This window comes from Asticcacaulis machinosus (genome assembly GCF_028550435.1).
In the GTDB taxonomy this organism is placed as follows: domain Bacteria; phylum Pseudomonadota; class Alphaproteobacteria; order Caulobacterales; family Caulobacteraceae; genus Asticcacaulis; species Asticcacaulis machinosus.
Window position 1 is genome coordinate 230208 of sequence record NZ_JAQQKV010000001.1, and the last position, 114344, is coordinate 344551.

114 protein-coding genes, 3 tRNA genes and 1 pseudogene (2 of these 118 cut by a window edge) are annotated in these 114344 nt (G+C 53.3%); 87 read left to right on the forward strand and 31 right to left on the reverse strand.

Annotated elements, in window-relative coordinates; genetic code table 11:
• Positions 1 to 640, forward strand: the final stretch of a protein-coding gene (rpoC, locus tag PQU98_RS01055) for a DNA-directed RNA polymerase subunit beta' (RefSeq protein WP_272743032.1). The gene continues 3545 nt to the left of window position 1, outside the view; the window shows 640 of its 4185 coding nt (coding positions 3546–4185); the start codon falls outside the window, past its left edge; the stop codon is at positions 638 to 640.
• Between the two features lie 183 nt (positions 641 to 823).
• On the opposite strand, the gene PQU98_RS01060 is transcribed toward rpoC, so the two are convergent.
• Complete coding sequence (locus PQU98_RS01060) at positions 824 to 2017, reverse strand: BaiN/RdsA family NAD(P)/FAD-dependent oxidoreductase (RefSeq protein ID WP_272743033.1); 1194 nt, start codon at positions 2015 to 2017, stop codon at positions 824 to 826.
• Positions 2018 to 2121: 104 nt separating this feature from the next.
• On the opposite strand from PQU98_RS01060, the gene PQU98_RS01065 reads away from it, so the two are divergent.
• Complete coding sequence (locus PQU98_RS01065; RefSeq protein ID WP_272743034.1) at positions 2122 to 2427, forward strand: SCP2 sterol-binding domain-containing protein; 306 nt, start codon at positions 2122 to 2124, stop codon at positions 2425 to 2427.
• On the opposite strand, the gene PQU98_RS01070 is transcribed toward PQU98_RS01065, so the two are convergent.
• Positions 2428 to 3114, reverse strand: coding sequence for an MBL fold metallo-hydrolase (locus PQU98_RS01070; protein WP_272743035.1), 687 nt, complete (start codon positions 3112 to 3114; stop codon positions 2428 to 2430).
• Between the two features lie 72 nt (positions 3115 to 3186).
• Positions 3187 to 4824, reverse strand: a complete 1638-nt coding sequence (locus PQU98_RS01075; protein ID WP_272743036.1) for an amino acid permease — start codon at positions 4822 to 4824, stop codon at positions 3187 to 3189.
• Positions 4825 to 5011: 187 nt separating this feature from the next.
• Here PQU98_RS01075 and hrpB point away from each other — a divergent pair, with 187 nt between their 5' ends.
• Positions 5012 to 7480 (forward strand): ATP-dependent helicase HrpB, encoded by a 2469-nt coding sequence (gene hrpB / locus PQU98_RS01080; RefSeq protein WP_272743037.1) that lies wholly within the window; start codon positions 5012 to 5014, stop codon positions 7478 to 7480.
• Positions 7481 to 7487: 7 nt separating this feature from the next.
• Here hrpB and PQU98_RS01085 read toward each other — a convergent pair whose 3' ends face one another.
• From PQU98_RS01085 to PQU98_RS01105, 5 genes are all read right to left on the reverse strand, one after another.
• On the reverse strand, positions 7488 to 7610 hold the full coding sequence (locus tag PQU98_RS01085; protein WP_272743038.1) for a hypothetical protein: 123 nt from the start codon (positions 7608 to 7610) through the stop codon (positions 7488 to 7490).
• 15 nt (positions 7611 to 7625) lie between these two features.
• Positions 7626 to 7775 (reverse strand): hypothetical protein, encoded by a 150-nt coding sequence (locus PQU98_RS01090; protein ID WP_272743039.1) that lies wholly within the window; start codon positions 7773 to 7775, stop codon positions 7626 to 7628.
• A gap of 103 nt (positions 7776 to 7878) precedes the next feature.
• On the reverse strand, positions 7879 to 8667 hold the full coding sequence (locus PQU98_RS01095; RefSeq protein ID WP_272743040.1) for a TrmH family RNA methyltransferase: 789 nt from the start codon (positions 8665 to 8667) through the stop codon (positions 7879 to 7881).
• A 4-nt stretch (positions 8668 to 8671) separates the two neighbouring features.
• Entirely contained in the window at positions 8672 to 9610 is a 939-nt protein-coding gene (locus tag PQU98_RS01100) for a class I SAM-dependent methyltransferase (RefSeq protein ID WP_272743041.1), read from the reverse strand.
• Between the two features lie 43 nt (positions 9611 to 9653).
• On the reverse strand, positions 9654 to 10811 hold the full coding sequence (locus PQU98_RS01105) for a glycosyltransferase family 2 protein (protein WP_272743042.1): 1158 nt from the start codon (positions 10809 to 10811) through the stop codon (positions 9654 to 9656).
• A gap of 484 nt (positions 10812 to 11295) precedes the next feature.
• On the opposite strand from PQU98_RS01105, the gene PQU98_RS01110 reads away from it, so the two are divergent.
• From PQU98_RS01110 to PQU98_RS01120, 3 genes are read left to right on the forward strand one after another with little or no spacing between them, the layout of a single operon-like run.
• Positions 11296 to 12009: an ABC transporter substrate-binding protein gene (locus PQU98_RS01110; RefSeq protein ID WP_272743043.1), complete on the forward strand. Its 714-nt coding sequence runs from the start codon at positions 11296 to 11298 to the stop codon at positions 12007 to 12009.
• Positions 12006 to 12992 (forward strand): FecCD family ABC transporter permease, encoded by a 987-nt coding sequence (locus PQU98_RS01115; protein WP_272743044.1) that lies wholly within the window; start codon positions 12006 to 12008, stop codon positions 12990 to 12992. The genes PQU98_RS01110 and PQU98_RS01115 overlap by 4 nt, the downstream gene beginning before the upstream one ends.
• A gap of 46 nt (positions 12993 to 13038) precedes the next feature.
• Positions 13039 to 13797, forward strand: coding sequence for an ABC transporter ATP-binding protein (locus PQU98_RS01120; RefSeq protein ID WP_272743045.1), 759 nt, complete (start codon positions 13039 to 13041; stop codon positions 13795 to 13797).
• On the opposite strand, the gene PQU98_RS01125 is transcribed toward PQU98_RS01120, so the two are convergent.
• Positions 13794 to 15983: a lytic transglycosylase domain-containing protein gene (locus PQU98_RS01125; RefSeq protein ID WP_272743046.1), complete on the reverse strand. Its 2190-nt coding sequence runs from the start codon at positions 15981 to 15983 to the stop codon at positions 13794 to 13796. The genes PQU98_RS01120 and PQU98_RS01125 overlap by 4 nt on opposite strands.
• 162 nt (positions 15984 to 16145) lie before the next feature.
• Between PQU98_RS01125 and dapA the strand changes: the two genes are divergently transcribed.
• The gene (gene dapA, locus PQU98_RS01130) at positions 16146 to 17042 is read left to right on the forward strand and encodes a 4-hydroxy-tetrahydrodipicolinate synthase (RefSeq protein WP_438263848.1); all 897 of its coding nucleotides are present in this window, start codon (positions 16146 to 16148) and stop codon (positions 17040 to 17042) included.
• A gap of 1 nt (position 17043) precedes the next feature.
• Positions 17044 to 17511: an SsrA-binding protein SmpB gene (gene smpB, locus PQU98_RS01135; protein ID WP_272743048.1), complete on the forward strand. Its 468-nt coding sequence runs from the start codon at positions 17044 to 17046 to the stop codon at positions 17509 to 17511.
• Positions 17512 to 17521: 10 nt separating this feature from the next.
• On the opposite strand, the gene PQU98_RS01140 is transcribed toward smpB, so the two are convergent.
• Positions 17522 to 18106 carry a LabA-like NYN domain-containing protein gene (locus PQU98_RS01140; protein ID WP_189487866.1) on the reverse strand — a complete coding sequence of 195 codons (585 nt, stop codon included), beginning with the start codon at positions 18104 to 18106 and terminating at the stop codon, positions 17522 to 17524.
• A 33-nt stretch (positions 18107 to 18139) separates the two neighbouring features.
• Between PQU98_RS01140 and folK the strand changes: the two genes are divergently transcribed.
• Entirely contained in the window at positions 18140 to 18661 is a 522-nt protein-coding gene (gene folK, locus PQU98_RS01145) for a 2-amino-4-hydroxy-6-hydroxymethyldihydropteridine diphosphokinase (RefSeq protein WP_272743049.1), read from the forward strand.
• Here folK and PQU98_RS01150 read toward each other — a convergent pair.
• Positions 18643 to 19599: a DMT family transporter gene (locus PQU98_RS01150; RefSeq protein ID WP_272743050.1), complete on the reverse strand. Its 957-nt coding sequence runs from the start codon at positions 19597 to 19599 to the stop codon at positions 18643 to 18645. The two genes, folK and PQU98_RS01150, sit on opposite strands and share 19 nt — an antisense overlap.
• Before the next feature lie 416 nt (positions 19600 to 20015).
• On the opposite strand from PQU98_RS01150, the gene rpoZ reads away from it, so the two are divergent.
• From rpoZ to PQU98_RS01215, 13 genes are all read left to right on the forward strand, one after another.
• Positions 20016 to 20375: a DNA-directed RNA polymerase subunit omega gene (gene rpoZ / locus PQU98_RS01155; protein WP_267526601.1), complete on the forward strand. Its 360-nt coding sequence runs from the start codon at positions 20016 to 20018 to the stop codon at positions 20373 to 20375.
• A gap of 353 nt (positions 20376 to 20728) precedes the next feature.
• Positions 20729 to 22942, forward strand: a complete 2214-nt coding sequence (locus PQU98_RS01160; RefSeq protein WP_272744465.1) for a RelA/SpoT family protein — start codon at positions 20729 to 20731, stop codon at positions 22940 to 22942.
• A gap of 24 nt (positions 22943 to 22966) precedes the next feature.
• Positions 22967 to 23554, forward strand: coding sequence for an orotate phosphoribosyltransferase (gene pyrE / locus PQU98_RS01165; protein ID WP_272743051.1), 588 nt, complete (start codon positions 22967 to 22969; stop codon positions 23552 to 23554).
• Positions 23555 to 23557: 3 nt separating this feature from the next.
• Complete coding sequence (locus tag PQU98_RS01170; RefSeq protein ID WP_272743052.1) at positions 23558 to 24322, forward strand: pyridoxine 5'-phosphate synthase; 765 nt, start codon at positions 23558 to 23560, stop codon at positions 24320 to 24322.
• Entirely contained in the window at positions 24319 to 24717 is a 399-nt protein-coding gene (gene acpS, locus PQU98_RS01175; RefSeq protein ID WP_272743053.1) for a holo-ACP synthase, read from the forward strand. The genes PQU98_RS01170 and acpS overlap by 4 nt, the downstream gene beginning before the upstream one ends.
• A 39-nt stretch (positions 24718 to 24756) precedes the next feature.
• Complete coding sequence (gene lepB, locus PQU98_RS01180; RefSeq protein WP_272743054.1) at positions 24757 to 25566, forward strand: signal peptidase I; 810 nt, start codon at positions 24757 to 24759, stop codon at positions 25564 to 25566.
• Positions 25567 to 25615: 49 nt separating this feature from the next.
• The gene (rnc, locus tag PQU98_RS01185; protein ID WP_272743055.1) at positions 25616 to 26311 is read left to right on the forward strand and encodes a ribonuclease III; all 696 of its coding nucleotides are present in this window, start codon (positions 25616 to 25618) and stop codon (positions 26309 to 26311) included.
• Positions 26308 to 27273 (forward strand): GTPase Era, encoded by a 966-nt coding sequence (era, locus tag PQU98_RS01190; RefSeq protein ID WP_272743056.1) that lies wholly within the window; start codon positions 26308 to 26310, stop codon positions 27271 to 27273. The genes rnc and era overlap by 4 nt, the downstream gene beginning before the upstream one ends.
• A 4-nt stretch (positions 27274 to 27277) precedes the next feature.
• Positions 27278 to 28009 carry a DNA repair protein RecO gene (gene recO / locus PQU98_RS01195; protein ID WP_272744466.1) on the forward strand — a complete coding sequence of 244 codons (732 nt, stop codon included), beginning with the start codon at positions 27278 to 27280 and terminating at the stop codon, positions 28007 to 28009.
• A gap of 109 nt (positions 28010 to 28118) precedes the next feature.
• Entirely contained in the window at positions 28119 to 28580 is a 462-nt protein-coding gene (locus PQU98_RS01200; RefSeq protein WP_272743057.1) for a hypothetical protein, read from the forward strand.
• A 69-nt stretch (positions 28581 to 28649) separates the two neighbouring features.
• Positions 28650 to 30869, forward strand: a complete 2220-nt coding sequence (parC, locus tag PQU98_RS01205; RefSeq protein WP_272743058.1) for a DNA topoisomerase IV subunit A — start codon at positions 28650 to 28652, stop codon at positions 30867 to 30869.
• A 60-nt stretch (positions 30870 to 30929) separates the two neighbouring features.
• Positions 30930 to 31622 carry an exopolysaccharide biosynthesis protein gene (locus tag PQU98_RS01210; RefSeq protein WP_272743059.1) on the forward strand — a complete coding sequence of 231 codons (693 nt, stop codon included), beginning with the start codon at positions 30930 to 30932 and terminating at the stop codon, positions 31620 to 31622.
• Between the two features lie 42 nt (positions 31623 to 31664).
• Positions 31665 to 32879 carry an MFS transporter gene (locus PQU98_RS01215; RefSeq protein ID WP_272743060.1) on the forward strand — a complete coding sequence of 405 codons (1215 nt, stop codon included), beginning with the start codon at positions 31665 to 31667 and terminating at the stop codon, positions 32877 to 32879.
• Here the strand turns inward: PQU98_RS01215 and PQU98_RS01220 are convergent.
• On the reverse strand, positions 32869 to 33588 hold the full coding sequence (locus PQU98_RS01220; RefSeq protein ID WP_272743061.1) for an arginyltransferase: 720 nt from the start codon (positions 33586 to 33588) through the stop codon (positions 32869 to 32871). The two genes, PQU98_RS01215 and PQU98_RS01220, sit on opposite strands and share 11 nt — an antisense overlap.
• Before the next feature lie 64 nt (positions 33589 to 33652).
• Positions 33653 to 34552, reverse strand: coding sequence for a flagellar motor protein MotB (locus PQU98_RS01225; RefSeq protein ID WP_272743062.1), 900 nt, complete (start codon positions 34550 to 34552; stop codon positions 33653 to 33655).
• Positions 34553 to 34702: 150 nt separating this feature from the next.
• Here PQU98_RS01225 and PQU98_RS01230 point away from each other — a divergent pair, with 150 nt between their 5' ends.
• Together PQU98_RS01230 and PQU98_RS01235 are read left to right on the forward strand one after the other, a co-directional pair.
• Positions 34703 to 35176 (forward strand): flavin reductase family protein, encoded by a 474-nt coding sequence (locus tag PQU98_RS01230; RefSeq protein ID WP_272743063.1) that lies wholly within the window; start codon positions 34703 to 34705, stop codon positions 35174 to 35176.
• Between the two features lie 8 nt (positions 35177 to 35184).
• A complete protein-coding gene (locus PQU98_RS01235; protein WP_272743064.1) occupies positions 35185 to 36054 on the forward strand; it encodes an NAD(P)-dependent oxidoreductase in 870 nt (289 codons plus the stop codon).
• 34 nt (positions 36055 to 36088) lie between these two features.
• On the opposite strand, the gene hemB is transcribed toward PQU98_RS01235, so the two are convergent.
• Both hemB and PQU98_RS01245 read right to left on the reverse strand, forming a co-directional pair.
• Positions 36089 to 37090: a porphobilinogen synthase gene (gene hemB / locus PQU98_RS01240; RefSeq protein ID WP_272743065.1), complete on the reverse strand. Its 1002-nt coding sequence runs from the start codon at positions 37088 to 37090 to the stop codon at positions 36089 to 36091.
• A gap of 22 nt (positions 37091 to 37112) precedes the next feature.
• Positions 37113 to 37718 (reverse strand): hypothetical protein, encoded by a 606-nt coding sequence (locus PQU98_RS01245; protein ID WP_272743066.1) that lies wholly within the window; start codon positions 37716 to 37718, stop codon positions 37113 to 37115.
• 385 nt (positions 37719 to 38103) lie between these two features.
• Between PQU98_RS01245 and hemA the strand changes: the two genes are divergently transcribed.
• The 12 genes and pseudogenes from hemA to PQU98_RS01305 all read left to right on the forward strand — a co-directional run bounded on the left by hemA (position 38104) and on the right by PQU98_RS01305 (position 48966).
• On the forward strand, positions 38104 to 39327 hold the full coding sequence (hemA, locus tag PQU98_RS01250; RefSeq protein ID WP_272743067.1) for a 5-aminolevulinate synthase: 1224 nt from the start codon (positions 38104 to 38106) through the stop codon (positions 39325 to 39327).
• 60 nt (positions 39328 to 39387) lie between these two features.
• The gene (locus tag PQU98_RS01255) at positions 39388 to 39591 is read left to right on the forward strand and encodes a DUF6898 family protein (RefSeq protein WP_272743068.1); all 204 of its coding nucleotides are present in this window, start codon (positions 39388 to 39390) and stop codon (positions 39589 to 39591) included.
• 134 nt (positions 39592 to 39725) lie between these two features.
• The gene (gene glyA, locus PQU98_RS01260; protein WP_272743069.1) at positions 39726 to 41030 is read left to right on the forward strand and encodes a serine hydroxymethyltransferase; all 1305 of its coding nucleotides are present in this window, start codon (positions 39726 to 39728) and stop codon (positions 41028 to 41030) included.
• A gap of 12 nt (positions 41031 to 41042) precedes the next feature.
• Positions 41043 to 41507: pseudogene (nrdR, locus tag PQU98_RS01265) on the forward strand (transcriptional regulator NrdR); the annotation flags it as partial.
• Between the two features lie 107 nt (positions 41508 to 41614).
• Positions 41615 to 42265 (forward strand): bifunctional diaminohydroxyphosphoribosylaminopyrimidine deaminase/5-amino-6-(5-phosphoribosylamino)uracil reductase RibD, encoded by a 651-nt coding sequence (gene ribD / locus PQU98_RS01270; protein ID WP_272743070.1) that lies wholly within the window; start codon positions 41615 to 41617, stop codon positions 42263 to 42265.
• An 11-nt stretch (positions 42266 to 42276) separates the two neighbouring features.
• Complete coding sequence (locus tag PQU98_RS01275; RefSeq protein WP_272743071.1) at positions 42277 to 42867, forward strand: riboflavin synthase; 591 nt, start codon at positions 42277 to 42279, stop codon at positions 42865 to 42867.
• A 28-nt stretch (positions 42868 to 42895) separates the two neighbouring features.
• Complete coding sequence (gene ribB, locus PQU98_RS01280) at positions 42896 to 44041, forward strand: 3,4-dihydroxy-2-butanone-4-phosphate synthase (protein ID WP_272743072.1); 1146 nt, start codon at positions 42896 to 42898, stop codon at positions 44039 to 44041.
• 44 nt (positions 44042 to 44085) lie between these two features.
• Complete coding sequence (locus PQU98_RS01285; protein ID WP_272743073.1) at positions 44086 to 44559, forward strand: 6,7-dimethyl-8-ribityllumazine synthase; 474 nt, start codon at positions 44086 to 44088, stop codon at positions 44557 to 44559.
• On the forward strand, positions 44552 to 45076 hold the full coding sequence (nusB, locus tag PQU98_RS01290) for a transcription antitermination factor NusB (RefSeq protein WP_272743074.1): 525 nt from the start codon (positions 44552 to 44554) through the stop codon (positions 45074 to 45076). The genes PQU98_RS01285 and nusB overlap by 8 nt, the downstream gene beginning before the upstream one ends.
• Positions 45073 to 46038 carry a thiamine-phosphate kinase gene (gene thiL / locus PQU98_RS01295; protein ID WP_272743075.1) on the forward strand — a complete coding sequence of 322 codons (966 nt, stop codon included), beginning with the start codon at positions 45073 to 45075 and terminating at the stop codon, positions 46036 to 46038. The genes nusB and thiL overlap by 4 nt, the downstream gene beginning before the upstream one ends.
• Positions 46039 to 46076: 38 nt before the next feature.
• The gene (locus PQU98_RS01300) at positions 46077 to 46508 is read left to right on the forward strand and encodes a hypothetical protein (RefSeq protein WP_272743076.1); all 432 of its coding nucleotides are present in this window, start codon (positions 46077 to 46079) and stop codon (positions 46506 to 46508) included.
• 319 nt (positions 46509 to 46827) lie between these two features.
• Positions 46828 to 48966 carry a sodium-translocating pyrophosphatase gene (locus PQU98_RS01305; protein WP_272744467.1) on the forward strand — a complete coding sequence of 713 codons (2139 nt, stop codon included), beginning with the start codon at positions 46828 to 46830 and terminating at the stop codon, positions 48964 to 48966.
• 49 nt (positions 48967 to 49015) lie between these two features.
• Here PQU98_RS01305 and PQU98_RS01310 read toward each other — a convergent pair whose 3' ends face one another.
• Together PQU98_RS01310 and PQU98_RS01315 are read right to left on the reverse strand one after the other, a co-directional pair.
• Entirely contained in the window at positions 49016 to 49405 is a 390-nt protein-coding gene (locus tag PQU98_RS01310) for a winged helix-turn-helix transcriptional regulator (protein WP_272743077.1), read from the reverse strand.
• Positions 49406 to 49541: 136 nt separating this feature from the next.
• Entirely contained in the window at positions 49542 to 50033 is a 492-nt protein-coding gene (locus tag PQU98_RS01315; RefSeq protein WP_272743078.1) for an outer membrane protein assembly factor BamE, read from the reverse strand.
• A 112-nt stretch (positions 50034 to 50145) separates the two neighbouring features.
• Between PQU98_RS01315 and PQU98_RS01320 the strand changes: the two genes are divergently transcribed.
• The 8 genes from PQU98_RS01320 (at position 50146) to PQU98_RS01355 (ending at position 55830) form a co-directional block, all read left to right on the forward strand.
• On the forward strand, positions 50146 to 50724 hold the full coding sequence (locus tag PQU98_RS01320; RefSeq protein WP_272743079.1) for a ubiquinol-cytochrome C chaperone family protein: 579 nt from the start codon (positions 50146 to 50148) through the stop codon (positions 50722 to 50724).
• Positions 50725 to 50801: 77 nt separating this feature from the next.
• The gene (locus PQU98_RS01325; RefSeq protein WP_272743080.1) at positions 50802 to 51350 is read left to right on the forward strand and encodes a YceD family protein; all 549 of its coding nucleotides are present in this window, start codon (positions 50802 to 50804) and stop codon (positions 51348 to 51350) included.
• A 146-nt stretch (positions 51351 to 51496) separates the two neighbouring features.
• On the forward strand, positions 51497 to 52621 hold the full coding sequence (gene plsX / locus PQU98_RS01330) for a phosphate acyltransferase PlsX (protein ID WP_272744468.1): 1125 nt from the start codon (positions 51497 to 51499) through the stop codon (positions 52619 to 52621).
• Between the two features lie 2 nt (positions 52622 to 52623).
• Positions 52624 to 53604 carry a beta-ketoacyl-ACP synthase III gene (locus PQU98_RS01335; protein ID WP_272743081.1) on the forward strand — a complete coding sequence of 327 codons (981 nt, stop codon included), beginning with the start codon at positions 52624 to 52626 and terminating at the stop codon, positions 53602 to 53604.
• Positions 53605 to 53765: 161 nt separating this feature from the next.
• The gene (locus PQU98_RS01340) at positions 53766 to 54080 is read left to right on the forward strand and encodes an integration host factor subunit alpha (protein WP_272743082.1); all 315 of its coding nucleotides are present in this window, start codon (positions 53766 to 53768) and stop codon (positions 54078 to 54080) included.
• 6 nt (positions 54081 to 54086) lie between these two features.
• Complete coding sequence (locus PQU98_RS01345) at positions 54087 to 54551, forward strand: MerR family transcriptional regulator (protein ID WP_272743083.1); 465 nt, start codon at positions 54087 to 54089, stop codon at positions 54549 to 54551.
• A gap of 81 nt (positions 54552 to 54632) precedes the next feature.
• A tRNA-Pro gene (locus PQU98_RS01350) sits at positions 54633 to 54709 on the forward strand.
• Positions 54710 to 54834: 125 nt separating this feature from the next.
• Entirely contained in the window at positions 54835 to 55830 is a 996-nt protein-coding gene (locus PQU98_RS01355) for a glycine-rich domain-containing protein (protein WP_272743084.1), read from the forward strand.
• Here PQU98_RS01355 and PQU98_RS01360 read toward each other — a convergent pair.
• A complete protein-coding gene (locus tag PQU98_RS01360) occupies positions 55827 to 56066 on the reverse strand; it encodes a DUF2842 domain-containing protein (protein ID WP_272743085.1) in 240 nt (79 codons plus the stop codon). The two genes, PQU98_RS01355 and PQU98_RS01360, sit on opposite strands and share 4 nt — an antisense overlap.
• Positions 56066 to 56323 carry a transglycosylase gene (locus PQU98_RS01365; RefSeq protein ID WP_272743086.1) on the reverse strand — a complete coding sequence of 86 codons (258 nt, stop codon included), beginning with the start codon at positions 56321 to 56323 and terminating at the stop codon, positions 56066 to 56068. Before PQU98_RS01365 ends, PQU98_RS01360 begins: the two co-directional genes overlap by 1 nt.
• A gap of 196 nt (positions 56324 to 56519) precedes the next feature.
• Here PQU98_RS01365 and PQU98_RS01370 point away from each other — a divergent pair, with 196 nt between their 5' ends.
• The gene (locus PQU98_RS01370; protein WP_438263849.1) at positions 56520 to 57563 is read left to right on the forward strand and encodes a COX15/CtaA family protein; all 1044 of its coding nucleotides are present in this window, start codon (positions 56520 to 56522) and stop codon (positions 57561 to 57563) included.
• A 32-nt stretch (positions 57564 to 57595) separates the two neighbouring features.
• Here the strand turns inward: PQU98_RS01370 and PQU98_RS01375 are convergent, their stop codons facing one another.
• Complete coding sequence (locus tag PQU98_RS01375) at positions 57596 to 59014, reverse strand: alkaline phosphatase PhoX (protein ID WP_272743088.1); 1419 nt, start codon at positions 59012 to 59014, stop codon at positions 57596 to 57598.
• A gap of 272 nt (positions 59015 to 59286) precedes the next feature.
• Here PQU98_RS01375 and rplM point away from each other — a divergent pair, with 272 nt between their 5' ends.
• The 23 genes from rplM to lpxB all read left to right on the forward strand — a co-directional run bounded on the left by rplM (position 59287) and on the right by lpxB (position 83850).
• Positions 59287 to 59763, forward strand: a complete 477-nt coding sequence (gene rplM, locus PQU98_RS01380) for a 50S ribosomal protein L13 (protein ID WP_272743089.1) — start codon at positions 59287 to 59289, stop codon at positions 59761 to 59763.
• 2 nt (positions 59764 to 59765) lie between these two features.
• Positions 59766 to 60242, forward strand: coding sequence for a 30S ribosomal protein S9 (rpsI, locus tag PQU98_RS01385; RefSeq protein WP_272743090.1), 477 nt, complete (start codon positions 59766 to 59768; stop codon positions 60240 to 60242).
• Positions 60243 to 60333: 91 nt separating this feature from the next.
• A complete protein-coding gene (gene argC, locus PQU98_RS01390; protein WP_272743091.1) occupies positions 60334 to 61272 on the forward strand; it encodes an N-acetyl-gamma-glutamyl-phosphate reductase in 939 nt (312 codons plus the stop codon).
• A 13-nt stretch (positions 61273 to 61285) separates the two neighbouring features.
• Positions 61286 to 61540 (forward strand): DUF1467 family protein, encoded by a 255-nt coding sequence (locus PQU98_RS01395; protein WP_272743092.1) that lies wholly within the window; start codon positions 61286 to 61288, stop codon positions 61538 to 61540.
• Positions 61541 to 61620: 80 nt separating this feature from the next.
• Positions 61621 to 62937 carry a proline--tRNA ligase gene (proS, locus tag PQU98_RS01400; RefSeq protein WP_272743093.1) on the forward strand — a complete coding sequence of 439 codons (1317 nt, stop codon included), beginning with the start codon at positions 61621 to 61623 and terminating at the stop codon, positions 62935 to 62937.
• A 5-nt stretch (positions 62938 to 62942) separates the two neighbouring features.
• The gene (locus PQU98_RS01405; protein ID WP_272743094.1) at positions 62943 to 64238 is read left to right on the forward strand and encodes a lipoprotein-releasing ABC transporter permease subunit; all 1296 of its coding nucleotides are present in this window, start codon (positions 62943 to 62945) and stop codon (positions 64236 to 64238) included.
• On the forward strand, positions 64231 to 64935 hold the full coding sequence (locus tag PQU98_RS01410; RefSeq protein WP_272743095.1) for an ABC transporter ATP-binding protein: 705 nt from the start codon (positions 64231 to 64233) through the stop codon (positions 64933 to 64935). Before PQU98_RS01405 ends, PQU98_RS01410 begins: the two co-directional genes overlap by 8 nt.
• Positions 64936 to 65194: 259 nt before the next feature.
• On the forward strand, positions 65195 to 68638 hold the full coding sequence (dnaE, locus tag PQU98_RS01415) for a DNA polymerase III subunit alpha (protein ID WP_272743096.1): 3444 nt from the start codon (positions 65195 to 65197) through the stop codon (positions 68636 to 68638).
• A gap of 203 nt (positions 68639 to 68841) precedes the next feature.
• Positions 68842 to 69612: a 30S ribosomal protein S2 gene (gene rpsB / locus PQU98_RS01420; protein WP_272743097.1), complete on the forward strand. Its 771-nt coding sequence runs from the start codon at positions 68842 to 68844 to the stop codon at positions 69610 to 69612.
• 162 nt (positions 69613 to 69774) lie between these two features.
• A complete protein-coding gene (tsf, locus tag PQU98_RS01425; RefSeq protein WP_272743098.1) occupies positions 69775 to 70680 on the forward strand; it encodes a translation elongation factor Ts in 906 nt (301 codons plus the stop codon).
• Positions 70681 to 70826: 146 nt separating this feature from the next.
• Positions 70827 to 71564, forward strand: coding sequence for a UMP kinase (gene pyrH, locus PQU98_RS01430; protein ID WP_272743099.1), 738 nt, complete (start codon positions 70827 to 70829; stop codon positions 71562 to 71564).
• A 23-nt stretch (positions 71565 to 71587) separates the two neighbouring features.
• Positions 71588 to 72145 (forward strand): ribosome recycling factor, encoded by a 558-nt coding sequence (gene frr / locus PQU98_RS01435; RefSeq protein WP_272743100.1) that lies wholly within the window; start codon positions 71588 to 71590, stop codon positions 72143 to 72145.
• Positions 72146 to 72268: 123 nt separating this feature from the next.
• On the forward strand, positions 72269 to 73042 hold the full coding sequence (uppS, locus tag PQU98_RS01440) for a polyprenyl diphosphate synthase (protein ID WP_272743101.1): 774 nt from the start codon (positions 72269 to 72271) through the stop codon (positions 73040 to 73042).
• On the forward strand, positions 73029 to 73871 hold the full coding sequence (locus PQU98_RS01445) for a phosphatidate cytidylyltransferase (RefSeq protein ID WP_272743102.1): 843 nt from the start codon (positions 73029 to 73031) through the stop codon (positions 73869 to 73871). Before uppS ends, PQU98_RS01445 begins: the two co-directional genes overlap by 14 nt.
• Complete coding sequence (dxr, locus tag PQU98_RS01450) at positions 73871 to 75091, forward strand: 1-deoxy-D-xylulose-5-phosphate reductoisomerase (RefSeq protein WP_272743103.1); 1221 nt, start codon at positions 73871 to 73873, stop codon at positions 75089 to 75091. Before PQU98_RS01445 ends, dxr begins: the two co-directional genes overlap by 1 nt.
• 20 nt (positions 75092 to 75111) lie before the next feature.
• Positions 75112 to 76311: a M50 family metallopeptidase gene (locus PQU98_RS01455; protein ID WP_272743104.1), complete on the forward strand. Its 1200-nt coding sequence runs from the start codon at positions 75112 to 75114 to the stop codon at positions 76309 to 76311.
• 96 nt (positions 76312 to 76407) lie between these two features.
• Positions 76408 to 78786 carry an outer membrane protein assembly factor BamA gene (bamA, locus tag PQU98_RS01460; protein ID WP_438263850.1) on the forward strand — a complete coding sequence of 793 codons (2379 nt, stop codon included), beginning with the start codon at positions 76408 to 76410 and terminating at the stop codon, positions 78784 to 78786.
• A gap of 51 nt (positions 78787 to 78837) precedes the next feature.
• Positions 78838 to 79479 carry an OmpH/Skp family outer membrane protein gene (locus PQU98_RS01465; protein WP_272743106.1) on the forward strand — a complete coding sequence of 214 codons (642 nt, stop codon included), beginning with the start codon at positions 78838 to 78840 and terminating at the stop codon, positions 79477 to 79479.
• A 32-nt stretch (positions 79480 to 79511) separates the two neighbouring features.
• Positions 79512 to 80525, forward strand: coding sequence for a UDP-3-O-(3-hydroxymyristoyl)glucosamine N-acyltransferase (lpxD, locus tag PQU98_RS01470; protein WP_272743107.1), 1014 nt, complete (start codon positions 79512 to 79514; stop codon positions 80523 to 80525).
• A 7-nt stretch (positions 80526 to 80532) separates the two neighbouring features.
• Entirely contained in the window at positions 80533 to 81042 is a 510-nt protein-coding gene (fabZ, locus tag PQU98_RS01475; RefSeq protein ID WP_272743108.1) for a 3-hydroxyacyl-ACP dehydratase FabZ, read from the forward strand.
• The gene (gene lpxA / locus PQU98_RS01480) at positions 81042 to 81830 is read left to right on the forward strand and encodes an acyl-ACP--UDP-N-acetylglucosamine O-acyltransferase (RefSeq protein ID WP_272743109.1); all 789 of its coding nucleotides are present in this window, start codon (positions 81042 to 81044) and stop codon (positions 81828 to 81830) included. The genes fabZ and lpxA overlap by 1 nt, the downstream gene beginning before the upstream one ends.
• 3 nt (positions 81831 to 81833) lie before the next feature.
• On the forward strand, positions 81834 to 82691 hold the full coding sequence (locus tag PQU98_RS01485) for an LpxI family protein (RefSeq protein WP_272743110.1): 858 nt from the start codon (positions 81834 to 81836) through the stop codon (positions 82689 to 82691).
• On the forward strand, positions 82657 to 83850 hold the full coding sequence (gene lpxB, locus PQU98_RS01490) for a lipid-A-disaccharide synthase (RefSeq protein WP_272743111.1): 1194 nt from the start codon (positions 82657 to 82659) through the stop codon (positions 83848 to 83850). The genes PQU98_RS01485 and lpxB overlap by 35 nt, the downstream gene beginning before the upstream one ends.
• Before the next feature lie 59 nt (positions 83851 to 83909).
• Here the strand turns inward: lpxB and gltA are convergent, their stop codons facing one another.
• The gene (gene gltA / locus PQU98_RS01495; RefSeq protein WP_272743112.1) at positions 83910 to 85202 is read right to left on the reverse strand and encodes a citrate synthase; all 1293 of its coding nucleotides are present in this window, start codon (positions 85200 to 85202) and stop codon (positions 83910 to 83912) included.
• Between the two features lie 72 nt (positions 85203 to 85274).
• Entirely contained in the window at positions 85275 to 86687 is a 1413-nt protein-coding gene (gene gltX / locus PQU98_RS01500) for a glutamate--tRNA ligase (protein WP_438263865.1), read from the reverse strand.
• An 89-nt stretch (positions 86688 to 86776) separates the two neighbouring features.
• Here gltX and PQU98_RS01505 point away from each other — a divergent pair, with 89 nt between their 5' ends.
• Positions 86777 to 88942: a ComEC/Rec2 family competence protein gene (locus PQU98_RS01505; RefSeq protein WP_272743114.1), complete on the forward strand. Its 2166-nt coding sequence runs from the start codon at positions 86777 to 86779 to the stop codon at positions 88940 to 88942.
• On the opposite strand, the gene lexA is transcribed toward PQU98_RS01505, so the two are convergent.
• The 4 genes from lexA to PQU98_RS01525 all read right to left on the reverse strand — a co-directional run bounded on the left by lexA (position 88939) and on the right by PQU98_RS01525 (position 92142).
• The gene (gene lexA, locus PQU98_RS01510) at positions 88939 to 89640 is read right to left on the reverse strand and encodes a transcriptional repressor LexA (RefSeq protein WP_272744469.1); all 702 of its coding nucleotides are present in this window, start codon (positions 89638 to 89640) and stop codon (positions 88939 to 88941) included. The two genes, PQU98_RS01505 and lexA, sit on opposite strands and share 4 nt — an antisense overlap.
• A 102-nt stretch (positions 89641 to 89742) precedes the next feature.
• The gene (gene trpC, locus PQU98_RS01515) at positions 89743 to 90537 is read right to left on the reverse strand and encodes an indole-3-glycerol phosphate synthase TrpC (RefSeq protein WP_272743115.1); all 795 of its coding nucleotides are present in this window, start codon (positions 90535 to 90537) and stop codon (positions 89743 to 89745) included.
• On the reverse strand, positions 90534 to 91556 hold the full coding sequence (trpD, locus tag PQU98_RS01520) for an anthranilate phosphoribosyltransferase (protein WP_272743116.1): 1023 nt from the start codon (positions 91554 to 91556) through the stop codon (positions 90534 to 90536). Before trpD ends, trpC begins: the two co-directional genes overlap by 4 nt.
• On the reverse strand, positions 91549 to 92142 hold the full coding sequence (locus PQU98_RS01525; RefSeq protein ID WP_272743117.1) for an anthranilate synthase component II: 594 nt from the start codon (positions 92140 to 92142) through the stop codon (positions 91549 to 91551). Before PQU98_RS01525 ends, trpD begins: the two co-directional genes overlap by 8 nt.
• A 121-nt stretch (positions 92143 to 92263) precedes the next feature.
• Between PQU98_RS01525 and PQU98_RS01530 the strand changes: the two genes are divergently transcribed.
• A complete protein-coding gene (locus PQU98_RS01530) occupies positions 92264 to 92635 on the forward strand; it encodes a hypothetical protein (protein WP_272743118.1) in 372 nt (123 codons plus the stop codon).
• An 8-nt stretch (positions 92636 to 92643) separates the two neighbouring features.
• On the opposite strand, the gene trpE is transcribed toward PQU98_RS01530, so the two are convergent.
• Both trpE and PQU98_RS01540 read right to left on the reverse strand, forming a co-directional pair.
• A complete protein-coding gene (gene trpE / locus PQU98_RS01535; protein ID WP_272743119.1) occupies positions 92644 to 94134 on the reverse strand; it encodes an anthranilate synthase component I in 1491 nt (496 codons plus the stop codon).
• A 1-nt stretch (position 94135) separates the two neighbouring features.
• A complete protein-coding gene (locus PQU98_RS01540) occupies positions 94136 to 96061 on the reverse strand; it encodes a peptidyl-prolyl cis-trans isomerase (protein ID WP_272743120.1) in 1926 nt (641 codons plus the stop codon).
• A 239-nt stretch (positions 96062 to 96300) separates the two neighbouring features.
• On the opposite strand from PQU98_RS01540, the gene tpiA reads away from it, so the two are divergent.
• From tpiA to PQU98_RS01560, 4 genes are all read left to right on the forward strand, one after another.
• Complete coding sequence (gene tpiA / locus PQU98_RS01545) at positions 96301 to 97044, forward strand: triose-phosphate isomerase (protein WP_272743121.1); 744 nt, start codon at positions 96301 to 96303, stop codon at positions 97042 to 97044.
• Positions 97045 to 97177: 133 nt separating this feature from the next.
• A complete protein-coding gene (gene secG, locus PQU98_RS01550; protein ID WP_272743122.1) occupies positions 97178 to 97705 on the forward strand; it encodes a preprotein translocase subunit SecG in 528 nt (175 codons plus the stop codon).
• A gap of 98 nt (positions 97706 to 97803) precedes the next feature.
• The gene (gene pyrG, locus PQU98_RS01555; protein WP_272743123.1) at positions 97804 to 99456 is read left to right on the forward strand and encodes a CTP synthase; all 1653 of its coding nucleotides are present in this window, start codon (positions 97804 to 97806) and stop codon (positions 99454 to 99456) included.
• A gap of 13 nt (positions 99457 to 99469) precedes the next feature.
• Positions 99470 to 99853 (forward strand): RidA family protein, encoded by a 384-nt coding sequence (locus tag PQU98_RS01560; RefSeq protein WP_272743124.1) that lies wholly within the window; start codon positions 99470 to 99472, stop codon positions 99851 to 99853.
• 89 nt (positions 99854 to 99942) lie between these two features.
• Here the strand turns inward: PQU98_RS01560 and PQU98_RS01565 are convergent, their stop codons facing one another.
• The 3 genes from PQU98_RS01565 to PQU98_RS01575 form a co-directional block, all read right to left on the reverse strand.
• The gene (locus tag PQU98_RS01565) at positions 99943 to 103104 is read right to left on the reverse strand and encodes an autotransporter outer membrane beta-barrel domain-containing protein (RefSeq protein WP_272743125.1); all 3162 of its coding nucleotides are present in this window, start codon (positions 103102 to 103104) and stop codon (positions 99943 to 99945) included.
• A gap of 318 nt (positions 103105 to 103422) precedes the next feature.
• A tRNA-Asp gene (locus PQU98_RS01570) sits at positions 103423 to 103499 on the reverse strand.
• Between the two features lie 60 nt (positions 103500 to 103559).
• Positions 103560 to 103636: transfer RNA gene (locus PQU98_RS01575), tRNA-Asp, on the reverse strand.
• Between the two features lie 341 nt (positions 103637 to 103977).
• On the opposite strand from PQU98_RS01575, the gene PQU98_RS01580 reads away from it, so the two are divergent.
• The 13 genes from PQU98_RS01580 to PQU98_RS01640 form a co-directional block, all read left to right on the forward strand.
• Complete coding sequence (locus PQU98_RS01580; RefSeq protein ID WP_272743126.1) at positions 103978 to 104355, forward strand: NADH-quinone oxidoreductase subunit A; 378 nt, start codon at positions 103978 to 103980, stop codon at positions 104353 to 104355.
• 71 nt (positions 104356 to 104426) lie between these two features.
• Entirely contained in the window at positions 104427 to 104963 is a 537-nt protein-coding gene (locus PQU98_RS01585; RefSeq protein ID WP_272744470.1) for a NuoB/complex I 20 kDa subunit family protein, read from the forward strand.
• 12 nt (positions 104964 to 104975) lie between these two features.
• Positions 104976 to 105581, forward strand: coding sequence for an NADH-quinone oxidoreductase subunit C (locus PQU98_RS01590; RefSeq protein WP_272743127.1), 606 nt, complete (start codon positions 104976 to 104978; stop codon positions 105579 to 105581).
• 34 nt (positions 105582 to 105615) lie between these two features.
• Complete coding sequence (locus PQU98_RS01595; RefSeq protein WP_272743128.1) at positions 105616 to 106005, forward strand: hypothetical protein; 390 nt, start codon at positions 105616 to 105618, stop codon at positions 106003 to 106005.
• A 62-nt stretch (positions 106006 to 106067) separates the two neighbouring features.
• On the forward strand, positions 106068 to 107300 hold the full coding sequence (locus PQU98_RS01600; RefSeq protein ID WP_272743129.1) for an NADH-quinone oxidoreductase subunit D: 1233 nt from the start codon (positions 106068 to 106070) through the stop codon (positions 107298 to 107300).
• Positions 107300 to 107656, forward strand: coding sequence for a hypothetical protein (locus PQU98_RS01605; protein ID WP_272743130.1), 357 nt, complete (start codon positions 107300 to 107302; stop codon positions 107654 to 107656). Before PQU98_RS01600 ends, PQU98_RS01605 begins: the two co-directional genes overlap by 1 nt.
• A 34-nt stretch (positions 107657 to 107690) precedes the next feature.
• The gene (gene nuoE, locus PQU98_RS01610; RefSeq protein WP_272743131.1) at positions 107691 to 108356 is read left to right on the forward strand and encodes an NADH-quinone oxidoreductase subunit NuoE; all 666 of its coding nucleotides are present in this window, start codon (positions 107691 to 107693) and stop codon (positions 108354 to 108356) included.
• Position 108357: 1 nt separating this feature from the next.
• Entirely contained in the window at positions 108358 to 109680 is a 1323-nt protein-coding gene (nuoF, locus tag PQU98_RS01615) for an NADH-quinone oxidoreductase subunit NuoF (RefSeq protein WP_272743132.1), read from the forward strand.
• 5 nt (positions 109681 to 109685) lie between these two features.
• Complete coding sequence (locus PQU98_RS01620; RefSeq protein ID WP_272743133.1) at positions 109686 to 110126, forward strand: TM2 domain-containing protein; 441 nt, start codon at positions 109686 to 109688, stop codon at positions 110124 to 110126.
• A gap of 66 nt (positions 110127 to 110192) precedes the next feature.
• Positions 110193 to 112244, forward strand: a complete 2052-nt coding sequence (nuoG, locus tag PQU98_RS01625) for an NADH-quinone oxidoreductase subunit NuoG (RefSeq protein WP_272743134.1) — start codon at positions 110193 to 110195, stop codon at positions 112242 to 112244.
• 12 nt (positions 112245 to 112256) lie between these two features.
• Positions 112257 to 113318, forward strand: coding sequence for an NADH-quinone oxidoreductase subunit NuoH (gene nuoH, locus PQU98_RS01630; protein ID WP_272743135.1), 1062 nt, complete (start codon positions 112257 to 112259; stop codon positions 113316 to 113318).
• Positions 113315 to 113806, forward strand: a complete 492-nt coding sequence (gene nuoI / locus PQU98_RS01635) for an NADH-quinone oxidoreductase subunit NuoI (protein WP_272743136.1) — start codon at positions 113315 to 113317, stop codon at positions 113804 to 113806. Before nuoH ends, nuoI begins: the two co-directional genes overlap by 4 nt.
• Before the next feature lie 11 nt (positions 113807 to 113817).
• On the forward strand, positions 113818 to 114344 hold the 5' portion of the coding sequence (locus PQU98_RS01640; protein ID WP_272743137.1) for an NADH-quinone oxidoreductase subunit J. Its footprint extends 88 nt past the window's final position; 527 of the gene's 615 nt are visible here — the first part of the coding sequence; its start codon is at positions 113818 to 113820; its stop codon lies beyond the right edge, outside the window.

A 114344-nucleotide genomic window follows, 5' to 3' on the forward strand; every position in this document is an offset into this window, starting at 1 on the left:
CCCGAAAGGCAAGCACATCTCGGTTCACGATGGCGACTTCATCCAGAAGGGTGACTACATCATCGACGGCAACCCTGACCCGCATGATCTGCTGCGTATTCAGGGTGTTGAGGCTCTGGCTGAGTATCTGGTCAACGAAGTGCAGGACGTTTACCGTCTGCAAGGCGTGCCGATCAACGATAAGCATATCGAAGTGATCGTGCGTCAGATGCTGCAAAAGGTGGAAATCCTTGAGCCGGGCGATACCGGCCTGATCAAGGGCGATCATCTGGATAAGACTGAGGTTGATCTTGATAATGCCAAGACGGAAAAGCGCGGGGGTCGTTTGGCGGTCACTCAGCCGATCCTGCTCGGTATCACCAAGGCGTCTCTGCAAACGAAGTCGTTTATCTCGGCCGCTTCGTTCCAGGAAACGACCCGCGTCCTGACCGAAGCTTCGGTCAACGGCAAGGTCGATACGCTGGACGGCCTGAAAGAAAACGTCATCGTCGGTCGTCTGATCCCGGCCGGTACGGGCGCTTATCTGCGCTCGCTCCAGCGCATCGCCCTCAAGCGTGATGAGCAACTGGCTCAGACCCGCGAAGAGACGATGGAGCCGCTACCTGCGGAAATCCTGCTCGAAGCCCCGGCTGGCGAATAACCAGGGGGTTAACCCCCTGGACCCGGAACGTGGCGCGTTAAACGCCATTGGGTAAGTCACAAAAAACCCCTGAGTGTCCGCACTCAGGGGTTTTTATTTTTGCTTGAATTTTTAAATCTTCAATCGTGGAAAAGTACACTGAGACGAAAGCGAAGCTGAGCGAAGGACTTTTTCACGGGATGCCTATATAGCCTGACCGGCGGCCCAGCCCGATGACCACGCCCACTGGAAGTTATAGCCGCCCAGCCAGCCGGTAACATCCAGCGCTTCGCCGATGAAATAAAGACCTGCGCACAACTGGCTTTCAAAGGTTTGCGATGAGATATCCTTGGTGTCGATGCCGCCGAGCGTGACTTCGGCGGTGCGATAGCCTTCGGTGCCGTCTGGGATCAGGCTCCACGGCTGAATATGCGATAAGATACCCTTGATTTTGACATCGGACATATCGGCGATCTTGGTCTCAACTGTTTCCGGGCTCAGACCCTGTGCGGCCATGATCTTTTCCGCCAGACGACGCGGCAGGATTTCAAACAGGGCCGTGTGCAGGGATTGGCGGGTTTTGCGCTTGGCCCGGAACCATTCCATCAGATCCATATCGGGCCGGAGGTCAACTTCAAGCGTTTGGCCCATCTGCCAGTAGTTGGAGATTTGCAGTATAGCCGGACCAGACAGGCCGCGATGGGTGAATAAAAAGCCGTCTTCAAACTTGGTCTTGCCGACCTTAACGCGGGCCTGCATCGAAACACCGGCCATATCCAGAGCCTGTATCTTATCCGGGTGGAGGGTAAGCGGCACCAAACCAGCACGCATGGGGGTGATCACATGGCCGAACTGCTTTGCGGTCTCATAGGCGAATGGTGAGCCTAGCTTAGGGATCGACAAACCACCGGTGGCAATGACGATTTTATGAGCCCTAACAGTCTCACTAGGTGTCGTGATCTCAAAACCGGCGTCATTTTTGGTAATGGCCGTGACCGGGGTTTGCAGCCACAGTTCACCGCCATTGTCACGTAACTCATTCAGCAGCATGTCGATGATATCCATGGCGGATTCATCACAAAACAACTGCCCCTCGGTCTTTTGATGGTAAGGAATCTTATGCCGTTCGACCAGGCTCACGAAGTCGCGCGGCGTGTAACGCTTTAGGGCCGAAATACAAAAGCGCGGATTTTGCGACAGGTAATTGTGCGAATGGGCGCGCAGATGGGTGAAGTTACAGCGCCCGCCACCGGAGATACGAATCTTTTCGGCCGGGGCATCGGCATGCTCCAGCACGACCACGCGTTTACCGCGTTTGGCGGCTTCGATCGCGCACATAAGGCCTGCGGCACCGGCGCCAATAATGGCGGCATCATAGTATTTTGGGGAAGAGGACATGAAATCTCAAAAAATTGCGCCAGGTTCCGTGGCGTCATACTTGTTCTGCCGAAAATCCGGCGTAAGGTCGCAGCCACCTATATAAGCCTGTTCAGGAGGATACCATGTCCGATTTGGCAACCATCACAGAAAAAATCAAATCTTCGGTCGGAGAGGACTCCGGTTTGGGTAAAATCGTCAAACTGGACTTCGGGGATGCCGGTAAAATCCTGATCAATGCTGCACAGGTGCCTAACGTCGTCACTAATGACGATGGTGCTGCTGATACGACCGTCATCATTGGGCTGGATGATCTGATCTCTATGGCCAAAGGCCAGCTTGATCCGATGATGGCCTTCATGCAGGGTAAGATGAAGATCCTTGGCGATATGAGTGTCGCACAGAAACTCGCGCCACTGTTGAAAGGCTAATCAGCCCGGCCCGGATGTGTTGGCTTTAGAATGAGCAATCACCCGATCCGCGACATAGGGGTTAGTTTGGCGTTCCTGATGAAAGCTCGACATCGGGCCGTGTCCCGGCACGAACTGGACGTCCCCCAGCGGCCATAACCGCGTGGTAATCGCCTTGATCAGATCAGCGTGATTGCCGCGCGGGAAGTCCGTTCGCCCAATTGAGCCCTTAAATAGAACATCGCCGACCTGCGCGAAGTTCGACGGACGGTGGAAGAAAACCACGTGGCCGGGCGTATGACCTGGGCAGTGATAAACCTCCCATTCGGTTTCACCCAAAGTGACCGTATCGCCGTTTTCCAGCCAGCGGTCGGTTTCAAACACGCGCATGCCTTCGACGCCGTAGCGCTGACCGGCTTCGGGGATGCGGTCGATCCAGAACTGATCGTCACGGTGCGGGCCCTCGATAGTGGCCCCCGTGCGTTCTTTTAGCTCAGCGGCACCGCCGGCGTGATCGGCATGGCCGTGGGTGATCCATATCTTATCGACGCTCAACCCGCGCCGTTTAATTTCCCCCAGCACGGCCTCAAGGTCACCGCCCGGATCAATGACCGCAGACTTGTTGGTTTTCGTGCACCAGACGACCGTACAGTTTTGCTGCAATGGAGTTACGGGGGCGACAAACAAGCGGATAGGGGCGTCGGACACAGGGGAACTCCAAAAAGAAAAGCCCCTATGTTCTAAAACATAGGGGCTTTGAACTCTACAGGATATTACATCCTATTTCTTATCGTCGATATTGCCGCGGAACGCATCGGCCGGTGAGGACAGATCGGCGTCTTCGGTAATATCAATGCCCTTAGACAGCTTTGAGTGCCAGAACCCGTAAGCGGCATATATCAGCGCGCCTACGATGGCATAACACACCAGAATAGTCAGCGGCAGAGTGTTGCCCTTCATGGCGTGATCAACCATTGGGGCGAAGTTCTGCGTGGCCAGGAACAAACAGGCCAGAATACCCAGAACCGCCGTAAATATTCCGCCGGGCACCTTAAACGGACGCTCCATCTCAGGATGTGTGATACGCAGATAAATAACCGACAAACACACGATCGAGAAGGCGACCGCAGTTCCAAGCGACACCAGATCACCCAGCAGGCTGATAGGCAGGAACGAGGCGGCCACCGCAACCATGATCCCCAACAGAATGGTGCCGAGCCAGGGGGTGCGGAACTTATCGTGGATTTTCGAGAATACGGCTGGCAACAGGCCGTCACGCGACATGGTGTAAAAGATGCGGGTCTGGCCAAAGCACAGTACCAGCATGACGGACGATAGACCCGCAACCGCTCCGACCTTAATCAGCAGGCTGATGGCGTTCATCTGGCCACCTTCGACAAATGGCCACGGGAAGTTGGCCCAGGTCAGCGCCATGCGGTCGATAGCCACCGCAATCGGCGCTGGGCTGGCCAGTTCCAGATAGGGTACCACGCCGGTCATGACGGCCGCGACGGCCATATAGATGATGGTGCAGATGATCAGTGCGCCCAGAATGCCGACGGGGACATCGCGACTTGGGTTCTTGGCTTCGGCGGCAGCGGTTGAGACGGCCTCAAAGCCGACATAGGCGAAGAAGATAATGGCGGCCCCGCGGAAAATACCGCCTACACCAAACTCACCCGGATTGCCGGTGGCGGGCGGAATGAAGGGGTGCCAGTTGTCAGGGTTAATATAGGTAATGCCGACTGCTATGAAGGTCAGAAGTACGATGATCTTCAGAACGACAATGAAGTTGTTCACGTTGGCTGATTCGCTGACGCCCAAAACCAGCAGGCAGGTCACGGCGGCGATGCCGATAGCGGCGATCAGGTTAAATGTACCTGACAGCATCATCGTCGTGTGTCCGCCATCATCGGTTACGGCGCGAACCAAAGGTGTGGCCCACATGGTTGCCGGGTGGTCGGTACCGGTGCCGATGGCCGGAAAATGCACCCCGAAGTCCCCCAGTAAACTGACTACATAGCCAGACCAGCCGACCGCCACAGTAGAGGCAGCAATCCCGTATTCCAGCACCAGCAGCCAGCCCATGATCCAGGCGAAGACTTCGCCCAGCGTGCCGTAGGCGTAGGTATAGGCCGACCCCGACACCGGCATGGTTGACGCCAGTTCGGCATAACAGAGGCCGGCCAGCGCACAGGCAATGCCTGCCACAACAAAGGATAACATGATTGCTGGCCCGGCATTGGCCGACGCCACCTGACCGGTAAGAACGAAAATGCCGGCGCCAATAATAGCGCCGACACCGAGCGACATGAGATTAATCGGCCCAAGCGTGCGCTTGAGCGGACTTTTGGCCGCTTCTTTTTGGATATTGGCAATCGACTTTTTCTGGAACAGCCGACCAAGGTTGTTGGACATGAGACCCCTCGCATGGTGCCGCCATTTTCACTCGCGGCATAAAACTCTAAAGACATGACGTTAATGTCACATTTTCAACTAAGCAACAGCTATTTGTGGGCAGATTTCACCAGTTAACAGCCAAGTTTAATGAGAAATTTAGCCTATGCGTGACATTTGGCGGAAAATTCTGCTAGGGAGGCGAATTATGTTGCCTGTCGAAGAGATATATTCGCCGCTTAAGGCGTATCTGCAAAGCCGAACCACGGCCCTGATTATCGCGCCGCCGGGCGCGGGCAAGACGACGGGTATACCTCTGGCCTTGTTGGATGAGGTGTGGCTCAAGGGCCAAACCCTGATTCTGCTGGAACCGCGTCGGCTGGCGGCCCGGGCGGCGGCGGCGCGTATGGCGGAGACCTTGGGCGAAGCTGTCGGTGAAACCGTGGGCTTTCGGGTGCGCGGCGAAAGCCGGATTGGCCCTAACACCCGGATTGAAGTGGTCACCGAAGGCATATTTTCGCGCCGCATCGTCGATGATCCCGCCCTTGATGGCGTGGGCGGCGTCATTTTTGATGAGTTTCATGAACGTAGTCTGGATGCTGATCTGGGGCTGGCTTTTGCACGCGATACCCAAACTCTGTTGCGCGATGATTTACGACTTTTGGTCATGTCGGCGACGCTGGATGGGGAGCGTGTGTCATCGATTTTGCCTGATGCGCAAACCTTTCATTCCGAAGGTCGCGCCTATCCGGTCACCACCCACTATCTGGGCCGGGATCAGGGGCTGCGACTGGAAGATGATGTCGCCCGCCATATCTTAAGATTACAATCTAAACTCACGCCTGAACAGGCTGAAACTATGCTGGTTTTTCTGCCGGGGCAGGGAGAGATTCACCGCGTGGCCAGTCGTTTGGAAGACGGCGGACTTCATAACCATATCGAACTTTGCAAACTCTATGGCGCAATGGATGTCCGTGATCAGTCTGCTGTTTTGCGCAAAAATACAGTGGGGCGTCCGAAGATTGTACTGGCTACAGCCATTGCTGAAACCTCGCTGACCCTGGATCGGGTAACAATGGTCATTGACAGCGGCGTGTCGCGGCTTGGGCGTTACGACCCTGCACGCGGGACCGTGCGGTTCGTAACCGAGCGGGTGACAAAAGCCTCTGCCGATCAGCGCCGTGGCCGTGCAGGGCGGACACAGGCTGGGGACTGTTACCGTCTTTGGGATAAAGAACAGGATCTGTCGTTAATCCCCTTTGCACGACCGGAAATTCTGGAAACCGATCTGTCACGGCTGGTGCTGGATTTGCGGATGTGGGGCGCGAAATCGACGATGGGGTTGAACCTGCTCGATCATCCCCCTGAAGGGGCCATGACTGAGGCGACACGGTTGCTGCAGGCCCTGGGCGCGCTGGATGACAAAGGCGAACTGACGACACATGGGCGTTTGATGTCGCAGTTACCGATGTCGCCACGTCTAGCCAATATGTTGCTCCAGGCGGCCAAACAAGGCCAGAGCGCGATCGGTGCAGCCCTGGCGGCTCTGTTGTCTGAAAATGGGTTGGGTGGGAAATCGACCGATCTGGAAACCCGCCTTGAGGGCTTAAGCCGTGACAAGACGCCCAAAGCGGTTCAGGCGCGTAGTCTGGCGCAGAACTGGACACGTCTGGCGGATACTCTGATTAAAAAAGAAATTAAACAAACGGATGTGGGTAAAAACTCAGCCTACCTGTTAGCCGAAGCTTTTCCTGAACGCACCGCCAAGGCACGAGGGAAGCCCGGTGAATTCGTCATGGCCAATGGCCGCGGCGCCTATGTGGATGAAACCGATCCTTTAGCCAGATCGTCTTATCTCGCCGTTGGTGATCTGGGCGGCGGCAGTGCCCGTGATCGCATATTGCTGGGGTCTGCGCTGACTGCCGATGAGATTATGCGCCTGTTCGCAAACCGTCTGGAGACGGCTACGGTGATTCAGAAAAGCGCAGGCGGTAATTTCCGGGCTTTCGAACAGGTTCGGCTAGGGCAAGTTGTGCTGTCCTCCAAGCCTATGGAGCGCGTACCCGCAGAATTATTAGTGAAAGTTCAAGCTGAGGAAATAAAATCTAAAGGGCTGAAAGCGCTGAAATTTTCGGATCATGCGGAAAGTTTACGTCAGCGCGTGCAGTTTTTGCGAAATGATGACCTGTCATGGCCTGATATGTCGGATGCGGCCTTGTTGCAAACCCTTGAGGATTGGCTTGGACCCTATGCCGGAGGGCGTCCGCTGCTGAATCTTACGGCACACGACGTTACCCAAGCGCTAACCAGTTTGCTCAGTTACGAACAGCAACGAAATCTTGATGCTCTGGCGCCGGAAAGCCTGCGTTTGCCGACTGGCAATGGGGCGCGCATTGATTACGGTGCCGAAGGCGGCCCGCGGGTTGAAGCGCGGGTAACGGAGTTTTATGGCACGTCCCGTCATCCGACGGTTGGCGTCAACAAAACGCCCCTGACCCTGGCCTTGTTGTCGCCGGCCCATCGCCCAATCCAGATTACCAAGGATATAGTCGGTTTCTGGAACGGTTCCTGGCCGGAGGTACGCACCGAAATGAAGGGGCGATACCCCCGTCATGTCTGGCCCGAAGACCCCAAATCAGCTCAGGCTACCGCACGGGCCAAACCGCGCGGCACCTGATAGCGAACTAACGTGTAGCGGACTGAGCAGATGTCAGCTTAGGATCGCTGTCCTTGGCAATGATGATGCAGCCGGACAATGATGCCGCGATTGCCGCTATAGCCGCGAGTTTTAGGATAGATTGGCGCATGATTTGTCCCCTTAATCAGAAGCTGGTTTTCTTGGATGTATCTTCGGCAGGCATCTGTGAGTGGGTGACCTTGGTGTCGACCTTGTCTTCGACATAGATAATGCACCCCGACAGAGCAGATGCCATGACCGCAATAGCAGCCATTTTAAATATAGCGGATGTCATGATGATCCCCTGATGAACCGTGTAACAGATAAGCCCCCACGGCTTATGTGTTGACCATAATGACCTGAAACTGAACGGGATATGAATTACAAATACTTCATATTCATTCGGTCGCGGCGTAAATCATGATGCCGGTGGCCACTGAAAGGTTCAGGCTATCGGCACGGCCACGCATAGGGATCTTGACGTGAGTATCGCAGATAGCCGCAACCTCAGCGCTAAGGCCGGACTGTTCGGTGCCCATCAGGATCAGGGTTGGCCGCTGATAAGGAGCAGAGCGGTGATCGTGGCTGGCCGTTAAAAGTGTGCCGACTACCGAGCCTGTCCAGCGCGCACGATCCGCTATAAATTCGGCCTGAGTGCATTTGACAATCGGTAGAGCAAAGATTGACCCCATAGTCGCGCGCACGGTTTCGACTGAAAACGGGTCAACGCAATCGCCAATGAGAATGACGCCGCCAATACCTGCTGCATCGGCTGTGCGGATAATGGTGCCAAGATTGCCCGGATCACGCACCTGCTCAAGCGCCACCCAAACGTCGTTGTCCGTGGGGGTGATATCGCTGAGAGTTTTGATGTGCTGAGCAAATACCCCAATAACCATCTGAGGGTTATCCTTGCGGGATATTTTTTCTAATATTTCTCGGGTTACTTCAAGAACCTGACCACGGGCTTTAAGTGTCTGGTCAATGGCGCGGGTCAGAAGCGGATGGCGGTCAGCATCCTTGCCATAGACCAGAATTTGCGGTGAGAAGCCCTGATCCAGCGCGTCAATAATGATCTTCAGGCCCTCGGCAAGGAACTGCTGTGTTTCCTCACGCGTTTTACGCATGTGCAGGGCGCGGATATCTTTTATGGTTTGGTTGGTAAGCGAAGTAATCTCTTTTATCATGACCTTATGCCTTATCCTTCATCCAACGCGCAAAGAAGGAAAGTCCAATTTCGCGTGGGGGCACGGGGCTTAAAGCCATGCCTTTGGGAGCTTTATCCTGCTCAACCAGAGTGAGTTCGCCGTAATCAATCTGTCCTCCTTTATCAGGCCCGACGGCTTCGGCCAGAAGGTGCGCCAACGCCGGCCCGGACACCCGCGCGGCATAGGCATTGAGCAGCAGGAATGCGGCATCGTCCGACAAGAGCTGTGCGCACAGGTCGATCAGTTCCGGCAGGTCTTCAAATAACCGCCAGACTTCGCCGGTTGGGCCACGGCCGTATTTAGGGGGATCGAGAATGATGCCTTCGTATTTTGAGCCACGCTTGACTTCACGCTGCACATATTTACGGGCATCTTCGCAGATCCAGCGAATAGGGGCATGTTCCATGCCTGACAGGGTTGCGTTCTCGCGCGCCCAGCCTACGGATTTCTTTGACGCATCAACATGGGTAACTTTTGCGCCGGCTGCGGCGCAGGCCAGTGAGGCAACGCCAGTATAACCGAACAGGTTCAGGACGCGCGGTGGCTGCCCTGCCGCGACGCGGCGCTCAATACACTCGGTTTGCCACGCCCAGTTTGCAGCCTGTTCCGGAAAAAAGGCCAGATGGCGGAATGAGGTGAAGCGGCCATAAAACTTGACCTGATTCCACCCCAGTGCCCATTGATCGGCGGGTTTACGGCTGAATTGCCAGCGGCCATCATCATCTTCGTCAGTGGGATCGAAAATGGCGTCAGCCTTGTCCCATAAAGCCGGGTATTTAGGCATCCACCAGCACTGGGGTTCCGGGCGGATAACCAGGTAGTCGCCGTAGCGTTCCAGCTTTTTCCCATTGCCGGAATCGATAAGGGCGTAGTCGGACCAGGCCAGCGTGCGCAGTTGAATGGGGTGATCAGCAATCATCATGGCCGCTGATTAGCGCATCAGACGCCGTTGCACCAGAGTTTCTCTAACTGATGGCCGCAGGTTTATGATCGGTTTTGTCCCAGTGAAAAGGCTTGACGATGAGTTGGTAAATCGCATGGGCGGCGCTGATGGATTGCAGGCTCCAATAAAAAGGGGCTGATAGTACATCCTTCAGGCCAAAAGGCACGCCGGTACGTTGTGCGCCCTGATACAGTGCCAACATGCCGCTTAAGGTGCCAAACAGTAACAGACCCAGATCACGGTAGGCTATTGGGCTAAACTGCCCCGATAAGGCCTGCAACATAAGGCTTGAGATAACCATGCACGTAAATGGCGCATAGCACAAAGCCGCTAATGTACTTAAGCCTACGCCCAATATCATGCTGGCCCAGACTTTCAGGCGAAGGGTCGTCGTAAGCCGACTATGAACCAGCAGAGTCTGCATATAGCCTTTGATCCAACGCGTGCGCTGCGGTATCCAGGTATATATATTCGATGGCGGGGTTTCGATGGTCGGTGCCTTGAGCATGGCGCTAGTATAGCCATATTGCGCCAGCCTTAAGCCCAGATCGGCATCTTCGGTGACATTGTACGAATCCCACGCGCCGATAGATTTCAGTACTTTGGTGCGGAAATGATTGCTGGTGCCACCCAGAGGGAACGGCAATTTTAAGCGACAGAACGCTGGCAGCAGCACATCGAACTGCACTGCGTATTCGGCAGCGAACTGCCGCGCAATAAATCCATCTCCACCCTTGGGCCGCAGAGGCGCCTGAAGACAGGCTAACGAAGCGTCGCCGGTTTTGCGAGCCCGATCAAACGTGCGGGCGGCTTCCAGCAATTGATCCGGGGCAGGACGGTCTTCGGCGTCATAGATAACCACAAGTTCGCCAGTCGCTTGTTTAAGCGTATAATTCAGAGCACGGGGTTTGGTTCGGGGTGTGCCAGGCGGTACGATTACCAAGTGCATGTAGTCAGGCAGGTTTTGGGCTTTAAAAGCGGCGATAGTCTCTTCATCGTCAGCTTCAAGTGCGTAGAGTATTTCAAGGTTTTCGCGCGGATACACAAGGTTTGATAACGCCCCAACCAATTGTGGGACGATCAAAGCTTCGCGGTAAAGAGCCACAATGACGCTGTAACGCGGCAGGTTTTCGTTAGAGGCTTCGAGAAAGGGGTCTGAAACCGTTATGGGCTTGGGCATTAAGGTGGCCAGAAATCTTACGCCCGCGCCGGTCGTAAAACTGATCCAGCAAAACCAGTAAAGTCCGCTGATGAGACCGGAAGGTGCGCTAAATGCCGCCCATATAATGAGGGCTGTTACGGTTAATGCCAGAAACAACTGGGCTGTTGATGGCCCGGTACGGGCTGAAAATGCCTCGGGCAAGGGCGTTATCGGCGCCGGCTTGGGAACGGGGAAAGCTGATTTTATCGAAGGAATAAAGGGCGCTTGGGGCCTGACGTAACCTTTGAGCCATTTTTCCTTGAAAGCATCAGCGGTTGCCATGCTATATCCCCCCGATCGCATAGCATTTTGCATCGCGATAATGGTTAATAAAGTATAAATTCAACCTACAGGCAACCTATTGGGGGTAGTGTCGCGCGTGACGGGATTCAGGCTTGGGTTGTTTTTTGCGGTTCTGCTCCTTTGCGGGCCGAGGGCTTATGCTGAGACGTTAGGGCGCGTTGTGTCGCTTGATATGTGTGCAGATCAGTACGCACTTGGTCTTTTACCGCGTTCGGCTATTGCGGCTCTGTCTCAGCGGGCGATGCACGAAGATTCGTACTATCGTGAACAGGCCCGTAATATTCCCCGCTACCGTCCCAGTCTCGAAGCCATTCTGGCGCTTAAGCCAACGGCTGTGCTGAGGACATGGGGAGGGGATGCACGTCTGGTGGAAAGCCTAAAAAATCGAGGCATAGACGTAATCCAGATAGAAGACGCTGCCGATTTTTCGACGGCACGGGCTGAGCTGTTGCGTATCGGCACGCGTTTGGGCCAGCCGAAAAAAGCCGGGATTGAAGCGCGTCGTATGGATGTGGCTGTGGCGGCGATTTCACGTCAGGGGCGAGGCCGCACCGTTTTATATTATACCCCATCCGGCTACACGGCGGGGCCTGAGACATGGGTGGGCGGCGTGCTAAAGCATATGGGATATGCGGTTATATCTTCGGAAGATTATTATAGTTATTTGTCGCCTGAATTGTTTGTGAAACTGAACCCAGATGTTTATGCGCTTGGGTTTTACGAAGACAAATACGCTATGCGTCGTGTTGCGGGGCGGCATCCGCTTGTGCGTCGTAAAATTGCCAGTCGCGAGACACTTGTGCTACCGGCACCTGCGATTGCTTGCAATGCCTGGTACAGCCCTGTCGCTGTAAATGAGAGTCTGAAAAGATGATAACTTCAGCGCGCATGATCTTTGTTTTCTCAGGTGTAAGTTTGTTGCTGCTGGCGGCCTTGCTACTGGTGGGCGACGTGGCTTTGAGTCCCGACGATTATGTAATGGCGGTGATGATGCCGAAGTCTTTGAACGGTGATATTTTGTGGGGCATAAGATTGCCGCGAAATTTGTGCGCCTGGGGGGTGGGCGCCATGTTGGGCATAGCCGGTGCGGTCATGCAGGGTCTGCTGCGTAATCCGTTAGCGGAGCCGGGTATATTAGGTGTGTCATCCGGTGCTGGTTTGGGCGCTTCGGTGGCCATAGTCATGGGTGTCGGGTTGGTGCCTTTTGCCGTCGAGGCCAGCGCCTTAGTGGTGTCTCTGATGATGTCGGCGGTGTTGATTGCTTTTGTGGCCCGGTTTCCGGATCGGCAGGCGCTTATCTTGCTAGGGGTTGGTATATCGAGCCTGTGTGGGGCCTTGATGGCGCTGGTGTTTAATCTGTCGCCGTCACCGGTGACGACTACTGAAATTCTGGGCTGGCTGATGGGCTCTGTCGAAAACCGTAGCTGGCAGGATGCGGCTTTGTGCTTGGCAGGCCTGGCCGTTGCGGTGTGGCTTGTGCCGCGATTAAGGGCTGGCCTAAGGTTACTGACATTGGGTGAGGAAACCGCCCAGAGCATGGGAATGAATATCCGGCATGTCACTTTGATTGGGGTTATCACCGCGTCTGTTCTGGCAGGGCTTTCGGTAGCTGTGGCCGGTATTATCGGGTTTGTCGGGCTTGCTGCACCGCATTTTGTGCGGGCGCTTGGCTTGCGTGATCCTTACGGCGTAATCTGGCCGTCAGGTTTGGCGGGCGGTACGATGGTGCTGATGGCGGATGGCCTTATCAGGGTTATGCCCGCCAGCGGGGATATTCGCTTAGGGGTTCTGACCTCCCTGATCGGCGCGCCGTTGTTTGCGCTCATAGCGTACAAAAGTGCGAAGTCATGGGCGTGAAGTCATGGGCGTGAAGTGATGGGCGTGAAGTGATGGGCGTAACAATATGATCGATATACGTAATCTTGACATCGATATGGGTCGCTCACGAGTCGTCAGTAAGTTGACGGCGCGCTTTGAGACCGGCCGATTACATGCGATCATTGGTCCTAATGGTGCAGGTAAAACCAGTCTGCTGAAAGCTATATGTGGCCTGCTGCCCAGTGCGGCTGGTACAATCAGGCTTGCCGGGCATGACCTGTCTGCACTCAGTTTGCAAGAGCGAGCGCGGCTTATGGCCTACTTGCCTCAGGAGCGCACCATTGCCTGGGATCTTAAAGCCATAGATATCGCAGCACTCGGCTGTGCGGGGCTGTCGGCAGAGGATAGCCGCAGGCATGCGCAGCAGCAACTTGTGGTCATGGGGTTGTCGGATAAGGCCGAAAACAGTGTCTTCAGCCTGTCTGGCGGGCAACGCGCGCGGGTGCTATTGGCGCGTCTGTTGGCAACGGACGCCAAAATCTATTGCCTTGATGAGCCTCTGACGGCGCTTGATCCGGCCTGGCAGAGGCGGATGCTGGAGGTGCTTAAGGCGCGTGCGGTGCAAGGCTGTACTGTCATTGTGAGCATACACGATATCGGATTGGCGGCGCAGTTTGCCGATGATCTGTGGGTGCTGGATCAGGGGCGATTAGTGGCGCACGGCGTGCCAGAAGTGGCACTGTCCGACGATGTGCTGCGACAGGTTTTTAACATTACCGGCATGTTTACTGATGGGCGCCACCTGAGGATTGATCCGAAGGCGCTGCCGGAGCACAGCGCCTAATTGCCGCTCTGCTTCTTAAGGTCGAGATAGTTGATCGGCCCGGACGGCGTTTCACCTGTGCCGCTATCATCCTCAGACAAAGGCGTGTAAGTAATAATCATGCCGCGTTTCAGATCGGCCATAGGTCGCAAAACCGCCTGCCCGCCATTAAGACGGGCACGATAAACCTGCATGTTTTCCATAACTCGCATCATATAGTTACGGGTTTCTGTGAACTGTGCGCACTCAATGAACATGATCGGATCGCCACCATCGCCGCGCGGATCAGCGCATTCTGTAATCCAGCGCGGGGGGCGGTTTGGGCCAGCATTATAACCGGCGGCAGCCATGACATAGGAGCCACCGAAACGATCCACCAGTTCACCCAGATGATAGGCGCCCAGCGTCATATTAAATTCCGGCTCATATAGCTTAGCGTCGGAATAGCTGAGCGACATGCGCCGGGCTACAGCACGTGCGGTTGGTGGAATAAGCTGCATCATGCCGCGGGCATTGGCATGGGAGCGCACCATCGGATCGAAGCCGCTTTCCTGACGGGTAATGGCCAGCACAAAGGCATTTTCGGGAGCCTTAACATTGGGAACGGCTCGCAATGGATAGGCGCGTTCCGGCAGGTAAAAGCCGCGCTGCATGGAGACCCGCGCGATACGCATGGCCGTGTCCTGCGTGTCATAGGTGCTGGCCAGATCGACCAGAAGGGCCTGTTCTTCGGCGTTAGGCAATACGTCATCCAGCGCCAGCACCATGCCGCGGAACAGGTCGCGTTCGCCCATACTGCCCAAAATGCGGGCGGCTTTGGTCATGTCGCGGTTGTTAAACCGGTCACGGTCAGCGGCGGTGGGAACAGGATCCTTGGTCAGGATGATATGAGCGTGCCCTGCTTTTTCAGCCGCTAACTGGCCATAGAAGCTGTAGATGTACTGGCCGCCTTCCTGATAGTTCAGTTGCGCATTGGCGGCATCGCCGGCCGTTTCATAGGCGCGGCCCAGCCAGTAGTGCGCACGTCCCTGAGTGATGGGAGACGTTCCCGCCCCTTCGAGCGACTGGAAATGGGCAATGGCGCGGGCGGGGTCATTCAGCTTTGTCAGGGCCATCCAGCCCGCGAAAAATTCAGCCTCAGCCTTTTTCTCGCCATTGGGAAAACCGCCATTATTCATGGCGTTATAGGCGGCGCGATAATCCTTAGCCTTAAGCGCCTCGCGGAAATAGCTCAGGCGTTCAACCCACAGATTGTTTATGGCGGCGTCATTTTGAGGGGCTGCCGGAAACTGCATCAGTAGCGGAAAACCAAGAGGCTCAAGGTCTTTTTTGCGCAGAAAGCGCGCCCGCTCATAGGCCAGAACACTGTTGTTGGGTGACAGCGCCAAGGCCGCCTCCCATTTTTGGGTGGCATCGGCAGTACCCGCGCGCAGTGCAAAGGCGGCCTGCGCCACGGCGCGGTCACCGTCGCTGACATAATCCAGCATAGCGCGGGATGCCGGACCCTGTGGCCCCAGAAGCAGGCTGTTCAGACGGGCGACATGATCTTCCTGCGTCAGATATTTGCCGAACAAACCGTAAAAGCGCTGCTGATCCAGAGCCTCAAAGCTTTGATCCCGCCACCAGAAACGGGCTGTGGCGCGGGCGTCTTCGGTCTTACCCAGTTGGTCGTAGGCCATAATCAGCGCAATGGCACCGTCAACGGTCATAGGTGGCGCGCCGTTGAACCAATCCACCACCTGTTGCGGGCTTAAGCCTGAGGTCGAAATCAGTTTTTCGGCGGCCAGAACCCGGCGCGATTCGCGCGGCCAGCCGATAAGATCACGGCGGGCGGCATCTAACGTAGCGAATCCGTAGATTGACGCGCCTTCATTATCGAGGATGTTCCACAGCACAATCTTACGCGCCACCGGATCGTTCAGGCTGTTACGCAGGGATTCGGCCAGAGAAAAATTACCCGACTTCACAGCCCGCAGCGCCGACTGCAACGTTTCCATCTCAGCTTGCGGTAAAGCGGCGGGCTGATACGGGCGTGCGGTCGATGTGGAATCTATGGCGCGTGATTCGGCGGTCTCCACCGCATCTTCCTGCGCTTTTTCGATCGCGAATGCGCCGGTTCCGGCAAGCGTCAGGCTACCGGCGACTATGACAACCCATTTTGAAATGCCGGAGCTGAGCAGGGTTTTCAAGGCGGGTTTTATCATCATCTTTTATTTCTCAAAGTCTGTGCGAAAAATAGTGCCAACGACATCATGGCCCAGATTTTTCAATATTGAAACATGGAATTCTTTAAACAAATTCCCAACTAATCATTGCGGCCCGCGCTTTGTGGTCTTAAGGAATTGCGCAAAGGTTTTACTCAGGATTTTATGTCGATGACCCGCAGTTCAGTTCCGCTTTTTCATGGTGTAATTACAGCCCTGATTACGCCGTTCAAAGACGGTGAGGTGGACTATGCGGCTTTTGAAGCCTTGGTGGAGCACCAGATAAAGTCCGGGGTTCATGGCCTGGTGCCGGTGGGGACGACGGGTGAAACTTCGACGCTGAGCATGGCTGAGCATAAGTCTATCGTGGAACTTTGTGTCAAAACCGCAGCCGGTCGCGTGAAAGTGATCGCTGGCGCGGGCTCTAATTCCACCGCCGAAGCGCTGGAACTGACCCAACATGCCAAGGCGGTGGGTGCGGATGCCGCGCTAGTGGTGGCTCCCTATTACAACAAGCCGTCTCAGGAGGGCATGTACCAGCACTATAAGCATCTGAACGACAATGTGCAGATTCCGGTAATGATGTATAACGTCCCCGGCCGCACGGTGGTTGATTTGTCGAATGCGACCGTGGCGCGCTTGGCGCAATTGCCGAATATTGTCGGTATCAAGGATGCAACGGGCGATCTGGCGCGGGCAAGTATGATGCGGCTTGAAGTGCCGGACGATTTCGCCCTGATTTCCGGTGATGATCCCACGCTTTTGGGTTACATGGCGCACGGCGGGCATGGGGTGATTTCGGTGACGTCCAATGTCGCACCCGCACAGATGGTTGAGCTTTATAACGCTGCGGCGGCAGGTGATTTTGCGACCGCGCGATCCATTCAGGATAAGCTCATCAATCTGCATAAGGCATTATTTTACGATGCCTCACCGTCGCCGACCAAATATGCTTTAAGCCGTTTGGGACAATGCACGGACGAAGTGCGGCTGCCGATTACGCCGTGTGCGGTTGATGTGCGGCCGAAGGTCGATGAGGCCATGAGGCTGGCGGGGCTGTAGTATGGCCGAGCCCACAAACTACAAGGTCATAGCGGAAAATCGCCGCGCCCGGTTCGATTACTTCTTCGAAGATACGTTTGAGGCCGGCATCGTACTGACCGGCACGGAGGTCAAGTCTCTACGTAATGGCCGGGCGAATATTACCGAATCCTATGCCAGTGTTGAAGGCACCGATATCGCTCTGATCAATGCCGATATCCCGCCCTATGCCCAAGCTAATCGCTTTAACCACGAGCCGCGCCGTATCCGCAAACTGCTATTGCACCGTAAGCAGATCGACCGTCTGATGGGGGCGGTGCAGCGCGAAGGCCTGACCATCGTACCGGTTAAGCTCTATTTCAACGAGAAGGGCTTTGCCAAGCTTCAGATCGCTCTGGCCAAGGGCAAGAAAAATCATGACAAACGCGAAGCTGTGGCCGAACGCGATTGGCAGCGCGATAAGGCGCGGCTTATGCGCGATCGGGGCTGATTAGACCAGATTACAGGTCTTCGTCATCGAACTGATCGGCGAATTTCGGCGCATTCTGTTGAGCCTGACGTGGGCGACCCACGACGCTGGCCAGATCAGCCAGATCCACAAAGGTGTCAGCCTGACGGCGCAGTTCGTCCGAGGTCATCGGTGGTTGCGACTTGACGGTTGACACCACTGTCACCCGGCAGCCTTTGCGCTGAACGCTTTCGATCAGGCGCCGGAAATCACCATCGCCCGAAAACAGCACCAGATGGTCGGCATGTTCGGCCATTTCCATCATGTCGCAGGCGATTTCAATATCCATATCCCCGCGCCAGCGCTTACGCCCCTGCGAGTCGGTATATTCCTTGGCGGTCTTGGTAATGAGAGCAAAGCCGTTGTAGTCAAGCCAGTCGACCAGCGGGCGGATAGGTGAATAGTCGTCGCCTTCGACCAGAGCGGTATAATAATAGGCCCGGATCAGGATGCCGCGCTTACGGAATTCATCCAGCAGCTTGCGGTAATCAATGTCGAAGTTTAAAGCCTTGGCTGCCGAATACAGGTTGGCGCCGTCGATAAACAGAGCGATTTTGTCGGTGGGATAAAAACTCATGGTAATGGCTTTCTAAAAATAGGGTAGGCGATAATGGATGGCGGTAAAATCTATATTGCATATGGGGCTAATTTACCCGGCCGCCACGGGAATCAATCGCAAGAATTAGCCCATGTTGTCAAGAGATTACGCGAATTTGACGTAAGGGTTGAGCATATTTCCAAGCTTTGGCGATCAAAGGCATGGCCTAATCCTGATGATCCGCCCTTTTATAACGCTGTTTTTCGAGTATCCACCGACCACTTACCCTATGATTTATTGAAAATTTTACATCGGATCGAAGTTGAGGCGGGACGTATCCGCGATGTTAACCTTAGTGATATGAAAAACACACCGCGTGTACTTGATCTTGATCTTATTGCCTATAGCGATGAGGTGATCAATGAGCCAGGTGGCATTCAGTTGCCGCATCCGCGGGCTCATGAGCGGGGATTCGTCATGGGGCCTTTGGCTGAGATTGATCCGGAATGGCTGCATCCTATCCTTAAGCAAACGGCACGCGAATTGGTGCTTAAGGTTACGGTCGGGGTGGATGCTTATCCATTGGAGGGCTGAGATTTACGCTGATCCAGCCAGCTATATAGGCCTACGCCGACCAGAACTAAAATCGTTCCGGCAATATCGGATGTGGTTATGGTCTCGCGCAGGATCAAGCCGCTGAGGATCAGGGTAATTACGGGATTTATAAACCCGATTACCGCATTGGCCTGAGCTGAGATACGCGACAGGGCAAAATTGATCAGATAGCTGGGCAGGACGGTGGCACCAATGGCCAACCCTAAACATAACCACAATAGGGGCGCGGATATGGGGATATCCGATGCCTTATGCGTCACTCCGAAGTGAATAAATGACGCGATTGCCGCACCCGTCATGGCCCATGAGGTGAACAAAGATGGCCCCATTTTCTTGATCACCGGCCTGGCCAGTAGAAGGTAAAGCGCAAACGCAACCGACGACACGGTAACCCATAAAGCGCCGGCGGTGATATTGCCGCCTTTGGTGTGCATATCAGTTATGAACACCAGACCCAGACCGGTATAGGAAATGGCAAAGGCCGATAGCGCCCACGGCTTGATCTTATGATCGAAAAACAATGCGCCGAGCAAAATGACAAACAGAGGGTAGGTGAACAGAATCAACCGCTCAAACTGCGGCGTCAGGTGCACCAATCCTTCAAAATCCGTGTAGCTGGCAAACCAGTAGCCCAGCACGCCTACAGCAATTGCGTGCGGATAGGTTTTGGCCGGAATGTCGATAGTGGCCCGGTGTTTCCACCAGGTGATTACTCCCACTATCAGGAAAAAAGGGGTCGCCATCAGCAGGCGCAGGGTTAACAGCGTTGTGGCATCGACATCATAGTCATAGGCCAGCTTGATATAGATGCCCTTGGTGGCAAACAGAAATGAGCCCAGCAGTGCCAGTCCGTAGCCGCCCCATGTTATGAGCGGATTTTCTTTTTCTGAACTATCTGCGGGGATCGTCTCTGACATGGTGGGCCTGATACTGCGGGCCCTGATATCATGTAAATAGACAGCACCCTAAATGACATAAGGTGCTGGTAACTCAGGCACCTGTTTTAAAGCGACGCGCGCGGCGTGCGAGCTTAAGCGCCCAGAGCGGCTTTTCAGTTTTCTCGACGGCCTTGCGGTCCCGGCGTGCATCAGCGGCCACAATGCGGGTTGCTGTTGGCGCAAGGGTGTTCAGGCGATTGGCAAGGTGCGTAATCATGGCGGCGGCTATACAGGGGTATGGTTTCTAATGCAACATAGGTTGCGGCCTCCAAAGAATTTATGCGCAGCCAGTTGTGTTTTTGAACCAACAGCGCTAAACAGCGCGGTTCAACCGGTACATATGCGCTATTGTGGCAGGACTGCCCTTATAAGCGCATATAGAATTTGAGGATTTCATGGCTCGCGTCACTGTCGAAGATTGTATCGAAAAGGTCGATAACCGCTTCAATCTGGTTCTTCTGGCTGCTCATCGTGCCCGCGCCATTTCGTCGGGTTCGGCAATCCTGCTGGATCGCGACAATGATAAAAACCCGGTCGTGGCACTGCGCGAAATCGCTGAGGAAGTGCTTCCGCCGGAAACCCTGACTGAAAGCCTGATCGCCAGCCTGCAACGCGTCGATGAGCGTACCGAGGCTGAGGAAGAGGCTGAGACCCTGGCGCTGTTGGCTGATCCGCAACACATGCAGATGTCGGAAAGCGAACTGATCCGTGCGCTTCAGTCCGACCGCGACGGTGGTCAGGAAGAGCGTTACTAAGCGTAAAAACTTATCTGTTTGATTTTAAGCCGCATCAATTCTGTTGATGCGGCTTTTTGCAGTGTGTCTTCCATCTGCGCGGCTGTTTTGACTATATTTTTTCTGGATAAGCTGAAAAAGCGGGCGTATGGTTATTATATGGGGTTGAGGTCCTTAAACATTAAGGATTTCTTATGTACCATAAGGGTTTGATAACGACTATGTCGGCAGAAGGTCATCAAGTTTTTGAGCGGAGCGCAGCGGGAAAATCTTCCGTGGCTTCGGATGCGCCTGAACCCAATGTCCCGCCGGGATTTCCGGCTGACCGGCCACCGGAAACGCCTCCTCTTGATCCGCCAGTTGAAACGCCGCCGGTGTCGCCGCCAACTGAACTACCGCCGCCCGTTCAGGTGCGGCCCAAATTCCTGCGTCAGGTCGAGCTGATTGAGCGCGTGGCAGCCTATGATCCTACCGTGGATGAGGCCATGCTTAATCGCGCCTATGTCTACGCCATGCGTATGCACGGGGCGCAGCTTCGGGCGTCGGGCGATCCTTATTTCGCCCATCCAATTGAAGTGGCGGGTATTCTGACTGATTATAAGCTTGATGGCTCAGCGATTGCGGCCGCTTTGCTGCACGATACGATTGAGGACACGCCGGCGACGCGTGAAGAAATCGCGGCCAAGTTTTCCGAAGACGTGGCGCAACTGGTCGAGGGGGTGACTAAGCTTACCCGCCTAGAGCTGCAGTCGGAATATACCAAGCAGTCGGAAAACCTGCGCAAGTTTATTCTGGCCATTTCGCGCGATATACGGGTGCTGCTGATCAAACTGGCTGATCGCACACATAATATGAGAACGTTACAATATGTACCTGAATCCAAACGGGAACGTATTTCGCGTGAAACGCTGGAAGTCTATGCGCCTCTGGCCCGCTCGATCGGCTGCAACCGGTTCGCAACCGAGTTGGAGGATCTGGCCTTCACCTATATCAATCCGACCGCTAAGGCCGCCATTGGCCGCAGGTTGGAGGACATGCGCGCCAAAAAGGGCGCCGTGGTTTCGCAGATTGCCAAGGACGTTAAAGAGCGGCTCTATAAGTACGGTATCAAGGCCGAAGTCTATGGCCGTGAAAAATCGCCCTATTCGATCTGGCGCAAGCTTCAGCGCAAATCGATCGGCTTTTCGCAACTGTCTGATATATTTGCTTTCCGTGTTATCGTAGAGTCAGAGGATGACTGCTACCGCGCCTTGGGCTTGATCCACCGCACATGGAGTTGTGTCGGTGATCGCTTCAAGGACTTCATCTCAACCCCTAAAAGCAACAATTATCAGTCCCTGCACACAACGGTGGTCGGGCATAAGGGGACGCGCATCGAGCTTCAGATTCGCACGGAAGAAATGGATCGTGTCGCCGAAGAGGGTGTGGCCGCCCACTGGAACTATAAGAACCATGCCTATGGCTTTGACGAGGAGGCGGCGACCAGGCGCGGTGGCCGCAACCCGATCAATAGCTTGAGGAATATCGTCCAGATCGTTGAAAATGGTGGTGATTCCGAAGACTGGGTCGAACATGCCAAGATGGAAATGTTCCTCGATCAGGTGTTCTGTTTTACTCCCAAGGGCCGCCTGATCACCTTGCCGCGCGGGGCCATGCCGCTTGATTTCGCCTTTGCTGTGCACACCGAGGTTGGCGAAACCGCCATCGGTGCGCTCATTAACGGCGAACACCGTCCGCTGCGCACGGTGCTGCAAAATGGCGATCAGGTTGACATCCTGACCGGTGTCGAATCGCGCATCAATCCTGACTGGCAGTCTTTGACGATTACGGGGCGTGCACGCTCAGCCATTCGGCGTAACATCCGCCAGACCGAGCGTGAAGACTTCATCAAACTGGGGCGGGCTGCCATAGAACGCGCAGCGGCTCAGGTTGATAAGTCGTTGAATGACATAAGCTGGCGCACGGCATTTGAGCGCTTTCAGGTGCCCAATCAGGACGAACTTTACGAACTATGCGGACGCGGCAAAATCACGCCGGTCAAGATTCTTGAGGCGGTCTTTCCTGGCCTGACTATACCTGCGTTGATGGCTACTGATGGTCTGACGCGAATCAAGGACGGTGAGGGCGCGCGCGCGTTTGTTCGCGGCTCGGCGTTGCGTGAGCATCACCGTATCCGCTTTTCACGCTGCTGCTGTCCGGTGCCGGGAGAGCGAATCGTCGGCATTGTTGACGGTGTCGAGGTCCACGTTCATTCGATCGAATGTGATACTCTGGAGCAATTCGAAGATAATAAGGATGTCTGGGTTGACCTGCAATGGACGCTCAATGCCGAGAAAAACACCATCAGCGTCGCACGTATTCGCGCCAATATGCAAAATAAGCCGGGCGTGCTGGGTATCACCTGCACATTAATCGGTGAAGCTAAGGGCAACATTATCAATATGCACTTGACGAATAATCAGGTCGATTTTCTTGACGTAGAATTTGAAATCGAAGTCATTGATGCTAAACACCTGACCAATATCAGCGCGGCCCTGCGCACCTGCCCCTCGGTCGAGAGTGTGGAGCGAATCCGGGGCAACGCCTAACTTTTCAAGAGTACGGGCCTGTTTATGACTTCCGAAGACGTTATCAATGAATTCCGCGCCGCCAATGCCTTGCGCGAAGGCCATTTTGTGCTGTCATCAGGCCTGCACAGCCCGATGTTTCTGCAAAAAAATCTGGTATTCATGGAGGCTGCCCGTTGCGAGCGGCTGTGTAAGGCTCTGGCCGAAAAAATCATTGCGACGGTTGGGCCGGTTGATCTGGCGATTTCCCCGGCGATTGGAGGTATCATTCCGGGCTATGAAACGGCGCGCCATTTGAAGGTCAACTCGATGTACGTTGAGCGCGAAGGCGGGGCGTTTAAACTACGCCGAGGCTTCCATTTCGAGCCAGGCGCCAAAATTGTCATGGTTGAAGATATTGTCACGACCGGCTTGTCGTCGCGCGAGTGTATTAAGGCCATTCAGGATCTGGGCGGTGAGGTGGTGGCTGCGGCCTGTATCGTGGATCGTTCCGGTGGTGAAGCCGATGTTGGCGTGCCGCTCATCTCATTGGCCAGCCTTAAGGTTCCGGCCTATCCGGCGGATCAATTGCCGGCGGATCTGGCCGCCATCCCCGTCGAAGACCCCGGCAGCCGTCGTCTGGCGAAAGTCTGAGCCATGTCGCAGCGTATTCGCTTAGGCCTGAACATTGATCACATCGCGACCGTGCGCAACGCCCGTGGCGGCCATAGTCCTGATCCGGTTCGGGGGGCGCGGTTGGCGATTGCGGCAGGCGTAAACGGGATCACAGCCCACCTGCGTGAGGATCGCCGCCATGTGCGTGACGGTGACATTTCGGCCTTAGCCGACCTTTGTAACGAACTGAATACACCGCTCAATTTTGAGATGGCGGTGACCGAAGAGATGCTGTCTCTGGCCGAAACTCTGCGACCCCATGCGGCCTGTCTGGTGCCTGAGCGCAGGCAGGAGCGCACGACCGAAGGCGGTCTGGATGTGGCTGGGCGGGTGGATGATATTGGGGCCGCTGTCGCGCGTTTATCAAAGGCGGGCGTGCGTTCATCGCTGTTTATTGCCACAGACCCGGCTCAGGTGTCGGCGGCTGAGGCTATTAAAGCGCCGGTGGTTGAGTTCCACACCGGTGCCTTGTGCGACGCATTCCGCGAAGGCGATATGGCAGTTTATGAAAAAGAATTGAAAGCCTTAAGGCTGGCGGCTGATATGGCGCATAAGGCTGGTATCGAGGTTCATGCGGGCCACGGCATTGATTATGATACGGTGACGGCGATTGCTCAAATCCCGCAGGTAAAAGAACTGAACATTGGCCATTTTCTGATCGGTGAGGCGATTTTTACCGGCCTTGAAACCTCGATCCACAAGATGCGCTTGCTGATGGATGCGGCCAGAGGGTTGCCTTCCAGATGATCGTCGGTATCGGCAATGACCTGGTTGATACGCGCCGGATTGAGCAGTCGATCGAGAATTTCGGGGAAAAATTTCTCAACCGGATATTCACCGCTGACGAACAAGCCCGCGCACAGGGGCATGCTAAACCAGTCTTATCTTACGCCAAGCGCTTTGCGGCCAAGGAGGCTGTGGCCAAAGCGCTTGGCACCGGCATTAGCGGGTTTCGATTTATCGATATCGAAGTGTTTAATAATGCTGCGGGTAAGCCCGAAATCATCCTGCATCGGGGCGCGCTGGAGCGCATGACGTCGCTGGTCAAGCCCGGTCATAATTATCACATCCACTTGTCATTGAGCGACGAATGGCCCTATGCCAGCGCCTATGCGGTGATTGAAGCCTTGCCCTTGCCATAATCTGTGGTTAGGTGAGGCGCAAGGTAACGGGGCAATACTATGAGCGCGGAAGACAAGGTGGTCGAGGACGATATGGCAACGAGCAAGGGGAGCAGTGCCACCGGCGGCGCCAAAGAAGAAACCAGTGAGATCATCAAGACGGTCATCTATGCGCTGCTGATCACGCTCGTGTTTCGCACTCTGTTTTTTCAACCGTTTACGATCCCGTCAGCATCGATGGAGCCTAACCTTTACGAAGGCGACTACATCGTGGTCTCTAAGTGGGATTACGGCTATTCCAAATATTCGTTCCAGTGGCCGCTGCCGTTCATCAAGGGCCGGATCATGGAAAAAGCAGCTAAACGCGGCGATATTGTCGTCTTCAAGCTGCCGCGTAATCCAAAGGTGGATTACATTAAGCGTGTCGTCGGTGTTCCAGGTGACCGCGTTCAGATGCGCCATAACCAGCTTTATATCAATGACATCCCGGTGCCGGCTAAGAATCTGGGGCCGGTGATGCCGCAGATCAGCTATGATAGCCAGTACGCCACCAAGTATGAGGAATCCCTGCCGGACGGTTCAACTCACGCCATGCAGGATCTGCGCACCGATGGCCCGGCGGATGATACGCCGGAATATATCGTGCCGGCTGATCATTACTTCATGATGGGCGACAACCGCGACAATTCGATCGACAGTCGCTACGCTATGGATGATCCAATTCAGCCGGGTGTTGACTTTGTGCCGGCTGAAAACCTCGAAGGGCGCGCCACCATCGTGCTGGTATCGTGGAAAGAGGGTTCCTCGATCTGGAAACCTTGGACCTGGTTGAACCTGCGCTGGGATCGCCTGTTCAAATCCCTTAAGTAAATTGAGGGTTTTGTTTTCTTTGGCGTGGGATTGGTGTATCTGACGCCCTATGAACCTGAGACGATCCGCCCTCAGCGCCCTTGAGGCGCAATTGGGTTACGAATTTAAGGACAAGACCTTACTCGATCTGGCGCTTACACACGCCAGCGTAGCCGAGGGTGCGCGCAAGATCGCTGACAATGAGCGCCTTGAGTTTTTGGGCGATCGGGTGCTGGCGTTAATGGTGTCCGAAGCCCTGATGGAGGCCTTTCCTGACGCCAGCGAAGGGGAGCTGTCGCGACGATTCCACAGTTTGGTCAGTCGCGAAACCTGTGCCGAAGTCGCCAAAAATTTAGGTGTCGGTCCAGCGCTACGCTTGGCGGCTGGGGAGACCAAAAGCGGCGGGCGTGAGAACCTCACGATTTTGGGTGATGCGTGTGAAGCGCTGATTGCGGCTATTTATATCGAGGCCGGGTTTGAGGGCGTGGTGCGTTTGTTCAAGCCGTTGTGGACTGAGCGGATGCAGGCGTCCGGCAACAGCGTGCGTATCAACCCGAAATCTTATCTACAGGAATGGGCCGCCTCAAAACAAAAGGCCCTGCCGAAATATTCTATAATTAACCGATCAGGCCCCGACCACGCTCCGGTCTTTACTATCGAAGTGACTGTCGACGGGCACCCCTCTCAATCCGCCACCGGGCGATCGCGGCAAGATGCTGAAAAAGCGGCCGCCCTTGGCTTTATCGAACGTGAAGGCTTAGCGTGACCGAACCAAATTCCTCCCATCGTGCCGGTTTTGTGGCCATTATCGGCGCACCCAATGCCGGCAAATCAACCCTGGTCAATCAACTGGTCGGTTCAAAAGTATCGATCGTCACCCAAAAGGTTCAGACGACGCGCTTTCCGGTGCGCGGCATTGCCATGCACGGCGATGCTCAGATCGTGCTGGTGGACACGCCAGGTATCTTCAAGCCGCGTCGCAGGTTGGATCGCGCTATGGTTAAATCGGCCTGGGGCGGGGCTGAAGACGCCGATCATGTGGTGCTGCTGATTGATGCACCGGCCCAGATCGCGGTTGAGCATCCGTCCGCCGATACGCCCAAAGCTACGGCCGCTGATCACCGCGCCGTCGAAGATGTGGCGGCGATTATCGAGGGTCTTAAACAATCGAACACCCGTGCCACTTTGGTGGTCAATAAGATCGATATGCTTAAGCGCGATAACCTGCTGGCGCTGGTCGACACCCTTTATAAGGCTGACATTTTCGATGAGGTCTTTATGATTTCTGCCGAAAAAGGCCTTGGCGTTGCAGACCTGAAAGAGTCTCTGGCGAATAAGATGCCGCTAGGGCACTGGCTATACCCTGAAGACCAAGCCGCCGATGCCCCGGCACGTATTTTGGCCGCTGAAATCACCCGCGAAAAACTGTTTCTGCGCGTTCACGAAGAACTGCCTTATTCCGCGGCGGTATCGACGACTGAGTTCAAGGATTTGCCTGATGGTTCGGCGCGGATAGAGCAGGTCATTTTTGTGGAGCGCGATGGTCAGCGGGCCATTGTGTTGGGTAAAAATGGCCAGACCCTGAAGTGGATCGGCCAAAAGTCACGCGAGGAGTTATCGAAACTGCTCGATCGTCCGGTGCACCTGTTCCTGCACGTTAAGGTGAATGAGCGCTGGACCGACGACCGTGCGCTTTATACACAGTTCGGCCTGGAGTTTGAGGCTTAAGCCCGTGCAGTTTGTCGATGAGGCCTATGTCTTAAGCGCCCGCAGTCATGGTGAGACCGGCGCCATTGTCCACGTGCTGACCCATGAACATGGCCATATCGCCGCCCATATTGCGGGGGGGGCGTCGCGCCGTATCAAGCCTTACCTTCAGGCTGGTGCGCATGTTGAGTTCAGTTACCGGACGCGCTCACACGATCAGTTGGGAAGTGCTACCCTTGAGCCTTTGGGCGAGGGGGCGTCAGCCTTTCTGGATGATCCTTTGGCCCTGACCGGCCTTCAGGCGGCCTGCATGATGACACAGTATTGCCTGCCGGAACGTGAGCCTCACGCGGGGGCCTACCATGCCTTGTCGGCGCTGATGATGATTCTGCCGCATCCTGAGATATGGCCGGCCGTTTATGTGCGATTCGAGGCCGGTCTGTTGGAAGAACTAGGTTTCGGGCTTGATCTGTCAGCCTGCGCCGTCACCCATGAACGCGATGATCTTATCTATGTCAGCCCGCGATCAGGACGGGCTGTAAGCCGAAGTGCCGGTGAAGCTTACAAGGATAAGCTCCTGAAACTGCCCATGTTCATGCTGTCATCTCAAGGCGGTGTTCAAGCTGGCGATATAGGCCTTGGCCTTGAACTTACCGGGCACTTTCTGGAGCGGAACGTGTTTCATCCGCTCAATAAACCCTTGCCGGAGGTTCGTGTGCGCCTTATGCAAACCCTGAGTGATGCAGGCTATATGTGAGCGTCCATGGGGCTGTGAGGTTGGTTGCTTTATGAAATCCACCCTTTGGTAACCACTCACATGTCATAGTTATGTTAATTATAATCTGGCGGCGGATTTCTAAATCTTGATGACTTATAGCGAACAGCAACTGCGTGAGGCCAATGTCAATCCGGCGACCGGATTGGCTACGGACTACCTCAACCTGTTCAACGAAGCCATTATGCTGTTTGAAATGGGCATGGACATGCCTGACATGGCTGAGGAACTGATGGACTGGCAGCGCCGGGACTATGTCAGTCATTTTGAGAAATCAGGGTTTGAGCAAAAGGACGTGGTGGTCGGAGCCTATCAAACAGCACCGGTTGAAGTCCGTGCCGCCTTTGATGACTGCTGTGACAAGGCACTGGATACGTTTGAGTCGTCTATCCAGATATTGCTGTCATCGCTGGAAACGCCTGTAGCCCATGAAGAGCTCGAAACCCGTTTGGCAGAGATGAAGGAACTGGTCACGGAGATGGATTCGCATATCCATGGCCGGGTCAAGCCTTCTGAAACCGACGCCCAGAGTGCGGTTGACGCACTGTTTTAGACCTACAATCCCCATAATTTAACGGGATGCCTTTGCTAATGCAGGGGATGCGCTTTAATCTGCATTCCCATGAGTGATGTAGTGATTCCCGAAGACGCCGGTGGGCGGATACTGAACGAAGACCTGGGCGAAGCCCTGTCGCGCCGTTATCTGGCCTATGCCTTGTCCACGATTATGCACCGGGCCTTGCCTGATGTGCGTGATGGCTTAAAGCCTGTGCATCGGCGTGTGCTCTATGCCATGCACAACATGCGATTGAACCCGCAATCGGCAGCGCGTAAGTGCGCCAAGGTGGTCGGTGAGGTTATGGGTAACTTCCACCCGCATGGCGATCAGTCGATCTATGACGCGCTGGTGCGGATGGCGCAGTGGTTTGCGCAGCGCTATCCCATGGTCGATGGTCAGGGGAACTTTGGCAACATCGACGGCGATTCTGCGGCCGCCATGCGCTATACTGAATGTAAAATGACGGCGGCCGCCATGCTGTTGCTGGACGGTATTGATGAAAATGCCGTTGATTTTCGTCCGACCTATGACAATCAGGACGAAGAACCGGTTATCTTGCCGGCAGGATTCCCGAACCTTCTGGCCAATGGTGCGACCGGAATCGCGGTCGGTATGGCAACCTCGATCCCGCCGCACAATGTGTCAGAACTGATCGATGCCTGTAAGCTGCTGATCGAGAGCCCTCATGCAGACACAGCAGCTTTGATGCAGTTCGTTCTGGGGCCGGATTTTCCGACCGGCGGTATTTGCGTTGAACGCCCTGAGACTATACGTGAGGCCTATGAAACCGGGCGCGGATCATTGCGGACTCGGGCGCGTTATGAAGTTGAGGATCTGGGGCGCGGAAACTGGCGCATCAAAATTACCGAAATTCCTTATCAGGTGCAAAAGTCGCGCCTGATTGAACAACTGGCTGATCTGATCGAAGCCAAGAAGGCGCCGCTTTTGGGCGATGTTCGTGATGAGTCGGACGAAGAAATCCGTCTGATTCTTGAGCCTAAAACGCGCAATATCGAACCTGAAGTTCTGATGGAGAGCCTGTTTCGGGTATCCGATCTGGAAACGCGGTTTGCCATTAATATCAATGTGTTGGATGCTTCCGGCGCGCCGCGCGTGATGGGGCTTAAGCCATGTTTGGTGGCTTTCCTTGATCACCGGCGTGTAGTGCTGGTGCGTCAGTCGAACTGGCGTCTGGAACGCATCGAAAAGCGCCTGCACGTCCTTGATGGTTTGATGATCGCGTTCCTCAATCTGGATGAGGTCATTCGCATTATCCGCGAGGATGAAAAGCCGCGTGATACATTGATGGCGCGCTTTGCGCTTAGCGAGGCTCAGGTCGATTACATTCTTGATACGCGTTTGCGTCAGTTGGCGCGGCTTGAGGAAATGGCGATCCAGAATGAACACGATAAGCTCGCCAAAGAACGCGACGGTCTGCTGGCCTTGCTGGGCTCCGAAAAGAAGCAGTGGAAGCGGATTGATGAGCAGTTAAGCGAAGTCCGTAAGCAGCTTTTATCGCCGCGCCGCACGACATTTGCCGAAGCGCCTCAAGGAATCGAAGTGGCGGCGATTGAATCCTATCTGCCGAAAGAGCCAATTACCGTCATCCTGTCAGAGCGCGGCTGGATCCGTGCGGCTAAGGGCCGTGTCGAAGATCCAAGTGAACTGAAGTTCAAAGAGGGGGATCAGCACGCGTTCCTTATCCCTGCGTTTACGACCGACAAGTTATTGATCATGACGTCGGATGGTCGCTTCCTGACGCTGGGCTGTGACAAGCTGCCGTCGGCGCGTGGACATGGTGAGCCACTGCGGTTGATGCTCGATATTGAAGAGTCGGCCAAGATAATGACAATTTTCGCTCACGTGCCTGGCCAGAAACGGCTTATGGTATCGAAGAACGGCTATGGCTTTATCATGAACGAAGAAGATGCACTGGCCAATAAAAAAGCCGGTAAACAGGTGTTGAACGTTGATGGCACCGAAGCCTTCGCGACCCTGCCTGTAACCGGCGATCAGATAATGATCCTGGGTGAGAACAATAAGCTTCTGATCTATCCGGTGGCTGAACTGCCGGAAATGGCACGCGGTAAGGGCGTCAAGCTTCAGGGTTACAAGGATGGCGGGGTCCGAGACATTACCACTTTTGATTCCACACAGCCCGTAATTTGGTATGATGGCTCCGGTAAAGCCCGTGATTTCAAGGACTTTAAGGACTATGCCGGGCGGCGGGCATCGGTTGGGCGTATTGCCCCGCGGGGCCTGAGAAAGCTACGCCCTAACTGACAGTGTGGCTTAAATCCCTCTAAGACTTGCCGCATTACACGGTAAGGCAATTGTATATTGATGGCGCAGATTTTATATGTTGCAATGCACCATCAGTATGGGGATGCCGCCGTGAGCGAGTTTGCCGGTTTTAAAGATACGTCCGTTAAGGTTAGCGATATGCTGAGCCAAACCATCACGATGATTGATGGTAAGTCAGTGACTTTACGTGAACTTATCAGCCGTATCGGTGAGCAGGGATTCCTGTTGCTGTGTGCGCTTCTGACTCTGCCGTTTTTGCTGCCCGTATCTATTCCGGGTGTCAGTACAGTGTTTGGTGTCGCCATTCTTTTGATCAGCCTGGCGATCACGCTCAACCGCTTGCCTTGGCTGCCCAGTAAAATTCTTGATCGTGAACTGGAAACCCTGAAACTGGTTCCGGTATTGGAAAAAGGCGTAAAGATCGTTTCTAAAATCGACCGCTTCGTTCAACCGCGTCTTTTGGTGTTTTCAACGGGCGCCATTATGAATCGGATCAATGGCCTTGTGCTGATGTTTTCGGCCTTGCTTCTGATGTTGCCCTTAGGCTTCATCCCATTTTCAAATACCTTACCAGGTGTGGCAATCCTGCTGATGTCGATTGGCATGGTTCAGCGCGATGGCGTGTTGGTTGTTGTCGGCTATGGCTTTGTTCTGGCGACTCTAACCTATTTCAGCATTCTCGCCTACGCCGCCTATAGTGCCGGTCAGGGTTTTTCATCCCTGTTGGGATAACAGGATATTGCCTAAGCCTGAAGATTTGCCTATGGCGAAGTCATGGCAATCCCATTCCTAAGTTTGCAGCCAGATCGTATTCATCGCTTTACTGTGGTGTCAGGTGTTGGCTTGTGCCAACTCATAGCATTTGGGACGTCATTATATCTTTTGACAGTTCTGGCAGTACCGATTGTCAGAGACACTGGCTGGTCACTGGGGTGGGTGGTTGGGGGGTATTCGATCGGAGTCCTGGTATCTGCTGCAATTGCTCCACTGGCTGGGCGGTATATCGGCGCAGGCTATGGGCACTATGTACTGGCTGCAAGTTCATTGTTGTTTGCAAGTGGATTGGCGACGGTTTCTTTGTCGGAGCATTTGATCATTTACGTAGCCGCGTGGGCCGTGATGGGGCTCGGCATGGGGGCTGGGCTATACGACTCAGCCTTTGGAGCCGTAGGGCGAATTTTCGGTCAATCTGCTAGGTCGCTCATCATTCAGATTGCACTGTGGGGCGGCTTTGCGTCGACTGTATTCTGGCCACTCAGTGAATATTTGCAGGTTAATTTCGGCTGGAGAGTAGCCTGTCAGGTGTTTGCAGCCCTGCATCTTATCGTATGTTTACCAATATATCTGTGGCTGCTGCCTCGGCCCAAGGATGCGACGGCGCCAAATGATGTAAGCGCGTTGGCGAAAATAACCCCTGAGCCTAATGAGCGTGCGATCTACATAGCATTAGGCTTTGTTATCACCTGCGAAATGGCGATTGTCGCCATGATGTCGGTGCATATGCACACCATTTTGCAAAGCCGGGGATTGTCTTCGACGGCAGCCGTGGCCTTAAGTGCGCTGGTCGGGCCGTCGCAGGTGGTGTCGCGTCTGGTTGAACTCACGATTGGCCGCAGATGGCCGCCTTACCTGTCTATGACCTTAGGTGTGTTAGGCGTCGCAGCGGCTTTAGGGCTAATCATATTCGGAACAGGCCTGAATACGCCGGCGCTTATTATCTATGGCGCCGGTTTGGGCGTCGTGTCGATAACTACTGGCACCGTGCCTCTGGCGATTTTTGGGCCTGTACGTTATCCGCTGCTGATGGGGCGTTTGCGCCGCATTAGTTTGGGAATGCAGGCGGTTACACCCGCTATTGGTGCGTGGATTTTAACCCACATTGGCATGAATATGTTGCTGAGCTTTATTGGTGGGTTGTCGCTGCTTTGTATGGTTGTGTGCGTTTATCTGGCACAACTATGCCGCCGTCATGTCGTGGCTATGATCTGATACGCTGCCAACCGCCGTCGCTCAGGCCTTCAAGCGGGCGGTAGCTGGATTTATAATCCATCTTAGGGCTACCCTTCACCCAGTAGCCTAAATAGACATAGGGGTAGCCGACCTTGAGGGCCTGACCGATATGGTCGAGGATGATAAACCGGCCGAGTGAGCGGCTCATCAGATCCGGATCATAAAAACTATAAACCAGCGACAAACCATCATTTAGCGCATCGACCAGAACACATCCAATCAGGCGGCCCTCAATGCGGTATTCGATAATGTGTGTGCGCACCAAGGTGTCTTCGATCATGGCCACCAGATCTGGCCAAGTCATATCCATCATGCCGCCGTCAGGGTGTCTCGATTTAAGGTAACGCTGCAACAACTCATATTGTTCCCGGCTGGCCTCAGCTTCAACGAACGATTTGGTCACATCGGCATTACGCTTGGTTATGCGGCGGTCGGTTTTTGAAAAGATATACTCATTAACCGGGATGCGTACCGACTGACAGGCGTTGCAGTTATGACAGGCCGGGCGGTAGGCAATGTTTTGTGATCGTCTGAAGCCAATTGCCGACAATTGATCATTAATGCTGATAGCTTCGAGAGGTGGCAGGTGTACAAACACCTTACGCTCTTCCAGATTCGGCAAATAGGGGCAGGGACCGGGTATGGTCAGGTAATATCTGAGTTTTCGACCCGGAAAATGTTCACTCATGACACTCTACTGGTGTTCCCTGATACGACAGCCGTTAATGATCGTATGAGACCCCATATTCAGTCTAAAGTGAAGGGTTATCTGGTAAAACCGGAGCTTCTCGTAGTAAAATAATAGCGATACGGCGATTTCCGGCCAGGGTAGGATCGTCCGGATAAAGCGGCTCCTTAGCGGCCTTACCGGAAACCTGAGCGATTCGATCCTGATCGACCCCGGCACCCTGAAGAATGGCACGTGACGCATCGGCACGTTGAGCCGACAATGCCCAGTCTTTTTCGGCTCCTCCCCCCATACTTGCAGATGTGTGGCCGGTAATTGATACTCGGTTAGGTAATTGATTGACGATCTTCGCAACCGCTCTCAGCAGGGTTCGCGCGCGCTCATTCGGGCGGACAGAACCGGCATCAAACATTGATCGGCCTTCCTGATCAATCAGTTGAACCCGCAAACCTTCGGGTGTCTGGTCAATCAGGATATTTTTCGACAGTTCCGCCAATTCCGGCATATCCTGGAGGGCCTGACGCAAGGATTCGGCCGCGCTGCGGAATGACTCTTCTTCGCGTTTCTGAAGTTCTTCGCGCAGATCATCTTCGCTCGATTTCGACAAATCACCAGACGTTGTGGATTGTCCGTCACGATCCTGAACGTTCGGCGCTTCAGGGGCCATTTGTTCAATGAAGGCCATAGCGCCTGCGCTCTGGACGCCTTCGTCACCTATGGCGGTGCCAGCCAAAATGCCGCCGGCGCCGTTTGAGGATGACGATACGCTGGCGGGAGCAAAATAATCAGCCACGCCGCGCTTTTGCTCAGGGCTTGTCGTGTTGATCAGCCACATCAACAGAAAAAACGCCATCATGGCGGTCACAAAGTCAGCATAGGCGACTTTCCAGGCGCCGCCGTGGTGCCCGCCGCCGACGACCTTTTTGACCTTTTTGATGACGACGGGGGCGTCGCGGTTAGCCATGCGCTATCTTTCGGGCACTGAAACTCTGATTTTGTTTAGCGTGTTTATAGTTAACAGGGGGTTGAGGGAGCTTGTTTTTACGCTTTGGTTTGACGTGGGCCAAGGTCTCAGTCCATAGAGTTTATCTTGTTATGATCGTCGGAGACTGCCGTGACTCAAAAACCGCCGCTGCGCCATGTTCTGGGGGCATTCGCGACGGGTGTGTGCGTTATCACAACCTGTCATGGCGATGAGGTGATCGGGCTTACGGCCAACTCATTTACCTCGGTATCTCTGGATCCGCCCCTGGTGCTATGGTGCCTCGATAAGCGCTGTGAGCGTTATGATATTTTCGCAGGTGCTACGACTTTCGATATAAATATCCTCAGTAGTGATCAGCGAGACTTCTCAGATCGGTTTGCGCGCGGTGACGCGGCTATCGGGAACCATGAAGGCCTGTTGACGCTGGATCATCCCTTACGTTTGAAAAAAGTCATTGGTTGGCTATCGTGCACGACCTACGATACCCGCGCAGTGGGTGACCATCTAGTAATCACGGGTCAGGTAGAGGCTTACGATTATGGTGCAGGTGAGGGGTTGACGTTTTTCCGTGGCCGTTACGGTCAAACCCACATGTTCGGTTAAGGTGGCTCATGAAATTAGTATTTGCAGGCTTAGGCGTTATGGGCTGGCCTATGGCCGGGCATTTGCTGAAAGCGGGTTTGGCTGTTACTGGCTATAATCGTAGCCACGATAAGGCGCAGGCCTGGGCTGAAACTCATGGCGCGCCGATTGAGACGGACTTTGAGCGTGCGGTCAGTAATTCGGATATTCTGGTGTTGTGTGTGGGCAACGACAATGATGTGCGCGGACTTGTAACGCGCGCTGTGAGCGTTATGCCGTCGGGCGGTTTGATCATCGACCATACAACGACATCGGCTAAACTGGCGCGAGAGCTTTTTGAAACATGTGCTTCAAAAGGAGTAGAATTTGTTGATGCGCCGGTATCGGGTGGGCAGGCGGGGGCCGTAAATGGCCAGTTATCCATTATGGTGGGCGGCAGCACCAACGCCGTAGAGCGCGCGCAGATTGTTTTTAAATTCTATGCCAAAAGCGTTACCCATATTGGCGAGGCTGGGGCGGGACAATTGGCCAAGATGGCCAACCAGATCGCTATTGCCGGGGCTGTGCAAGGGGTGGCTGAGGCCCTGCATTTTACTAAATCGGCCGGCCTTGATTCGGCGCTGGTGTTTGACGCGATCTCCAAGGGGGCGGCCGGATCATGGCAGATGGAAAACCGCTGGGCGAGTATGGCGGCGGATAAATATGATTTCGGGTTTGCGGTCGATTGGATGCGTAAGGATTTAGGCATTGCGCTGGATGAGGCGCGCTCAAATGGTGCACATCTGTCGGTCGCCGCTCTGGTTGATCAGTTCTATTCGGAAGTGCAGGCTATAGGAGGGAAGCGCTGGGATACCTCATCGCTTCATGCGCGGTTAGAAGCCCGTCGCACAAAGTCTTAATTTTCGGGGTTTGGGGCCAGCGGCCCCAAGGCCATTACTTGTTGAGCTTCTCAGCCACGTCCTTGGCAAAATAAGTCAAAATCCCTGACGCGCCGGCGCGCTTAAAGGCCGTGAGGCTTTCCAGCACGGCCCGTTCGTGATCGAGTAAGCCCTGATCGCTGGCAGCCTTGATCATCGCATATTCGCCGGACACCTGATAGGCAAAGGTTGGCACTTTAAACGTATCGGCTACACGCCAGACGATGTCGAGATAGGGCAGGCCCGGTTTAACCATGACCATATCCGCGCCTTCCTGAATATCAAGGGCAACTTCGCGCAGGGCTTCGTCAGTATTGGCCGAATTCATCTGGTAGGTTTTTTTATCGCCTTTCAAAGCCTTAACGCCGATGGCGTCGCGGTAGGGGCCGTAGAAGGCCGAGGCAAATTTGGCGGCATAGGACATAATCAGCGCGTCCTTATGGCCGCGGGCCTCCAGAGCCTGCCGTATTGCGCCGATGCGGCCATCCATCATGTCCGAAGGTGCAATAATATCGGCACCGGCTTCATATTGAACCGCGGCCTGTTCGATCAGGGCGTCAATCGTCGCATCATTGTCGATCTTATCGTTGATCAGAAGCCCGTCGTGGCCATGATCGGTATAGGGATCAAGCGCGACATCGACAATCAAACCAATATCCGGCACTGCGGCCTTAATAGCGCGGCAGGCCAGAGGAATAATGCCTTGCCGATCAAGGGCAGCCCGCCCATCGCTAAAGCGTTTGCGTTCATCAATATGTGGGAACAGCGCCAATGCCTTTATACCCAGATCACGGGCGGCTTTGGCCTCTTTCACGGTTTCAGAGATACTGAGGCGATCGATGCCCTTGAGCGATCCGATCGGGTCACGGGCAATATCGCGGTCATGAACAAATATGGGCCAGATAAGGTCTGAGGCTAAAAGCGTATGTTCCTGCACCAGATCCCTGATCCAGCCATTTTGACGCAGGCGACGGGGACGTGCAAACGGGTAGGCTCCCGTAACAGGAACAAAGGTCATTTAAAAACTCAAAATTGGAAGATCAGTTGCCGGTTTTGCAGTCGGCATAGGCCTGAAAAATGTCCTTGCCAATACATTTGTGCTTGATGAGGCGAAGAAAGCCGACCGTAGAGGTGGTCAAAATCCACAGGGTCGCGATCAGGGTAAAAAAGGCAGAAACAATAAAGCCAGAAGCGGCGGTAATAATGGAAACAACGGGTATTTTGGAGGTATCAAGTTCGTTGAGATTGATGTCTAAGGTTCGCCAGTCCGTCACATCATATTGGGTCATAAAAATCTGGATAATGGTGTAGGTCAGAAAAACTGTGCAAATCAGAGCAATGAATGTGGCCATTGACCAGAGGACGAACACGACCCAGAAATTGCGAATTTGATAGGCGTAGTGGCTGGTGATGTAGTTCTTGATTTGCGATTTTCGCATATAGGCGATAACGGCGGCGATAAGTGCGGTCAGACCGAGAGAAAACGGGCTGACAAACAATAGGCCATAGACCAGAAACGCCAGATTACGTTCATCGGCTTCTGATGTCGCCTTTGAAGATGCGCTGTTGCGGCCACCTAACGTGTTTTGGATACCGAGATGCGTCAAAATGCCGGAGGCTTCTGGACGATGGTGATCGGTTATCATTCTTGATTTCCTTCCACGACACGCAGGAATAAGCGACCATCATGGCAAATAATTGATGAAAATGCAAACCGTGATACATCGCACCCTTATTTTAAGATCATTTGAGATAGGCCCGTCGTGACCAACGACGTTAAAATGCCTCGAAAAAGAACAATGAACACGTCTATGATAATGGTTCTCAAATTCAATAAAATGAGGAGCTTATTTTAGGGGTGCGTCATTTAGCCCTACATAAATCGTGGAATTTAACCTAATATTATGATCAAAGAGAAATGTTTCAGCTCTATGTCTTAGGTCAGGGGCTGGTCAGGCGCGATTTATACCCTTATATGCGCGCCAGAAATGCAAGGCGTAAGCGCTGTGTGCAGCGTCGGAGATTTAAATAATGGACTATAATGCCGCTTTTGAGGCCGCTGTTGAAACCGTCCGCTCGGAAGGTCGTTACCGCGTGTTTGCTAACCTCAAGCGTCATAATGGTCAGTTTCCACGCGCAACCTGGATTAAGCCCGATGGTGTTTCTCAGGACGTAACCGTCTGGTGTTCTAACGACTATCTGGGCATGGGCCAAAACCCGGTTGTGCTTGAGGCTATGCACAAGGCTATTGACGAAGCCGGTTCCGGTTCTGGTGGGACGCGTAATATTTCCGGCACGACATGGTATCATAATGCGCTGGAAGCAGAGTTGGCTGATCTGCACCAAAAGCCGGCCGCTCTGGTGTTCACATCGGGTTATGTCGCTAACGAAGCTACGTTGACGACATTATATAAAATTCTGCCGGGACTGATTGTTTTTTCCGATGCCCTGAATCACGCGTCGATGATCGCCGGTATCCGTAATGGCGGTGGTGAGCGTCATATCTTCCGCCACAACGATCTTGAGCATCTGGAAGAACTGCTGAAAGCGGCACCAAGCAATGCCCCAAAGCTGATTGCGTTTGAGTCGGTTTATTCGATGGATGGCGATATTGCCGATATTCACGGTACGGTGGCTTTAGCTAAGAAATACGGCGCGCTAACCTATATCGATGAAGTTCATGCGGTCGGTCTTTACGGTCAGCGCGGGGCCGGCGTGGCCGAGCGCGACGGGATCATGGATCAGATCGATATCATCGAAGGCACGCTGGGTAAGGCGTTTGGCATGATGGGCGGCTATATCGCCGGGTCTGCGGCTATGGTGGACGCCATCCGCTTGTGGGCGTCGGGCTTCATCTTCACTACCTCTTTGCCGCCCGCCGTCATGGCCGGCGCCACGGCGTCTGTGCGCTGGCTCAAAGAACACAATGAGCGCCGCGACGCGCATCAGGAGCGCGCACAAACCCTTATGCGCCGTTTTCGTGAAGCCGGCATCCCGGTTCTGCCGTCTGTCAGCCATATTGTGCCGGTTCTGGTTGGTCATGCCCATCATTGCAAGATGATTTCAGACATGCTGCTCAATGATTTCTCGATCTATGTGCAGCCGATCAACTATCCAACCGTACCCAAGGGGACGGAGCGTCTGCGCTTTACGCCGTCTCCGGATCACGACGATACCATGATGGATGAACTGGTATCGGCCATGGATAAGCTGTGGAGCCACTGCAATGTGGCGCGTATGCCTGCCGTTGCGTAAGGTTTGAATTTGGGTCTGATGCGCTTTTAATAGACGCGTACGCTGAATTAGGGATAGCCCATGTCCGAAGTGCTGCTGGAATATCATCGCAAAGGCGCCTATCTCAAGGTCACGGCTGTCGATCCGGCGACGGGTGAGGAAGTCAGCGCCATGGGGCCAGCCAGCAATCCGACGGCGGTCAAAAGTCTGGCGATTACGAAATTGCAGAACAAACTGGCCGTTCGTCGCCAAACCCCACCAGCCAAGCCCGGCAAATTCATTTAAAGCTTTGTGCTGCAACGCCACATAGGTGGTTTTTTATCTTGGAATCACCAAGCTTAAGGTTTAACACACGCTTGGTTTCAGGCTGCATGTCGCACAACTGACATACGGCTGCTTCAGATGACAGGATCATGCCCGTGAACGCTCCCGCCCAGGCCGCATCGTTTATCCCGCAAGGATACTTCAACAATTCGCTCGAACAGTCGGATACGGCGGTTCTGGAAGCGATTAATGGTGAGCTTCACCGCCAACAGCATGAAATTGAACTAATCGCGTCGGAAAATATCGTCTCAAAAGCTGTGCTCGAGGCGCAAGGCTCAGTTCTGACCAACAAATATGCCGAGGGCTATCCCGGTCGTCGTTACTATGGCGGCTGCGAGTATGTTGACGAAGTTGAAAAGCTGGCGATTGAGCGTGCCAAGAAGCTGTTCAACTGCGCCTATGCCAATGTGCAGCCCCATTCAGGCGCCAATGCCAATCAGGCGGTGTTCTTTACCCTGCTTCAGCCTGGCGACACCTATATGGGTATGGATCTGGCCTGCGGCGGTCACCTGACCCACGGCTCTCCGGCCAACCAGTCGGGCAAGTGGTTCAAGGTTATTCCTTATGGTGTGCGTGAGGATGATCACCTGATTGATATGGATCAGGTCGAAGCTCTGGCCAAGGAGCACAAGCCCAAGCTGATCATCGCGGGTGCATCGAATTACAGCCGTCACATCGACTTTAAGCGCTTCCGCGAGATCGCCGACAGCATCGGCGCGTACCTGTTTGTGGACATGGCACACTATGCCGGTCTGGTGGCGGGTGGCCAGTATCCTGATCCGCTTCCCCATGCTCATGTGGTGACGACCACGACGCACAAAACCCTGCGCGGGCCCCGCGGCGGCATGATCCTGTCCAACGATGAAGCGCTGGGCAAAAAAATCAATTCAGCGGTATTCCCCGGCCTGCAAGGCGGGCCATTAATGCACGTCATTGCCGGTAAGGCGGTCGCCTTTGGTGAGGCGTTGCAGCCGGAATTCAAGGCCTATGCGGCTCAGGTTGTGGCCAATGCCCGTGTGTTGGCCGAAGTTCTGGTCGAGCGCGGCCTGGCGATTGTATCTGGTGGCACCGACAGCCATGTCATGTCTGTCGATCTGCGCCCCAAGGGCCAGACCGGTAAGGCAACTGAAGCGGCACTCGAAGCTGCGGGCATTACCTGCAACAAGAACGGTATTCCGTTTGACCCGCAGCCGTTCACCATTACTTCGGGTGTACGTCTGGGGACGCCGGCCGGCACCACGCGCGGGTTCCGCGAGGCTGAGTTCCGCGAGATCGGTCACCTGATTGCCGATGTCGTTGACGGTATGGCCTCCAATAGTGGTGAGCCCGATCTGACGGTGCAGGCAACGGTGCGTGAAAAGGTCAAGGCCCTGACAGCGCGTTTTCCAATCTACGCCTAAAACGGAGTCGAGATGCGCTGCCCCTTCTGCGGTAATCCTGAAACCCAGGTTAAAGACTCCCGTCCCAGTGAGGATGGGGCAGCCATTCGCCGCCGCCGGTCATGTAATGAATGTGGTGGTCGCTTTACGACCTTTGAGCGGGTGCAACTGCGCGACTTGATGATTGTCAAACGCTCAGGTCGTCGTACGCCGTTTGATCGCGCCAAGCTGGAGCGGTCAATTTCACTGGCGCTTCGCAAGCGACCTGTGGATCAGGAGCGTCTTGACCGGATGGTGTCAGGCATTGTGCGCCAATTGGAAAGCATGGGCGAAACCGATATCAACTCGGATGTGGTCGGTGAACTGGTCATGAAAGCCCTGCGGTCACTGGATGTTGTGGCCTATGTCCGCTATGCGTCGGTTTATCGTGATTTCAAGGAAACCTCTGATTTTGCGCGTTTCCTGGGCGACGAAGGCCTTGATCACGATGGTTTTGAGGTCAGTGTGCCGACGGCCAGTCCGCCGGGAAATCCGACCCTGAAAGACCCGGTTGAGATTAAGCGGGGCTTAGGCGAGCAGGATCTGTCACCGACCGATGATGCGTGATGCAGCGCCCCTTTATCACCCTTAAGCTGGCGACGACTCTGGATGGCCGTATCGCAACGGCATCTGGCCAGAGTCGCTGGATTACGGGTGAGGAGGCGCGCCGGTGTGTCCATGAACTGAGGGCTGGGCATGATGCCGTGCTGGTGGGGATTGAGACGGTGATCAAGGATGACCCGGAACTGACGGTGCGTTTGCAAGGCTATGAAGGCTTTCAGCCGACCCGCATCGTGTTTGATTCCAAGGGCCGCATCCCGCTTCATTCCAAACTGGTTCAGACAGCACGCGTGATCCCGACCTGGGTTGTCACCACTCACGACCTTAATCCGGAGGTTCTGGCGGCGGGCGTGAAAGTCATCAGGGTTGCCTCCTTTCATCAGCGCGTCGATATTCTTCAGGCTATGGAGGCTTTGGCCGCTGCTGGTATTGAGCGGCTGTTCATCGAGGGCGGGGGACTGATTGCCACAGCCTTTATAAAGGCCGGTTTGGTTGACCGGCTTGAATGGTTTCGCTCAGCTACCATCTTAGGCGGTGACGCGCGGTCAGTTATCGGTTTTCTCAGCATTGATGATATCAATGGCATGATCCGGTTTAATCGTCTCGGGGTTCAGGCCGTTGGGGATGATCTCTGGGAAAGTTACGAGTTAAGCTAAGGCAAGAGTTTATGTTTACGGGTATTATCACCGATATGGGCGAAGTCGTCGGCGTGGATCGCCATGACGGCGGCGCACGCTTTGAAATCAGAACGGCCTATGATCTGAGTGGGGTTGATCTGGGGGCGTCAATTTCGCACTCCGGGTGCTGTCTGACTGTGGTGAGTAAGGAAGTTAATCGGTTTACCGTTGATGTTTCGAATGAAACCCTGTCCCTAACCACCCTAAGCCAATGGCAAATGGGGCAAAAAATCAATCTTGAGCGGGCGCTGAAAGTTGGTGATGAACTGGGCGGCCACATTGTCGCCGGTCATGTCGACGGCGTGGGTGAGTTGGTTAGCGTAAAACTAGACGGCGACAGCTATCGCCTGAAAATTCGGGTGCCGCGGCCTTTGCATCGTTATATCGCCCCGAAAGGTTCGATTGCGCTGGACGGGATATCGCTCACCGTCAACGAAGTCGAAGACGATGTCTTTGGCGTGAATATCATTCCTCATACCTGGGCTTACACGACATTGTCGCAAATCGGTGAGGGGGGTAAACTAAACCTTGAGATTGATCTCATGGCGCGTTATGCCGCCAGATGGCGTGAGACTGTGTAACGGTTCCGCCTAGAAGGACTTTAAGATTATGACCCTGCACAAAGCGCAAACGGATCTGACGAACATAGATCACGAGAGCCCCATCTCGCCGATCGAGGATATTCTTGAGGATGCGCGTAACGGCAGGCCCTATATTCTGGTCGATGCCGAAGATCGGGAAAACGAAGGCGACGTGATTATCCCGGCCCAGATGGCGACACCGGATATGATCAATTTTATGGCGCGTCATGCCCGTGGCCTCATCTGCCTTGCCATTACGCCTGAGCGCGCTAAGCAACTGCGTCTTCCGCCAATGGCTCAGGATAATGGCGCCCGCAATGGAACCGCCTTTACGGTGGCCATTGAGGCGAAAGAGGGTGTCACGACCGGTATATCCGCCCATGACCGGGCCCGGACTATTGCTGTGGCCGTTGATCCGACCAAGGATTCCCACGATATCGTCAGTCCCGGCCATGTGTTCCCGCTGGTCGCGCGTGATGGGGGGGTTCTGGTACGGGCCGGTCATACCGAAGCTGCCGTCGATATTTCACGTATGGCCGGACTTAATCCGGCCGGTGTCATTTGCGAAGTCATGAACGATGACGGCACGATGGCGCGTTTGCCGGATCTGGTACAGTTCGCCCAGCTTCATGGCCTGAAAATCGGTACGATTGCCGATCTGATCGCTTATCGTCGTCGCACCGAGCGCTTTGTTGAGCGTGTGCTCGAAAAGCCGTTCCAGAGCCAGTGGGGCGGTAATTTCCGCCTGTTTGTGTACCGCAACCGACTTGATCAGTCGGAGCATATCGCTCTGGTCAAGCACCAGCCGGTGCCGCATCAGGCCACTCTGGTACGTATGCACCAACTTGATGTCGCTTCGGACGTATTAGGTGGTTTAAGTGGCGGATCGCGGCCCAATTTGGTTGAAGCTGCGATGAAGGCATTATCAGCGTTTGACGGGCCGTCGGTGATGGTCATGTTGCGCGACCCTGACCCCAAGGTTCTGTCATCACGGTTTGCCTCTGATGACACCATAGGGCTTGGCGCACGTGGCCTTCGTGATTACGGCGTTGGCGCGCAAATTCTTTTAGATCTTGGCGTTCGTGATATGATTGCCCTGTCATCGTCAAAACCCAAACCGGCAGCTCTGGAAGGTTACGGATTGTCAATCGTTGATTGGCAAAATCTGGCTTGATTTTCTAACCGCTCGCCTTTGAAATTTAGTTTGAGGAATATCTATTGTCACAAGAACAACCCTTGCGCATCCTGATCGTCGAAAGCCGGTTTTATGATGATATTTCTGATGAACTTCTGGCCGGTGCCAAATCCGCGCTTGAAGCCTATGGAGCTGAGTACGATGTGGTGACGGTGCCAGGGGCGTTCGAAGTGCCGGCGGCAATCGCTATGGCCGAAGATGCGGCACATCGTCCGACAGGGCGTCACTACGATGGTTACGTGGCTCTGGGCTGCGTTATTCGCGGAGATACTACCCACTATGATTATGTCTGTACGGAATCAGCCCGCGGCCTGATGGATCTGTCGATGAACCAGCGTCTGGCGATTGGTTACGGTATTCTGACGGTCGAAGACGAAGATCAGGCCTGGGTGCGGGCACGACGTTCCGAAGGTGATAAAGGCGGCACAGTGGCCAAGGTTTGCCTTGATATGATTGCGCTGCGTAAATCCTTGCTGGGTGGTGGTGTTCATGACTGAGTCCCCTAAGCCGCAAAGCCTTAAGGAGGTGATGGAGCACCTCAATACACCTGAAGTTAAGGGCAAAACCTTAAGTGCCCGCGACAAGCAGGCGCGCACTGTGGCCCGCCTCGTTCTGGTGCAGGCGCTCTATCAGATGGAACTGACCGAGCAGGGCGTTGAGACCATAGTTCGGGAGTTCTCTGACTTCAGGTTCGACGGGGATCTGGAAGGTGAGCCTTTGGGTGAGGGCGATATCGATTTCTTTTCCGAAGGTCTTCGCGCCGTGGTGAGAGAGCAATCGACTATTGATCGTAATATCGCAGAACGCTTAGCTGCGGGGTGGCGACTGGATCGTATCGATACGACCTTGCGAGCCATTCTGCGTTCCGGGGCGTGGGAACTTGGTTTCCGAAAAGATATTGGTAAGGAAGTCGTGATCAACGAATATGTCGAAATCGCCAAGGCGTTTTTCGGTGAAACCGAAGCGAAATTCGTTAATGGCGCGCTTGATGGTATAGCGCGCGACGTCAGATGACGGATAATTCCGAATTCAGCGTGATCGATAGATTGTTCAGGCCCCTTGCGGGGCTAACGTCTGAGGCGCGTGGATTGCGGGATGATGTGGCGGTCTTACCTTCCGATAATACGCATGATCTGGTTGTTACCACTGATGCTATGGTCGAAGGGGTGCATTTTTTAAACACTGATCCGTTGGATAAGGTCGCGCAAAAGCTGCTGCGTGTGAACCTGTCTGATTTGGCCGCCAAGGGCGCTGTGCCTTATGGTTATCAATTATTGACGGCCTGGCCGCAGGGTTTGCCGTTTGAAGCCAAACAAACCTTTGCCAAAGGGCTTAAGGCTGATCAGGCGCAGTTCAATGTAGCACTATTCGGGGGGGATACGGTTTCGACGCCAGGGGCGTTGATGGTCAGTGCAACCCTGTTTGGCCGCATAGCGAAGGGGCAGGCCGTGGCGCGCGTAGGCGCGAAAGCCGGTGATCGGGTGCTGGTTAGTGGTCCCATCGGTCAGGGCTATCTTGGCCTGAAAGTCTTACAGGGGGAATATTCGGCACTGTCGGCGGAATTTAAATCTGAATTAGTTGATGCGTATCAATTGCCTCAGCCGCGCCTTGATATGGCGGACGTGGTAAGGGGCAATGCGCACGCTTCAATGGACATTTCAGATGGTTTGGTGGCTGATGCGGCTCACATCGCTCAGACATCAGGGGTGGATATAGATATTGACCTCAATCGGGTGCCGACGTCACGGGCGGCGCGGGCGGCCATAGCATTAGGTGCCAGTGTGCTGGATCTGATTAGCGGCGGTGATGATTACCAGATTTTATGTACCGCGTCGGGTGAACGCGCCAAAGCTTTGTGTAATGCGGGTTTCGTCGACATCGGGGAATGTGTTCCGGCGAAAAGCCAGGGACAGGTCGTTGTGCTGTCGGACGGTAAACCTGTTGAGATGGAAAAGACCGGTTGGGTGCATAGCTGAACACTAAATCTCAATAATTATCGGATGTAATGTCCGTTATGTCGGCTTTTCACAAATTTGCACTCGTTGCTTTTATAACGGTCACATCGCTTTCGGCGGGGGCCTCTTATGCTGCGGGCGCGCCTAAAAAAGACGCGGCTGAGGCGGGTGATCCTTATGTGAGACTGGCACCGGTGGCCATCCCGGTGTTTGAAAACCAGTCCGTCGTAAATTACATATTTTTGACTGTAAAATTGAACCTTACGGCCAAGGCTGACGTCAGCAAATTACGCGAAAAAGAACCCTATTTCCGCAATCAGCTTATGCAGGCCGCCTACAAAACCTCTTTTGCGCTGCCAGATAAACGTGACGTATTGGACGAAGCAAGGTTCAAAAAAGTTATGATGTCCGAACTTGGCCAGGTAGCTGGGCCCGGTATGATCCAAAGCATTGAAATCGTAAGCCAGACACCGAAACGCCGTAGTCGGTAAATTCAAGCTGACTGCCGTTTTTGAAATACGGCGTAGTCGCATGTTGTTATGGTGCGGCGCAAAATGTTCACGCTCTTTCTGGCCGTTACGATACCTATTTTCACCAAATAACGTCTTATTGTTGCATGTATTTGTAAGATTTGGCACTCTGCCACTCATGTGAGCGGTGCGCTTACACGCCCGAACACTAAAAAAGTGCCAATAAAGGCTAATGAATCCCAATCGTTAGCTAATTAAATAATCAAATAATAGTGCAATACAGGGGTTATCAATGACAACAGAGTTGGTAAGCATGGCCGGGCCGGATGCAGGCACCACCATGAGTTTGGTTTTGGCAACAGGGGGTGTGGCGCTGCTGTTCGGTATCATACAGGCTCTTGGCTTGATGAAGGCTGATCAGGGGTCTCAGGCGATGAGGAATATCGCCGCCGCCATTCAGGAAGGGGCTCAGGCCTATCTCAAGCGTCAATATACGACCATTGCCTTAGTCGGCGTGGTCATTTTTGTTTTAGCATGGGTGTTTTTAAGTGATCTGGCCGCCATTGGATTCCTGATTGGTGCGGTTTTGTCAGGGGCTGCTGGTTTTGCCGGAATGCTGATCTCTGTCCGTGCCAATGTCCGCACCGCTCAGGCGGCGTCCCAAAGTCTGCAGAAGGGGCTTGATCTGGCATTTAGCGCCGGGGCCATAACAGGGCTTTTTGTGGCGGGGGGGGCGCTGTTAGGCGTGGCCGGCTATTATGCGATCCTGACCTTGGGGATGGGCCTTGAAGGCACCAGCCGCGATGTCATTGATGCGTTGGTGGCGTTGGGTTTCGGGGCGTCGCTGATTTCGATCTTTGCGCGACTGGGCGGCGGTATTTTCACCAAGGGGGCTGATGTTGGCGGTGATATGGTCGGTAAGGTTGAGGCAGGCATCCCCGAAGATGACCCCCGCAATCCGGCGACAATTGCCGATAATGTCGGTGATAATGTCGGAGACTGCGCGGGCATGGCCGCGGATTTGTTTGAGACCTACGCGGTAACGGTTGTCGCTACGATGGTTCTGGCAGCGATATTCTTTGCGGGCTCTGAGCTGGTAAGCCAGATGATGCTGCTGCCACTGGTAATATGTGGCGCTTGTATACTGACGTCGATTGCGGGGACTTTCTTTGTTAAATTAGGCAAAGATAACAACATCATGAATGCCCTATATAAGGGCTTGATCGTCACTGGCGTCCTGTCGATTGCGGCGCTGGCGGGTGTTATCCACTACTTCATCGGGTTTGACACACCCATCACCTATGCAGGTGCACCGCAAGCCTTTACGGGGCTTACACTGTTTTATTGCGGTCTTGTGGGATTGGCCGTTACGGCAGGTTTCATTGTGGTGACGGAATACTATACCGGCACGGGCAAGCGTCCTGTGGTCTCTATTGCTCAGGCATCTGTCACCGGACACGGCACCAATGTTATTCAGGGGCTGGCCGTATCTATGGAATCCACCGCTATTCCGGCCCTGATCATCGTATTTGGCATTATCGGTTGCTATTTGCTGGCCGGATTGTTCGGAATTGCTATCGCGACGACGACCATGCTGGCACTTGCGGGTATGATTGTGGCTCTGGATGCGTTCGGGCCGGTCACGGATAATGCGGGCGGCATAGCCGAGATGGCGGGGCTGGATAAAGAGGTCCGCCACACCACCGATGCACTGGACGCTGTTGGGAATACCACCAAGGCCGTTACCAAGGGCTACGCGATTGGCTCAGCGGGGTTAGGGGCATTGGTGTTGTTTGCGGCCTATACGTCTGATCTTCAATACTTCAGCGCCAATGCCGCGCCAGGCTCATTTTTTTACGGACTTGGGGAACTGACATTTTCTCTGTCCAGTCCGTGGGTGGTGATCGGGCTGCTCATCGGCGGTCTGTTGCCTTATTTGTTTGGCGGCATGGGCATGACGGCTGTGGGCCGGGCAGCGCAGAGCGTGGTTGAGGAGGTTCGCAGACAGTTCCGTGAAGATCCCGGCATCATGGCGGGTACGTCTAAGCCTGATTATGGCAGGGCCGTAGACATGCTGACTAAGGCCGCGATTCGCGAAATGATCGTGCCGTCTCTGTTACCGGTACTGTCACCGATTGTCTTGTTTTTCGCGGTCTACCATATCGGTGGCGCGGTTCCGGCGTTTGAAGCGCTGGGGGCCATGCTGTTGGGCGTCATTGTCACGGGTATTTTTGTGGCTATTTCTATGACATCGGGTGGCGGTGCCTGGGACAACGCCAAAAAATCGTTTGAGGACGGTTTTATCGACAAGGACGGCGTGAAACATCTGAAAGGTTCAGACGCTCACAAAGCCTCAGTAACCGGTGACACCGTTGGGGATCCTTACAAGGATACATCTGGCCCGGCTGTAAACCCCATGATCAAGATCACAAATATCGTGGCCTTGCTCATGCTGGCGGTTATGGCCCATGCGGGCTGATATCGTAAATTCACATGCGTATACGAAGGCCCCGTTTAGGCGGGGCCTTTTATTTTGCGGACAGGGCTTCGATAGGTTCGGATGTGGAATCAAAGACATTGCGGGCTTTTAATATGTCGCGACGGGCACTAGCGGCCCATTCACGCAAGATATTCACCGGCTGGATCAATGACAGGCCCAAAGGCGTCAGTTCATAATCTGCAAAACCCTGGCGGTGAATATTGTGAACGACAAAACCGTCCCGTTCCAATGCCCGCAGAACCAGCGAAAGCATACGCTGGGAAATACCTTCGACTTCGCGTTTAAGCTCGCTAAACCTCTTGGGGCGGTCTTTTAAGGTCAGAATTATGTACAGACTCCAGCGGTCGCCCAGTCTGTCGAGTATATCTCGCATTGCCGCGCATTCGTGGTTGTCAGGCAAATTTTTAGATTGCGCCATGAAACGCGGCCTCCTACTCGGTACGCAAAAACCGAAGCTATGGTCTTATACGTAACAAGCGTAAAGCTGGATTGCTTGAGAGTTGTTTTTGGCAACAGTTTTGCTCAAAAAGACTCGTTTCAGGCGGGGATGCGATCTATTCGCGCCGACGTTGACCGCCGGGGTTGGTATCTTCTTCGTTCGTGAGGGTCTGGCGACCTACGTTGCCCAGAATTTGTTCCAACGCCGTAAGCTCACGCCCGCGGGTAGGTGTTTTGGCCTGATTGAAATCAATGGCACGACCGTCAGCAAGCGTAAGCGTCTTTACCTCTTTGACAATTTGCGAGGATTTATCAAACTCAATGATCGTAACCTTGCGATCAGTAACCTGTGATTTCTTATAGGTCATCTTACGTGAGGTCTGGTCGACATAATACCATATGCCCGGCTCAAACGAGGCCGTAAGAGACGGCGAGCCCAGCTTGGTACGCACTGAGGTCTGGGTGTCTTCGCCCACCTTGATGTCCTTGGACGGGTCAACATCCGACACCAGATAACCCTGACGAGAAATGGTTGGCGCACATGCGCTCAGGAGAGCGGCAAAGGCTGCGGCGGCAACAAAAGGAAGGCTGCGTTTGAACGTAATCATGGGGACCTGTGTTGAACCTGTTTGACCTTGGCGCGCTTAAAGTTTAGGTCTGACCCCAAACTGACGGTTATCAGACTGTCTTTATAATGAAATCCTACGGCAAACCATACTCATGTTGCAAAAACTTTTGACGGTATTCACAAAATTTAAGGCCCGGCCTGCCGTGACTACGGGGGAGAATCTCTATGGGCAATGTGTGTCGCAATCAAGGCAGGTTCCGTTTTACACCGATTATGGCGTTGAGGATGAAATAGGGGCTCGTTTTGAGCTTTTGTGCCTGCACGTTATCCTTGTCCTTCATGTCATGAAGCTTGACCCTGCTCAGTCGGATCATGAGCAGGCCAAAGAAACCTCGCAGGCGCTGTTTGACGCCCTGTTGCGAGCGCTTGACGACACTATGCGTGAGCAGGGTGTGGGCGATCTGAGCGTTGCCAAAAAAATGAAAGCTCTGGGCCGTGTCGTATACGCCCGTCTTAAGGCTTGGGACGATTTATTATCTCCACAGGCTAATGCGCCTGAGAGGGCAGATTACATCCTAAAAACGGTTTACGCGCGTGATGAGGACGATGGAGCGATCGAATCCCATGATCACAATGCGGCGCTTATGGCTGAATATGTCGAAAAAGCTTTGAAAACTTTATCGGTTTCAGCGTTATTGCGTGGTAAAACTGCGTGGCCAGAGTTAAACTAAACACAAAAGAGATTATGTTCAGTGCGGTCGTGGCGATTCTGGTTCTGCCGCCAAGCTGAATCGCATGGAGTAAAAATATGTCCAATTCCCCCCATGTCGATGATCTGCTGTGGACGCACCCAGTGGCGTTCGATAAGGCGTTTAAGGGCTTGGATATTACACTTGAAGCCGATGAACTATTACGGGCCCGCCTGAAAGAAGCCTTTGGCATGATTGACTTGGTCAATATCAAGGCTCAGGTCAAAACGCAGGGGAAGCCCGTCCATGGCCGTGGAGACATAGTTCATGTTTCCGTAGATTTGACAGCGGAGGTCACACAGGAATGTGGTGTTACCTTAGAGCCATTTACCCATACTGTATCGGCTGCCGTTGAGGTTGATTGTATCGAAGCGCCTGCGTCTGCGCCGGGCGTAACGCCTGCGGGGGAGCACGAATTATCTGTTCAGGATCTGGACGAGCCGGATGTTGTCGAAAATGGACGCATTGATCTGGGGCTTTATATCATTGAAGCCCTGGGCGAGGCTTATGACCCCTTTGCCCGGAAGCCTGGCGCTGTGTTCGAGGAACCGGTAGCTCAGGCTGAACCGTCACCATTTGCGGTGCTCTCCAAACTTAAACTGGATTAAGCGGGTATGAGCGTGGCTTTGCTTCGGAAAGTTGCGCTTGCATAGTTTTGGGTGCACGTTATTTTGCACCAATTTTTGAACGTCGATCCTGGCGTTCATGCTGTAATAAACGGGGTCTCGGTCCTTTGTCTAACATTCCTGATACAATGGTTGCCGGACAAGGTGACAAGCTGGTCATCGCCATAGATGTTATGGGGGGGGATCATGGCCCGCGCGTCACTGTGCCAGGGGCCGCGCTGGCGCTAAAACGCGAAGGTGAAAAGCGCAGGCTGCATTTTCTTCTGCACGGAGATGAGGCGCAGATACAGGCTGAGCTTAACCGTCATCCTGATCTCAAAGCCGCATCAACCATCGTCCACACCGATCAGTTCATCACGATGGATGAAAAGCCGGCTCAGGCGATACGCCGTAAAGGCACAAGCCTATTTAACGCTATTACCTCGGTTAAGACCAAAGATGCGCGCGCTATTGTGTCTGCCGGTAATACCGGGGCCTTGATGGCAATGTCGCGCATGATCCTGAAGATGATGGCGGAAGACTTAGAGCGGCCAGCTATCGCTTGCGGCTGGCCCAATTCAAATGGCATGGGGACGGTTCTGGACGTTGGCGCCAACGTAACATCTGACGCCCATCAGCTCATTGAATTTGCCATCATGGGGGCGGCATTCCACCGGGCCGTGCGGGGCGTTGAAAATCCTAAAATTGGCATTCTGAACGTGGGTTCAGAGGATGTTAAAGGTCACGAAGACGTTCGTGAAGCCCATAGGCTTTTACGCGAAGGCGGGCTTGGTCTGAATTATTATGGTTTCGTTGAAGGCGATGATCTGTTCAGTGGCAAGGTCGATGTCGTTGTCACCGATGGCTTTACGGGCAATATTGCTCTGAAAACAGCCGAAGGGGCCGCCCGGTTTATCAAGGGTTTGCTGAAAGATGCTTTCAAATCCTCACCTTTTGCCATGTTGGGAGGGCTTCTGGCGTCTGCGGCGCTTAAGGTAATGGCTAAGCGCGTTGATCCGGGGGCATCCAACGGCGGGCCATTGCTGGGCCTTAAAGGCATCGTAATTAAAAGCCACGGCGGTGCTGAGGCGTGGGCGTTTTCTAATGCTGTAAGTGTCGCTATTTCGCTGGCGGCGTCTTCTTATGAGGACGATATCAAGAAGGCATTGGCCAATTTGTCAAAAGCCATGCCGGTGGTTCAGTCATCTGCTCTGCCGAAAAGTAACGCCGTGGCCGATGCTGGTCAGGCGGTCGAGGAGACGAAAGTTTCGTGAATATGCGTTTTATGAGATCTGCCGTCACTGGAGTAGGCGGCTACCTGCCGGAAACCATCCTGAGCAATGACGATTTTGCCCGCATGGTCGATACCTCAGATGAGTGGATACGTGAGCGCACGGGTATTACTCAGCGTCACAAAGCCGCCGATGGTGAAGTGACCAGTGATCTGGCTGTGGCTGCAGCAAAAGTAGCCTTGGCGGCTGCGGGCAAACAGGCCGATGAGGTAGATCTGATCATCATAGCGACGACGACGCCCGATATGACCTTTCCGTCTACAGCGTCGATCGTTCAGCGCAAGCTGGGGGTGCCTGCGGGTGCCGCTTTTGATGTGCAGGCGGTCTGCTCAGGCTTTGTCTACGCCTTAAGTGTGGCCGATGGTTTTGTGGCGCGAGGTTTATCGAAGTGCGCACTGATTATCGGTGCCGAGGTCATGAGTCGTATACTTGATTATACTGATCGTGGCACTTGCATTCTGTTCGGTGATGGTGCCGGGGCTGTTGTGCTTGAGCCCGTTGAGGGCGAGGGAACGCCTCAGGATCGCGGGATTCTGGGTTTTGATCTGCAATGCGATGGTACCAAAACCGACCTTCTCTATGTTGACGGTGGCGTCTTCGACAATGATTACCGCGCCGGTAAAATCCGTATGCAGGGCAATCAGGTTTTCAAACATGCGGTTCACAAAATATCGCAGGCGGTGGAATCGGCAGTGGAAAAATCTAATATCTCCATAGCTGATATTGACTGGTTTGTGCCGCATCAGGCCAATCAACGTATTCTGAAAGGCGTGGCGGAACGGTTGGGACTGGATGAAAAAAAGGTGATTTCAACTGTGGCAACCCATGCCAACACCTCGGCCGCATCTATCCCGCTGGCATGGTGGGAAGGTGTGCGGGATGGCCGTATAAAGCGAGGGGATCTAGTGCTGATCGAAGCATTAGGGGGCGGTTTGACATGGGCTGCCGCCGCTATCCGGCTTTAAAGTTAATCCCTCTCATGTTTTTGATCATGCTGGCTCGATAAGTCTTTGACGGAACGTGTAATTTGCGTAATGTAAAGATCTTAGTCTTTTATGGTTCCGATTAAGAAATCTCATAAACTGTTGGGTGCTTTTTAGACAATTCCTAAGCGGTGTACAAAAACATGAAAAATCAAACCCTAACGCGCGCTGAACTTTTTGAAGACGTTCATAATGAACTGGGCTTGCCGCGACAGGAATGTGCGTCAATCGTTGAGCGTACACTCGATCTGGTGATCGAATCCCTTGAAAAAGGTGAGACAGTTAAGTTGTCGGGGTTCGGTGTATTTCAGGTGCGTGATAAAAGTGCACGCGTAGGCCGTAATCCTAAAACCGGAAAGTCGGCACCTATCGATCCCCGCCGTGTTATCAGCTTCAGAGCTTCACAGATTATGAAAGCGCGCGTTGACGCGGGTGCTGGTAAGGCTTTGGGGAAATAATAACAGGTGTCTACCAAGGGCCCTCACGCATTCCGTACCATATCTGAGACGGCTGACGCCCTGGCGGTTCAGCAACACGTTTTGAGATTTTGGGAAACGAAGTTTACCTTTGTCCGTCCGACCAAACGCGCCGGTGGGCGACGGTTTTACCGCCCCCAGGATATCGTCCTGCTTCAGGGGATAAAGGCCCTTCTGCATGATCGGGGCTACACAATCCGTGGCGTTCAGAAGCTATATAAAGATCAGGGGCAAAAGGCGATACTCGCGGCTGCGGGTGGGGATTTTGCAGATTACGTAGCTGAATCCGAAGATGTCGCTTCATATGCTCCTGAGATGAAATTTGCAGGAGATTTTGTTGAAGCGGTGCCTCGGACGGAAGGTCTGGTTCATGCTGTCCGTACAGATCTTCAGCAAGTTTTGGCTCGGCTCGAAGCCGTAAGGGCTGATCTTGGCATGGTGCTGGGTAAATAAGAGCCCGTTCACAGATATCTCTGAAAATTCTTGACTTGGGGATTGCGGGATCAGATTTGTCTCTCTATAAGCCGCAGTCTTCGGAGCGTGGCGCAGCCTGGTAGCGCACTTGACTGGGGGTCAAGGGGTCGCAGGTTCGAATCCTGTCGCTCCGACCATTTAAAGAAAAAGCCGTCTCATTGAGGCGGCTTTTTCTTTAAACGAATGGCCATGCGCTAATCCCAAACGTATCGACCGTCCCTTAGCTCTGTGCTATGCCATATTTGGGGCATGGGGATGGGAAATGCTGTCAAATGTAAATCTATGGCACCGGATTGACGCGTACCTTCTCGACGATCCGGAAAGTGATTTTTCATTTAGCCGACGCCTGGCGCGCGACAACGGCTGGTCGCATGATTTTGCCCTAAGGGCGATCATAGAATACAAGCGCTTTGTCTATCTGGCCTGCGTTTATCCTGAAAAATTGCTCACGCCATCTGATGAAGTCGATCAGGTTTGGCACCTGCATCTGACGTACACGCGCGACTACTGGGATGTATTCTGCCCTGATGTTTTGGGCCGTAAACTGCACCACGGCCCGACTAAAGGCGGCCCCGCCGAAGATGGTAAATTCCATCAGGCTTATAATGAAACCAAAGCTTTATATCGTCATGAGTTCGGGCAGGCACCGCCAGTAAAATTCTGGCCGCCTGCATCTGAAAGGTTTGATAAGGCGGCTGGTTTTCGCCGTATAAATACGGCGAGAGTATTTATCCTACCAAAGATAGTCTTATCTTCGAGTGCGATTGCGGCGGTCTCGATCGCGTTGACCGGCTGTGGAATTGCTGTAAGTGAATTAAAGGACAAAGACATTGCCGTCTGGTGTGTATTCGCGGCTGTCTCATTGATTTTAATTTTTCGACACCTGTTCATCGTCCCGCGCAAAAATTTTTTAAGCCTTGCATGGTTTTTAGCCATGACCTCTGCCTTAACAGGGGTGGGGGCATTTATGGTGGGGTACAGGTTTCACCACCTCATGATGCGTTGGCCTGACTATCCGTTAAATCTGTCAGACTCATTAGCTATCGTATCGTTTGTAGTGCTTTTGCTAATATTACGGTTGGATTGGCTGTATGAAAAACCTAAGCCTAAACAAAAACGCACAGATGAAGGATCGGGATGCGGTTCCGATACTAATAGCTCAAATTCCAGTGATGCCGGCAACGACAGTGGCGGTGGAAGCTTTGGCGGAAGCGGATCGTCGGGCTCAGGCTGCGGGTCGGGCTGTGGAGGAGACTAAGCTTTTGGACGTTTTTTATAGCCTTCAGACCAACTGATGATCGGAATAATGGGTAAGCCCCACAAAATTCCGGCAAAACCATAATAAAACAACTCAATCAGTTTATTATCAGGCAGGTAGTGCGCAAGGTTTGACACAACCGCAACATAAATACACAGAAACACTATAATGCCGCCGCAAGCGATCAGACGGCGCACGGGCAATGTAAGCGTAAGACCTTTCGGGGTATCCGTCATTATCTACGCTCCAGCCGACGGCTGATGTGAAACAAAATCAGTAACCCTGCTGAGCCTGCCAACCCCAGTTTCAAGGTCAAATATCCGCTGTCCGGGTAAATAGACATAGTATGGATCAGCATGTTGACGAGTATCGATCCAAAAATACCGACAAACAGATTAATCATAAAGCTGTAGCGGCTCTTTGTGAGGGCATTGGCAATCCAACTGACTACGAACCCTGTGGTTACAGCCACCAACCAGTCTTCGGCACGCATATGTGGATCCTTTCGCCGTTTGCATATCCGGCCGGTTTGAGGGGCTTGAAATTTGGTTTGCCCTGTGGGCAAATCCGTCCTGCTTTTCAGCTCCCGCCATATGGCCATATCGTCGCCATATATCGATTAAAGTTAAAGAATTGAACAGACCTCTTAAGCTATAAGAGGCTAAAATTCCAGATGTGAGGCGTAAAACGTGCGACTTCCCTTAAGGTCTCCCCTTGTGGCTGCCTGGCTTTTTACGGTGGCGTTTCTCGTTGTGGCCATGATTCTGGTGGGCGGTGCTACTCGGCTAACCGATTCGGGGCTTTCAATCACAGAATGGAAGCCGGTTACGGGGGCTGTTCCGCCACTGGATGAGGCTGCTTGGCAGCAGGAATTTGAAAAATATAAAAAAATTCCTGAATATACTCAATTGAATGCCCATATGAATCTTACCGATTTCAAGGGCATCTATTGGTGGGAGTGGATACACCGGTTCTTAGGACGTCTGGTCGGTGTCGTGTTCTTTGTGCCGTTTGTGGTTTTGCTTCTTAAATCTGAGGTGCCGGGGCGTCTGATATGGCGCTGTGCGGGGCTGTTGGGACTGGGGGCGCTGCAGGGCGGCATAGGCTGGTGGATGGTGTCGTCAGGCTTGGATAAGCGGGTCGATGTAGCCCCAGAGCGGTTAATGATCCACTTGGGCATGGCGCTGCTCATTTTAGTACTAACCATCTGGACGGCGTGCGAAGCTCTGGCGGGGCAGGGGCGTGGGCGTGGTGCGCCCCAGGGCTGGCGTGTGGCGACATCTATGGTTTTTGGCGTGATTATCCTGCAATGCCTGCTGGGTGCACTGGTCGCCGGAAACGATGCCGGTACAGTTTATAACGACTGGCCGCTTATGAATGGCCATATTGCCCCCTTTGTCGACTGGAGCAAAGGTATAGGGTTTGTATTCTTCCATGATCAGGGCATGGTGCAGTTCATGCACCGGATTGTGGCATACATCGCCCTTATCGGAATCACCGTTTATGGAATTATGCTGGCGCAAAAGTGCATGGATGATGAGATCCGGCTGATATCAACCTCATTGGCAACGCTTGCGTGGATTCAAGGCATATTAGGTGTCGCCACGCTTGTGACGGGCGCTCAGATTGGTTTTGGCCTGATGCACCAGTTCGTGGCGGTATGCCTTATTATTCTGGCGACGCTCCTGATGTGGAAAGTGGCGCGGGCTGACCGTGATTTCCGCTTAAGGTAAAAGAAAAGCCCCGGTTCGCCGGGGCTTTTCTTCTAGACTTTGAAGGTTTGCCAGGGGCCGGTGATGGCCAGAGTAAAGCCCGGCCACTGCACATTGACAAACAGGGTTGATCCGTCGGGTGAAAAACACGCGCCCGCCCATTCACCATTTTCTTTAAATACGTTACGGGCGAAAGTCGCGACCTTGCCTTGCGGGGTAACGATGCGGATGTGGTTGCGCAAACTGTCCGAATATCGATCTTCGCAGACGAACAGATGTCCCCAGTTTGATATGGTCAGGTTATCACCATAATCGAAGACATTTTCGTTGGCCGACTCCAGAAACAAAGTGACCTTGCCGGGCTCATCTTTTTCGCCCGCTTGGCCTTCATTGGGACTGGGGCGATAGCGGATAATCTGTCCGGCTTCGGCCTTACCACCGGACGTGGCCGTAAAATAAAGCTCTCCGTCACCGAAATGGATGCCTTCGCCGCGGACGAACTGAGCCGCGCCCGCTTTATAGGCCCGCGCCCGTAAATCATCATCCGGACTTTCGACATTATCGAGGTCAATCCAGACGGCATCGAATGTGTCCCCGACTTTCCAGACCGCTTCATTGACATTGGCGGTGATGACACCTTTGGGAAATTGTTTAAATCCCAGCGCCTGAAGCTTGCCGCCCTTAAGGAGGTGGCGCCGGTCATTGGGCAGGTAACGATAAAAGACGCCGTCGCTGGTATCTTCGGTCAGGTAGACAATGCCGGTGCGCGGATCAGTGGCGGTGGCTTCGTGTTTAAAGCGGCCCATCGCTTTAATTGGCACTGGCTCAACCAGCCCTTTGTGATCAGAGGGGACTTCAAAGACATAGCCGTGATCCTTGCCAACGCCCTCGCCGGCTTTAGTCACTGTTTCTTCGCACGTAAGCCATGAGCCCCACGGTGTCTGTCCACCGGCACAATTGGTAGAGGTGCCGATAATTGACATGAATTGCTGTTCCACCTGACGGGTTTTCATATTGTAAATAACCGTCGTTGTGCCGCCCAGCAGCGGATAGTCATTGGCCTCGAAGTCATAGACTTTTGATCTGTCCAGCTTGTCGATCAGACGGCCATTCATACCGATCGCCCCGAAATTACGGTGCTTTGGCGAAAGTTCATGATTGCGAACGAGGGCAATCGTGTCAGTACCGTGCGCAAAACAGCCCATGCCATCATGGACGTGCGGCACGACAAGGCCATCGCTCATGGTTTCACCGGCTTCGCTGATGACCTTGTATGTAAAGCCCACGGGGAGGTCGCATATCCCGTATTTATCTTCGATCAGGGGCCCGTAGCCTTCAATTTCGTTTTCATAGGTCGTGGCCGTACTGTCAGCGCGGCTGCTGTTTTGAGCGCACGCCAGCAGTGGGAAGCCTGAGAAAGCCAGAGATGCCGCAGCGGCATGGTTCATCATTGAGCGGCGCGACAGATACATGAAAGCTCCAGAAATGCGGGCATTATGGGATAATATGCGCTTTTAGACGACAGCTTGTATGGGGGAAAGATCGAAAAGGGCCGCCATTGGATAAGTTTCCAATATGAAGAGTTAGGGTAATTTATTACCATTATGGAAAATTACAATAAAAACAATAGGGTGCGCCCCTTTTAGTAAAAATTATATATTGACCTGTCACGTTCGATCATGTATCTCCCGGCCACTTCATTCTCACAGGAATGCGTTCTGTGAGAAACCTAAGGAATTTAACCATGTTGAAATCGACCACCGCGCCGCTTAAGCCGGCCGATGTCGAGAAGAAGTGGGTCGTGATTGACGCTCAGGACGCCGTTGTCGGCCGTCTGGCTTCGTTCATTGCCATGCGTCTTCGCGGCAAGCACCTGCCTACCTACACCCCACACGTTGATTCCGGCGATTATGTCATCGTGATCAATGCCGAGAAGGTGCATTATACCGGTAAGAAGCTGACGGACAAGGTGTTCCACTGGCACACTGGCCATCCTGGCGGCGTTAAGACCCGCACAATGGGCCAAATCCTGGGCGGCAAGTATCCTGAGCGCGTTCTGATGAAGGCCGTTGAGCGTATGCTGCCGAAGGAATCGCCGCTGGCGCGCGCCCAACTGACGCACCTGCGTATCTATGCCGGTTCGGAACACCCTCACGAAGCTCAACAGCCGGAAGTCATCGATTTCAAGGCTCTGAGCCGCAAGAACGTACGGAGCTTCTAAGAATGTCCGAAACTCAAGGTTTGGAAGCTTTGGCTTCCCTGTCGTCCAACCCTGTCGACGCTCCCGCCCCGCGTGTTCAGCAACTGGATAAGTTTGGTCGCGCCTACGCTACCGGCAAGCGTAAGAACGCCATTGCCCGCGTCTGGGTCAAGCCAGGTTCCGGCAAATGGGTCATCAATGGCCGCGAACAGGAAGTGTATTTTGCCCGTCCGGTTCTGCGCATGATGATTGCTCAGCCGTTGAATCTGACCGATCGTGCAACTCAGTTCGACGTATTTGTCACGGTTCAGGGCTCTGGCCTGTCCGGTCAGGCCGGCGCCATCCGTCACGGCCTGTCGAAAGCTCTGACCTATTTTGAGCCGGCTCTGCGTCCGACGCTTAAGGCCGCTGGCTTCCTGACCCGCGACTCGCGCGTGGTTGAGCGTAAAAAGTACGGTCGCGCCAAGGCTCGTCGTTCGTTCCAGTTCTCGAAGCGTTAATCGCTCTGGGTTCATGCCTATCGAAAAGCGCTTCGGGTTTCCGGAGCGCTTTTTTATTATCTGTTTCAATACGATTTCGGGAGTTTTTCTCATGGTTCATAAGGTTTTTATTGATGGCGATGTCGGTACGACGGGGCTTTTAATCCGTAAACGCCTTGAGGTGCGCCCGGAAATCGAATTGATCCGTTTGGATGAGGCCGTACGCAAAGATGCGTCTGCGCGTAAAGCGGCGATCAACGCGGCGGATGCCGTGATCCTGTGTTTGCCGGATGAGGCGGCACGCGAAGCCGTCAGTCTGGTTGAAAATCCGGATGTAAAAATCATTGATGCCTCGACCGCGCACCGGGTCCACGAAGACTGGGCCTATGGTTTTGCGGAAATGGCGCCGGGGCAGCGTGATGAAATCCGTGCGTCCAAGCGCATTTCCAACCCTGGCTGTTATGCTACGGGCTTTATTGCTTTGATGAGACCGCTGGTCGATGCCGGTGTTATTCCACCGTTTTGGCCGTCTACGGTCAATGCCGTTTCTGGTTATTCTGGCGGCGGTAAGTCCATGATTGCTGAGTTTGAAGACGGAGGCACAACGGATAACTACCGCATCTACGCCACAGGACTTAATCACAAGCATCTGCCGGAAATGACTGTGTTTTCGGGGCTGGAATCGCCGCCAGTGTTCACGCCTGCGGTCGGGCGGTTTGCGCAGGGTATGATTGTTGAGCTACCGCTGCAGCTTTGGGCCCTGCCGGATGAGCCGGAGTTATCACGTCTGCATGAAATTTTTGCTGCTCACTATGAGGGCGAAACCTTTGTAAAGGTCGTGCCTTTGGAAGAATCCCAAGTCACTAAAGGCTTGAGCGCCGAACTGGTTAAAGATACCAACAATCTGCTTATCCATGTCTTCGGTGACGAAGACGGCCAGCAGGCGCGCCTGGTGGCGGTTCTGGATAATCTCGGTAAGGGGGCATCTGGTGCTGCGGTCCAGAACCTTAATTTAGCCTTGAATCTCGATGAAACCTTAGGCCTGATTTAAAGAAAGTACCTTTATGGGCCCCTTAACGATCACAGCGATCTTTATTATTATCTGGTGGACGGCATTTTTCGTCGTTCTGCCATTGGGCAACCAAAGTCACCACGAAGCCGGGATTGAAACGACCGATGGCGGTGACCCCGGTGCACCGGTAAAGCCTAATCTCAAGAAAAAGCTGCTGACCACAACCTACATCGCGCTAGCGATCTGGGTGGTGGTCATGATTATTATCCTGTTCGGCCTCATCCCCTTGCCGGAATTTCCGGGATGACCACCTTAAGGCGTTGATTTTCGCCTGCAAACCCCGCTAATTGTCACGCACATTTAAAACCAGATTCACGGATACTGCTCATGCGCCTGTCGCGCTATTTTTTGCCCATCCTCAAAGAAAACCCTTCCGAAGCCCAGATCGTATCGCATCGTCTTATGTTGCGCACCGGCATGATCCGTCAGGAGGCCGCGGGCATTTATGCCTGGCTGCCGCTCGGCTTGCGGGTTTTGAAGAAGATCGAGAAGATCGTCCATGAGGAAATGCAAAAGGCTGGTGCCATTGAGGTTCTGATGCCGACCTTGCAACTGGCCGATCTATGGCGCGAATCTGGCCGTTACGAAGACTATGGGCAGGAAATGCTGCGCATTAAGGACCGCCATGAGCGTGAACTGCTTTACGGGCCGACCAATGAGGAAATGATCACGGAAATTTTCCGTGCCTATGTCAGATCGTACAAGAGCCTGCCGCTCAATCTTTATCACATCCAATGGAAGTTCCGCGATGAGCAGCGCCCACGCTTTGGCGTTATGCGCGGCCGTGAGTTCCTGATGAAGGATGCCTATAGCTTCGATATCGATGAAGCGGCGGCGCGCAAAGCCTATAACCGGATGTTTGTGGCCTATCTCAACACCTTCTCCCGTTTGGGTCTTAAGGCCGTGCCTATGCGTGCCGATACGGGCCCGATCGGTGGCGATCTAAGTCACGAATTTATCATTCTGGCCGACACCGGCGAAAGTGCTGTCTTCTGCCACAAAGATCTGGTCGATATGCCGCCACCTGGCGATAACGTTGATTGGGATGACTTGCAGGCCATCGTCGATGAACGCACTGCGCTCTACGCTGCGACCGAAGAAATGCACGATGAAGCGGCCTTTGGTGCGGTGTCCGCCGATAAACAACTATCCGCGCGCGGGATCGAAGTCGGCCACATCTTCAACTTCGGCAAGAAATATTCTGAGCCGATGAATGCGGCTGTCAATGGCCCGGACGGATCGCAAACCCATGTGCATATGGGCTCTTACGGCATTGGCGTGTCCCGTCTGATCGGCGGCATTATCGAAGCCAGCCATGATGATGCCGGTATCATCTGGCCTGAGAGCGTAGCCCCCTTCGATGTCGCCCTGATCAATCTGCGGGCAGGGGACGCCGCCTGCGATGCCGCCTGCGAAAAAGCCTATGCCGCATTGGAGGCCGCCGGTAAGTCGGTGCTTTATGACGACACCGATGACAGGCCCGGCGCGAAATTCGCGTCAATGGATCTGATTGGCATTCCCTGGCAATTGATTATCGGTCCAAAGGGCCTGGCCGAAGGTAAGGTTGAGCTTAAAAACCGTAAGACCGGCGAACGCCAAACCGCGGAATTTGACTCTGTTCTCGATCAACTGACCAAGGCGTAAGAGACATGTCGGAAGTGCCACCAAAGCCAAAGAAAACGCTGGGTTTTTCCCTTTGGGAACTTGATCTGGCGTTTCGTTATCTGCGCGCAAAGCGCAAAGACGGCGGAGTGGCGCTGATTTCGATCATCAGCTTTGTCGGTGTCATGCTGTCGGTTGCGGTTCTGATCATCGTCATGGCTGTCATGAACGGTTTTCGTGATGAAATGATGTCGCGGTTGCTGGCCTTTAACGGTCATGCCTATGTCGGCGGTATGGCAATCAATGATTTTGGTCACCGTGACAATATGGTCAAGCGTCTTGAAGCCGTGCCGGGCGTGACGCAGGTCTCACCGTTTGTTCAATCTCCGGGTATGGCTCAAAATGTTCAGGGCGTTGCCGGACTTGCCTATATCCGCGGGGTCGATGCGAAAACCCTGAAAGATACGCCAATCGTTGTGGAAAATATCACCGAAGGTTCCATTAAGGATTTCGGCGTGGGGGAATACGGCGGTGACAATATCCTGATCGGTGACGGCATGGCGCGCGATATGGGCGTGGGGCCAGGGGATGAGCTGTCGCTTTTGACGCCGGGTACGTCCACGGCGTTTGGTGCAATTCCGCGCCGTAAAACCTATACGGTTGCGGGGGTTTTTAAGGTCGGTGTCAGCGAGCTTGATGCGTCCTTTGTCTATATGCCGATCGAACAGGCCCAACTTTTCTTTGATCGGGAAGGAGAGTGGGACGCGCTCGAACTTAAAGTGACCGACCCATACCAGATTCAATCTATCCGTCCGCAAATCGTAACTGCTGCGGGGCAGGGCGGCATTGTGCAGGACTGGACAGAACGCAATGCCTCACTATGGGGCGCGCTTCAGGTCGAACGCAATGTCATGCGCTTAATCCTGAGCCTGATCGTCGCGATTGCTGCCATGAATATCATCTCTGGCCTTGTCATGCTGGTCAAAAACAAGGGGAAGGACATAGCGATCCTGCGCACTTTTGGTGCGGACAGGTCGTCGATTATGAAAATTTTCTTCCTGTCAGGCGTAACCTTAGGGGCGGGCGGTACCATTGCGGGTGTAATGTTAGGTGTCGTTTTCTGTATATTCATTAGGCCCATACAACAGTTTGTTGAATTTGTAACTCAAACCAAAGTCTTCAATCCCGACGTCTATTACCTCTCCTACATACCGGCTAAAATCGAACCAACTGAAGTTGCGTTCGTCGTATTCTGGTCTTTGCTGGCAGCGTGCCTGTCGACCCTGCCGCCGGCAATGCGGGCCGCCCGTCTGGAACCCGTAGAGGCGCTACGTTATGAGTGATAAAACCGTAGTCCTTTCACTGCGTGGACTTAACCGCACATATGAAGTGGCCGAAGGGCCGCGTCTTGAAGTCCTTAAAGGTGCAGATCTGGATTTGTTTGCCGGCGAATTGGTTGGGCTGGTAGGACCCTCAGGGTCCGGAAAATCATCGCTTTTACACTGTGTGGGTTTGTTGGAATCCTCGGAAGAAGCTCAACTTATCCTCGATGGTGAGGATTTAACGCGGGCCAATGATAAGCAACGCACGCAGGCACGACTGACTAAAATCGGATTTGTATATCAATTCCACCACTTGTTGCCTGAGTTTACGGCCTTAGGCAATGTCGCCCTGCCACAGCGCGTGTTGGGCAAATCGATACGAGATGCCGAAGTTCGGGCGCGCGCACTGCTTGAACAGGTTGGTCTTGGGGGGCGTCTGAATCACCAACCCGCGCAACTCTCCGGCGGTGAGCAGCAGCGGGTGGCGATTGCGCGGGCTTTGGCTAACAGTCCCAGGCTGCTGTTGGCGGATGAGCCTACGGGAAACCTAGATCCAGATACTTCCAAACAGGTTTTTGAGGCGCTTAAGCAAACGGTTCGTCATCAACAGGTCGCGGCACTGATTGCGACCCACAATCTGGAACTTGCCAGACATATGGATCGGGTTGTGACTATTCAGAACGGAAAGCTCACGGAGTTGTCCACGAGCGCTGTTTGATTTAATTATGTAAAATCAGTGTTTTGCTATTTTTGTTCTTGTTATGTGCATAATTTATTTGCGCTTGGAACAAATGGGGAATATAGAACAAAGCATGAATTTAACGGAGTGCGAAAAATGGTTTCGACATTACATAATCTGTTGTCTTTCGCGTCAGTCGCTGGCTTTGTGTGGGTTGTTTGCCAATTATCTATGCTGGTGGGGTGAATCGGGTAACTTCACCACGAAGATATACGTGTTCTGAGAGCGGAGACGAAATATGAGCGAAGCCGGATTTATTCATCTAAGGGTTCGTTCAGCCTATTCACTGCTTGAAGGTGCCATAAAAGCCTATGATATGGGCAAGTTGGCGCAAAAACTTTCAATGCCAGCGATTGCGATTACGGATCGCTGTAATCTGTATGGTGCGCTTGAATTTTCCCAGACCTGTAAGGACGTCGGGGTTCAGCCTATTATTGGTTGCGCCATACCTGTTAAAGGTATTGGCGGTGGCTTAACTGAAAAGTGGGCGCGAATTCCTACAGTTATTTTGTTTGCGCAGAATGAGCAGGGCTATCTTAATCTGTCCGAGCTTTCATCAATTGCCTATGTCGACGCAGATGCTGCCGATGAGCCGCACGTCACTTGGGATCAGGTGGTGTCGCGTAATGAAGGGCTGATTTTATTATCCGGCGGATTTGACGGCCCTGTTGACCCCTTATTCCGTCAAAACCGGCCCGAAGAGGCCCAAGCGGCTTTGCTGGCGATGAGTGAGGTGTTTGGCGATCGTTTTTATATCGAATTGCAGCGTCATGATACGTCCTACGGTATGGGGGGCATAGGGTACGGTATCGCTGAGGCCGGATTGGTTGAATTTGCCTATGCACATGACGTGTCTCTGGTTGCAACTAATGACGCCTATTTTGCTGAGGCCGATCTCTATAAGGCTCATGAAGCTTTGCTGTGTATATCAGATAGTACCTTTATGGGGGTGCCTGACCGCCGCAAAGTTACAAAAGATCATTGGTTGCGGCCTGCAAGCGAAATGCGAGCCTTGTTTCATGACTTACCCGAAGCTTGTGATAATACGCTCGAAATTGCCAAAAGGTGCGCCTTTCTTGTAGCCAAACGCGACCCCATTCTGCCGCGATTTGATACCGGCGATGGGCGTAATGAAAACGAAGAATTAGCGTTTCAGGCGCGGGAGGGGCTTAAACAGAGATTGACCGAAGTTAAGCCTGCGTTCCCTGAGCAAGACTATTGGGATCGTTTGGAGCGCGAAATTAGCGTGATCCAGAATATGGGGTTTCCTGGATACTTTCTTATCGTTTCGGACTTTATTAAATGGGGGAAATCTCATGGCGTGCCCGTGGGGCCTGGCCGGGGATCGGGAGCCGGATCTCTGGTCGCCTGGGCCCTGACGATTACTGATCTTGATCCTTTGAGATTTGGGCTGCTGTTTGAGCGTTTCCTTAATCCTGAACGGGTTTCTATGCCCGACTTCGATATCGATTTTTGTCAGGAGCGCCGGGAAGAAGTCATCGCTTATGTGCAAAATAAGTACGGTCGTGATCGCGTTGCGCAAATTATCACGTTCGGTACACTCCAGGCGCGCGCCGTGTTACGCGATGTTGGGCGAGTTATGCAGTTGCCATTAGGGCAAGTTGATCGTCTTGCTAAAATGATACCCGCTAACCCTGCTAATCCCGTTACCCTTGCGCAGGCGCTTGATCTTGAGCCACGGTTACGCCAAGCTGCCAAGGATGAAGAGCCTGTAAAAAGACTACTCGATACAGCCCTGAGGCTTGAAGGATTGTACCGTAACGCTTCTACGCATGCCGCCGGTATAGTTATTGGCGATCGCCCCTTAACCGAGTTGGTCCCGCTTTATCGAGATCCGCGTTCAGATATTCCAGCGACCCAGTTCAATATGAAATGGGTCGAGAGTGCTGGTCTCGTTAAATTCGACTTTCTTGGGCTAAAAACCCTGACTGTACTTGATCGTGCGATGAAATATTTGCGCAAGCGTGGCGTGGAAATCAATTTTTCGACGTTGCCATTGGATGATGGCCCGACTTATGAACTTCTGGCGTCAGGTCAATCTATCGGCGTATTTCAGCTTGAAAGTCAGGGTATGCGAGACACGCTGCGTAAGATGCGTTGCGGTTCGATTGAAGAAATTACGGCCTTGATTTCGCTCTACCGGCCTGGGCCAATGGATAATATCGATACCTATGTTGATCGTAAGTTCGGTCGTGCTGAAATCGACATGCTTCATCCCAGCCTTGAGCCCGTTTTGAAAGAAACTTACGGCGTTATCATCTATCAGGAACAGGTGATGCAGATCGCCCAGATCCTGTCAGGTTACAGTCTGGGCGAAGCCGATCTTCTGCGGCGGGCTATGGGTAAGAAGAAAAAAGAAGAAATGGACTTGCAAAAAGCAAGGTTTATTTCCGGTGCAAGTGAAAAGGGTGTTGATTCAAAGCAGTCGGACTCAATTTTTGAACTTGTTAACAAATTTGCGGGTTATGGCTTTAACAAATCGCACGCAGCCGCCTATGCCTTTATTTCCTATCAAACGGGTTATCTGAAAGCTAACCACCCGGTCGAATTTTTTGCTGCGACGCTAAGTCTTGATATAGCGAATACTGATAAGCTGGCCGTATTTTATCAAGATGCGCGCCGTTTTGGCGTAAAGATTTGCCCACCTGACATTAATCGATCCATGGCGGATTTCGATGTTGAAAATGGCGAGGTGTTGTACGCGTTGGGAGCCGTCCGAAATGTTGGCTTTGAAGCTATGCAGACCGTGATTCAGGCCCGCGAAGAAGGGGGCAAATTTAAAGACTTGTTCGATTTTCTTGAGCGCATTGATCCTAAAGCTGTCAACAAACGCGCCATTGAAAACCTGGCTAAGGCCGGGGCGTTTGACTCCATTCATCCCAATCGTGCTCAAATCGTGCAAGGTGCAGATATATTGATGGCTTACGCCCAAAGTGTAGCGGCCGAACGGGCCTCATCTCAGGTTAATCTATTCGGTTCAAGCGAAGCGTCGCGCCCCCGTTTGCCGAAGGTGGCAAATAGTTCTGGCCCGGATAGTCTTGATGATGAATTGGCAGCCGTTGGTTTTTATCTATCTGGCCATCCATTGGGAGATATGCTGGATGTCTTCAAACGGCGCAGTGTGACCCTATATGCCGAAGCCGTTTCTCTTGCTGGGGAGGGGCAGGAGGCGTTTCGGATGGCAGGGGTTGTGCGGCGGCGCCAGGAGCGTGCTTCGGCGCAATCGGGTGAAAAGTTTGCCTTTGTGACCTTGTCTGACCCGACCGGTGAATACGAAGTTATGTTTCAGCCAGAAGCTCTGCGTCGTTGTCGTGAAGTGCTGGAGCCAGGGAAATCAATAGTCGTTAAGGTTCGGTGCAAAGGGGGGCGTGAAGGCGAGATGCGCATGTTCGGAGATGAAGCTGCATTCATGGCTGACACGCTCAAGATGGATGATATTGGTATGAGGCTGCATGTATCGGCGCGAGGACTTGATATTGTGACCCTGAAAGAATTTCTTGAAAAAGCTAAGGCGTCTTCCGGGGGGGAAATCAGCCTGATAACTGAGCTTGGGTCTGACCGGGAAGTCGAAATCAAATTGCCAGATCGTTACCGGCTTGATGGCCATCTGCGTGGGGCCTTGAAATCGATGACTGGCGTTTTATATTACGAAGACATTTAAGCACGGCTATACAGATCCGGTTGAACTGTTTTCCCAAGGTTTTTCTGGATTTTGCTTGATTTTTGCTAAAATTGTGCCTAGTTGCCCCCATCTCGCACGCAAACGCGCGGCGCGTTGACATTTGTCATCCGTCGCTAACCGAGGTTCCTCCACATGGAGAACTGAAATGTTTGCGGAGGTTTATCGGAAGAAGGAATAAATTTATGGCTATGCCTGAACTGTCTATGCGCCTGCTGCTGGAAGCCGGCGCGCACTTTGGTCACCAGACTCATCGCTGGAACCCGAAGATGGAGCGTTACCTGTTCGGTTCGCGCTCGAACATCCACATTATCGACCTGTCGCAGAGCCTGCCTCTGTTCCATCAGGCGCTGCTTAAGGCGCGCGAAGTCGCCGCCAGCGGTGGTCGCGTTCTTTTCGTTGGCACCAAGCGTCAGGCTTCTGGCCCGGTTGCTGTTGCGGCCAAGCGCTCGGCTCAGTATTATGTCAATCACCGTTGGTTGGGTGGTACGCTGACAAACTGGCGCACTATTTCTGGTTCGATCGCACGTCTGCGTGAACTGGAAGGCGTTTTGGATGGTAATCCGGCCGGTCGTTCCAAGAAGGAACTTCTAACGCTTACCCGTGAGCGTGAAAAGCTCGAACTGTCGCTGGGTGGTATTAAGGATATGGGCGGCATCCCCGACCTGATGTTCGTGATCGATACCAATAAGGAATCGATCGCCATTCAGGAAGCGCGCAAGCTGAATATTCCTGTGATTGGCATTCTGGATTCCAACTCTGATCCTGACGGCATCACCTATCCGGTTCCGGGCAATGATGATGCGGCGCGTGCGCTGCAACTCTATTGCGACCTGATCGCTGATGCGGTTCTGGATGGTCTGGCTGCGGGCCAAGTGGCGTCTGGTGTTGATCTGGGCGCTTCCGAAGCTCCGGTCGAGCCGGCTCTGGCGGCTGAAGCCTCTACCGAGGCCTAAATTCCTTCAGGATCAATAGAGCCTGAGGGCGCCTGATTGATCCTGACTTAAGATTTCACAACGGAGTCTGAGTCCTGTCAGGCTCCGTTGTCGTTAAATGGCAACACCCGTGAGCTAAGGTTAGTTCATACGGTTTAACTTTTTAAATTTATGGAGGATTCCATGACGGAAATTACAGCCTCTCTCGTGAAGGAACTTCGCGAAAAATCCGGCTCCGGCATGATGGACTGCAAAAAGGCTTTGACAGAAAACGGTGGCGACATCGAAGCGTCCATGGATTGGCTGCGCACCAAGGGCCTGTCCAAGGCTGCCAAGAAGTCTGACCGCGTGGCGGCAGAAGGTCTGGTGGTTGTGGCCACGGATGGCAAGACAGCGGCTGCGGTCGAAGTTAACTCCGAAACTGACTTCGTGGCGCGTAACGAACTGTTCCAGGCCCTGGCGCGCAATGCCGGTAAGGCTGCCCTGTCGACCGATAGCGTCGAAGGCGTTCAGTCGGCGGTTAATGACGAAATCACCAACCTGATCGCCAATATCGGTGAAAACATGATGGTGCGTCGTTTGGCCAAGCATTCGGTCTCTGAAGGCGTGGTCGCCAGCTACATCCACAACTCGATTGCGCCTGACTTGGGCCGTATCGCGGTTCTGGTAGCGGTTGAATCGGCGGGTGATCCAGCGGTTCTGAACGATATGGGCCGCAAGATTGCTATGCACATCGCCGCTACCCAGCCAATCTCTCTGTCGACGGATGATATCGATCCGGCGGCGGTTGAGCGTGAAAAGGCGATTTTCACCGAGCAAGCGCTGGAATCAGGTAAGCCTGCTGGCGTGGTTGAGAAAATGGTCGAAGGCCGTATCCGCAAGTTCTTTGAAGAAGTCGTGCTTCTGAAGCAATCCTTCGTCATGAACCCGGATCAAACCATCGAGCAGTTCGTTGCGGAAACCGCTAAGTCGCTTGGCACCGATGTGAAGGTCACCGCCTTTACGCGTCTGGCTCTGGGTGAAGGCGTTGAGAAAAAGACTGAAGACTTTGCGGCTGAAGTCGCCTCAATGATGGGTGGTCAGGCTTAAGCCTAATCCACATTTTTGAGTAAAATAAGGGCGCGGCACTTGAATGTGTTCGCGCCCTTTGTCTTTTCAAATGGGTAATAACCGGCTAGAGCAGAGAGCGAAAAATCCAGATCCAGATTAGACCATTGATTCCCGGAGATACCGATATGACTGAACCTGCTGTGGCAACGGCTGACCTTCGTTATAAACGCATCCTCCTCAAGGTTTCCGGTGAAGTCCTCATGGGCGAGCAGGGGTTCGGGATCGATATGAACACTGTTAAGGCGGTGGCCGAAGAGATCGCTGAAGTGGCGCAGATGGGCGTCGAGCTTTGTCTGGTGATCGGCGGCGGCAACATCTTTCGCGGGCTGTCAAAAGCTGCGGTTGGGATGGAGCGCTCCAGTGCTGATTACATGGGCATGCTGGCGACCGTTATGAACGCTCTGGCCATGCAGAATGCGCTTGAGCAACTGGGTGTTGATACCCGTGTACAATCTGCCATTCAGATGAATGCGGTTTGCGAGCCCTTCATTCGCCGTCGGGCCGAGCGACATCTTGAAAAAGGTCGTGTCGTGATTTTCGCAGCAGGCACAGGCGCGCCTTATTTTACGACCGATACGGCGGCAGCTTTGCGTGCTGCGGAAATGAACTGCGACGCGCTGTTTAAGGGTACTTCTGTTGACGGTGTTTATACGGCGGACCCGAAAAAAGATTCCGCCGCACGACGTTATGATACGTTGAGCTATCATGAGGTCTTGGCTAAAGACCTCAAGGTCATGGATGCGTCCGCCGTCAGCATGATGCGCGACAACAGCATTCCTATCGTTGTATTCTCCATTCGATCAGACGGGGCACTGCGCGACGTGGTTCACGGGCGCGGCACCTACACCGTCATTTCAGAATAATCATCCAGATAACGAGACACATCATGAGCAAGCCCGAACTGCCTAAGTATAAGGATCGCATGGATAAGTCGGTTGCATCGCTGAAAGAAGATTTCGGCGGTTTGCGCACCGGCCGTGCATCGTCTTCTCTTCTTGAGGGGATTGTCGTTGACGCCTATGGCTCGACCATGCCGATTTTATCCTGTGCGGCGATCAGCGTGCCTGAGCCGCGTATGATCAGCGTCAGTGTATGGGATAAGGGCCTAGTGGTATCCGTAGAGAAGGCCATTCGTAATTCGGGTCTGGGCCTTAATCCGGTTACTGACGGTACGACTCTGCGCGTGCCGATTCCGCCCCTGACTGAAGAGCGCCGTAAGGATCTGGTCAAGATTGCCGGTAAATATGCTGAGGAAAAGCGTGTAGCCGTGCGCAATATTCGCCGTGATGCTAATGACGACATCAAGAAGGCGGAAAAAGACTCCCATATTTCCGAAGACGAACAAAAGAAAATGATCACTGAGATCCAGGGCTTCACCGATGCTGCCATCAAGCGCATTGATGAGCAGTTAAAGATCAAGGAAGCTGAAATTATGCAAGTGTGAGCGGGCGCAGTTCCGCCGCACCTATGGCGGATCACGGCTTGTGGTGATATCAAACATGCGGCTTTAATAGCAGGCGCAATATTCAGAGCCGCGGAACTCGGCTGATAACCCAGGGAAACGTATATGCCCGCTGGCGTAACGACACAGGTATCCGACACGCGGGAGGCTGATAAAGCGCCGGTTTCACCGCTGCATGTGGCGATTATCATGGATGGCAATGGCCGGTGGGCCAAGGCGCGCGGACAGATGCGGACTTTGGGCCATAAGGCCGGCGTCAATGCTCTGCAGCGTACTATTCGGGCGGCCGGCGATCTTGGCATTACACATATGACGGTGTTTGCGTTCTCGACAGAAAACTGGCGCAGGCCTGCGGCTGAAGTCAGCGATCTGATGGGGCTCTTGCGGACGTTTATCGAATCCGACCTCGGCAAACTGGCAAAGGAAGGCGTTTGCGTCCGTATTATCGGTCAACAGGACGGGCTGCCTAAAGACATCGTGGAGTGTGTGCGTAAAGCGCACGATGATACCCGCCACAATTCGCGCTTTTTCCTTCAGGTAGCGCTGAACTACGGGGCACAGGCCGATGTGGTAGAGGCCGCCAAGCGATTTGCGGCCAAGGTCAAATCCGGTGAAGCGGAGGTTAATGACCTGACGCCCGAAACCTTTGGTGGCTTACTGTCAACGCATGATCTGCCCCCGCTGGACCTGATGATCCGTACATCGGGTGAACACAGATTATCAAATTTTCTGCTGTGGGAAGCGGCTTATGCGGAGTTTGTGTTTCAGGATGTTCTGTGGCCCGACTACGATCGGGTTCATCTTGAAGAAGCACTGCGTATTTTCAAGGAGCGTGACCGGCGCTTTGGCGCTGTAGAGGCAGGACATGTCTCCGCCTAAATCCACAGGGTCGTCCATTCGGGAACTGAGTATTCGCATCGCTTCCGCCATCGTTCTGGTGCCGGTTGTGCTTTATATTGTGCATCTGGGCGACTGGGCGTTTCTGGTTCTGATCAGTGTCGGGGTGGCGTTACTCAGTATTGAGTGGGGCGCTATGGCGGCGCCAAAAACACCGACACGCATGGCCGTTGCCGTCTGTTTGCCGGCATTGGCAGGCATATTTGCTGAAGCGCTGAATAAGCCCTACGACCCATTCCATCCGCTTGTCTCCGTGGCCCTTTTGCTGTTTGGGGCGGCGTGTTCCGCCGCCTATATCCGCCGCTTAGGTGGCCCGTGGCGGGATGCTGCTTATGGGGCGTGTTACATTGGCTGGCCCGCCTTCGTTTTGATTTGGCTGCGCCAGACCGGCAATGGCTTTGAATGGGTGTTGTTTGCGTTCCTGATCGCCTGGACGGCGGACAGCGCCGCCTATCTGGTCGGTCGGGCTGTCGGTGGCCCTAAGCTTTGGCGCAAGTATTCGCCCAATAAGACATGGGCCGGGTTTGCGGGCGGCATGATGGCGGGGATGCTGGCCGCAGGAACCTTGTCGGATCTTACGGGGCTTTTTAAATCCAGCACATCGGCGCAGATCGTGGGGCTCCTGACCGCTTTGGCGACTATGGCGGGGGATCTGTGGGAATCGATGCTGAAGCGACGCTATGGTGTTAAGGATTCGGGTTCGCTTATTCCGGGGCATGGCGGTTTGCTTGACCGGGTCGATGGTCTGATGTTTGCGATTGTCGCTATTGGTGGTATCCGTCTTCTGGTCATGCTGGGAACCGTGCTCTGATGCCAAATGCGCTGCCAAAGTCCGTCACGGTTTTGGGATCTACCGGGTCCATAGGTGTGTCGACTCTGGCGCTGATTAATGAATTGAACGCGGTTGAGCCTAAGTACCGCATCGATGTTCTGTGCGGCGGTAAAAATATTGAGCTTTTGGCGCAACAGGCGCGTAAATTTCGCCCCAGCTTGACGGTCATTGCTGACACTGAATCTTGGGACGCCTTTCAGAACTTGATGGATGGCTCCGGACTTGAGATTGCGTATGGCGACGCTGCGGTGATTGAGGCGGCATCCCGCCCGGTAGATTGGGTGATGGCCGCCATAGTCGGCATTGCGGGCCTTGAGCCGGTTTGGGCGGCGGCAGGAACCGGTGCTACCGTAGCCCTTGCTAACAAAGAAGCTCTGGTGTGTTGTGGTCCGGCCTTATTGGCGCGCGCGAAAGCTGCGGGTGGGGCTATTTTGCCGGTTGATTCTGAGCACAACGCCATTTTCCAAGTCCTTGATGGCGCCCAAAAGGATATGGTCAATCGCCTTGTGCTGACGGCATCCGGCGGGCCTTTCAGGGGCTTTAGCTGTGATCAGCTAAGCCGGGTTACGGTTGAGCAGGCGCTAAAGCACCCGAACTGGTCGATGGGTGCCAAAATCACGATCGACAGCGCCAGCCTGGCCAACAAGGGCCTTGAATTTATTGAGGCTGCCTATTTATTCGACATGCCTGCCGATCAGATCGATGTGGTGATCCATCCTCAGTCGGTCATCCATTCGGTAGTGGAATATAAAGACGGCTCCAGTCTGGCGCAAATGGGGCCCGCGGATATGCGTGTGCCGATTTCCTATTGCCTGAACTGGCCGCGCCGGACAGCCTGGCAGGCACCGGGATTCGATCTCAAAACCCTTGGGGCTTTGACGTTTGAGGCGCCGGATGAAGTCGCTTTTCCGATGTTAAGGCTGGCGCGCGAAGCCCTTAAAGCCGGTGACGATATGCCGGTCGTGTTTAATGCGGCCAATGAGGTTTGCGTTGCCGCCTTTTTGCAGAAACGCATCGCGTTTACACAAATTGCCGATAATGTCGAAGCTGCCATGATGCGGGCCCAATTGCCTTCTAAAGCGATTAATGACACAAGTCAGGACGTCGGGACTATTCTTGAGCTTGACGCTCGCATTCGCGCTCTGGTGGGCGGCTTTTGTGATCGTTCGGCCTCAAGCGTTCCCAAGCTTCGCGCCTAAACCAGAGAGATACGCGCTACATGCAGTTTTTTGTCGGTATATTGCCGCTCCTGATTTTGATCAGTGTCATTGTGACGATTCATGAACTGGGTCATTTCAGCGTCGCGCGGCTGTTCAAGACTAAGATCGAGCGCTTTTCAGTGGGTTTTGGCCCAAAACTTTTGGCGCGTACCGATAAAAACGGGGTTGAATGGTGCCTGAGCGCCATCCCTCTGGGCGGATATGTGAAATTTGCCGGCGATGAGCATGTGTCTTCCATGTCACCGGATGCCAATGAACTCGACGCCGCCCGCACCGCCATCGTCGCCAAAGAAGGCGAGGGGGCGGAAAAAGCTTATTTCCATTTCAAGCCAGTATGGCAACGGATGTTAATCGTCGCTGCAGGCCCCTTTGCTAATTTCGTTCTGGCGATTGTCCTGTTTGCGGGCGTGCTGATGTTTATCGGCAAAGGGCAAACTCCGGCCAGTGTCGTTAGCGTTGAGCCGAACTCTCCGGCGGCAGCAGCAGGTTTTAAGCCGGGCGATCTGATTACAGAGATCGATGGCCGTACCGTCGAAAACCATCAGGATGCGCGCACACTGATTTTGATGCGTGCCGATAGCGCCATCAATATTACCGTGCTTCGTGATGGCGCGCCCGTGGTGCTTACCGCCACGCCCGCCCGCACTGAACTTGAGGTTGGATCCGGTGATCACCGCATCAAGGCGGGGCGTTTAGGCATTGAGATGGGCGGCGATATGCGCTGGCAGCGCTTTGCGCCGCACACGGCCCTTGTCGAAGGCGCGAAGATGACCTGGCAGGTGCTTGATACGAATGTGACCTATATTGGCCGCATTTTCGCGGGAAAAGAAAGTGGTGACCAGTTAAGCGGCATACTTGGTATGACCAAGGGCACGGGTGACATCACGTCTCAGACTATGAAGATCGAAGCTCCGGCAGCAGATCGGGTTATTTTGCTGGTGATCAATCTTGTTACCTTGGCTGCAGTGATTTCGGTGGGTATTGGCTTCCTTAATCTGCTGCCGGTGCCAGTGCTGGATGGTGGTCACCTCTTGTTTTATACCTATGAGGCGGTTATGCAAAAGCCGCTCAATGCGGTTATACAGGGGTATGGCTACAGACTGGGACTTGTAACCCTGCTGGGTTTGATGTTGTTCGCGACGTGGAACGATATAAACCAGTTGGGATGGGTGAAATTCTTTGGGGGACTGTTTTCGTAATTAAACCCTGTGCAAACACCGAAGCTCGGTGGCTGCGATGGTTTATGGTTAGCGAAACACGGACCGCCGTCCGAACATAAAAATGATACAGAACATATGACTAAGGGCCTCAACGTGCATACTTCTTCACGAAAGCTTCAATCGGGCGTCAGCGTTCTGGCGTTTCTTAGCCTCGGACTTCTGACGGCTCCGGCCGTGGCGCAAACGGCGCCTGTTGATCCGGTGCAGACGCAACCGGTTGTGGCGCCGTCGGCTATTCAGATCGGCCGTATCAGGGTTGAGGGTAACGAGCGGATTGATTCGCAAACCATCATCTCCTACCTGCCCGTTCAGGTAGGTCAGGCGGCAACACCGTTGGCCATCGATCAGTCGGTAAAGACGTTGTTCCGGACCGAACTGTTTTCTGACGTGCAAATCGTCATGAATGGTTCGGAAATGGTGGTCAACATCGTCGAAAGCCCGATCATCAATCAGGTGGTTTTTGAGGGCAACAGCGCTCTGTCCAAGGATAAGCTGCGCGAAGAAGTGACCATCCGCCCCCGTGGTGTGTTCACCAAGGCAAAGGTGCAGGCCGATGTTCAGCGTATTATTGAACTTTATCGCCGCTCCGGCCGCATCGCCGCAACGGTAACGCCCAAGATTGTTGAATTACCGCAGAAGCGCGTCGATCTGGTGTTTGAAATTGATGAAGGCGTGAAGACAGGCGTGTCGAGCGTCAACTTTATCGGTAATAAGGCCTATTCTGACAGCGATTTGTCGAGCGTGATTGTGACGCGCAAATCAATCTGGTGGAAATTCTTTTCCTCCAACGACAACTACGACCCGGATCGTATGGATTACGACCGTGAGCAGTTGAGAAAGCACTACACCAATCGGGGATATTATGACTTCCGCGTTGTCTCTTCAGTAGCTGAGTTGTCGCCTGACCGTAAAGATTTTGCCATCACCTACACTCTGGATGAAGGCGAAAAGTACAATTTCGGTCGTGTTACCGTTAAGACGGAAAACGATAAGCTGAACGCGCAAAATCTTGAACGCGTAATCCCGTTCAAGGGTGGTGATCTTTACGAAAGCGACCTGATTGAAAAGGGCGTGGACAACCTGACGTTTGCCGCGGGTTCAGCCGGTTTTGCGTTCGTAGATATCCGTCCGCGCGATGAAGGCAAGCCAGAAGACCGCACGGTCGATATAACCTACAACGTCCGTGAAGGCGCGCGCGTTTATATCGATAAGATCGATGTCGTCGGCAATGGCCGCACGCTCGACCGCGTCGTACGTCGGGAGATGCTGCTGTCGGAAGGCGATGCCTATAACAAGGCTTTGCTCGAGCGCTCGAAAATGTATATCGGGTCGCTAGGTTTCTTCAAGGATGTTGAAATTCGCGAAGTGCCGTCAACGACTGCGGATAAAACCAATATCGAAGTCGCGGTTACCGAGCAGCCGACCGGGGAATTGTCATTTGGGGCTGGCTTCTCATCATATGAAAAATTCATTTTTGATGTCGGTATCACGGAGCGTAACTTCCGTGGCCGTGGTCAGAATGTGCGTGCGCGTATTTCGACCGGTTCAATCCAGAGAAATATCGATTTGAGCTTTACCGAGCCTCGTTTCCTGAATCGTGATGTTCAGGCGGGTATCGACCTGTTCTCCTCGGCCCTCGATTACTCGGAATACACCAGCTATAAATCCGAAAGTAACGGTTTTGGCCTGCGTCTGGGCTACAGCCTGAATGGCTACAGCCTGTTGCGCCTGCGCTATAACCTGCGATCGGATGATCTGTCTTACGGCACCACGTCAACCCAGTGTGATGACCTGATCTATAGCTGCGGTACCGGCGTGACGTCGAGTGTGGGCTATACCCTGTCGTTCGATCGCCGCAATGATTTTGTTCAGGCCACCCGCGGCTGGCAGGCGATTGCCCGTCAGGACTTCGCAGGCTTGGGCGGAGACGTTAAATATGTGCGTTCAGAACTCGAAGCCCACTGGTATTACGGTTTCCGCAAGGACATGATCCTTCATCTGCAAGGTCTGGCCGGGAATATAACCCCGTTTGGCGGCGATGCAGTGCGCATTAACGACCGCTTCTTTAAGGGCGGCACAACTTTCCGCGGCTTTGAAAATGCCGGTATTGGTCCGCGCGATCAAAGTTCAACCTACGCTTTGGGCGGTCAAACCTATGCGATTGGTACCGTTGAGTTAGGAATTCCTAACGGCCTGCCTGAACAATATGGCCTCAAAACAGCCTTATTCGTGGATTTCGGTACGCTCGGCGGTGTCGATGACCGCTTAAAGATGAATGGTAGTACGGCGAACGCAAATATTGTAGATGATATGTCTTTGCGGGCGGCAGCCGGTGTCACCATTCGCTGGAAGTCCCCGATGGGGCCAATCCAGTTCGATATATCACAGGTTCTCTCACGGGAAGATTATGACAAGACCGAAACGTTCCGCTTCTCACAGTCGACCCAGTTCTAACAACCTTTCCTTCCTTCGGGATATGCAATAAAAGCCATGAGTGTTACACCAATGAAAAAGACTTTACTCGTTCTGGCCAGCACGCTGGCGCTCACCGCCGGTCAGGTGTCCGCCCAAACGGCACCGGCCGCAGCACCTGCGCAGCCTGCCATGAACCCAGGCCCTGTCATTCCCGGTGTCTGCGTTTATTCTGTTGAAGACGCTATTGCCGGCTCAGAAATGGGCAAGGCGGCGGGCGCGCGCATGGGCGTACTGAGTGCTGCGGTTGAAGCTGAAATCAAGCCTGAACGTACCGCTATTGAAACTGAAGGCAAATCACTTCAAGATCAGGTCAATGCCAAGACCCTGCAAGGCGAGGCCCTGCAAACCAAGGCGCAGGCCTTCCAGGGCAAGGTTCAGGCTTTTGAACAGAAGGTTAATCTGCGCGGTCAGGAACTTCAGGCCACCGAAGCCAAGGCCCAGCGTCAGATCGCAACTGACCTTGAGCCGCAACTGCGGGCGACTTACACCGAAAAGGGCTGCGGCATTCTGGTTGACCGCAATTCGGTTCTGTTCGCTAATCCTGCGATGGATATTACCGGTCAGGTCGTGGCAAAACTGAATGCGGTCAAAAAGACGATGACGTTTGATCGTGAGCGTATCACACCGCAGGCGCGTCCTGCCGCGGCGGCTGCCCCGGCCAGAACCAACTAACTCTCTGCGTTTAAGAATATTCGTGAGCACTCATGCCTGATCTGAGATTTTTTGAGGTCGCGTCCAGTCTCAGCTTAGATCAGGTCATAGCGCTTACGCGAGCCTCACTTTTACCGGGTGTCGAAGCGCGCGGCCATATTCTGGCTTGCGCGCCTTTGGCGTCTGCTGGGGATGGTGAGGCTGCGTTTTTCAGTGACCGTCGATATCTGGGTTCATTAAAAAAAACGCAGGCGGGCTTTGTATTCGTGACCGAAGACAATGCTGCGCTTATTCCTGAACACAGCGTAGCTTTGGTGGTTAAATCGCCTCAGGCCGCCTGGGCCAGACTGGCCAATGCACTTTATACGCCTCTTCGACATGATGGGACTGTCGCTATACATCCTACCGCCCGGATCGAAGACGGGGTCTATATTGGTATTGGCGTCGTCATCGGTCAAAATGCTGAAATTGGCTCTAGGACACGTCTAGAGGCCTACAGCGTGATCGGGCCGGGTTGCACTATAGGCCGCCACTGCCGTGTCGGTGCCCATGCAACCCTTTATTGCACACTCATGGGAGATCGCGTTCAGATAGCCTCTGGCGCGCACATCGGCGAAGCCGGATTCGGTGTCAGTGGCGATGAGCAAGGGTTGCTGGATGTGCCGCAACTTGGCAGGGTTATCCTTCAGGATAATGTCAGTGTAGGCTCTGGCACGTGTATTGATCGCGGGGCTTATGATGATACGGTTATCGGCGAAGCGACCAAGATCGATAATCTGGTGCAGATAGCGCACAATGTGCAGGTCGGGCGACAGTGTATTATTGCCGCGCATGCGGGTATATCTGGTTCTGCGCGCATTGGTGATGGCGCCATGTTTGGTGGTCGGGCCGGCCTGATTGATCACATAGCTGTCGGTGCCGGTGCAAAGGTTGCAGCGGGGGCTGTGGTCTATAAAGATGTTCCGGCGGGGGAAATGTGGTCGGGATTTCCGGCTAAACCCTCACGTCAGTTCTTGCGCGAGGCCGCGTGGCTGTCTAAACAGGCGTCTCAGAAAGATAAGGGTTAACGTCTCAATGACTGAACAAGGCGATCAGGCCGTGGCCGATATTCAGGCTGCCCAGAACGATAGCGCTCCCGGTGCGAACGTGGACTATGCGGAAATACTTAAGCGTATTCCTCACCGGTATCCGTTTCTGCTGATTGACCGTGGCGAAGACTGGATCAAGAACAAAAGCATGACGGGCGTTAAGAACGTCACGTTCAATGAGCCGTTTTTTCCAGGCCATTTCCCTGAAAATCCGGTTATGCCAGGCGTTCTTATCATTGAAGCGATCGGTCAGACCGGCGCTGTTCTGATGTCGAAGTCGCTGGACGCTGATGTTGAAGGTAAAACCATATTCTTCATGTCCGTTGACGGCGCCAGGTTCAGAAGTCCTGTGCGTCCGGGCGATACGCTTTACATGAAGGTTGAAGTGGTTCGACATCGCGGCGACGTGTTCAAATTCCGCGGGGAAGCTTTTGTGAATGATAAGATTGTTTGCGAGTGTGAGTTCGCGGCGATGGTCGTCGAAAGCCCCAAATAATGAGTATCCATCCCAGCGCGATTGTTAGTGAACAGGCCAAAATCGGTGCAAATGTTGTCATTGGTCCGTGGTGTGTTGTTGGACATGATGTAGTCTTGGGCGATGGTGTTGAACTTGTCTCCCATGTGGTGATTACGGGGTACACCGAGATTGGTGCAGGGTCTGTCGTACATCCTTTTGCTGTTTTAGGTGGCCATCCACAGCATCTGGCCCATGACAAAAGCGCTGTGACGCGATTGATTGTCGGGGAGCGCAACCAGATCCGTGAGCATGTCACCATGCACACCGGCACCGTTAAGGGCGGCAGCGTCACACGCGTTGGAAATGATTGCCTGTTCATGGTGGGCTCTCACGTTGCCCACGACTGTATTGTTGGGAACAACGTCGTCATGGCCAATAATGCCTCACTGGGCGGGCATGTTCAGGTGGGCGAATATGTCTTCTTAGGGGGACTTTGCGGCATTCACCAGTTTGCGCGCATCGGCCGTTATAGCTTTGTCGGCGGTGCGGCCATGGTGACGAAAGATGTCATTCCTTATGGTTCGGTGTGGGGCAACCATGCCCGCCTGGAAGGACTAAATCTGGTGGGGCTTAAGCGCCGCGGGTTCTCACGTGATCTTATTTTATCGCTGCGCACGGCTTACCGGATGATGTTTGCGGATGAAGGCACACTTCAGGAGCGTCTCGATGACGTCTTGGAAAACTTCTCTGAAGTGCCGCAAATTGTTGAGATCGTGAATTTTATTCGCGAAGATTCTAATCGTCCGATTTGCTTGCCGGTAGAATAATTTATGTCTGTGACCGGGAAACTGGCGTTGATTGCGGGCGGTGGCGCGGTGCCGGTAGAGGTCGCTCGCTATCTTAAAGCATCAGGGCGAGCGTACTGTGTTTTACGGTTACAAGGCTTGTCGGATTTAGAATTAAACCATCATCCGGGCCATGATGTCGGGCTTGGTGATTTTGCGCATATGTTTGATCTTTTGGCGCAGGAATCCTGCCAGAGCGTGTGCATGGTGGGGTATGTTCAGCGTCCCGATTTCAATACTATGGCGCGCGATGCCGGCGGTGCCGAACACCTGCCGGTTATTCAGGCTGCGGGCAGGGGCGGGGACGATAGCCTCCTGCGGCAAGTTGCCCGGATGTTCGAAGCGAAAGGTTATGCTATTGAAGGCGCCCATGAGGCTAATCCTCAGCTTTTGATCGGGCATGGGCTTCAGGCCGGGCCAGCGCCGGTGCCAGAGGCCGCTGACGATATGGCTGAGGCTGTTCGCATTGCCAATGTGATTGGAGCGCTGGATATTGGGCAGGCCGTTGTGGTAGCGGGGAAAATAACGCTGGCCGTCGAAGCGCAGGAAGGCACGGACGCGATGATCAGGCGTGTACAGGCTTTGCCTGATGCCCTGAAAGGGGCGCTGGTTAATCGCAAGGGAATTTTAGCTAAGGTCGCTAAACCCATTCAGGATTTACGTCTGGATATGCCAACCATTGGCGTATCGACGGTTGAAACGGCCTCAGCAGCCGGATTACATGGTATTGTAGGGCAGGTTGGAAAGCTGTTGATTGTTGATAAGGCGGCGACATTCGCAGCGGCTGAGCGTCTGGGAGTATTTATCTATGGTTTTGACGACACAGACGGGAACTCCCACTAAAACCATTATGCTGGTTGCCGCCGAAGCTTCCGGAGATGTTTTGGGCGCCGGATTAATGTTGCAATTGGCAACTAAATCCAGCGAAAATTTACGCTTTGTGGGGGTGGGGGGCGCGCGCATGGAAGCGCTTGGTCTCACCAGCCCTTTCGATATCGCACAATTGTCCATCCTTGGTATGGTCGAGGGTCTTAAGGCTTATAAGCGGGTCAAGGCGCGAGTTGCGGATACTGTCGCTTTGGCCATAGCTGAAAAGCCTGATGCGGTCGTCCTGATCGATTCATGGGGGTTTACGCTCAGGGTTGCGCACGGAATAAGGGAGGCTATGCCCGAAGTTCCACTGATTAAATATGTCGGCCCGCAAGTATGGGCAACACGGCCAGGCCGGGCGAAGACACTGGCAAAAAGTGTCGATTTTTTACTGGCATTACATCCAATGGATGCCCCCTATTTTGAGCGGGAGGGACTTAAAACCGTCGTTGTGGGTAATCCGGCGCTTAATGTTGATTTCTCAAACGTCGAGCCCGATGATATTCGGCGCTTTATTGAGATGAAACCCGATGAGCAAATGCTTCTGGTATTGCCCGGCAGTCGCCCCTCAGAGATCAAGCGTCTTATGCCAGTCTTCAAACCTGTTATTGAGCGTTTATTGCTGGATCGGCCAGGTCTCAAGGTCGTTTTACCCGCTGCACATACTGTCAAAGACCTGGTTTACGGTGCGCTTGGAGACCTTGAGCCTAGAATCCATGTCATTGAACGTGAGGATCTAAAGCTGAGCGCTATGAAGGCGGCGGATGTGGCTCTGGCATGCTCAGGGACTGTCTCAACTGAATTAGCGCTTGCAGGCTGCCCTATGGTCATCGCTTATAAGGTCGAACCACTGACCTACTATATTTTTAAAGCGTTATCTTCGCTAAAATACGTCACGCTTTTTAACATTGTTGCCGATAAAGACATTGCGCCTGAATACCTTCAAAAAGACTGCACTGAAGATAACTTGCTAAAGGCAATTAACACCCGCTTAGATGATGAAGTCCTTAGACAGTCTCAGATACAGGCGCAAAACTCAGCTCTTGACCAGATGGGACGTGGACAGCGGCCGCCCGCCGAACTGGCGGCGCTGAGTGTTATGAACTTCCTTAATTTAAAGGGACGCAATTAAATTAAAGGCGCTTTACCCATTAGGTAAAGCGCCTTTAATTACTCTCGTTATACCTCAGACTAAGCGCGCCCGGAAATCGGCACGAAATCGCGTTGTGCGGAGCCTGTGTAGAGCTGGCGCGGACGGCCGATCTTTTGCGACGGATCCTCGATCATTTCTTTCCATTGTGCAATCCAGCCCACGGTACGGGCCAGAGCAAACAGCACCGTGAACATGGTGGTCGGGAAGCCCATGGCTGACAGAGTAATGCCGGAATAGAAATCGATATTCGGGTAAAGCTTACGCGACACGAAATACTCATCCGACAGCGCAATGCGTTCCAGTTCACGCGCGACCTGAAGCAGCGGGTCGTTCGGATCGCCCACAGCGCTGAGGACTTCATGACAGGTCGTCTGCATGACTTTGGCGCGTGGATCATAGTTCTTGTAGACGCGGTGGCCAAAGCCCATCAGCTTGTACTTACGGTCTTTAACACCCTGGATGAATTCAGGGATTTTATCGACTGTCCCGATTTCCTTGAGCATGTTGAGCGCTTCTTCGTTAGCGCCGCCATGAGACGGACCCCACAAACAGGCAATGCCCGCAGCGATACAGGCAAACGGGTTGGCGCCTGAAGACCCTGCCAGACGCACGGTCGAAGTTGACGCATTCTGCTCATGGTCGGCGTGCAGTATGAATATCCGATCCATCGCCTTGGTTAGCACCGGATTAGGTACATAGTCTTCGGCCGGCACCGCAAAACACATGCGCAGGAAGTTTTCGGAATAGGACAGGTCGTTCTTTGGATAGACGAAAGGCTGGCCAACACTGTACTTGAAAGCACGGGCGGCAATTGTCGGCATCTTAGCAATCAGACGATGCGCGGAAATTTCACGCTGCTTCTCATCCTGAATATCAAGGCTATCATGATAAAAGGCCGACAGGGCTCCAACCGCACCAGTCATGATCGCCATCGGGTGGGCGTCTCTTCTGAAGCCGGAGAAGAAGCGATCAAACTGCTCATGTAGCATGGTGTGGCGCGTGATTGTCGTCTCAAACTGCTCAAACGCCGACGCCGACGGCAATTCGCCGTGCAACAGGAGATAGCAGGTTTCAAGAAAGCTTGATTGTTCAGCCAATTGATCAATCGGATAACCGCGGTGCAGCAAAATGCCTTTGTCGCCGTCGATAAACGTTATCTTGGACTCGCAGGATGCCGTAGAGGTAAAGCCCGGATCATAGGTAAAGGCGTCAGATTCAGCGTACAGTTTACGAATGTCGATCACATCGGGGCCTAAAGTACCCTTTTGCACCGGCAAATCTATGACCTTATCGCCGACGGTAATTTTAGCGGGATTAGAAGTCTGGGTCATGAATTGCTTCACCTCTTATTGTTTATGTGCATCGCAACCTAAATGCGGTGTCCTCATATATAAACATGCGATCTATTTGGAAAGACCATCCTTTAGGCGATCAAGGCTCTCACTTTTGCCAAGAGCCGCTAAAATGCGTGAAATATCAGGTGCCGGATGCCCGCCAGACAGTATACCCCGAAGGGCCGGGCCAATCTTTCCAAACCCAACCCCTTCATTTTCAACGAAATTTTTCAAAGTTACCTCAAGGGAACCGGTCGACCAGTCACTTAATGGCAACAAGTTTTCGTGAAGACGGCAAAGGCGACCAATTGTTTCTTCGGTCAAAAGTTTTTTCGTTTTTTCATCTATCTGAAGGGGGCGCTTCGCTAAAGCGAAAGCCAGAAGATCGGCAAAATCAGTAATTTTAAGCGCGCGCTCCACGATCAGGGGCAGGGTGCGTTCAAGGATTTCAGCCTGAGCGGTATCAATAGCTATTTCACGGCGGTTAAGATCATCCTCTACAAGCGATGTAAGGCGCTCAGGGGCGCACTGTCTGATCCAGTGAGCATTGACGTGATTGAGTTTATCGAAATCCAGCCGGGCAGGGGCCTTATTGATATCTTTGATGTCGAACCACTCAATCATCTGTTGGTCATCAAAAATCTCATCATCGCCATGCGACCATCCTAGGCGTGCCAGATAGTTGCGCATGGCTTCGGGCAGGTATCCCATATCCTGATAATCACCAACGGCCTGCGCGCCGTGACGCTTGCTGAGCTTTGCCCCATCTGGCCCATGAATGAGCGGGATGTGAGCGAAGGTTGGCAGGTTCCACCCGGCTGCCATATAAATCAGGGACTGCCGGGCCGCGTTATTGAGGTGATCATCACCGCGAATGACGTGAGTGATGCCCATATCATGATCATCAACGACTACGGCCAGATTGTACGTTGGCGTTCCATCTGAGCGCAGAAGAATCAGGTCATCCATATCTTTGGTATTAAATTTGACCTGCCCCTGGACAGCATCATTAATAATGAGCGGTTCATCCAGCGGCCCTTTGAAGCGGATCACGTGCGGTGCCGCCAGTTGGTCGGTCGTTGGGATTTGATCACGCCAAGGCGAGCGCAACGCATGACCTGCGGCGCGGGCGGTTTCACGGGCCGCTTCAGTTTCTTCCGGTGTCATAAAGCAGGCATAGGCATGACCTGCCTCAAACAAAGCCTGAACCACATCTTTGTGGCGCTGTTCTCGGCCTGACTGAAAGACAATGTCTTCATCGGTTGTGAGACCAAGCCATTCAAGGCCTTTAAATATCGCATCAACAGCCGCCTGCGTAGAGCGTTCCTTATCCGTATCCTCGATGCGAATCAGAAAACGACCACCTGTTGCCTTGGCATAAAGCCAGTTAAACAAGGCTGTACGGGCGCCACCTATATGCAAATATCCCGTAGGCGAGGGGGCAAAACGCGTAACGACAGAGGTTTTTGTATCAGGCATGATCTTGCAACTTGAACTGTACGAAATGATGTGCGTCCTTATAAACACCTTATAAGCCATCACCATACCTTTTGAGGCCGGCTATAGCCAAAATGCTCATTTATTTGGATCGGCTGCGGCTTTGGCTGAAATCAGATGCGGGCGAAAGCCTTAGATCCTGGATATCCGGCACCTTATCTTTGCAAAAAGGCAGGGCTTTTCTCTGGATTCCGGTCATTATGGGGAGCGGGTGTGCAGCCTATCTTCATCTGAATTTTGAGCCATCCTGGATATGGCTGTTGTTGAGCTTAGGCGCAACATCAGGGCTTTGTTTGGCAATCCATCGCTTTAATTTTCCGAAATATGTATTTTATTTTACAATCATTTTTGCAATCTTCATCTCAGGTATTTCGTTATGTAAACTACGTGCGGAAAGGGTGGCCGCGCCTGTAACAGACGCGTCAAGGACACAATACCGCGTTCAGGCTTACATCGTTGATATTGTTTCCAGCGACGCGGAATCACCAAGACTCTTACTGGCACCCGTTAAAATCGAAAATGCAGCCGCTAACGAAACCCCGATACGGGTACGTGTCACCTTGCGGAACTGGCCCAGAGATATAGCTCTGAAACCGGGGCAGATGATCAGTGGTTTTATGATACTAAATCCTCCATCACGGCCATTCATGCCGGGAGGGTATGATTTTTCGCGTGCGGCCTGGTTTGATGGTTTAGGGGCTGTGGGATTTGTTCCTGGAAAATTGCGCCTCATGGACAGCGCACAACCACCACGGCGTTTGCAGCGCATTATGGATATAAATGCTCTCCGCTGGTCAATTACGCAAAATCTCGTCGACAGCTTGGAACCTAAACTCCCAAACGGTCGGGCTTTAGGAGGGTTCGCCGCGGCCCTGGTGACCGGGCATCAGGCCTATCTGACACCCCAAATGATACAAGACATGCGCGATTCCGGGTTGGCGCATATACTATCCATATCCGGCCTTCACATGGCAATTGTGGGTGGATTTATATTCTTTGCCAGTCGGGCACTGTTGGCATTGTTTCCGATTCTGGCGCTAAACTACCCAATCAAAAAATGGGCAGCAGTGGCGGCTATTGCTGGTGTTTTGGCTTACCTGTGCATCTCAGGAGGGCCTGCCCCCGCTATTCGGGCCGCCATTGTGGCGACCATTGCCTTTGCGGCCATTCTTATTGACCGGCGCGCTTTGAGCCTGCGGGCATTGGCGGTAGCGGCGTTAATCGTGCTCATGCTTATGCCTGAAGCGGTTATCGAGCCCGGATTTCAAATGTCTTTTGCGGCAACGGCGGCTTTGTTAGCGCTGGCGGAAAGCGTTAAGCCGGTTGTGCGTGAGATCGGCGTTCCGTGGTTTATAAGCACCATTCAAGCCGCAGGACGGGCCATATGGCTATCGCTTATGGCGTCTCTAGTGGCAGGACTGGCCACCACGCCCTTTTCGTTACACTATTTCAACCGTATCAGCGTTTATGGGCTGATTTCTAATCTTTTATCGTCTCCAATTTCAAGTTTCTTACTCATGCCCGCGCTGGCAATTGGCACCGCGTTACAGGCCACCCCCTTAAGCACACCTTTTATGTATTTGGCGGGGGCAGGACTGTGGCTCACAGATAAAATCGCGGCCTGGACAGCCTCTCTGGAGGGGGCTGTAAGAATTTTGCCAAGTGCCCCAGACTATGTCCTGCTGATTTCATTCGCGGGTGTTTTATGGCTATGTTTGATCCGCGGGACGACCCGATGGATCGGAATGATCGCCGCTGTCAGTATAATTATCTGGCCACGTGTCACACCTCCTGATGTGTGGGTCGATTCACAAGGCGCCAACGCGGCCATAAGCTATGATGGCGCATCCTATGTGATGCGCCCCAAAGTCAAACAATATGGATACGAGCAATGGCTAAGGCACTATGGATTGAACGATGACCGCAGTATGGGCCTATCACATGATTATGTGTGCAAAGGCCTTATGTGCACGCCAAATCAGGAAGCCAAATACAGAATCGGGTTTTGGTTTGGCAATAAAATGCCGAAGACAGAAGCCTTAAGCCAGTTATGCGAACAGAGTGAATTGGTCATTTTACGGGCAAATATCGATCAATGGCCAAAGGCGTGTGAAAAAACGAACCGCATAGACAAAGACGATCTTGAACATTTAGGGGCGCTCGAGCTTAGACGCCGCGACAACCTATGGATAATTCACGCATCCGAACCTGCACGCGGGGAGCGCGCGTGGGTGCGCTAATGGTATTTACGCATAAGACCCACCAGACGCCCCTGAACGGCAACCTCATCAGCATTGTATATGCGGGTTTTGTGGGTCGGATTTGCAGCCTCCAGAGCAATTGAAGCGCCTTTCTTGCGCAGACGCTTCAACGTTGCTGTATCCCCATCAACAAGGGCAACCACAATCTCTCCCGACTGTGCGGTATCCGTCTTTTTAATGATCACATAGTCGCCATCAAGAATGCCGGCATTGATCATTGAATCGCCCTCAATCTCAAGAAGGTAATGTTCTCCGGCCCCAAGCATGGCTTCGGGTATGCGCATGCGATCACGTTCCTGTCCAATCGCCTCAATAGGGACACCGGCGGCAATCTTACCGAGCAAAGGCAATTCGCGGCCATCTTCAATCAAAGGCTTAACTGTTGAGGGCGCAAGTTTAGAACCTTCGACCACCTGAGGTACAAAGTGTTGACGCCCTTTAGGCGGGGCTGCGGTTGTCGCCTGATCTGGTAATTTGATAACTTCAAGAGCGCGTGCCCGGTGAGCCAGGCGGCGGATAAAGCCACGTTCCTCAAGGGCTGTAATAAGCCGATGAATGCCTGATTTAGAGGCCAGATCTAACGCCTCTTTCATTTCATCGAAAGAAGGCGAAACACCGCTTTCCTTGATACGCTCATGAATGAACATCAAAAGTTCGCGCTGTTTAGTCGTCAACATTTTAAACACCTGTGCATTTGATATCACCCAATCCCCCAGCGGGCATGGCGTGAACAAGTCATGAACTCATATCAGATGTTCTGTAAGTGTTCTAGGTTAATGTCAAGCTAACGACAGAAGTTTTTTAGCGGCCGAGGTCACGTTGGACTGTCGCATAAGGCTTTCACCCACCAGCATTGCACAGGCGCCCGTGGTTTCAAGACGGCTTACATCCTCGACGGTAAATATGCCGCTCTCTGCCACAAGTATATGCTCCGCACTGACCATTTCTGACAGAACTTCGGTTGTTGATATATCGACCTCAAAAGTTCTTAAATTTCTGTTATTTATGCCAATAAGATTAGATTTAAGTTTTAAAGCACGATCCATTTCGATGGCGTCATGAACCTCAATCAAAGCATCCATGCCGTAGTGATGTGCGGACGCAACCAAATCTGTGGCCAAGGCGTCATCCACCATCGCCATGATGACCAAAATAGCATCAGCTCCATAACTGCGTGATTCAGCAACCTGCCAGACATCGACCAGAAATTCTTTGCGAATACAGGGAAGTTTAACCGCGTCCCGCGCGGCTATAAAATGCGATTCGTGACCCATGAAACTGGGCTCATCCGTCAAAATTGACAGGCAGGACGCGCCGCCTTCGGCATAGGCCCACGCAAGTTCTGCTGGGTTAAAATCTTCACGTATCAAGCCTTTAGAAGGGCTAGCCTTCTTGATTTCAGCAATCAGGCTCAACGATCCGGGGCGCTTATCGGATTTCAGAGCTTTCGCGAAACCTCTTGGAGAGCCAGCCTTCTGAATGCGAGCTTCCAAGTCTGCAATTGATAACGCTTTGCGGCGATGTGACACCTCTTCACGTTTATAGGTGGCAATTTTTTCTAAAATATCGCTCATGAATTAGTCTCGTTCGTTACTGCCACCAGTGTGTCGAGAGCTTTCCTGGCTTTGCCGCTGTCTATAACAGCCGCAGCAAGATCGACGCCTTCACGAAGGGTTTCCACACTATCGGCGACTAAAAATGCTGCGGCAGCATTAAGACATACGATATCGCGGTAGGCTCCCTTGGCGCCGTTCAGCAAATCAGACAGAGCCGCAGCATTCACGTCTGGTGTTCCGCCAGTGATGTCTGACAAAGCTGCGCGCGGTAGTCCCACGGCTTCGGGTGTGATGGTAAATAAGCGAACCTGACCGTCACGCCATTCCGCGACTTCGGTTTCGCCGGTTGTGGTCAGTTCATCAAGACCGGCACCGTGCACCGACCAGGCTTTTTCTGCACCTAACATACCCAAGGCGCGCGCAATGGGTTCCACAAACCGGGGAGAGGGAACGCCTACCACCTGACGTTTGGCTCCCGCGGGATTGGTAAGCGGGCCTAACAGATTGAAAATCGTCCGAAAACCGAGTTGTTGCCGTACCGGGGCAACATGTTTCATCGCTCCATGATGGGCGGGCGCAAATAAAAAGCAAATGCCAGCCTCATCGAGCGCTTTTTTTTGCTGCTCAATTGTGGCGTCAATATTGACACCCAAGGCTGCCAGTACATCGGCTGTGCCGGACTTGGAGGTGACGGCACGGTTGCCGTGTTTGGCGACTTTAAGGCCGCCACCCGCTGCGACAAAGCCAGTGGCGGTCGAAATATTAAGCGTATGCAGACCATCGCCACCCGTACCGCAAACGTCGATAACATCATAATTATGATCTAACCGTTTGGCGGCCGCGCGCATGGCGCGCGCGCAGGCTGTGATTTCGCTAACCGTTTCACCGCGCAGACGAATGGCAGTTACGGCCGCTGCAATCTGAGCCGGCGTTGGCTCTCCACGTAGACATGCCGCAAAAAAAGATTCCGCATCATCTTCGGACAATGTGGCACCATCGGCCAGTTTTGACAGCAGGGGTTTAAACGAATCAGACATATAGATTGCTACTCGGTATTCCGGCCATGTCTAAGAAATTCGCCAGAATTTGATGCCCACCTTCGGTCGCGATCGATTCCGGATGAAACTGCACGCCATGAATAGGGCGCGTTTTGTGTTGAACCCCCATGATTTCACCATCTTCGGTCCAGGCTGTAACCTCGAGATCCTGGGGCAGGGTCTCCTGTTTGATGGCCAGAGAATGATAACGTGTTGCGGTAAAAGGATTAGGCAGGTCTTTGAAAAGACCGATATTATTATGATGAATTTGGCTGGTTTTTCCGTGCATCAGAGTTTTGGCACGGATTACGTCACCGCCAAAAGCCTGACCAATAGCCTGATGGCCCAGACATACGCCGAGTATAGGCAGATCTTCGGGCGCTGCACGCAAAAGCGGCAGGCAAATACCTGCCTGATCCGGCGCGCATGGGCCAGGCGACAGTAAAATCGCCTTTGCGCCCATAGCCAGTGCGTCCTGAACGCTTAAAGCGTCATTGCGGAATACCTTCGTCTCTGCCCCAAGTTCAGCCAGATAATGGACAAGGTTGTAAGTGAAGCTGTCATAATTATCGATAACCAGGATCATCGCGGTCTCCGTAAAGCGTAATCTACATAGGATGTAAGCACGCTCACGCCAAGTGATAACCGATACAGTACGGTTATTTCATGTTTAAATGGCCACATATAACTTACGATTCGGACGACCTATGCCAGAAAACCACACCGCTATAGATCAACGTGATCCACGCCTTGATAAGGCGCGTAAGTTATTGATACCTATGGCCAAACATGAAGCCTCATTAAGGGAAGCCCTGCTAACTTCGGTAGCCTTTGCCGCGACTGCGCTCATGCTGGTGTTTGCGATAGTTATGGGGCCGGGGTGGGAGGAGGCTCCGACAATTCAAAAAGCCAACATCGCCCCTGTTATTAAGAAATCGGCAGTTTCAGCCAATGCCATGATGGTGCAGGTGCCGTCAGAGACGTTCGAATTATCCGCTACGCCTTTGCCAACCGACGGTATTAATGAAGCTGTCCCCTTGAGTGAGGATGAGCTGTCGGCACATGCAGATACCAAATAACGGCCTGATCAGACGTAATGCCAGGCTTCAGCAGCGGCACGGATAAGCGCCCCGGCCTTATGTACCGTCTCATTATACTCGTTCATCGGTACGCTGTCGGCCACAACGCCAGCGCCTGCCTGGACATAGACCTTATTGTCTTTAAACAAGGCGGTACGCAGTACAATACAGATATCGGTTGAACCGGAACTTGAGATGTAACCTACGCCACCGGCATAGGCGACACCGCGCTTAACATCTTCCAACTCGTCGATAATTTCCATAGCCCGAACCTTGGGCGCACCGGACAAGGTGCCCGCCGGAAGCGCTGCCAAAAGCGCATCTACCGGATCAAGATCGGCAGGTGTATCGCCTTCCACATTGGATACAATGTGCATAACGTGGCTATAGCGTTCGATCGAGAAGCGCTCCGTGACACGGACGGTTGCGGGTTTGGCAACACGCCCCACATCATTCCGGCCCAGATCAAGCAGCATAAGATGCTCAGCAATCTCTTTAGGATCAGCCAGAAGTTCTTGTTCTAATGCCTTGTCTTCCTGAACGGTTTTCCCCCGTGGCCGAGTTCCGGCAATCGGGCGTATAGTCAGTTTTCCATCGCGGATACGCACCAGTATTTCAGGGCTGGAGCCCGCCATCTGGAAATTGCCAAAATCGAGATAGAACAGATATGGCGAAGGATTTTGACGGCGCAATGATCTGTAAAAAGCAAACGGATCAACCTCAAACGGCGCCTCAAACCTGTGACTTGGAACCACCTGAAATATATCGCCGGCACCGATATAGTCTTTTGAACGCTCGACCATGTCACAGTATTTCTGCGGACTCGTAGGTGAAGTTAGAGCTGGTTGAACGCGCGTTTGCGGTTCGTCGCGACTGGGGAGGGCGACCCGCAGATCAGTTTCGACCTGATCAATCCTTGCAACCGCATCATTATATGCTTCAGCAGAAGCTCTGCCATCCGGCCAGACCGGGCTGGCAATCAGGATTTCGTTCGACACATTATCGAATACGCAAATTACCGAAGGACGCACGACAACAGCATCAGGTAATCCTAACGGATCAGGATTGGATAGCCCTAAAGGCTCCATAAGGCGAATGAGGTCGTATCCGAACACGCCGAAAAGGCCAGAAACCATCGGCGGTAAATCTGCCGGAATATCCATGCGATTGGCTCGAACTAAAGCCCGAAGTGACTCAAGTGTTGGTGAAGATTCTGCCGTATATTCACCTTTGGCAATGGCATCACCCACAGCCAGTTCGGCCTTATCGCCAAAGCAGCGCCACACCAGATCAGGCTTAAGCGTTATTATGGAGTAGCGGCCTTTCAGCGCCCCCCCCTCGACCGACTCGAACAGGAATGCAAAATTGCGATCCTTGGCCAGCTTCAGGTAGGCAGAGACCGGTGTTTCCAGATCATCAACCAGACGGCGGCAAACGACGTGCGGCTGTCCGGCTTCATAATCCTCGCGGAAGGCCGCTTCATGGCTTAAGGCACTCATCTTATTTCTTTTCAGGCGTAGCCGGCGTCGCATCCGTTTTAGCGGGAGGCGTAACCCCCAGCGCGCGGATGGCGGTTTGCGGATAGGTTTTTGTTTTCAAAAGCGTACGGGTAGATGTGCGTGACATGTCCTCTACGTCCCGGAACGTGGCTTGTGTCAGGCCACGTTGCGCCAGAACCGAGTTGACATTGGCCAAGCTGGCTTCCGGGGCCGTAATTGTATCGACCCGACCTATAACATAGGCGTATTCACTCGCCTGAGCGCTAAAGGTTTCACCTTTTTTGGCTGAAAACACACGGGCGGCAATTTGAGGTCCGACCTTTTGCTGCCCCGTCTGGCGGTCAAGTCCTTTGACAGCCTCAACCGGAGCCTTGACTGATTCGGCAACCGTGTTGAAATTCTCACCTTTACGCAGGCGTTCAGTAACGGAATCGGCCTTTATACGGACGGCATCCATCATTTTTTGCTGCATGTAGGCCTGAACCATTTGCGGCTTTACCTGATCAAGCGTTGGGACTTCGGATGGAGCGATTTCGTTTACACGTACAGCGAAATATTCACCATTACCCAGTTCCTGAACCTCAGACTCACCACCCTTTGGCTGGTCGAAGGCAACTTTGATGACCTGAGCAAACTGCGCATAATTCTGGCCATTAATCGCCTGACCTTCGGCCGTCATAGGCGGCAAGTCGGCGATGTTGAGGTTCAGTTTTTTCGCGGCTGCTTCGATGCTGTCACCTGCCGCGCGCGCCTTTTCAAACGCTTCGACGCGCTCGTAAACGACTTCTGTAGCCTTTTCCTGACGATATTCTTCGGTAAGCTGGGCTTTCACGGCATCAAAGCTTGGGACTGAACCTGCGGTAATGCCTGTAACTTTTAAAATCGCAAAACCCAGATCCCCCTGGATAGGAGCGGATACGGCACCTTGCGCCAAAGCAAAAGCCGCATCGGCAATCTTTTTGTCTGGAATCGCCGTCTTGGGTTTATTGTCATAGACAAGCACTTGCCCGCCTGATGCCTTAGCTGCCACTTCGGGCGACTGGCCAGCTTTGAGAGCGGCTTCGGCCGCAGACGCTGACTTTGCATCCTTAGCTGAAATCTGAATAAGCGTACGGGTTTCAGCTTGCGACATCGTATCGCGCTTGAACTCATAACGCTTTTTCAATTCAGCCTCATCAACAGCTATTGATGCCATCAAGTCTTTTGGCGCAAAGGTAACCAGTGAAAACTGACGGAATTCAGGCCGACGCAAACGTTCTTTGTTTTCATTATAAAATGCGGTGAGTTGTGCGTCGTTAGGTTGTGCGGGCTGTTCGACATTGGCTGGCGACAGAATAAACAGGCTGACATCACGGTTTTCCATGCCATAGGCTGCCGCCAGGGCACCATACACACGTGGCAGCTTCATCCCGGCCGCTGCAGCATTTCCAAAATGATTAGCGGCAATGTCATCACGAATTAACTGCTCGAATTTTGTATTCGTCAGCCCTTGCTGACCCAAAAACTGGGTATACTTATCTTCATCAAAGCGGTTGGTGATGGAATCGAAAAACATCGGGTATTTGCGAAGTTGATCAACGACCATCTTGGCCGATGGCTTGATGCCTGACTTTTCAAGATATGACGACAGCGATTCCATGCTGGCCATTTCTTCAAGCAGACGAACGTGAAGTCCCTGGTTTACAGCATCTTCGTTAGTGATGGTCTGACCGGATTCCTGCTGGACATTCTTTTTATAGTTGTCAAAAGCCTGAGTGTAATCCTGCGCGCTGACCTCGCGGGCACCGGCCTTAATCACGCTGTTCCCGCTGGCTGCAGATAAAACATCAAGCTGGCTACCGCCAACGACAACAAAGCTTAGCGCTAAAATTCCCATGAGAATCTTAAACGTCCAGGTCTTGGTGAAAGCGCGAAACCCGTTGATCATAAAAACAGCGACCTTAAAAAATGTGCGATATGTCCAAAAGCGTATGTCACGCTATTCCATATCGGGAAACGTAGTGGCCGTGATATAAAGGAGGAAGTGCGGCGGATTCAAGACAGTTTTTGCCAATAGCCCCAAAAGCGACCGCGCGATTTGATTTGTAACAATAGGAATTTATTTGTTTGCCTGTTTTTAAGCCTTTTGGCCTTTAATTGCTGCACCTGCTAATTTAAAGATATTTCATGACCTCGCAAACTTTGATTGCCGGTAACTGGAAGATGAATGGGCTCCTGTCATCGATTGACGAAGTCCGCGCCGTTGCCGAGGGTAGTTGTGACAACGCTGTCAGAATTGCTATATTTCCACCATACACTTTAATACATCCTATTTCTCAGATTTTGGGCCATGACAGCCGTGTAGTCTTGGGTGGACAAGACTGTCATTATGAAGACTATGGTGCCTATACTGGTGATGTGTCCGCGCACCAGCTTTATGATGCTGGCGCCAGAATGGTAATACTTGGTCATTCTGAACGACGTCACGGCCACAAAGAACCTTGCGAAACTGTAGCGCTGAAAGTTTGCGCAGCTCTGAACGCTGGACTTGAGCCGATCATTTGCATTGGAGAAACACTAGAGCAGCGCAAAGAAGGGCTGACACACGCTGTCTTGTCCAAGCAGTTGCGCGATAGTTTACCGGATGACCTTATGGGCAAGGCTTTCCACGTAGCGTATGAGCCGGTATGGGCAATCGGCACAGGTATGATTGCTACTGATGATCAGATTGTGGATGCGTTTTCCTTAATAAGGCGCGTTATTTCAGAGCGCTTTGGTACTGATTTTAAACCACATTTGCTTTACGGTGGCTCAGTTAAACCCGACAATGCTGTCGACGTTCTCAAATTGGATGGCGTGGGCGGAGCCCTTGTTGGTGGCGCCTCTCTTAAAGCCAAAGACTTCCTGAAGATTATTCGCGCGGCCCCTTAATCGCAGCCTCAGGGTCATAAAACTGTTGTCAGGCCTGTTTCCGCTCTGGAAAAATTCCCGCGGCGGTGCTAATGGGCGCAGGATTGCGCGCTCACATGTGCTGCGGGCGGCGCCTAGGGATTAAGATAAACTCATGCTTTTTGGTATTTTGCTTACCGTTCAGATCATCATCTGTCTCGCACTGGTCGGTTTGGTTCTGATTCAGCGTTCAGAAGGCGGAGCCTTGGGAATGGGCGGAAGTCCATCCGGGTTTATGTCGGCACGTGGTGCCGGTAACTTCCTGACACGGGCGACCTCTATTCTGGCGATCCTGTTTTTTGCCAATTCGATTGGTCTGACGATTGTGGGCAACATGACGCAGCGTGGCACTTCGGTCATCGACCAGGTGGGTGAGGGCAATATTAATCTGGATGCCTCTAATTTGCCGGCGGCTACGGCACCGGCTACGGGGGGAGCCGCCACGTCAGCGGCAGCGCCATCGCTTACTGAATTGCCGCGGCCAAGTGCTCAGGTCGTCACGCCGCCTGTGGCAACTCAATCGGCTCCGCGCCCGACTGTGACCGCACCGGCAGCCAGGCCTGCTGCACCCGCGCAAGCTACACCGGCTTCGGCAACCACTTCATCTGCCAATGACCCGATCGCGACTCAGCCCGCTCAGTAGTTATCGGCGACGTTGAACTTAAATTTTTGAAGTGGCTCATTATTGATAATTTTGGGCCGCTTTTTCTTTGTAATATTTCTAAGAGTTAAGGCCGAACCATGTCAGAGCAACCCGAAGGGGCCCGTTTTATATTTATTACCGGCGGCGTGGTGTCTTCGCTGGGCAAGGGATTAGCCTCGGCTGCTCTGGGGGCGCTGCTTCAGGCGCGCGGCTATAAGGTTCGCCTGAGAAAGCTGGATCCTTATCTTAACGTAGACCCCGGTACGATGAGCCCTTACCAGCATGGCGAGGTATTTGTTACCGACGATGGCGCTGAGACGGACCTGGATCTGGGCCACTATGAGCGCTTTACCGGTGTCAATGCCCGCAAATCTGACAACATCACTACCGGCCGCATCTATTCCAACATCATCGAGAAAGAGCGCCGGGGCGACTATCTGGGGGCTACGGTTCAGGTCATTCCGCACGTCACAGATCAGATCAAAGCCTTTGTCCTGAGTGATCAGGGCGACGCCGATTTCATTCTGGTTGAAATCGGTGGCACAGTTGGGGACATCGAGGGTTTGCCCTTCTTTGAAGCCATCCGTCAGTTGGGTCAGGAGTTACCACGCAGGCAATGCTGTTTTATTCATCTGACCTTATTGCCCTTCGTTAAAACGGCGGGGGAGATGAAGACCAAGCCGACCCAGCATTCGGTCAAGGAGCTTCGGTCAATTGGCATTACGCCGGATATTTTGCTGTGCCGCTGTGAGCAGGAAATCCCGAAGGAAGAACGCCGTAAGATCGGTCAGTTTTGTAACGTCCGCGAATCAGCCGTCATTCAGGCGCTTGATTCAGAAAATATCTACGCTGTCCCGATTGACTACCATCATCAGGGTTTTGATAGCGAAGTGCTGTCGGTATTTGGCATCGACAATGCGCCGGATCCTGATCTGTCACTATGGAAGGACATATCACAACGCTATTCCTATCCGGACGGTGAGGTGAATATCGCAGTTGTCGGCAAATATACCGTCTTAAAAGATGCTTATAAGTCATTGATAGAAGCTATTTATCATGGTGGAATGGCCAACAATGTCCGTGTAAAGATCGATTGGGTTGAGGCTGAGACGTTTGAAAAAGATGCCGACCTGGTGCGTCAGCGCTTGGAGAGCGTACACGCTATTCTGGTGCCGGGTGGGTTTGGTGAACGTGGCGCTGCGGGTAAAATTGAAGCCGTAAGGTTTGCGCGTGAAAACAAGATTCCGTATTTCGGCATTTGCTTTGGTATGCAGATGGCTGTGATTGAAGCGGCGCGTAATCAAGCGGGTATTGAGATCGCATCGTCTACCGAATTTGGTGAAACCAATGAGCCGGTTGTCGGCCTCATGACCGAATGGCTGAATGGCAATGAGTTGGCCAAGCGCGCTGCAGGCGGCAATCTGGGCGGCACTATGCGCTTGGGGGCATTTGAAGCCAGTCTGGCTGAGGGGTCGTTGGTTTCGCGCATATACGGTGATACGGCTATATCAGAACGCCATCGCCATCGTTATGAGGTTAACCGCGATTACATTCCCCGCCTTGAGGCATGTGGCCTCAAATTTTCGGGCATGTCGCCGGATGGCCTGTTGCCTGAAATCATAGAGCGCGACGATCATCCTTGGTTTGTTGCCGTTCAATACCACCCGGAATACAAATCGCGGCCGTTTACACCGCATCCGCTTTTCAAAAGCTTTATAGACGCGGCCAAGGTTAGAAGTCGCTTAGTCTAATGGGAGAAAAAATATGCGTCAGCTAGTCTCATCAGGGTCACCCTTTGAAGGTGAAATCGGCTTTTCCCGTGCCGTTCGTTCGGGAAACCGCATCGAAGTATCAGGAACCGCTCCAATTCGCGATGGTAAAACGGCGGGTATTGGTGATGCCTATGAACAGACCAAAGCGTGTCTGGAAATCATTATCAAGGCCGTTGAAGCGGCTGGCGGTGAAGCCTCTGATATTATCCGTACCCGCACATTCATCACGGATATGTCGCTGTGGAAGCAGGCCGCACGGGCGCACGGTGAAATCTTTGGGGATATTCGTCCCGCGTCATCCTTTATAGGCACAAATGCTTTGATAAATCCGGAATGGCTGGTGGAAATTGAAGCCTCGGCTGAAATTGAAGGATAAGAGTGATCTATTAAAAAAAACGGGCCCCATCGGAGCCCGTTTTTTTTATGTCGAATAAAGGGCGGCTCGTGAAAGCCGCCCATTTTGTTTTAGAACTTAAAGCCAGTGCGCAGACTGACGGAATAGTTTTCGTAAGAATCGTATTTTTCAGCTTCGGCTTCAATGGCCAGATATCCGTATTCATTAGCGGCACCAATACGGAATCCCACGACCGGGCTGCCACCTTCAACATCACCGCCGGTGAGGGTGAACGGATTGCCGGCACCAAAGCGGGCTGTGGTATCCGCGATTTCAACCGACACGTTTTGGCGATAACCAACCCAAATCTCTGGTTGGATTAGAGCACGTTTATTGGCACGCCCGAAGACAACGAGAGCGCTGGCGCTGGCCAGATGGCTATCGCGTGACTCGACTGTCAGGTCAAAGCTTGAACCGCCGCCTGTCTCGGTGCGGTCGTCTTCGCTAAGAGCGTAGAAGTCGATGCCAACTTGCGGACGAATGCTCACCGGTCCCATTGCCGCTTCATAAGATGCACCAAGGTTCCCGGAATAGCTGATGCCGCTCCAGTCAGCTTCGGTGACCATGACTTTTTGGCTTGAAATCAATTCACGCTTGGAATCGAATGTTGCACGACCGACGCCAGCACTGGCCCACGCCTTGAAGTTCTCGTTATACAGACGCCAGTAACCGCCGATGCTCAGGTCAGAAGTTGACGACGATTCGTTTGGGGCTGCGAACGTATCTTCAGGTGTCGTCGTCGTATAAGCCAGATAAATGCCCACGGCTTGATTGCCCATCAGGCCACGTTCGGCACCGCCGGCAAAGGCGAAGCCTGTAGATTTAAAGCCCGTGGTGTCGCCGCGTTCACGCTCCATATGGAAGCCGTATTCTTGCAGCCAGTACTGAGTTTCGCCATTTGAAGGCAGGAAGGACTGCTTGCTAAGGGAATGGTTTAGGGCCTCATGACCCTTCGAGAGGGTTAGCAAGGCTTCGCCCGAATAATCCGGCAGGAACGCTGAATAGACGGTATCAAAGCCGCTCTGATTCGTTTGGGCCAACAGCGCTAATGAGGTTGCAGTATCGGTTTGCGCCGCCGTCAGGATGGCATCCAAAGCACTGTACTCATTGACAGACAGCCCCGATTCTACCTGTGTTTTGAGGCGGAAGTCAGCATAAAGATTGGTTCCTCCGGTGCCTGTCGATAATGCCGCCTTGTAAAGCCACGGTACATTCTGATCCAAAGTGGCCGCATCAAGATTAGCAATATTAATATTGCTGCCCGTCATGACGGTAAACTGGACAGGGCTTTTGATGAGTTCGGTCAAAGACAGCAACACTTTTGCGCCGCTATCGATCGTCGTCGTGCCGGAATTAATCAGAACCGGGGTCGTAGCTGTATCCGGATCCAGCACGACGTAAAGTTCTGATTTGGCCCCTAAGCGCAGTGATGACAGGTTTACTTGCGAACCGCCAGTAAGCCCAAGGCGGGCTTCAGCCACATTGAGGGCCACACTGCCGGAGCCCGTGATTTTACCTAAGACAACGGCTTTTTTATCAAGCAACAGACTGTTGGCCCCAGCGCCAAAGTCGATATTTCCGATGATCTGACCGCCATTAACGGTCAATGCGTCATTACCGGAGCCGAGTAAGATATCACCCTGGATAAAGGGCGCTGCCACCGTGTCGTCATCAGGCTTGGTATCGGTTTGGGTGAGGGTCAGGCCTGCGCTGTTCGTACGCGTATCAATGGCAATGCCCCGGTTAAGGGACGTATCAGCAATACCGTCATTATTCTCATCACCTGGCGCTGTTACAGCGGTGATGAAGCCGGTGTTATTAAAGGTTGTGAGGCTATTTGATCTGTCGCGCACAGCGATTGCGCTTGCGGTCGTCCCCCCGCCACTGGCCGACAATGTCCCACTGTTATTAATCGCAGGCACTACCGCACCGGCCGCTATGTCTACAGCGATCGCACTATTATTATTTAACGTCGTCGTGGTTACGCGGATGTTTCCGGAATTTACAAAGTTGGCGACATTGGCGCCGCTTAAAAGAGAAACGCCGGTCGCATTACCCTTCGTACCCACAGAATTAACATTGCCTTGTATGGAAAGGCCGTTTTGGAGCACAACATTACGGCCCAGGCCGCCAATCTGTATTGCCGTGGTATTTACGTCTTTATATAGCCCCGCCGAATTGACGTTGCCTTTGACGACCAGGCCAAAACTGTCAGTCGCTTTGGCGGTCACAACGCTATTGAGCGTAATATCCTGTGTCGCAGACCCGATGAGTAATGCCGGAGATCCACCATATTGAGTCAAATTGGCCGTTGTCTGATTCGCATCCAGAGTGCCGTCACCATCGATATCTGTATTCGTCGTATCAGCAGCCACAGTAGCATTAAGCAGCAAGCCTTTAGACAAATTGCCCGATATGCTGACAAGAGGGCCGTTCTGGTAAAGATCGTCCGGATCGAGCAAAGCCAGTTGGGCATCGGTTAAGGCCGAAGTGAACCTGTAACCCGTGCCGCTGATCGTTCCATCAAGGATAACAGAGCCACTGACGTTGCCAGTCAAATTTAAAGCTGTAGCGTTTTGGCCAAGAGTATTGATAGTGCCGCTGACATAGACATTGCCAGTGACATTGTTTTCAATCGAAATACCTTTAGTATCCGTACCCGTGGCCGCGATTGCGCCATCAAAGCTGAAATTACCTGCCAGAGGGGATTCGAGCCTGATACCGTAAGACTGATTACCTTCAATGGTAATAACAGACGCGCTGGTAACTTCAATCTTACCGGTGAAAGGTGACGCCCCTACAAGGCGAATGCCGTAACGTCCGGTGCCGGTCGCAAATTCTCCGTCGACAAAATCATCATCATCAGTCGTTGAATCTGCAGGCGTATAATTGTCTGTGACAGTGATATTCGACTTTACTGAAACTTCACCAGTCGTTCCGCCATTTACCAGTATACCTGTGGAATTATCTGCTGAAGACGCCATGTTAATGGCGCCCTCGGTTGTTACTTTATGATTTGAATCCAGAGTGATAGCCGTGCCGCTCGCCAGTTTAATAGAGCCTGCCGCAGCAATTTTCACATCATCCGCCGCGCCGTTATTGGCAGTAGAGGTGGCAATCGGCGTTGTGCGCTCAGTTGTAATACTGGTTTCGGCAGACGCCGTGTGAGCGGATATGCCCGCGGCCAGAATCAGGCCGATGGCTGTGGCGTTGCGAAGGTGTGATTTACGCATCTGGCTACTTTCAGAAGTGTCGGAAACAGAGCCAAGGGCCCGGTGGAGGTCTGATTATTTTATGAAAACTGGGGAATACGCTTTAACTGGCGGAGGCAGCCCACATGTCGATACCGTTACATTGTATTGGTGATGCCTCAAAAACCGAATTTGCGGCGAACATTGGCACGAATGTGGGCTTTTATATGTCAGTTAGGAAAAATTGCAAATGCGTTGCGACGGGAAGCGTCTAAACGAAAAAAAACCGCGAGGCTTTGCGCCTGCGGTTTGCAATACATAGGATAGTAAAAGAGATGCGGAGCCACTTAAAATTTTAAGTGGCGCGAGTGACGGGACTCGAACCCGCGACCCTCGGCGTGACAGGCCGATACTCTAACCAACTGAGCTACACCCGCATCCCTAATGCCCTGCGTAAACCTGAATTTCAGAAGCGGTTGCCACCTACGTTAAATAAGTGGCGCGAGTGACGGGACTCGAACCCGCGACCCTCGGCGTGACAGGCCGATACTCTAACCAACTGAGCTACACCCGCATTCTGAAATTTTAGTTTCTCGATAAGACAGTGTGGCCGAGATTTTAAGGTCTGGCAACCATGCCCTGTCAGGAGGTGCGCTAGATAGTTCGGGCGAGGGGGCGGTGTCAAGCGCCGAGTTTCTGAAAAGCTCTAAATTTTGAAATGGCTGTGGAAGGCTGATTGCAAAATGCGATTAATTCTCAATAGCTTTTAAAAATAACGCAAAAATCAAAAAACACGCAATTTGATCCTTTTGAGTGTTTGCCGCGGTGCAAAGGTTGGTCTAATACGCTTCTTGATTCCAGCCGTCCTTAAGGTGTAACAGCACTTTTAGATAAAGGACTCATTTGAGGTTTCCGATGAACGCGCTTTTGCTGCAATATCTTCCGGTCATCATTTTCATGGGTATAGCTGCCGTTTTAGGGCTTGGCTTTATCTTTGCGGCGCTGGTTCTGGCACCAAAGGCCCCGGACACCGAAAAGCTCTCGGCTTATGAATGTGGCTTTAATGCTTTTGATAGTGCGCGCCAGAAATTTGACGTGCGGTTTTATCTGGTTTCGATTCTGTTCATTATCTTTGACCTCGAAGTCGCGTTTCTCTTTCCGTGGGCAGTCTCTATGTTTGATTTGCCCCAGGCGGGTATGGAGTTTGCCTTTTGGTCGATGATGTCTTTCCTGACCATCCTGACCGTTGGCTTTATTTATGAGTGGAAAAAAGGAGCCCTGGAATGGGAGTAGACCTTTCCAATAGTGGCCTGATTTCAACATCGGGCCAGCCTTTATCTACGGGTACAACCTTATCTGCCGGAATGGCGGGCCGTTCACGCGTTGAAGGTTATAACCCTGATATCCACGACAAGTTTTTCGAGCAGGTCTCCGCAGAACTGAACGAAAAAGGTTTTCTGGTCGCGGCGGCCGATGATGTCATCACGTGGGCGCGCACCGGCTCTCTGATGTGGATGACGTTCGGTTTGGCCTGTTGTGCCGTTGAAATGATGCAGGCCTCCATGCCGCGTTATGACATGGAGCGTTTTGGTATGGCGCCGCGCGCGTCACCGCGCCAATCCGACCTTATGATCGTAGCGGGCACCCTGACCAACAAAATGGCGCCGGCGTTGCGAAAAGTGTACGACCAAATGCCTGACCCCCGTTATGTGCTGTCGATGGGCAGTTGCGCGAATGGTGGCGGTTATTATCACTACAGCTATTCGGTAGTTCGTGGTTGTGACCGGGTTGTGCCGGTGGATGTCTATGTGCCCGGTTGTCCGCCATCGGCTGAAGCACTGCTGTACGGCCTCCTGCAATTGCAGAAGAAGATCCGCCGTAACGGCACGATCGCACGATAAGGGGAGGGTGGTATGTCGTTAGATAAACTGAATAACCTCGCCGAACGTGCCAGGGCCGATTTCAAGGATGGCGTTCTGGATGTGACGTTCGCTTATGGTGAACTGACGCTGATGGTTGAACGCGAGCGCATTATCGAGATCATGACCAAGCTGAAAGACGGCGAGTATTATCGCTTCCATCAGCTTATTGATCTGACGGGCGTGGATTATCCTAAGCGTGATCTTCGCTTTGATGTCGTGTACCATCTTTTGTCGTTGACCCAGAACCTGCGTATTCGGGTCAAGGTTATGACGGATGAAGTCGTGCCGGTAGCCAGTCTTCGTGACGTTTATCCTAACGCTGATTGGTATGAGCGCGAAGCTTTTGATATGTATGGTATCTTATTCGCCAATCACCCGGATCTGCGCCGGTTGCTAACGGATTACGGTTTTGAAGGCCATCCTTTGCGCAAGGATTTCCCGATGACCGGCCATGTCGAGGTACGTTACGACGAAGCGCAAAAGCGCGTGGTTTATGAGCCTGTAAAACTGGTTCAGGAGTTCCGTAAATTTGACTTTATGTCTCCGTGGGAGGGCGCGTCCTATGTCCTGCCGGGAGATGAGAAGGCCAGTAGCTAGATAAGCAGCTAAATAACCTGAAACGGGGGGCGTTATGGGTAGGTTTAAATCGGTACGGTCGGCAGTAAAGTTTTTTGCCGTCAGTTTGTCGGCAGCATATCTGTTTACCATCGGCATGAAATTGACCGGCTGGTTTACGCGCTCACCCGACATACCGGATGAAGGCATGGCGACGACAGGGATGTCGATCATCGTCGGTGTGGCGATATTAATTTTTGGGGCTGCGGTGCGGCGCTTTACGGCAGCGGAAACGCAGGCCGCACTTTTGGGGGCTTCAGCCGTGCTTCTGGCAACGCCAGTGGTGCAGTTGGTGACGACGCATAGTTTTGACTTGTCGACGCTGGTGGTTTCCGGTTTTGGCATTATCACTCTGGTGGCCGGTCTGCTTGTCGCATTGACGCGCAGACCGACGCTGGACGAGTAAATTTCGCGGAATCGCCGGTTCAGACTGGCTGTTTTCGGGTAGTGGGATAGAAGGATGTGATCATGGCGGATGATGTGAAGCCCCAGAACGATCTCAAGAGCGAGCTTACGCGTCAGAATTTTGACGACCGCAAGTTCACGATCAATTTCGGTCCTCAGCACCCGGCGGCTCACGGCGTTTTACGTCTGGTGCTTGACCTTGACGGTGAAATCGTTGAACGTGTCGATCCGCACATCGGCCTGCTGCACCGCGGCACCGAAAAGCTGATGGAATATCGCACCTATCTGCAAAATATTCCCTATTTTGATCGCCTTGATTACGTAGCACCTATGAATCAGGAGCACGCCTTTTGCCTGGCGATCGAAAAGCTTCTGGGCGTTGACGTGCCTAAGCGTGCGCAGTTGATCCGGGTACTATTCTCTGAAATCGGCCGCGTACTAAATCATCTCCTGAACATCACCACTCAGGCCATGGACGTCGGTGCGCTGACGCCTCCCTTGTGGGGCTTTGAAGAGCGCGAAAAGCTGATGGTGTTCTATGAGCGTGCCTGCGGGGCACGGTTGCACGCTAATTACTTCCGCCCAGGTGGCGTCCATCAGGATCTGACGCCGGAACTGATCGATGATATTGAGCAGTGGTGCAAAGAGTTCCCGCGCGCGCTGAATGATATTGAGTCTCTGGTGACTGAAAACCGTATTTTCAAGCAGCGCAATGTCGATATCGGTGTCGTCTCAGTTCAGGAAGCGTTCGACTGGGGCTTCTCTGGTGTCATGATCCGTGGGTCGGGCGTCGAATGGGATCTGCGCAAATCCCAGCCCTATGAATGCTACGATGAACTCGATTTTGATATCGTCATCGGCAAAAACGGCGACTGCTGGGATCGTTATCTATGCCGTGTCGAAGAGATGCGGGTTTCGGTCAGCCTGATGCAGCAATGTATTGATAAACTTCGGGTAACGCCGGGGGAGGTTCTATCCACCGACCATAAGATCACGCCGCCACGCCGCGCCGAGATGAAAAACTCGATGGAAGCGTTGATCCATCACTTCAAGCTCTATACCGAAGGTTTCAAGACCCCTGAGGGCGAAGTCTATGCCTGCGTCGAAGCGCCCAAGGGAGAGTTCGGGGTCTATCTGGTGTCGGACGGAACCAACAAGCCCTATAAGTGTAAGATCCGGGCGCCGGGCTTTGCCCACCTTCAGGCTATGGACTGGATGAATCGCGGCCATATGCTGGCTGACGTATCAGCTATCCTGGGCTCGCTGGATATCGTGTTCGGTGAGGTTGACCGCTGATGAATATCTGGCTGGCTTTCGCGCTGTCATTAGGCTTTCTGACCGTTGCTGTTTACCTGCGCTACCTGCTGGGTAAAGCCGCGTGGTCGTATCACCCTGGTGGGCAAAAAGGGTATCTGAAGGATATTCTGTTGGAAACTATAGTATCCTATGCGCCCATGCTGGCCATCATCTTTTCGGTGCGCGTTTACATCGAATTTAATCCGCAGGACGCGGGATCCCCATTGATTATGGGCTCTATCGCTGTAGCTGTGGTCTCCATGCTGCTGGCCAAGCGCCTGCCGTTCGTCAAGGCAGCCAGCCTACGTATGACGAAGGCCCGTTCCGACCGTTGGGAGGCCGCGGCTAAACAATGATCTGTTTTTTCTTTAATAGTGAGAGAGAGGCCTGATGTCTGTTCGCCGCCTCGCCAAAGAGCAGCCCGAAAGCTTTGCCTTCAAGCCGGAAACGCTTGAAAAGGCTAACTGGTGGATTGCCAAATACCCTGATAACCGTCGTCAATCGGCGGTCATTCCCATTTTGTGGCTGGTCCAAAAGCAGGAGGGCTGGGTCAGTGAGCCCGCTATTTCCGCGATTGCCAAGATGCTGGGCATGGCTCAGATTCGTGTTTATGAGGTCGCGACCTTCTACACTATGTTCATGCTGGAGCCCGTCGGTTCCGCCGCGCTCATTCAGGTGTGCGGCACGACGCCGTGCATGTTGCGGGGCTCCGACAAGCTGATGGAAGTTTGTAAATCCAAGATCGGCGCCAAAGACAAGCTGTCTGCCGATGGTAAATTTACCTGGCAGGAAGTTGAATGTCTGGGGGCCTGCACCAATGCGCCTATGGCTCAGATCAATGATTACTTCTATGAAGACCTGACGCCGGAAAATCTGGCGCAGATCATTGATGATTTTGCCGCAGGTAAATCGCCCAAGGCTGGCCCTTATAATGGTCGTCATACCTCTGAGCCGATTGGCGGAGCGACGTCCCTGCTTGATCCGAAGCTTTATGATGGCTCGGCCTCCAAGCCTGTCAAAATTCCGAATGCACCCGTTCCGGAGGCAAATGCGTAACATGGCCAAAACACTGGGTATTCTCGAAGATAAAGATCGCATTTTCACCAACCTCTATGGTTTCCAGGATTGGGGCCTTGAGGGGGCAAAGCAGCGCGGTTGCTGGAACGCGACCAAGGATATTTTGTCCTATGGGCGCGAGTGGATCATCACTAATGTCAAAAACTCTGGCCTGCGCGGTCGGGGTGGGGCGGGGTTTTCGACCGGATTGAAATGGTCGTTCATGCCGAAAGAGGTCAAGGATCGCCCGCACTATCTGGTCGTCAATGCCGATGAATCTGAACCCGGCACCTGCAAAGACCGCGAGATCATGCGCCACGATCCGCACCTTTTGATCGAAGGTTGCCTGATCGCGTCGTTCGCCATGCAGGCTCATGCCTGTTATATCTATCTGCGCGGCGAATATGTCTTTGAACGCGAGCGGTTAGAGGCGGCGGTTAAACAAGCTTATGAAGCCAAGCTCATCGGCAAAAATAACGTCCACGGCTGGGATTTTGATGTTTACGTTCATCATGGTGCTGGCGCCTACATCTGCGGTGAAGAAACGGCCCTTTTGGAATCACTTGAAGGCAAAAAGGGGCAACCGCGTCTGAAGCCGCCTTTCCCGGCGGGTGCCGGGCTTTATGGTTGCCCGACAACGGTGAACAATGTCGAATCAATCGCGGTTGTTGGCACGATCCTGCGCCGCGGTGCCGAATGGTTTGCCTCCTTTGGCGCGCCTAACAATACCGGAACTAAGCTGTTCTGTATTTCAGGCCATGTCGAACGCCCTTGTAACGTCGAAGAAGCTATGTCGATCCCGTTCCGTCAACTGATCGAAGACCATTGTGGTGGGATTCGTGGCGGCTGGGGCAATCTCAAGGCCGTTATTCCAGGTGGATCGTCGGTGCCGATGATTCCGGCCGAGCAGTGCGAAAACCTGCCCATGGATTTTGACAGCCTGCGCGCCCTACGTTCCGGTTTGGGAACGGCTGCGGTTATCGTCATGGATAAGTCGACCGATCTGATCCGCGCCATTGCCCGCCTCAGTTACTTCTATAAGCATGAAAGCTGCGGTCAGTGCACGCCATGCCGTGAAGGTACGGGCTGGATGTGGCGGGTGATGGAGCGCATGGTCAAAGGCGATGCCGATCCCTCTGAAATTGATATGTTGCTTGAAGTGACAACTCAGGTTGAGGGCCACACGATCTGTGCGTTGGGGGATGCGGCGGCCTGGCCGATTCAGGGTTTGATCCGCCATTTCCGCCATGAGATCGAGGACCGTATCACGCTTTACCGTTCACGTAAGTCTAACGTGGCCGGCCATTCGATTGCTGCGGAGTAGGGGATATGCGCGGGAAAGTTCTGTCATACGACGATAGCCTAGCTCAGGGCCTCATCAGCGGTGATGACGGCGTACGCTATGGCTTTACCCGAGCAGACCTTATGGGCGGCGCCCGTTCCGTTGCGACGGGATCGACCGTTGATTTTGAAGCGTCCGATGGCCGGGCCGTTAGCGTTTATGTCGTCTCCACAGGCCTGTCCGATAAGAACAAATGGGTGGCAGCCCTTTTGACCTTTTTCTTCGGCATCTGGGGTGTGCACAAGTTTTATCTGGGCAAGAACACCGCCGGTGTCATCATGCTGGTGTGCGGGACAGTAGGGTGGTTTCTGGTCATCCCCGGCATAGCCGCCGCTCTGATATCGTTTATCGAGCTTATCATCTACCTGCTCAAGTCCGAGCAGAAGTTCCATGAAGATTATGTCGCTGGCGACAGGTCTTGGTTCTGATAAATTGTTAGTATTTTCGCGCAGTTATCCAACGATACTTGCGTTACTGAATGAGGTTTGAGGCCTATGGCGAAAGCAAAAGTCAACGGCGTTGAGGTCGAATTCGATCCCGGCATGACCGTGCTTCAGGTAGCTGAACTGGCGGGGGAGGAAATCCCGCGTTTCTGTTACCATGAGCGCCTGTCGATCGCAGGTAACTGCCGGATGTGTCTGGTTGAGGTCAAGCCCGGACCGCCAAAGCCGCAAGCTTCATGCGCCCTGCCAGCCGCTGAAGGGCAGGAAATTTTCACCAATACGCCAATGGTCAAAAAGGCCCGCGAAGGGGTGATGGAATTCCTGCTGATCAATCACCCGCTTGATTGCCCAATTTGCGATCAGGGCGGTGAATGTGACCTTCAGGATCAGGCTATGGGTTATGGCCGCGGCGGTTCGCGCTATGCTGAGAATAAGCGTGCCGTTGAAGAAAAATATCTTGGCCCGACTATCAAGACGTTTATGACGCGCTGCATTCAATGCACCCGTTGCGTGCGTTTCAGCACCGAAGTTGCCGGGGTCACCGAAATGGGCATGATCTCACGCGGGGAAAATGCAGAGATCACTTCCTATCTTGAACAGGCTGTCTCATCCGAATTATCGGGCAATCTGAACGATCTGTGTCCGGTCGGCGCTTTGACCCATAAACCGTGGTCATTTAATTACCGGCCGTGGGAATTGCAAAAGGTTGAATCGATTGACGTCATGGATGCGCTGGGGGCGCATATTCGTCTCGATTACCGTGGCCCAACGGTTCTGCGCGCTTTGCCGCGCCTTAAGGAAGACATCAACGAAGAATGGATCACCGACAAAACGCGCTATGCAGTCGACGGTTTATCTCGTCAACGCCTTGATAAACCTTACGTCCGCAAAGCTGGCAATTTACAAGCGACCACTTGGGCGGAAGCCTTGGGTGCGGTTGCTGGCAAATTAAAAGCGACTTCGCCCGACAAAATCGGTGTGATCGCCGGTGACCTTATCGATGCCGAAGGGTTGAAGGCCACCAAGGATCTGTTCGCCTCTTTGGGTGTCAACAATCTGGATTGCCGTCAGGACGGTTCAAAGGTTGGCGGCGCTGCGCGTGAAGCCTATCTGTTCAATACCAGTATCAGCGGCATCGAAGACGCCGACGCTATTTTGATGATCGGGACAGATCTGCGCAATGAAGCGGCCCTGATCAATGCCCGCATCCGTAAATCATGGCTCAAGGGCGACGTGCAGGTGGCGGTTATCGGTGAGCCTTATGACCTCACCTATGATTACGTGCATTTAGGTGCAGGGCCAAAGGCACTGAAAGATCTAAAAAAACATTCTTTCCGTGATGTTCTGAAAAACGCGAAAAAGCCCGCCGTTCTGGTCGGTAATGGGGCGATTTCGGGCGCTGACGGGGCGGCTATTCTGAACCTGATCGCGTCCGAAATCCTGAGCGCTTATGATATTGTACGCGCCGACTGGAACGGTTTCAATATCGTCCATCAGGCGGCGTCGCGGGTTGCCGGCTTAGATATCGGCTTCATTCCGCAAGCTGGTGGTCTCGATACTGAGGCGATGTTGGCTGGTGGCCTTGACGTTGTCGTTCTGCTTGGGGCGGATGAAGTCGATACGACAAAGCTTAAAGGCAGCTTTGTCGTTTATATCGGCCATCATGGTGATGCGGGTGCCGCGATTGCGGACGTGATCTTGCCGTCCGCCGCCTATACGGAAAAATCAGGCATCTATGTCAATCTTGAAGGACGTGTACAAATTGCAGAGCGCGCCGTATTCCCCAAGGGCGAAGCTAAAGAAGATTGGGCCATTATGCGCGCCCTGTCCGAAGCTTTGGGCAAGACCCTGCCATACGACAGCCAGTCTGATCTGCGTGCCAAATTGATCGCCGATCACCCGACATTTGGGCGGATAGATGTGAAGCCTTCACAAAAAAGCTTTGATGTCAAAACCCTGGGTGCTAAGGGCGAGGTCTCTGACCGAGTCTTTAAGTCAAATATCAAGGATTTCTACCTGACCAACCCGATAGCTAGAGCCAGCGTGGCTATGGCGGAATGTTCCGCTGTCCGTGCGCCAAAGCTGTCTGTGGCCGCCGAGTAAGAGAGACGACTGATGGAAGCAACTTCATTTTGGGCCACACCTTGGGGCTGGACGATCATTACGATCGGGCAGGCTCTGGCGGTTATTGTAGGTGTGATGGTCTCTCTGGCTTTCCTGCTGTGGGGCGACCGTAAGGTCTGGGCCGGTGTGCAAATGCGTAAAGGGCCCAATGTCGTGGGTCCGTTCGGTCTGATGCAATCTTTTGCCGACTTTTTCAAATTCGTGTTGAAAGAAGTCGTCATCCCGGCCGGTGCCGATAAGATCGTGTTTCTTCTGGCGCCGCTGATCACTTTCATTCTGGCGTTCATGTCATGGGCGGTTATTCCATTTGCGCCGGGTTGGGTCGTATCTGACATTAATGTCGGCATTCTTTATCTGTTCGCCATCTCATCGCTGGGCGTTTACGGCATAATCATGGGCGGGTGGGCTTCTAACTCAAAGTATCCGTTCCTGGGGGCACTGCGTTCGGCGGCCCAGATGGTATCATATGAGGTCTCCATCGGCCTGATCGTTATCTGTGTGATCCTGCTGGTGGGTGACATGAACCTGTCGCGGATCGTTGAGCATCAGGCCGGCGGTTTCTGGAACTGGCATGCGTTTGCGCCTAAGACCATCATCGTCATGTTCCCGGTTATGATCATGTTCTATGTGTCGGCACTGGCGGAAACCAACCGTCCACCGTTTGATCTGCCGGAAGCGGAATCGGAGCTGGTGGCAGGCTATCAGGTCGAATATTCCTCGACCCCCTATCTGCTGTTCATGATCGGTGAATACGCCAACATCGTGCTGATGTGCGCACTGATCACCATCCTGTTTTTCGGTGGCTGGCAAGCGCCATATCCAACGGCTGGTTTCCTTGAGCCCGGTTCGGTGTTTGAGGCTATCCACGGCCTGCTGTGGTTCATCCTCAAAGTCGTGTTCTGGTTTGTGATGTTTGCCATCGCCAAGGCTATTGTTCCCCGTTACCGCTACGACCAATTGATGCGTCTGGGCTGGAAAGTATTCCTGCCGGCCTCATTAGTGGCAGTGGTTTTGATTGCGGCCTACCGCGTATTCGGAGGTAATTTGATATGATATCTCGTATCGGCCAGGCCATCAAAGGCGCCATGCTGATGGATTTCATCGGGGCCACCGGCCTTGCGGTGAAATACATGTTCAAGCCCAAGGCGACGATCAACTATCCGTTTGAAAAAGGCCCGATCAGCCCGCGCTTTCGCGGTGAGCACGCATTGCGCCGTTATGCCAATGGTGAAGAACGCTGCATTGCCTGCAAACTTTGCGAAGCCATCTGTCCGGCGCAGGCCATCACGATTGAGGCTGAGCCGCGTGATGACGGTTCACGCCGCACGACCCGCTACGATATCGACATGGTTAAGTGCATCTATTGCGGGCTGTGTCAGGAAGCCTGTCCGGTCGATGCCATCGTCGAGGGGCCGAACTTTGAGTTTGCGACCGAAACCCGCGAAGAACTTTATTACGACAAAGAACGCCTGTTGGCGAATGGCGACCGTTGGGAACGCATTATTGCGCGTAACCTCGAACTTGACGCGCCTTACCGGTAAAGGATGACGCTATGACTTTGGTGGCTATAGCCTTTTACATCATGGCCCTGATTACGGTCGCATCCGGATTTTTGGTGATTACCGCCAAAAATCCCGTGCACTCGGTGCTGTTTCTGATCCTGGCCTTCTTTTCGGCCGCAGGTTTATTTGTGCTGCTGGGGGCGGAGTTCCTGGCCATGCTTCTCGTCGTGGTCTATGTGGGGGCGGTGGCGGTTCTGTTCCTGTTCGTCGTCATGATGCTGGATGTGGATTTTAGCAAGCTGCGTCAAGGATTTGCCAACTATCTGCCGATTGGTGGCGTCGTGGCACTGGTGCTCATGACGGAATTAATCATGATCAGTTTTGCTGTCGCCGAACGAGGTGCGGCCGCGGGTAATGAGCCGCAAGCCTTTACGGCGGATGCGACTAATATCGAAACCATCGGTCGCGTACTTTACACAGACTATGTCTATCTGTTCCAGGCGGCGGGGTTTGTACTGCTGGTGGCCATGATCGGCGCCATCGTGCTGACGCTCAAGCACCGCACCAACGTTAAGCG

Coding starts and splice junctions, on each gene's coding strand:
- PQU98_RS01320 (WP_272743079.1), top strand. CDS start 50,146: ATGTTGCAAAAACTTTTGACGGTATTCACAAAATTTAAGGCCCGGCCT.
- dxr (WP_272743103.1), top strand. CDS start 73,871: ATGCCAAATGCGCTGCCAAAGTCCGTCACGGTTTTGGGATCTACCGGG.
- PQU98_RS01455 (WP_272743104.1), top strand. CDS start 75,112: ATGCAGTTTTTTGTCGGTATATTGCCGCTCCTGATTTTGATCAGTGTC.
- PQU98_RS01360 (WP_272743085.1), bottom strand. CDS start 56,066: ATGACGGATACCCCGAAAGGTCTTACGCTTACATTGCCCGTGCGCCGT.
- PQU98_RS01085 (WP_272743038.1), bottom strand. CDS start 7,610: ATGCGCCAATCTATCCTAAAACTCGCGGCTATAGCGGCAATCGCGGCA.
- PQU98_RS01235 (WP_272743064.1), top strand. CDS start 35,185: ATGAAATTAGTATTTGCAGGCTTAGGCGTTATGGGCTGGCCTATGGCC.
- PQU98_RS01090 (WP_272743039.1), bottom strand. CDS start 7,775: ATGACATCCGCTATATTTAAAATGGCTGCTATTGCGGTCATGGCATCT.
- rpsI (WP_272743090.1), top strand. CDS start 59,766: ATGTCCGAAACTCAAGGTTTGGAAGCTTTGGCTTCCCTGTCGTCCAAC.
- PQU98_RS01585 (WP_272744470.1), top strand. CDS start 104,427: ATGGCGGGCCGTTCACGCGTTGAAGGTTATAACCCTGATATCCACGAC.
- nuoE (WP_272743131.1), top strand. CDS start 107,691: ATGTCTGTTCGCCGCCTCGCCAAAGAGCAGCCCGAAAGCTTTGCCTTC.
- PQU98_RS01100 (WP_272743041.1), bottom strand. CDS start 9,610: ATGATGATTGCTGATCACCCCATTCAACTGCGCACGCTGGCCTGGTCC.
- PQU98_RS01530 (WP_272743118.1), top strand. CDS start 92,264: ATGCCAGAAAACCACACCGCTATAGATCAACGTGATCCACGCCTTGAT.
- uppS (WP_272743101.1), top strand. CDS start 72,269: ATGCCCGCTGGCGTAACGACACAGGTATCCGACACGCGGGAGGCTGAT.
- rnc (WP_272743055.1), top strand. CDS start 25,616: ATGAACCTGAGACGATCCGCCCTCAGCGCCCTTGAGGCGCAATTGGGT.
- pyrG (WP_272743123.1), top strand. CDS start 97,804: ATGTCAGAGCAACCCGAAGGGGCCCGTTTTATATTTATTACCGGCGGC.
- PQU98_RS01300 (WP_272743076.1), top strand. CDS start 46,077: ATGTCGGCTTTTCACAAATTTGCACTCGTTGCTTTTATAACGGTCACA.
- PQU98_RS01335 (WP_272743081.1), top strand. CDS start 52,624: ATGCGTTTTATGAGATCTGCCGTCACTGGAGTAGGCGGCTACCTGCCG.
- PQU98_RS01200 (WP_272743057.1), top strand. CDS start 28,119: ATGACTTATAGCGAACAGCAACTGCGTGAGGCCAATGTCAATCCGGCG.
- PQU98_RS01590 (WP_272743127.1), top strand. CDS start 104,976: ATGTCGTTAGATAAACTGAATAACCTCGCCGAACGTGCCAGGGCCGAT.
- trpD (WP_272743116.1), bottom strand. CDS start 91,556: ATGTCTGATTCGTTTAAACCCCTGCTGTCAAAACTGGCCGATGGTGCC.
- PQU98_RS01365 (WP_272743086.1), bottom strand. CDS start 56,323: ATGCGTGCCGAAGACTGGTTGGTGGCTGTAACCACAGGGTTCGTAGTC.
- lpxD (WP_272743107.1), top strand. CDS start 79,512: ATGCCTGATCTGAGATTTTTTGAGGTCGCGTCCAGTCTCAGCTTAGAT.
- lpxB (WP_272743111.1), top strand. CDS start 82,657: ATGGTTTTGACGACACAGACGGGAACTCCCACTAAAACCATTATGCTG.
- PQU98_RS01465 (WP_272743106.1), top strand. CDS start 78,838: ATGAAAAAGACTTTACTCGTTCTGGCCAGCACGCTGGCGCTCACCGCC.
- PQU98_RS01325 (WP_272743080.1), top strand. CDS start 50,802: ATGTCCAATTCCCCCCATGTCGATGATCTGCTGTGGACGCACCCAGTG.
- PQU98_RS01245 (WP_272743066.1), bottom strand. CDS start 37,718: ATGATAACCGATCACCATCGTCCAGAAGCCTCCGGCATTTTGACGCAT.
- PQU98_RS01540 (WP_272743120.1), bottom strand. CDS start 96,061: ATGATCAACGGGTTTCGCGCTTTCACCAAGACCTGGACGTTTAAGATT.
- rplM (WP_272743089.1), top strand. CDS start 59,287: ATGTTGAAATCGACCACCGCGCCGCTTAAGCCGGCCGATGTCGAGAAG.
- PQU98_RS01275 (WP_272743071.1), top strand. CDS start 42,277: ATGTTTACGGGTATTATCACCGATATGGGCGAAGTCGTCGGCGTGGAT.
- PQU98_RS01210 (WP_272743059.1), top strand. CDS start 30,930: ATGGCGCAGATTTTATATGTTGCAATGCACCATCAGTATGGGGATGCC.
- nuoG (WP_272743134.1), top strand. CDS start 110,193: ATGGCGAAAGCAAAAGTCAACGGCGTTGAGGTCGAATTCGATCCCGGC.
- PQU98_RS01605 (WP_272743130.1), top strand. CDS start 107,300: ATGAATATCTGGCTGGCTTTCGCGCTGTCATTAGGCTTTCTGACCGTT.
- PQU98_RS01340 (WP_272743082.1), top strand. CDS start 53,766: ATGAAAAATCAAACCCTAACGCGCGCTGAACTTTTTGAAGACGTTCAT.
- tpiA (WP_272743121.1), top strand. CDS start 96,301: ATGACCTCGCAAACTTTGATTGCCGGTAACTGGAAGATGAATGGGCTC.
- PQU98_RS01255 (WP_272743068.1), top strand. CDS start 39,388: ATGTCCGAAGTGCTGCTGGAATATCATCGCAAAGGCGCCTATCTCAAG.
- PQU98_RS01215 (WP_272743060.1), top strand. CDS start 31,665: ATGGCAATCCCATTCCTAAGTTTGCAGCCAGATCGTATTCATCGCTTT.
- trpC (WP_272743115.1), bottom strand. CDS start 90,537: ATGAGCGATATTTTAGAAAAAATTGCCACCTATAAACGTGAAGAGGTG.
- PQU98_RS01125 (WP_272743046.1), bottom strand. CDS start 15,983: ATGATGATAAAACCCGCCTTGAAAACCCTGCTCAGCTCCGGCATTTCA.
- smpB (WP_272743048.1), top strand. CDS start 17,044: ATGGCCGAGCCCACAAACTACAAGGTCATAGCGGAAAATCGCCGCGCC.
- lepB (WP_272743054.1), top strand. CDS start 24,757: ATGAGCGCGGAAGACAAGGTGGTCGAGGACGATATGGCAACGAGCAAG.
- PQU98_RS01565 (WP_272743125.1), bottom strand. CDS start 103,104: ATGCGTAAATCACACCTTCGCAACGCCACAGCCATCGGCCTGATTCTG.
- PQU98_RS01505 (WP_272743114.1), top strand. CDS start 86,777: ATGCTCATTTATTTGGATCGGCTGCGGCTTTGGCTGAAATCAGATGCG.
- PQU98_RS01355 (WP_272743084.1), top strand. CDS start 54,835: ATGCTGTCAAATGTAAATCTATGGCACCGGATTGACGCGTACCTTCTC.
- PQU98_RS01305 (WP_272744467.1), top strand. CDS start 46,828: ATGAGTTTGGTTTTGGCAACAGGGGGTGTGGCGCTGCTGTTCGGTATC.
- PQU98_RS01220 (WP_272743061.1), bottom strand. CDS start 33,588: ATGAGTGAACATTTTCCGGGTCGAAAACTCAGATATTACCTGACCATA.
- PQU98_RS01395 (WP_272743092.1), top strand. CDS start 61,286: ATGGGCCCCTTAACGATCACAGCGATCTTTATTATTATCTGGTGGACG.
- acpS (WP_272743053.1), top strand. CDS start 24,319: ATGATCGTCGGTATCGGCAATGACCTGGTTGATACGCGCCGGATTGAG.
- PQU98_RS01525 (WP_272743117.1), bottom strand. CDS start 92,142: ATGATCCTGGTTATCGATAATTATGACAGCTTCACTTACAACCTTGTC.
- lpxA (WP_272743109.1), top strand. CDS start 81,042: ATGAGTATCCATCCCAGCGCGATTGTTAGTGAACAGGCCAAAATCGGT.
- PQU98_RS01405 (WP_272743094.1), top strand. CDS start 62,943: ATGTCGGAAGTGCCACCAAAGCCAAAGAAAACGCTGGGTTTTTCCCTT.
- lexA (WP_272744469.1), bottom strand. CDS start 89,640: ATGTTGACGACTAAACAGCGCGAACTTTTGATGTTCATTCATGAGCGT.
- hemB (WP_272743065.1), bottom strand. CDS start 37,090: ATGACCTTTGTTCCTGTTACGGGAGCCTACCCGTTTGCACGTCCCCGT.
- PQU98_RS01140 (WP_189487866.1), bottom strand. CDS start 18,106: ATGAGTTTTTATCCCACCGACAAAATCGCTCTGTTTATCGACGGCGCC.
- ribD (WP_272743070.1), top strand. CDS start 41,615: ATGCAGCGCCCCTTTATCACCCTTAAGCTGGCGACGACTCTGGATGGC.
- PQU98_RS01375 (WP_272743088.1), bottom strand. CDS start 59,014: ATGTATCTGTCGCGCCGCTCAATGATGAACCATGCCGCTGCGGCATCT.
- rpsB (WP_272743097.1), top strand. CDS start 68,842: ATGGCTATGCCTGAACTGTCTATGCGCCTGCTGCTGGAAGCCGGCGCG.
- proS (WP_272743093.1), top strand. CDS start 61,621: ATGCGCCTGTCGCGCTATTTTTTGCCCATCCTCAAAGAAAACCCTTCC.
- PQU98_RS01225 (WP_272743062.1), bottom strand. CDS start 34,552: ATGGCTAACCGCGACGCCCCCGTCGTCATCAAAAAGGTCAAAAAGGTC.
- PQU98_RS01095 (WP_272743040.1), bottom strand. CDS start 8,667: ATGATAAAAGAGATTACTTCGCTTACCAACCAAACCATAAAAGATATC.
- PQU98_RS01170 (WP_272743052.1), top strand. CDS start 23,558: ATGTCGCAGCGTATTCGCTTAGGCCTGAACATTGATCACATCGCGACC.
- nuoH (WP_272743135.1), top strand. CDS start 112,257: ATGGAAGCAACTTCATTTTGGGCCACACCTTGGGGCTGGACGATCATT.
- PQU98_RS01600 (WP_272743129.1), top strand. CDS start 106,068: ATGGCGGATGATGTGAAGCCCCAGAACGATCTCAAGAGCGAGCTTACG.
- frr (WP_272743100.1), top strand. CDS start 71,588: ATGAGCAAGCCCGAACTGCCTAAGTATAAGGATCGCATGGATAAGTCG.
- PQU98_RS01595 (WP_272743128.1), top strand. CDS start 105,616: ATGGGTAGGTTTAAATCGGTACGGTCGGCAGTAAAGTTTTTTGCCGTC.
- PQU98_RS01065 (WP_272743034.1), top strand. CDS start 2,122: ATGTCCGATTTGGCAACCATCACAGAAAAAATCAAATCTTCGGTCGGA.
- pyrH (WP_272743099.1), top strand. CDS start 70,827: ATGACTGAACCTGCTGTGGCAACGGCTGACCTTCGTTATAAACGCATC.
- trpE (WP_272743119.1), bottom strand. CDS start 94,134: ATGAGTGCCTTAAGCCATGAAGCGGCCTTCCGCGAGGATTATGAAGCC.
- nusB (WP_272743074.1), top strand. CDS start 44,552: ATGACTGAGTCCCCTAAGCCGCAAAGCCTTAAGGAGGTGATGGAGCAC.
- hemA (WP_272743067.1), top strand. CDS start 38,104: ATGGACTATAATGCCGCTTTTGAGGCCGCTGTTGAAACCGTCCGCTCG.
- PQU98_RS01075 (WP_272743036.1), bottom strand. CDS start 4,824: ATGTCCAACAACCTTGGTCGGCTGTTCCAGAAAAAGTCGATTGCCAAT.
- thiL (WP_272743075.1), top strand. CDS start 45,073: ATGACGGATAATTCCGAATTCAGCGTGATCGATAGATTGTTCAGGCCC.
- dnaE (WP_272743096.1), top strand. CDS start 65,195: ATGAGCGAAGCCGGATTTATTCATCTAAGGGTTCGTTCAGCCTATTCA.
- PQU98_RS01060 (WP_272743033.1), bottom strand. CDS start 2,017: ATGTCCTCTTCCCCAAAATACTATGATGCCGCCATTATTGGCGCCGGT.
- parC (WP_272743058.1), top strand. CDS start 28,650: ATGAGTGATGTAGTGATTCCCGAAGACGCCGGTGGGCGGATACTGAAC.
- PQU98_RS01115 (WP_272743044.1), top strand. CDS start 12,006: ATGATAACTTCAGCGCGCATGATCTTTGTTTTCTCAGGTGTAAGTTTG.
- secG (WP_272743122.1), top strand. CDS start 97,178: ATGCTTTTTGGTATTTTGCTTACCGTTCAGATCATCATCTGTCTCGCA.
- hrpB (WP_272743037.1), top strand. CDS start 5,012: ATGTTGCCTGTCGAAGAGATATATTCGCCGCTTAAGGCGTATCTGCAA.
- PQU98_RS01315 (WP_272743078.1), bottom strand. CDS start 50,033: ATGATTACGTTCAAACGCAGCCTTCCTTTTGTTGCCGCCGCAGCCTTT.
- PQU98_RS01620 (WP_272743133.1), top strand. CDS start 109,686: ATGCGCGGGAAAGTTCTGTCATACGACGATAGCCTAGCTCAGGGCCTC.
- PQU98_RS01580 (WP_272743126.1), top strand. CDS start 103,978: ATGAACGCGCTTTTGCTGCAATATCTTCCGGTCATCATTTTCATGGGT.
- rpoZ (WP_267526601.1), top strand. CDS start 20,016: ATGGCTCGCGTCACTGTCGAAGATTGTATCGAAAAGGTCGATAACCGC.
- PQU98_RS01120 (WP_272743045.1), top strand. CDS start 13,039: ATGATCGATATACGTAATCTTGACATCGATATGGGTCGCTCACGAGTC.
- dapA (WP_438263848.1), top strand. CDS start 16,146: ATGTCGATGACCCGCAGTTCAGTTCCGCTTTTTCATGGTGTAATTACA.
- nuoI (WP_272743136.1), top strand. CDS start 113,315: ATGATATCTCGTATCGGCCAGGCCATCAAAGGCGCCATGCTGATGGAT.
- PQU98_RS01150 (WP_272743050.1), bottom strand. CDS start 19,599: ATGTCAGAGACGATCCCCGCAGATAGTTCAGAAAAAGAAAATCCGCTC.
- PQU98_RS01485 (WP_272743110.1), top strand. CDS start 81,834: ATGTCTGTGACCGGGAAACTGGCGTTGATTGCGGGCGGTGGCGCGGTG.
- PQU98_RS01105 (WP_272743042.1), bottom strand. CDS start 10,811: ATGCCCAAGCCCATAACGGTTTCAGACCCCTTTCTCGAAGCCTCTAAC.
- tsf (WP_272743098.1), top strand. CDS start 69,775: ATGACGGAAATTACAGCCTCTCTCGTGAAGGAACTTCGCGAAAAATCC.
- gltA (WP_272743112.1), bottom strand. CDS start 85,202: ATGACCCAGACTTCTAATCCCGCTAAAATTACCGTCGGCGATAAGGTC.
- fabZ (WP_272743108.1), top strand. CDS start 80,533: ATGACTGAACAAGGCGATCAGGCCGTGGCCGATATTCAGGCTGCCCAG.
- PQU98_RS01310 (WP_272743077.1), bottom strand. CDS start 49,405: ATGGCGCAATCTAAAAATTTGCCTGACAACCACGAATGCGCGGCAATG.
- pyrE (WP_272743051.1), top strand. CDS start 22,967: ATGACTTCCGAAGACGTTATCAATGAATTCCGCGCCGCCAATGCCTTG.
- nuoF (WP_272743132.1), top strand. CDS start 108,358: ATGGCCAAAACACTGGGTATTCTCGAAGATAAAGATCGCATTTTCACC.
- PQU98_RS01410 (WP_272743095.1), top strand. CDS start 64,231: ATGAGTGATAAAACCGTAGTCCTTTCACTGCGTGGACTTAACCGCACA.
- argC (WP_272743091.1), top strand. CDS start 60,334: ATGGTTCATAAGGTTTTTATTGATGGCGATGTCGGTACGACGGGGCTT.
- PQU98_RS01560 (WP_272743124.1), top strand. CDS start 99,470: ATGCGTCAGCTAGTCTCATCAGGGTCACCCTTTGAAGGTGAAATCGGC.
- folK (WP_272743049.1), top strand. CDS start 18,140: ATGGATGGCGGTAAAATCTATATTGCATATGGGGCTAATTTACCCGGC.
- PQU98_RS01445 (WP_272743102.1), top strand. CDS start 73,029: ATGTCTCCGCCTAAATCCACAGGGTCGTCCATTCGGGAACTGAGTATT.
- bamA (WP_438263850.1), top strand. CDS start 76,408: ATGACTAAGGGCCTCAACGTGCATACTTCTTCACGAAAGCTTCAATCG.
- ribB (WP_272743072.1), top strand. CDS start 42,896: ATGACCCTGCACAAAGCGCAAACGGATCTGACGAACATAGATCACGAG.
- plsX (WP_272744468.1), top strand. CDS start 51,497: ATGGTTGCCGGACAAGGTGACAAGCTGGTCATCGCCATAGATGTTATG.